Annotated in this window: 105 protein-coding genes, 1 tRNA gene, 1 pseudogene and 1 riboswitch (2 of these 108 running past the window's edge); of the genes and pseudogenes, 47 read left to right on the top strand and 60 right to left on the bottom strand. The window is 67.5% G+C overall.

Annotated elements, in window-relative coordinates; all coding sequences use genetic code 11:
• Positions 1-1,094, top strand: the 3' portion of a protein-coding gene (gene glmS / locus FG323_RS09700; protein WP_141454312.1) for a glutamine--fructose-6-phosphate transaminase (isomerizing). The gene continues 733 nt to the left of window position 1, outside the view; the window shows 1,094 of its 1,827 coding nt (coding positions 734-1,827); its start codon lies beyond the left edge, outside the window; it ends in the stop codon at positions 1,092-1,094.
• A 150-nt stretch (positions 1,095-1,244) separates the two neighbouring features.
• On the opposite strand, the gene FG323_RS09695 is transcribed toward glmS, so the two are convergent.
• Positions 1,245-1,595, bottom strand: coding sequence for a VOC family protein (locus FG323_RS09695; protein WP_141454311.1), 351 nt, complete (start codon positions 1,593-1,595; stop codon positions 1,245-1,247).
• 4 nt (positions 1,596-1,599) lie between these two features.
• Positions 1,600-2,175 carry a TetR/AcrR family transcriptional regulator gene (locus FG323_RS09690; RefSeq protein WP_181444156.1) on the bottom strand — a complete coding sequence of 192 codons (576 nt, stop codon included), beginning with the start codon at positions 2,173-2,175 and terminating at the stop codon, positions 1,600-1,602.
• Positions 2,176-2,667: 492 nt separating this feature from the next.
• On the opposite strand from FG323_RS09690, the gene FG323_RS09685 reads away from it, so the two are divergent.
• The 4 genes from FG323_RS09685 to FG323_RS09670 all read left to right on the top strand — a co-directional run bounded on the left by FG323_RS09685 (position 2,668) and on the right by FG323_RS09670 (position 6,055).
• Positions 2,668-2,931: a hypothetical protein gene (locus FG323_RS09685; protein WP_141454309.1), complete on the top strand. Its 264-nt coding sequence runs from the start codon at positions 2,668-2,670 to the stop codon at positions 2,929-2,931.
• 789 nt (positions 2,932-3,720) lie between these two features.
• Positions 3,721-4,125: a hypothetical protein gene (locus FG323_RS09680; RefSeq protein ID WP_141454308.1), complete on the top strand. Its 405-nt coding sequence runs from the start codon at positions 3,721-3,723 to the stop codon at positions 4,123-4,125.
• A gap of 465 nt (positions 4,126-4,590) precedes the next feature.
• Positions 4,591-5,853, top strand: coding sequence for a VCBS repeat-containing protein (locus FG323_RS09675; RefSeq protein WP_141454307.1), 1,263 nt, complete (start codon positions 4,591-4,593; stop codon positions 5,851-5,853).
• On the top strand, positions 5,846-6,055 hold the full coding sequence (locus FG323_RS09670; RefSeq protein WP_141454306.1) for an FG-GAP repeat protein: 210 nt from the start codon (positions 5,846-5,848) through the stop codon (positions 6,053-6,055). The genes FG323_RS09675 and FG323_RS09670 overlap by 8 nt, the downstream gene beginning before the upstream one ends.
• A gap of 31 nt (positions 6,056-6,086) precedes the next feature.
• On the opposite strand, the gene FG323_RS09665 is transcribed toward FG323_RS09670, so the two are convergent.
• Entirely contained in the window at positions 6,087-7,544 is a 1,458-nt protein-coding gene (locus FG323_RS09665) for a PLP-dependent aminotransferase family protein (RefSeq protein WP_141454305.1), read from the bottom strand.
• A 60-nt stretch (positions 7,545-7,604) separates the two neighbouring features.
• Between FG323_RS09665 and FG323_RS19675 the strand changes: the two genes are divergently transcribed.
• The 6 genes from FG323_RS19675 to FG323_RS09635 all read left to right on the top strand — a co-directional run bounded on the left by FG323_RS19675 (position 7,605) and on the right by FG323_RS09635 (position 12,698).
• Complete coding sequence (locus FG323_RS19675; protein WP_181444155.1) at positions 7,605-8,288, top strand: hypothetical protein; 684 nt, start codon at positions 7,605-7,607, stop codon at positions 8,286-8,288.
• Positions 8,288-9,142, top strand: a complete 855-nt coding sequence (locus tag FG323_RS09655) for a PhzF family phenazine biosynthesis isomerase (protein WP_141454304.1) — start codon at positions 8,288-8,290, stop codon at positions 9,140-9,142. Before FG323_RS19675 ends, FG323_RS09655 begins: the two co-directional genes overlap by 1 nt.
• 531 nt (positions 9,143-9,673) lie before the next feature.
• Positions 9,674-10,681, top strand: coding sequence for a methionine ABC transporter ATP-binding protein (locus tag FG323_RS09650; RefSeq protein ID WP_141454303.1), 1,008 nt, complete (start codon positions 9,674-9,676; stop codon positions 10,679-10,681).
• Complete coding sequence (locus FG323_RS09645; protein ID WP_141454302.1) at positions 10,678-11,358, top strand: methionine ABC transporter permease; 681 nt, start codon at positions 10,678-10,680, stop codon at positions 11,356-11,358. Before FG323_RS09650 ends, FG323_RS09645 begins: the two co-directional genes overlap by 4 nt.
• Positions 11,359-11,387: 29 nt before the next feature.
• Positions 11,388-12,179 (top strand): MetQ/NlpA family ABC transporter substrate-binding protein, encoded by a 792-nt coding sequence (locus FG323_RS09640; RefSeq protein ID WP_141454301.1) that lies wholly within the window; start codon positions 11,388-11,390, stop codon positions 12,177-12,179.
• A 96-nt stretch (positions 12,180-12,275) separates the two neighbouring features.
• Positions 12,276-12,698: a hypothetical protein gene (locus FG323_RS09635; protein WP_141454300.1), complete on the top strand. Its 423-nt coding sequence runs from the start codon at positions 12,276-12,278 to the stop codon at positions 12,696-12,698.
• Between the two features lie 53 nt (positions 12,699-12,751).
• Here the strand turns inward: FG323_RS09635 and fabB are convergent, their stop codons facing one another.
• The 10 genes from fabB to FG323_RS09585 all read right to left on the bottom strand — a co-directional run bounded on the left by fabB (position 12,752) and on the right by FG323_RS09585 (position 22,624).
• Positions 12,752-13,960 carry a beta-ketoacyl-ACP synthase I gene (gene fabB / locus FG323_RS09630; RefSeq protein WP_141454299.1) on the bottom strand — a complete coding sequence of 403 codons (1,209 nt, stop codon included), beginning with the start codon at positions 13,958-13,960 and terminating at the stop codon, positions 12,752-12,754.
• A 2-nt stretch (positions 13,961-13,962) separates the two neighbouring features.
• Positions 13,963-14,478 (bottom strand): 3-hydroxyacyl-[acyl-carrier-protein] dehydratase FabA, encoded by a 516-nt coding sequence (gene fabA, locus FG323_RS09625; RefSeq protein WP_141454298.1) that lies wholly within the window; start codon positions 14,476-14,478, stop codon positions 13,963-13,965.
• Between the two features lie 274 nt (positions 14,479-14,752).
• On the bottom strand, positions 14,753-15,136 hold the full coding sequence (locus tag FG323_RS09620; RefSeq protein ID WP_141454297.1) for a bleomycin resistance family protein: 384 nt from the start codon (positions 15,134-15,136) through the stop codon (positions 14,753-14,755).
• Positions 15,137-16,144: 1,008 nt separating this feature from the next.
• Complete coding sequence (locus FG323_RS09615) at positions 16,145-17,410, bottom strand: ABC transporter permease (RefSeq protein WP_141454296.1); 1,266 nt, start codon at positions 17,408-17,410, stop codon at positions 16,145-16,147.
• On the bottom strand, positions 17,407-18,705 hold the full coding sequence (locus tag FG323_RS09610; protein WP_181444154.1) for a hypothetical protein: 1,299 nt from the start codon (positions 18,703-18,705) through the stop codon (positions 17,407-17,409). Before FG323_RS09610 ends, FG323_RS09615 begins: the two co-directional genes overlap by 4 nt.
• The gene (locus tag FG323_RS09605) at positions 18,702-19,691 is read right to left on the bottom strand and encodes an HlyD family efflux transporter periplasmic adaptor subunit (RefSeq protein WP_141454295.1); all 990 of its coding nucleotides are present in this window, start codon (positions 19,689-19,691) and stop codon (positions 18,702-18,704) included. Before FG323_RS09605 ends, FG323_RS09610 begins: the two co-directional genes overlap by 4 nt.
• Positions 19,688-20,671, bottom strand: a complete 984-nt coding sequence (locus FG323_RS09600) for an HlyD family efflux transporter periplasmic adaptor subunit (RefSeq protein ID WP_181444153.1) — start codon at positions 20,669-20,671, stop codon at positions 19,688-19,690. Before FG323_RS09600 ends, FG323_RS09605 begins: the two co-directional genes overlap by 4 nt.
• Positions 20,655-21,329 carry an ABC transporter ATP-binding protein gene (locus FG323_RS09595; RefSeq protein ID WP_141454293.1) on the bottom strand — a complete coding sequence of 225 codons (675 nt, stop codon included), beginning with the start codon at positions 21,327-21,329 and terminating at the stop codon, positions 20,655-20,657. Before FG323_RS09595 ends, FG323_RS09600 begins: the two co-directional genes overlap by 17 nt.
• Positions 21,330-21,542: 213 nt before the next feature.
• Positions 21,543-22,013, bottom strand: a complete 471-nt coding sequence (locus tag FG323_RS09590; protein WP_141454292.1) for a hypothetical protein — start codon at positions 22,011-22,013, stop codon at positions 21,543-21,545.
• A complete protein-coding gene (locus FG323_RS09585; protein WP_249889499.1) occupies positions 22,010-22,624 on the bottom strand; it encodes a sigma-70 family RNA polymerase sigma factor in 615 nt (204 codons plus the stop codon). The genes FG323_RS09590 and FG323_RS09585 overlap by 4 nt, the downstream gene beginning before the upstream one ends.
• A 101-nt stretch (positions 22,625-22,725) precedes the next feature.
• Here FG323_RS09585 and FG323_RS09580 point away from each other — a divergent pair, with 101 nt between their 5' ends.
• Both FG323_RS09580 and FG323_RS09575 read left to right on the top strand, forming a co-directional pair.
• Complete coding sequence (locus tag FG323_RS09580) at positions 22,726-23,052, top strand: hypothetical protein (protein WP_141454291.1); 327 nt, start codon at positions 22,726-22,728, stop codon at positions 23,050-23,052.
• A 59-nt stretch (positions 23,053-23,111) separates the two neighbouring features.
• Entirely contained in the window at positions 23,112-24,653 is a 1,542-nt protein-coding gene (locus tag FG323_RS09575; RefSeq protein WP_141454290.1) for a serine hydrolase domain-containing protein, read from the top strand.
• A gap of 40 nt (positions 24,654-24,693) precedes the next feature.
• On the opposite strand, the gene FG323_RS09570 is transcribed toward FG323_RS09575, so the two are convergent.
• The 6 genes from FG323_RS09570 to FG323_RS09545 form a co-directional block, all read right to left on the bottom strand.
• Positions 24,694-25,287 (bottom strand): DUF2894 domain-containing protein, encoded by a 594-nt coding sequence (locus FG323_RS09570; protein WP_141454289.1) that lies wholly within the window; start codon positions 25,285-25,287, stop codon positions 24,694-24,696.
• Positions 25,277-25,939, bottom strand: coding sequence for an OmpA family protein (locus tag FG323_RS09565; RefSeq protein WP_141454288.1), 663 nt, complete (start codon positions 25,937-25,939; stop codon positions 25,277-25,279). The genes FG323_RS09570 and FG323_RS09565 overlap by 11 nt, the downstream gene beginning before the upstream one ends.
• Positions 25,936-28,032: a DUF802 domain-containing protein gene (locus FG323_RS09560; RefSeq protein ID WP_141454287.1), complete on the bottom strand. Its 2,097-nt coding sequence runs from the start codon at positions 28,030-28,032 to the stop codon at positions 25,936-25,938. Before FG323_RS09560 ends, FG323_RS09565 begins: the two co-directional genes overlap by 4 nt.
• Before the next feature lies 1 nt (position 28,033).
• Entirely contained in the window at positions 28,034-28,768 is a 735-nt protein-coding gene (locus tag FG323_RS09555; RefSeq protein ID WP_141454286.1) for a DUF3348 domain-containing protein, read from the bottom strand.
• 184 nt (positions 28,769-28,952) lie between these two features.
• Positions 28,953-29,330 carry a putative zinc-binding protein gene (locus FG323_RS09550; RefSeq protein WP_141454285.1) on the bottom strand — a complete coding sequence of 126 codons (378 nt, stop codon included), beginning with the start codon at positions 29,328-29,330 and terminating at the stop codon, positions 28,953-28,955.
• Positions 29,327-31,297, bottom strand: a complete 1,971-nt coding sequence (locus tag FG323_RS09545; protein ID WP_141454284.1) for a pyridoxal-dependent decarboxylase — start codon at positions 31,295-31,297, stop codon at positions 29,327-29,329. The genes FG323_RS09550 and FG323_RS09545 overlap by 4 nt, the downstream gene beginning before the upstream one ends.
• 265 nt (positions 31,298-31,562) lie before the next feature.
• Here FG323_RS09545 and FG323_RS09540 point away from each other — a divergent pair, with 265 nt between their 5' ends.
• Together FG323_RS09540 and FG323_RS09535 are read left to right on the top strand one after the other, a co-directional pair.
• Positions 31,563-31,934 (top strand): hypothetical protein, encoded by a 372-nt coding sequence (locus tag FG323_RS09540; RefSeq protein WP_141454283.1) that lies wholly within the window; start codon positions 31,563-31,565, stop codon positions 31,932-31,934.
• A 61-nt stretch (positions 31,935-31,995) separates the two neighbouring features.
• Positions 31,996-32,442, top strand: a complete 447-nt coding sequence (locus FG323_RS09535; RefSeq protein ID WP_141454282.1) for a hypothetical protein — start codon at positions 31,996-31,998, stop codon at positions 32,440-32,442.
• A 76-nt stretch (positions 32,443-32,518) separates the two neighbouring features.
• On the opposite strand, the gene FG323_RS09530 is transcribed toward FG323_RS09535, so the two are convergent.
• Positions 32,519-33,028: a class I SAM-dependent methyltransferase gene (locus FG323_RS09530; protein ID WP_181444152.1), complete on the bottom strand. Its 510-nt coding sequence runs from the start codon at positions 33,026-33,028 to the stop codon at positions 32,519-32,521.
• A gap of 132 nt (positions 33,029-33,160) precedes the next feature.
• Between FG323_RS09530 and FG323_RS09525 the strand changes: the two genes are divergently transcribed.
• The 4 genes from FG323_RS09525 (at position 33,161) to FG323_RS19670 (ending at position 35,213) form a co-directional block, all read left to right on the top strand.
• A complete protein-coding gene (locus tag FG323_RS09525) occupies positions 33,161-33,622 on the top strand; it encodes a hypothetical protein (RefSeq protein WP_141454280.1) in 462 nt (153 codons plus the stop codon).
• Between the two features lie 180 nt (positions 33,623-33,802).
• Positions 33,803-34,132, top strand: coding sequence for a DUF2834 domain-containing protein (locus FG323_RS09520; protein ID WP_141454279.1), 330 nt, complete (start codon positions 33,803-33,805; stop codon positions 34,130-34,132).
• A 5-nt stretch (positions 34,133-34,137) separates the two neighbouring features.
• Positions 34,138-34,974, top strand: a complete 837-nt coding sequence (locus tag FG323_RS09515) for an AraC family transcriptional regulator (RefSeq protein WP_141454278.1) — start codon at positions 34,138-34,140, stop codon at positions 34,972-34,974.
• Positions 34,975-35,075: 101 nt separating this feature from the next.
• Positions 35,076-35,213, top strand: a complete 138-nt coding sequence (locus FG323_RS19670) for a hypothetical protein (protein ID WP_181444151.1) — start codon at positions 35,076-35,078, stop codon at positions 35,211-35,213.
• 58 nt (positions 35,214-35,271) lie between these two features.
• On the opposite strand, the gene FG323_RS09510 is transcribed toward FG323_RS19670, so the two are convergent.
• Positions 35,272-35,484: a twin transmembrane helix small protein gene (locus FG323_RS09510; protein ID WP_141454277.1), complete on the bottom strand. Its 213-nt coding sequence runs from the start codon at positions 35,482-35,484 to the stop codon at positions 35,272-35,274.
• 22 nt (positions 35,485-35,506) lie between these two features.
• On the bottom strand, positions 35,507-35,830 hold the full coding sequence (locus tag FG323_RS09505; RefSeq protein WP_141454276.1) for a hypothetical protein: 324 nt from the start codon (positions 35,828-35,830) through the stop codon (positions 35,507-35,509).
• A gap of 141 nt (positions 35,831-35,971) precedes the next feature.
• On the opposite strand from FG323_RS09505, the gene FG323_RS09500 reads away from it, so the two are divergent.
• Positions 35,972-37,405 carry a PLP-dependent aminotransferase family protein gene (locus tag FG323_RS09500; RefSeq protein WP_141454275.1) on the top strand — a complete coding sequence of 478 codons (1,434 nt, stop codon included), beginning with the start codon at positions 35,972-35,974 and terminating at the stop codon, positions 37,403-37,405.
• A 680-nt stretch (positions 37,406-38,085) separates the two neighbouring features.
• Positions 38,086-39,156, top strand: a complete 1,071-nt coding sequence (gene dinB / locus FG323_RS09495; protein WP_141454274.1) for a DNA polymerase IV — start codon at positions 38,086-38,088, stop codon at positions 39,154-39,156.
• Between the two features lie 625 nt (positions 39,157-39,781).
• Here the strand turns inward: dinB and btuB are convergent.
• Positions 39,782-41,623, bottom strand: a complete 1,842-nt coding sequence (btuB, locus tag FG323_RS09490; RefSeq protein ID WP_141454605.1) for a TonB-dependent vitamin B12 receptor — start codon at positions 41,621-41,623, stop codon at positions 39,782-39,784.
• A gap of 119 nt (positions 41,624-41,742) precedes the next feature.
• Positions 41,743-41,976: riboswitch (cobalamin riboswitch) on the bottom strand.
• A 162-nt stretch (positions 41,977-42,138) separates the two neighbouring features.
• Between btuB and cobT the strand changes: the two genes are divergently transcribed.
• The 3 genes from cobT to cobS are packed head-to-tail and all read left to right on the top strand — an operon-like array spanning position 42,139 to position 44,539.
• Positions 42,139-43,203 carry a nicotinate-nucleotide--dimethylbenzimidazole phosphoribosyltransferase gene (gene cobT / locus FG323_RS09485; protein ID WP_141454273.1) on the top strand — a complete coding sequence of 355 codons (1,065 nt, stop codon included), beginning with the start codon at positions 42,139-42,141 and terminating at the stop codon, positions 43,201-43,203.
• Complete coding sequence (locus FG323_RS09480; RefSeq protein WP_141454272.1) at positions 43,200-43,796, top strand: histidine phosphatase family protein; 597 nt, start codon at positions 43,200-43,202, stop codon at positions 43,794-43,796. The genes cobT and FG323_RS09480 overlap by 4 nt, the downstream gene beginning before the upstream one ends.
• Positions 43,793-44,539: an adenosylcobinamide-GDP ribazoletransferase gene (gene cobS / locus FG323_RS09475; protein ID WP_141454271.1), complete on the top strand. Its 747-nt coding sequence runs from the start codon at positions 43,793-43,795 to the stop codon at positions 44,537-44,539. Before FG323_RS09480 ends, cobS begins: the two co-directional genes overlap by 4 nt.
• A 7-nt stretch (positions 44,540-44,546) precedes the next feature.
• Here the strand turns inward: cobS and FG323_RS09470 are convergent, their stop codons facing one another.
• Together FG323_RS09470 and FG323_RS09465 are read right to left on the bottom strand one after the other, a co-directional pair.
• Positions 44,547-44,930: a TfoX/Sxy family protein gene (locus FG323_RS09470; RefSeq protein WP_141454604.1), complete on the bottom strand. Its 384-nt coding sequence runs from the start codon at positions 44,928-44,930 to the stop codon at positions 44,547-44,549.
• Positions 44,931-44,932: 2 nt separating this feature from the next.
• Positions 44,933-45,418, bottom strand: a complete 486-nt coding sequence (locus FG323_RS09465) for a GAF domain-containing protein (RefSeq protein WP_141454270.1) — start codon at positions 45,416-45,418, stop codon at positions 44,933-44,935.
• 194 nt (positions 45,419-45,612) lie between these two features.
• On the opposite strand from FG323_RS09465, the gene bioD reads away from it, so the two are divergent.
• Entirely contained in the window at positions 45,613-46,281 is a 669-nt protein-coding gene (gene bioD / locus FG323_RS09460; protein ID WP_141454269.1) for a dethiobiotin synthase, read from the top strand.
• Between the two features lie 245 nt (positions 46,282-46,526).
• Here bioD and FG323_RS09455 read toward each other — a convergent pair whose 3' ends face one another.
• Together FG323_RS09455 and queD are read right to left on the bottom strand one after the other, a co-directional pair.
• Complete coding sequence (locus FG323_RS09455) at positions 46,527-46,922, bottom strand: phasin family protein (RefSeq protein ID WP_141454268.1); 396 nt, start codon at positions 46,920-46,922, stop codon at positions 46,527-46,529.
• A gap of 321 nt (positions 46,923-47,243) precedes the next feature.
• On the bottom strand, positions 47,244-47,597 hold the full coding sequence (gene queD, locus FG323_RS09450) for a 6-carboxytetrahydropterin synthase QueD (protein WP_141454267.1): 354 nt from the start codon (positions 47,595-47,597) through the stop codon (positions 47,244-47,246).
• A 172-nt stretch (positions 47,598-47,769) separates the two neighbouring features.
• On the opposite strand from queD, the gene FG323_RS09445 reads away from it, so the two are divergent.
• The 3 genes from FG323_RS09445 (at position 47,770) to FG323_RS09435 (ending at position 52,117) form a co-directional block, all read left to right on the top strand.
• Positions 47,770-48,567 carry a DUF4198 domain-containing protein gene (locus FG323_RS09445; protein WP_141454266.1) on the top strand — a complete coding sequence of 266 codons (798 nt, stop codon included), beginning with the start codon at positions 47,770-47,772 and terminating at the stop codon, positions 48,565-48,567.
• A gap of 31 nt (positions 48,568-48,598) precedes the next feature.
• The gene (locus FG323_RS09440) at positions 48,599-49,510 is read left to right on the top strand and encodes an EF-hand domain-containing protein (protein WP_141454265.1); all 912 of its coding nucleotides are present in this window, start codon (positions 48,599-48,601) and stop codon (positions 49,508-49,510) included.
• 261 nt (positions 49,511-49,771) lie between these two features.
• On the top strand, positions 49,772-52,117 hold the full coding sequence (locus tag FG323_RS09435; protein ID WP_141454264.1) for a TonB-dependent hemoglobin/transferrin/lactoferrin family receptor: 2,346 nt from the start codon (positions 49,772-49,774) through the stop codon (positions 52,115-52,117).
• Between the two features lie 105 nt (positions 52,118-52,222).
• Here the strand turns inward: FG323_RS09435 and FG323_RS09430 are convergent, their stop codons facing one another.
• Entirely contained in the window at positions 52,223-53,569 is a 1,347-nt protein-coding gene (locus FG323_RS09430) for a DEAD/DEAH box helicase (RefSeq protein ID WP_141454263.1), read from the bottom strand.
• Between the two features lie 389 nt (positions 53,570-53,958).
• Here FG323_RS09430 and FG323_RS09425 point away from each other — a divergent pair, with 389 nt between their 5' ends.
• Complete coding sequence (locus tag FG323_RS09425; protein WP_141454262.1) at positions 53,959-54,732, top strand: helix-turn-helix domain-containing protein; 774 nt, start codon at positions 53,959-53,961, stop codon at positions 54,730-54,732.
• Positions 54,733-54,854: 122 nt separating this feature from the next.
• Here the strand turns inward: FG323_RS09425 and cydC are convergent, their stop codons facing one another.
• The 12 genes from cydC to ccoN form a co-directional block, all read right to left on the bottom strand.
• A complete protein-coding gene (gene cydC, locus FG323_RS09420) occupies positions 54,855-56,573 on the bottom strand; it encodes a thiol reductant ABC exporter subunit CydC (protein WP_141454261.1) in 1,719 nt (572 codons plus the stop codon).
• The gene (gene cydD / locus FG323_RS09415) at positions 56,570-58,264 is read right to left on the bottom strand and encodes a thiol reductant ABC exporter subunit CydD (RefSeq protein ID WP_141454260.1); all 1,695 of its coding nucleotides are present in this window, start codon (positions 58,262-58,264) and stop codon (positions 56,570-56,572) included. Before cydD ends, cydC begins: the two co-directional genes overlap by 4 nt.
• A complete protein-coding gene (locus FG323_RS09410) occupies positions 58,261-58,986 on the bottom strand; it encodes a sulfite exporter TauE/SafE family protein (protein WP_141454259.1) in 726 nt (241 codons plus the stop codon). The genes cydD and FG323_RS09410 overlap by 4 nt, the downstream gene beginning before the upstream one ends.
• A complete protein-coding gene (ccoS, locus tag FG323_RS09405) occupies positions 58,976-59,218 on the bottom strand; it encodes a cbb3-type cytochrome oxidase assembly protein CcoS (RefSeq protein WP_141454258.1) in 243 nt (80 codons plus the stop codon). The genes FG323_RS09410 and ccoS overlap by 11 nt, the downstream gene beginning before the upstream one ends.
• Positions 59,215-61,620 (bottom strand): heavy metal translocating P-type ATPase, encoded by a 2,406-nt coding sequence (locus FG323_RS09400; RefSeq protein WP_141454257.1) that lies wholly within the window; start codon positions 61,618-61,620, stop codon positions 59,215-59,217. Before FG323_RS09400 ends, ccoS begins: the two co-directional genes overlap by 4 nt.
• Positions 61,617-62,129 carry a FixH family protein gene (locus tag FG323_RS09395; RefSeq protein ID WP_141454256.1) on the bottom strand — a complete coding sequence of 171 codons (513 nt, stop codon included), beginning with the start codon at positions 62,127-62,129 and terminating at the stop codon, positions 61,617-61,619. The genes FG323_RS09400 and FG323_RS09395 overlap by 4 nt, the downstream gene beginning before the upstream one ends.
• Complete coding sequence (locus FG323_RS09390; protein ID WP_141454255.1) at positions 62,126-63,676, bottom strand: 4Fe-4S dicluster domain-containing protein; 1,551 nt, start codon at positions 63,674-63,676, stop codon at positions 62,126-62,128. Before FG323_RS09390 ends, FG323_RS09395 begins: the two co-directional genes overlap by 4 nt.
• 180 nt (positions 63,677-63,856) lie before the next feature.
• Positions 63,857-64,153: a hypothetical protein gene (locus tag FG323_RS09385; RefSeq protein WP_141454254.1), complete on the bottom strand. Its 297-nt coding sequence runs from the start codon at positions 64,151-64,153 to the stop codon at positions 63,857-63,859.
• A gap of 17 nt (positions 64,154-64,170) precedes the next feature.
• The gene (gene ccoP, locus FG323_RS09380) at positions 64,171-65,106 is read right to left on the bottom strand and encodes a cytochrome-c oxidase, cbb3-type subunit III (RefSeq protein WP_141454253.1); all 936 of its coding nucleotides are present in this window, start codon (positions 65,104-65,106) and stop codon (positions 64,171-64,173) included.
• On the bottom strand, positions 65,103-65,246 hold the full coding sequence (locus FG323_RS09375) for a cbb3-type cytochrome c oxidase subunit 3 (protein ID WP_141454252.1): 144 nt from the start codon (positions 65,244-65,246) through the stop codon (positions 65,103-65,105). Before FG323_RS09375 ends, ccoP begins: the two co-directional genes overlap by 4 nt.
• Position 65,247: 1 nt before the next feature.
• The gene (ccoO, locus tag FG323_RS09370; RefSeq protein ID WP_141454251.1) at positions 65,248-65,868 is read right to left on the bottom strand and encodes a cytochrome-c oxidase, cbb3-type subunit II; all 621 of its coding nucleotides are present in this window, start codon (positions 65,866-65,868) and stop codon (positions 65,248-65,250) included.
• 13 nt (positions 65,869-65,881) lie between these two features.
• Positions 65,882-67,321 (bottom strand): cytochrome-c oxidase, cbb3-type subunit I, encoded by a 1,440-nt coding sequence (gene ccoN / locus FG323_RS09365; RefSeq protein ID WP_141454250.1) that lies wholly within the window; start codon positions 67,319-67,321, stop codon positions 65,882-65,884.
• A 227-nt stretch (positions 67,322-67,548) separates the two neighbouring features.
• On the opposite strand from ccoN, the gene FG323_RS09360 reads away from it, so the two are divergent.
• The 5 genes from FG323_RS09360 (at position 67,549) to FG323_RS09340 (ending at position 72,379) form a co-directional block, all read left to right on the top strand.
• On the top strand, positions 67,549-69,123 hold the full coding sequence (locus tag FG323_RS09360; protein ID WP_141454249.1) for a cytochrome ubiquinol oxidase subunit I: 1,575 nt from the start codon (positions 67,549-67,551) through the stop codon (positions 69,121-69,123).
• 13 nt (positions 69,124-69,136) lie between these two features.
• Positions 69,137-70,291, top strand: coding sequence for a cytochrome d ubiquinol oxidase subunit II (gene cydB, locus FG323_RS09355; protein ID WP_141454248.1), 1,155 nt, complete (start codon positions 69,137-69,139; stop codon positions 70,289-70,291).
• Between the two features lie 16 nt (positions 70,292-70,307).
• Positions 70,308-70,415: a cytochrome bd-I oxidase subunit CydX gene (gene cydX, locus FG323_RS09350; RefSeq protein ID WP_141454247.1), complete on the top strand. Its 108-nt coding sequence runs from the start codon at positions 70,308-70,310 to the stop codon at positions 70,413-70,415.
• Positions 70,416-70,739: 324 nt separating this feature from the next.
• A complete protein-coding gene (locus tag FG323_RS09345; protein WP_141454246.1) occupies positions 70,740-71,480 on the top strand; it encodes an SDR family NAD(P)-dependent oxidoreductase in 741 nt (246 codons plus the stop codon).
• A 134-nt stretch (positions 71,481-71,614) separates the two neighbouring features.
• On the top strand, positions 71,615-72,379 hold the full coding sequence (locus FG323_RS09340) for a FadR/GntR family transcriptional regulator (RefSeq protein ID WP_141454245.1): 765 nt from the start codon (positions 71,615-71,617) through the stop codon (positions 72,377-72,379).
• A gap of 19 nt (positions 72,380-72,398) precedes the next feature.
• Here FG323_RS09340 and FG323_RS09335 read toward each other — a convergent pair whose 3' ends face one another.
• The 9 genes from FG323_RS09335 to FG323_RS09295 are packed head-to-tail and all read right to left on the bottom strand — an operon-like array spanning position 72,399 to position 81,533.
• Positions 72,399-73,541, bottom strand: a complete 1,143-nt coding sequence (locus FG323_RS09335; RefSeq protein WP_141454244.1) for an alpha-hydroxy acid oxidase — start codon at positions 73,539-73,541, stop codon at positions 72,399-72,401.
• 28 nt (positions 73,542-73,569) lie between these two features.
• On the bottom strand, positions 73,570-74,808 hold the full coding sequence (locus tag FG323_RS09330; protein ID WP_141454243.1) for a sugar MFS transporter: 1,239 nt from the start codon (positions 74,806-74,808) through the stop codon (positions 73,570-73,572).
• Between the two features lie 25 nt (positions 74,809-74,833).
• Complete coding sequence (locus FG323_RS09325) at positions 74,834-75,172, bottom strand: L-rhamnose mutarotase (protein WP_141454242.1); 339 nt, start codon at positions 75,170-75,172, stop codon at positions 74,834-74,836.
• Positions 75,173-75,182: 10 nt separating this feature from the next.
• Complete coding sequence (locus FG323_RS09320; RefSeq protein ID WP_141454241.1) at positions 75,183-75,959, bottom strand: SDR family oxidoreductase; 777 nt, start codon at positions 75,957-75,959, stop codon at positions 75,183-75,185.
• A gap of 10 nt (positions 75,960-75,969) precedes the next feature.
• Entirely contained in the window at positions 75,970-76,815 is an 846-nt protein-coding gene (locus FG323_RS09315) for an amidohydrolase family protein (protein ID WP_220094144.1), read from the bottom strand.
• Positions 76,812-78,593 carry an alpha-L-fucosidase gene (locus FG323_RS19795; protein ID WP_141454239.1) on the bottom strand — a complete coding sequence of 594 codons (1,782 nt, stop codon included), beginning with the start codon at positions 78,591-78,593 and terminating at the stop codon, positions 76,812-76,814. Before FG323_RS19795 ends, FG323_RS09315 begins: the two co-directional genes overlap by 4 nt.
• On the bottom strand, positions 78,593-79,867 hold the full coding sequence (locus FG323_RS09305) for an L-fuconate dehydratase (protein WP_141454603.1): 1,275 nt from the start codon (positions 79,865-79,867) through the stop codon (positions 78,593-78,595). Before FG323_RS09305 ends, FG323_RS19795 begins: the two co-directional genes overlap by 1 nt.
• 44 nt (positions 79,868-79,911) lie before the next feature.
• Positions 79,912-80,754 (bottom strand): fumarylacetoacetate hydrolase family protein, encoded by an 843-nt coding sequence (locus tag FG323_RS09300; protein ID WP_141454238.1) that lies wholly within the window; start codon positions 80,752-80,754, stop codon positions 79,912-79,914.
• 11 nt (positions 80,755-80,765) lie between these two features.
• A complete protein-coding gene (locus FG323_RS09295) occupies positions 80,766-81,533 on the bottom strand; it encodes an SDR family oxidoreductase (protein WP_141454237.1) in 768 nt (255 codons plus the stop codon).
• A gap of 86 nt (positions 81,534-81,619) precedes the next feature.
• Between FG323_RS09295 and FG323_RS09290 the strand changes: the two genes are divergently transcribed.
• From FG323_RS09290 to FG323_RS09280, 3 genes are read left to right on the top strand one after another with little or no spacing between them, the layout of a single operon-like run.
• Entirely contained in the window at positions 81,620-83,986 is a 2,367-nt protein-coding gene (locus tag FG323_RS09290) for a family 20 glycosylhydrolase (protein WP_181444150.1), read from the top strand.
• Positions 83,986-86,400 (top strand): glycoside hydrolase family 3 N-terminal domain-containing protein, encoded by a 2,415-nt coding sequence (locus FG323_RS09285; protein WP_141454235.1) that lies wholly within the window; start codon positions 83,986-83,988, stop codon positions 86,398-86,400. The genes FG323_RS09290 and FG323_RS09285 overlap by 1 nt, the downstream gene beginning before the upstream one ends.
• A gap of 40 nt (positions 86,401-86,440) precedes the next feature.
• Positions 86,441-87,955, top strand: a complete 1,515-nt coding sequence (locus tag FG323_RS09280; RefSeq protein ID WP_255470115.1) for an alpha-L-fucosidase — start codon at positions 86,441-86,443, stop codon at positions 87,953-87,955.
• A gap of 90 nt (positions 87,956-88,045) precedes the next feature.
• Here the strand turns inward: FG323_RS09280 and FG323_RS09275 are convergent, their stop codons facing one another.
• On the bottom strand, positions 88,046-89,503 hold the full coding sequence (locus tag FG323_RS09275) for an alpha-L-fucosidase (RefSeq protein WP_141454234.1): 1,458 nt from the start codon (positions 89,501-89,503) through the stop codon (positions 88,046-88,048).
• A complete protein-coding gene (locus tag FG323_RS09270; protein ID WP_141454233.1) occupies positions 89,500-90,900 on the bottom strand; it encodes an alpha-L-fucosidase in 1,401 nt (466 codons plus the stop codon). The genes FG323_RS09275 and FG323_RS09270 overlap by 4 nt, the downstream gene beginning before the upstream one ends.
• Positions 90,901-91,274: 374 nt before the next feature.
• Here FG323_RS09270 and FG323_RS09265 point away from each other — a divergent pair, with 374 nt between their 5' ends.
• Positions 91,275-94,232: a TonB-dependent receptor gene (locus tag FG323_RS09265; protein WP_141454232.1), complete on the top strand. Its 2,958-nt coding sequence runs from the start codon at positions 91,275-91,277 to the stop codon at positions 94,230-94,232.
• A gap of 69 nt (positions 94,233-94,301) precedes the next feature.
• On the opposite strand, the gene FG323_RS09260 is transcribed toward FG323_RS09265, so the two are convergent.
• Complete coding sequence (locus FG323_RS09260; protein ID WP_141454231.1) at positions 94,302-95,975, bottom strand: serine hydrolase domain-containing protein; 1,674 nt, start codon at positions 95,973-95,975, stop codon at positions 94,302-94,304.
• Between the two features lie 278 nt (positions 95,976-96,253).
• A tRNA-Met gene (locus FG323_RS09255) sits at positions 96,254-96,330 on the bottom strand.
• 118 nt (positions 96,331-96,448) lie between these two features.
• Here FG323_RS09255 and FG323_RS09250 point away from each other — a divergent pair.
• From FG323_RS09250 to bfr, 3 genes are all read left to right on the top strand, one after another.
• The gene (locus FG323_RS09250) at positions 96,449-97,045 is read left to right on the top strand and encodes an RNA pyrophosphohydrolase (RefSeq protein ID WP_141454230.1); all 597 of its coding nucleotides are present in this window, start codon (positions 96,449-96,451) and stop codon (positions 97,043-97,045) included.
• A gap of 66 nt (positions 97,046-97,111) precedes the next feature.
• Entirely contained in the window at positions 97,112-97,327 is a 216-nt protein-coding gene (locus FG323_RS09245; protein ID WP_141454229.1) for a (2Fe-2S)-binding protein, read from the top strand.
• Positions 97,328-97,462: 135 nt separating this feature from the next.
• Positions 97,463-97,933 (top strand): bacterioferritin, encoded by a 471-nt coding sequence (gene bfr / locus FG323_RS09240; RefSeq protein ID WP_141454228.1) that lies wholly within the window; start codon positions 97,463-97,465, stop codon positions 97,931-97,933.
• Here the strand turns inward: bfr and FG323_RS09235 are convergent.
• From FG323_RS09235 to FG323_RS09225, 3 genes are all read right to left on the bottom strand, one after another.
• The gene (locus tag FG323_RS09235) at positions 97,906-100,350 is read right to left on the bottom strand and encodes a hybrid sensor histidine kinase/response regulator (protein WP_255470148.1); all 2,445 of its coding nucleotides are present in this window, start codon (positions 100,348-100,350) and stop codon (positions 97,906-97,908) included. The genes bfr and FG323_RS09235 overlap by 28 nt on opposite strands.
• 38 nt (positions 100,351-100,388) lie before the next feature.
• Complete coding sequence (locus FG323_RS09230) at positions 100,389-102,278, bottom strand: EAL domain-containing response regulator (RefSeq protein ID WP_141454226.1); 1,890 nt, start codon at positions 102,276-102,278, stop codon at positions 100,389-100,391.
• An 82-nt stretch (positions 102,279-102,360) separates the two neighbouring features.
• Positions 102,361-102,966 carry a DUF4126 domain-containing protein gene (locus FG323_RS09225; RefSeq protein WP_141454225.1) on the bottom strand — a complete coding sequence of 202 codons (606 nt, stop codon included), beginning with the start codon at positions 102,964-102,966 and terminating at the stop codon, positions 102,361-102,363.
• Positions 102,967-103,061: 95 nt separating this feature from the next.
• Between FG323_RS09225 and FG323_RS09220 the strand changes: the two genes are divergently transcribed.
• From FG323_RS09220 to FG323_RS09195, 6 genes and pseudogenes are all read left to right on the top strand, one after another.
• Positions 103,062-103,793 (top strand): DUF6776 family protein, encoded by a 732-nt coding sequence (locus tag FG323_RS09220; RefSeq protein ID WP_141454224.1) that lies wholly within the window; start codon positions 103,062-103,064, stop codon positions 103,791-103,793.
• A 2-nt stretch (positions 103,794-103,795) separates the two neighbouring features.
• Positions 103,796-104,167, top strand: a pseudogene (locus FG323_RS09215) (polymer-forming cytoskeletal protein); the annotation flags it as partial.
• Positions 104,168-104,260: 93 nt separating this feature from the next.
• Positions 104,261-104,983, top strand: a complete 723-nt coding sequence (locus tag FG323_RS09210; RefSeq protein ID WP_181444149.1) for a DUF6776 family protein — start codon at positions 104,261-104,263, stop codon at positions 104,981-104,983.
• Between the two features lie 27 nt (positions 104,984-105,010).
• The gene (erpA, locus tag FG323_RS09205; RefSeq protein ID WP_141454222.1) at positions 105,011-105,391 is read left to right on the top strand and encodes an iron-sulfur cluster insertion protein ErpA; all 381 of its coding nucleotides are present in this window, start codon (positions 105,011-105,013) and stop codon (positions 105,389-105,391) included.
• A 14-nt stretch (positions 105,392-105,405) separates the two neighbouring features.
• The gene (nudC, locus tag FG323_RS09200; protein ID WP_141454221.1) at positions 105,406-106,338 is read left to right on the top strand and encodes an NAD(+) diphosphatase; all 933 of its coding nucleotides are present in this window, start codon (positions 105,406-105,408) and stop codon (positions 106,336-106,338) included.
• A 264-nt stretch (positions 106,339-106,602) separates the two neighbouring features.
• The gene (locus FG323_RS09195; protein ID WP_141454220.1) at positions 106,603-107,496 is read left to right on the top strand and encodes a cobalamin biosynthesis protein; all 894 of its coding nucleotides are present in this window, start codon (positions 106,603-106,605) and stop codon (positions 107,494-107,496) included.
• A 208-nt stretch (positions 107,497-107,704) separates the two neighbouring features.
• Here the strand turns inward: FG323_RS09195 and FG323_RS09190 are convergent, their stop codons facing one another.
• The 4 genes from FG323_RS09190 to purD form a co-directional block, all read right to left on the bottom strand.
• Entirely contained in the window at positions 107,705-108,112 is a 408-nt protein-coding gene (locus tag FG323_RS09190) for a DUF2752 domain-containing protein (protein ID WP_255470147.1), read from the bottom strand.
• A 7-nt stretch (positions 108,113-108,119) separates the two neighbouring features.
• Positions 108,120-108,488 (bottom strand): CD225/dispanin family protein, encoded by a 369-nt coding sequence (locus FG323_RS09185; protein WP_141454218.1) that lies wholly within the window; start codon positions 108,486-108,488, stop codon positions 108,120-108,122.
• 100 nt (positions 108,489-108,588) lie between these two features.
• The gene (locus tag FG323_RS09180) at positions 108,589-110,508 is read right to left on the bottom strand and encodes an MFS transporter (RefSeq protein WP_141454217.1); all 1,920 of its coding nucleotides are present in this window, start codon (positions 110,506-110,508) and stop codon (positions 108,589-108,591) included.
• Positions 110,509-110,881: 373 nt separating this feature from the next.
• Positions 110,882-111,943, bottom strand: partial view of a phosphoribosylamine--glycine ligase gene (purD, locus tag FG323_RS09175; protein WP_141454216.1) — the 3' portion only. Its footprint extends 231 nt past the window's final position; only the last 1,062 of its 1,293 coding nucleotides appear in the window; its start codon lies beyond the right edge, outside the window — the gene reads right to left on this strand; it ends in the stop codon at positions 110,882-110,884.

Genomic DNA, 111,943 nt, shown 5'->3' with positions numbered 1-111,943 from the left:
TGGGCCCGTACCGCCACTTCATGCAGAAGGAAATCCACGAGCAGCCGCGTGCCATCGCCGACACCATCGAGGCGGTCATCGACGGCGGTTTCCTGCCCACGCTGTTCGGCGCCAACGCCGAGGCGGTGCTCAAGGACATCGAGGGCGTGCAGATCCTCGCCTGCGGCACCAGCTACTACGCCGGCATGACCGCGCGCTACTGGATCGAGTCCATCGCCGGCCTGCCGTGCAGCGTGGAAATCGCCAGCGAATACCGCTACCGCGCCGCCTACGCCAATCCCAAGCACCTCATCGTCACCATCTCCCAGTCCGGCGAAACGCTGGACACGATGGAAGCACTGAAGTACGCCAAGTCGCTCGGCCACCAGCACAGCCTGTCGATCTGCAACGTGCCCGAGAGCGCCATCCCGCGCGCCAGCGAACTGGTCTGCTATACCCGCGCCGGCGCGGAAATCGGCGTGGCTTCCACCAAGGCCTTCACCACCCAGCTGGCGGCGCTGTTCCAGCTGACCGTGGTGTTGGGCAAGCTGCATGGCAAGGTCACTCCGGAGCAGGAAGCCGACTACCTGGAGCAACTGCGCCACCTGCCCGGCAGCGTGCAGCACGCGCTCAACCTGGAACCGCAGATCGCCGCCTGGGCCGAACGCTTCGCGCCCAAGTCCGACGCGCTGTTCCTCGGCCGCGGCCTGCATTACCCCATCGCCCTGGAAGGCGCGCTCAAGCTCAAGGAAATCTCCTACATCCACGCCGAGGCCTATCCGGCCGGCGAACTCAAGCACGGCCCGCTGGCGCTGGTCGACGCCGACATGCCGGTCGTCGTCATCGCCCCCAACGACACCCTGCTGGAGAAGGTCAAGTCCAACATGCAGGAAGTGCGCGCGCGCGGCGGCGAGCTGTTCGTGTTCGCCGACCAGGACAGCAACTTCACCGAGTCCGAAGGCGTGCACGTCATCCGCACGCCGCGCCACACCGGCGTGCTCAGCCCGGTGGTGCACACCATCCCCGTCCAGTTGCTGGCATACCACACCGCGCTGGCGCGAGGGACGGACGTGGACAAGCCGAGAAACCTGGCGAAATCGGTGACGGTGGAATGATTGAAACGAGGGCCGCGAAAGCGGCCCTTGTTTGTCCCCTAAAACCATCAGAATTCTGGTGCTTCTACCTCCCCCTTTGAAAAAGGGGGACCGAGGGGGATTTGCTTTTGGCGCACACCAGGCCGGACAAGATGACCAGCCACCCCACGCTCACCCCTTCTGCCCAATCCACAACCGGTTGCCATCCGGATCCTCAATCCGGAACTCGCTCATGCCGTAGAACGGATGGCTGATCGAAGGCACCACCACGCCGCGCCGGCGCACCTCGCGGTGGTAGGCAAAGATATCGTCGGGATAGAGGTAGATCACCGACGTGTGCGGCGCATCCGGCGGCATGTTGATGGATTCGTCCACCATCAGCCGGCATTCGTCGAAGGCCAGCATGGCCCAGCGCCATTCGTCATTGCGGTTTTCCACCGCGAAGCCGAGCTTTCCGTAGAACTCCACGCTGGCCGGCATATCGCGGACCGGCAGCATGGGAATCAGGCGTTGCATCTTCATGGGTCTACTCCGTGTCGCCGGATGGGAGGGAATCCGTCCGCAATGCCCGCACCATTGCAGCCGTGGTCCGTTGCAATGCAATCGCCAGATCCTGGGTGCCGCATGTGGACTCGCCCAACAACCAGGCCGTGATGGGCGAGAACATGCCGTCGGCCATTGAATACGCCGCCAGCCGCGCCGGGATGCGCAGTCGAAACTCCCCGCGGTCGAGTGCCGCTTCCACTTGCGTGACCAATGCGCTGCGGACGACCCGCAGCGCCGGTCCCTGGAACAGGCTGGGGGCCAATGCGCGATTGGTCCAGAAGTGATCCAGCATCATGCGGACGCGCGCGGCGTCGGTGTCATCCGTGATCAAGCCGGCCAGGGTCCGGAAAGGTTCCTCCAGGCTTGCCGACAGCAGTTCGTCCTTGTTGCGGAAATGCTCGTAGAAGGTCGAGCGGCTGACCCCGGAACGCGCCAGCACGTCGGCAATCCGGATGTCGTGATAACGCCGGCCGATCACCAGCGAAAGGAACGCGGCCAGCAGATCCTGGTGAGTGCGCTGCCAGCGGGGATCGGCATGTGGGTCGGCCTGGGTCATGGCGGGAATCTTCCCACGAAGCGTGTCGGACAGTGGGCCTTGTTTGTCCGGAAAGTGCTTCCAATGTGGCCTTTTTTCAATGAAGGAGGTGAAACGGTGACGCCATGACCGAGTGCAGGTGTTCAGCGAAGTGGGTATCGCCGATGAGGCCTCACGAAGGAGGCTGCCTATCGAATTTTTCGCCAGGAATGACATGCGAGTTCAACGACTAACATTGAATCCGGATCTATTGAATCGACGCGCCACACTCAGCAGACTCCATTCCCGGAGCGTAGGAACTCCAGCATAGAGTCAAGCCACAAGAATATTTGAGTGGCCAATTCGTACCAGTTCATCGGTACTTCCGACGTAAGCAGTTCCACGTCGGGAGGGCGGCTAATACAAGACCTCGCAAGAGGGAATACGCCCGCCGACTCTATGCGGCTTTCCTAACCTCCCGACACCCGTCTGCATTTCCGCAGGCGGGTTTTCACACGGAAAAGGAGTACCCGCATGAGCAAGACCCAACCACCCCCCGATCGCCGTTCCGGTTACCTGCTGACCGACGAGGGCTACCTGCGCCTGCTTTCCCTGCAAGGTCAGCTACGCCTGATGAGCCACCTGAGCCTGGCGTGCATGGCGGTGGAAGAGGACAAGGATCCGCACATCCCGATCAAGGCCTGGTACGCCAGCTTCGACGCGTTCGCCGCGCAGGCCCAGCATGTCCTCGATCGGATGGCCTGGATGCCTTCGCCGAACCCCGATACCAAGCACTGAGCCGACGGGCATTCGCCAACACCGGCACCCCTGCGCAAGGTGCCCGATCCGACATCCCGGGGTGTCGGATCATTGGTGCACCGCGCTGCCCGGCGTCGTGGTGCTGCTTCCGCCGGGGTCGGTATCTTCATCTCCGGCTCGATTCGAGTCGTCTCCTGCTCGTGGCGATTGGCTGGATTTCCCGCTGCATCGCCCAGAGCAAATCCCCCGTCGCCTGCTGCGCAGGCGCCCGCCCCCTTTGCAAAAGGGGGCTATCTGGGCTGCTTCCTGAATCCTGTCGATAAGCGGGAGTCCGCTTTGCCTCCCCCTTCGAAGAAGGGGGACCGAGGGGGATTTGCTCTTGCCGCAACAAAGCGCAGCAGACTGCTCGCCGAAATCAATGGCAAAAGAACACGTGCAAACGGGTCTTCCTACCTGCCGGCGACCGGACCGGAGTTTCGTCTACAAGACCGCCTGAAATCAGATCGTTGGAAGAATCCGGATGAATGCGCGAGCCCAGCCGCTCCGGTCCTGTCCTACACGCGAGTCATGCCGCGATTTCCACAATTCGCCAGGGACGCTTGGAAACGAGTGAGCGAAGGAACAAGCGACATCCATGCCTGTCCGGGCAGACGCCGGGTGATGTGGGATCGGGAACGGCAGCTGGTTTACAGCTGGATGGATCACTGACAGGTTCCCGCTGCCTCTTCCATCGGGTCGGCAATACGCCCCAGCACTGGCCGGTAGCCATCGTCGACGACGTAGACGGAATCGATAACCCCCGTTTCAACGGCGGACAGGGAGACAGGCATGGGCAAGGTAATGGCGGTGATGCGCTGGCTGTTCGGTTTGTTCTACGTGTATGTGGGCGGTTCGTGGTTCATCCACTGGATGCTGGGAAAGCCGTGGGTCGTACCTGAGGAAACGCCCCCTGCGCGGACGCTGACCCTGGCGCTGAGCGCCAGCGGCATCGTCGACCCGCTGATTGCCGCCACCTGCCTGGTGGGTGGATTGCTCCTGCTGGTCCGGCGCACCGCGCCGCTGGGTATCGTGGTGCTGTTTCCGCTGGTGGCCGGCATCTTCCTGTTCCATCTCCTGCTCAACGACAATGCGCCTTGGGGGACCTTCCACTTCGCCTGGCTGCTGTTGCTGGCGTGGTGGCATCGCGCGGCGTATCGGCCGCTGTGGACTTATGGGGCGGGGCGGGCGACGTAGATTTTCAGCTGCATCGCCAAGAGCAAATCCCCCGTCGCCTGCGGTGCAGGCGCCCGCCCCCTTTTTCAAAGGGGGCTATCAGGGCTGCTTCATGGACGATCCTGCTGATCTGCAGGAGTTCGCTTTGCTTCCCCTTGACCAGCCATTCGGCTGTTGAAAGCGAAAAAGGGGGATTAAGAGGGATTTGCTCTTGCCGCATGAAAATTAAGCGGATCCCCCGTGGCAGCATCACGCGATCAACCGCCGTGACACCGCATTCCACGCTGAAGACCCGCCTGGGGGCGGGCGGCGGCTGGTGCGTTCTGTTGGCTTGCAGGTGTCGGTGTTTCCGTGAACCTGCGCTCGAAGAGCGGAATCACCCGAGCTGCTGGCCCCCAACGTGCCGGGCCCTGTGGCGGTCGGCTTGGTGGTCATGGAACCCGGGCCTTCGGGTGGCTAAGATATCCGCATTGGGGAGGGGGAACCATGGTCCAGAAAGCCAGGCAGCCTGTGGATGGTATTGGTCGCGCCATCGATTCTCGCGGATTGGGATGGCTGGTGCCGTTGGGTTTGGTCCTGGTGTTGGGTGCCTGCGGTGCGAATATCGAACCCGACGCCAATCCCGCATTCGAATCTGCGGAATCCGACAAGGATATTCTGGCAAAGACCATCGCTTCGAGGTCCGGCAGTCGCTTGGCGTTACCCGGACAAGTTTATCAAGCGCGGATGGATGGCACGGGATCGGATTTTGGATTCAGGTCGCCCCGCATGTACAGCCGTCCGCATGGCGACACCATGGCTGACTACGAAGCCGTCGCGGCGGGCGATTTCAATGGCGATGGGCGTGCGGATCTGGTTGCTTTGACCAACAACAACACCGTCGACCTTTTCTTGCAGCGCCAGGATGGCACGCTTTCACCGGCGCTGATCTACCCATACGGGACGGAAAACTACTCCTCGTCGAAGATCCTGGTCACCCAGGACTTCAATGAAGACGGGATCACCGACGTCGCTTTCCATACGGTGGACGGCTACGGTGTTTCCGGCGGCGTTGGCATCTTGGCATCAAGAAAGGGTAGCGCGCCGGAGTTTGTTCAGGGTTATCCCGAAACTTCCTACGAAAGTACGGCAAGCGTGGTCAGCTGGGCGGCATTGGACGCGGACGGTGACGGTCATCAAGACATGATCGTGGCGCGCAACTACAACGATTGCGGTCACTATGTCGTGTGTCCGAACTATCAGGTGTTGCACGGAGATGGAGCAGGGGGATTTGGTCGTTCCGCGATAGTCAACATCCCCTTCTCCAGCCCGATCTTCGAGTTGGTATCGGAAGACATCAACACTGATGGCTTTTCCGATCTCGTTTTCGTGATGTCGAAAGAAACAAATGGTGAAGCGACTACCAGCGACGTGTTGGTCGCCTATCGACTCGCAGCCGGTGGAATGACACCCCCTCAATTGCTGTTATCTACTGAGGGCCGCGATCACCTTTATTTCGGAGACATTGATGGGAATGGGCGCAGAGATGCCGTGATGGGAAGCGAAGTGCATCTGAGGAGTTGGTCAGGAGAGTTTGGCGAAGCGCTGTACCTGCACACGTACTTTGGATATCCGATTACCCCTTTCCTGTACGATTTCGATGGGGACGGTTTCACGGACCTGGTGAATCATCAGTTTCAGGACTTCGTCAGCAACCTGCCTTTCTTTGCGATTTATATGCAACGCGCAGGCACCTTTCCGCGTGTATGACCCGGCGGTTCGCTATGCCTTCAAGGTACCGCTGCTCCACCGCTTGCCCTATGCGGCAGCGGATCTCAACAGCGACGGATGCTCGGATCTGGCCGTTGCGGCAGGCTATGACGGCATTGCTGTTCTGGATGGCTTCAATTGCTCGTTGCTGCCGACCGGCGGGAACCTGCCTCCTTTGATGAGCCCCGGCAAGGCGGAATGACCGCTGCCGGGGGTCAGCGGTAACCGGGAGTTCATGCAATCAGGATCTTGGACCTGGATGCGCTTTGTTGATGAGCACCTTCGGACCAATCCGCCGTCCGCCTTCCTGCAATTGCCTTCACCGCCCGCACCAGTTCCTCCTCCGGTTTGGCGTACGGAATCCGCAGCCAGCCGTCGGCGCCGCCTTCCACGCTGAAGACCGGGCCGGGGACGAGGTGGATGCCGCTGCGTTCCATGTCGGCGCACAGGCGGGTGGCGCTGCCGTGGGGCAACTGCACCCACAGGGTCAGGCCGCCGGCGGGGACGCGGAAGCGCCAGTCCGGCAGGTGTTCACGCAGCGCGGCGATCAGCGCGTCGCGGCGCTGGCGCAGTTGCTCGCGGCGATTGGCGAGGATGTCCGGTTGGGCCAGCAGTTCGGCGACGACCAGTTGATCGAACAGCGAGCTGCCGAGATCGAACTGCACGCGGGCGTTGATCAGGCGGCGGATCAGCGGGCGTGGCGCGCGGATCCAGCCCACGCGCAGGCCGCCCCAGAACATCTTGGACGCGCTGCCCAGGGTGATGGCGTCGGTGGCAAGCGCGGCGAAGGGCGCGGGCATCGGCGCGTCGGACAGCGCGGTGGCTTGCAGGGTTTCGTCGACGATGGCGGTGGTGCGGGCGTCGCGCAACGCGGCGGCGTAGCGCGCGCGCATGGCGTCGTCCATCAGGAAGCCGGTGGGATTCTGGAAATCGGGAATCAAGTAGGCCAGGTGCGGCGAGGTCTGTCGCAGGGTGGCCTCGATGCCGTCCAGATCCCAGCCCTGCTCGCCCAGCGGATCGGCCAGGGGCGAACTGATCAGCTTGCCGCCGCCCAGCCGCAGTGCTTCGATGGCGTTGGAATACACCGGTGATTCGAGCATCACCCGATCCCCCGGACGCGACAGCGCACGCGCGGTGATGGCCAGCGCCGACAGCGCGCCGCTGGTGATGATGATCTGTTCCGGCGCCGTTGGCAGGCCGCGCCGCGCATACGAATCGGCGATCATCGCCTGCAGGCCGGGTAGCCCCGAGGGCAGGTAGCCGTCGCTGCACAGATACGAAGGCAGCGCGGCGAGGGCGCGTTCGTACGCGGCGGCGACGCCCGGCGTGGCGGCGCCGGCGGCGCAGTTCAGATCGATGGCGCCATCGATCGCCGGATTCGTGCCCAGCGCGTGCAGGGCGTGATCATGCGCGCGCCGGCGATCCACCGGCACCGTGGCGAACGTGCCCGCGCCCTGTCGCGCGGTGGCGAAGCCGGCGGCGATCAGGTCGGCGTAGGCGCGGGTGACGGTATTGCGCGAGACGCCCAGCGCGAGGGTGACCGCGCGCTCGCTGGGCAGACGGGTGCCCAAGGGGATGCGCCCGTCGCCAATCAGTTCCTGCAGGGCCTGGCACAGCCCCCGGTAGGCGGGGGAGCGGTTGAACTCGCCGACCAGGGTGGCGAGGCGTTCGGGAGCCAGCGTGCGATTCATGGGGCCACTATCGCACGATTGGCTCTATGGAAAAGGGCCAATTACCTTCAAGGTGGCCCCATGGCGACGATCTCCCCCTCCTCGGGCCTGTCCAATCTCGGCCCCCTCGCGCAGCTCAAGGCCGGGCGCCTGCCCGAACGGCTGTTCCGGCTGCTGGTCGGCCTGTGGCTGTACGGCCTGGCCATCGCCCTGATGGTGAAGGGGGCCATCGGCGCTTCACCGTGGGACGTGTTCCATCTGGGCCTGTCGCTGCATCTGCCGGTCTCCTTCGGCGTGGTGATGATCATCACCGCGGTGGTGGTGTTGCTGGGCTGGATTCCGCTGCGGCAGATGCCGGGCCTGGGCACCGTCGCCAACAGCCTGCTGCTGGGGCCGTTCGCCGATATCAGTCTGGCGATGCTCGGCACGCCGGAGAGCCTGTGGCTGCGCATCGCCTACATGCTGGGTGGCGTGGTGACCTGCGCCTTCGCGACCGCGCTGTATGTCGGCGCGCAACTGGGGCCGGGCCCGCGCGACGGCTTGATGACCGGACTGTCGCGTCGCACCGGCTGGTCGATCCGCAAGGTGCGCACGATCATCGAAGTCACCGTGCTCATCGTCGGCGTATTGCTGGGTGGCGTCGTCGGCGTGGGCACGGTGATCTTCGCTCTGGGCGTTGGGCCGTTGACCCAGTTCTTCCTGCGTTATCTGGTGGTGCGGCTGGATGATCCCGACACGCGCACCGCCTTGCCGGAGGAAGCGTGATGAACGCGAACGTGCTCCGCTACAGCGCCTTCACCACGGATCCGGCCGGCGGCAATCCCGCCGGAGTCGTGCTGGATGCGCGCGGCCTGCCGGAAGCGGACATGCAGCGCATCGCCGCCGAGGTGGGCTATTCGGAAACCGCCTTTCTGCTGCCGCGCGAGGATGGCACGTTCGAGGTGCGCTACTTCAGTCCGCTGGCCGAGGTGCCGTTCTGCGGACATGCCACCATCGCCGCGACCGTCGCGCATGCCGAGGCATACGGTGCGGGCGAGAAGGTGCTGCAAGCACGCGCTGGACGCGTGCGCGTGCAGGTGGATGAGCAGTTCACCGCGACGCTGACCAGCGTCGAGCCGCGCATGGCGCCGCTGGATCCGGACGATCTGGATCGCCTGCTCGCCGTCCTGCACTGGCATCGCGATGAACTGGCCCCCGCACTGGCGCCGGCCGTCGCCTACGCCGGCGCGTGGCATCCGATCATCGCCGTGTCCACCCGCGACCGCCTGGCGCGGCTGGATTACGATTTCGGCGCGCTTTCCGGACTCATGGCCCAACACGACTGGACCACCGTGAACCTGATCTGGCGCGCGGATGCCGATACGTTCCACGCGCGCAATCCATTTCCACCCGGCGGCGTGGTGGAGGACCCGGCCACGGGCGCCGCCGCCGCCGCGCTGGGTGCGTATCTGGCGCACAACGAGGCATTGCCCGTGGATCGCGTTTTCCGGGTTCACCAGGGCGATGATCTCGGGCGGCCAAGCCGGATCAGGGTGACGGTGCCGGAGGATCCGCGCGAGGGAATTCGTGTCAGCGGTACAGCGGTGAGGATCACGGGCACCGCAACCCGGGCAGGCTGATTCGACGCTCAGATCGCGCGGCCGGTCGGTGACCGGGACGATCGCGGACGTCTGAAACCGCCGCGATGGCAAGTGGAAATACGGCATAAGCACATTCGTCGCGGCCATCACGCGCGTGGTCGCGTGGCGATATCCTTGCGATTCCCAGTGAAGCCGTTGCACGCCCGGCGCCTGCGTCGGATGCCTTCCGCCACCGCGCGCAGGCGACGCAAGCCGGATGACGCGGTTGTCGTTGTCATCCGGATATCGCATGTCGAAACAGGTTCATGGGCCGTGCTCGCCGCTGCGCTGCCTCTCCCACCAGCGGCGAGCGCGGCTCACCCGCAAGCCGTTGCCATGGACGGATGAACGGCGGCGCTTCTTCTCCCTGCCCGCGCGCAGCCGGAATCCCGTTGGCCGGGCGCATTTGACAGCCGGCGGGGACAGGCTATCGTGGCGCTCCCTGCCGCGTACCGGCCAAGCCCGGCGGCACCTCCGCACTCCCACGTTCCTGCGGGCGGGTGATCGCTCTCCCGCCAGGCCCACGGCGCCATGATCCAGTTCAAGAACATCAGCAAGTCCTTCGCCACGCCCGGCGGCGAAACCGTGGCGCTACGACCACTGGATCTGGAGATCCGGCAGGGCGAGATCTTCGGCATCATCGGCCAGTCCGGCGCCGGCAAATCGACCCTGCTGCGCCTGATCAACGGCCTGGAGCGGCCCACGCAGGGCCAGGTGCTGGTGGAAGGGCAGGACATCGCGGCGCTGCCGGATCCGGAGCTGCGCGCCGCGCGCCGACGCATCGGCATGATCTTCCAGCACTTCAACCTGCTGTCGTCGCAGACCGTGGCGAACAACGTGGCGTTCCCGCTGCAACTGGCCGGCATGAAGCGTGCGGAGATCGAACAGCGGGTCGCGCAACTGCTGGAGCGCGTTGGCCTGCAGGCACTGGCGGATCGTTATCCGGCCCAGTTGTCCGGTGGGCAGAAGCAGCGCGTGGGCATCGCGCGCGCGCTCGCCACCCAGCCACACCTGCTGCTGTGCGATGAGGCCACCAGCGCGCTGGATCCGCAGACCACGCAATCGATCCTGCGGCTGCTGGCGGATCTGAATCGCGAACTCGGACTGACCATCGTGCTGATCACCCACGAGATGGAAGTGGTGCGCAGCATCTGCCATCGCGTGGCGGTGCTGGATGCGGGGCAACTGGTGGAGACCGGGCCGGTGACGCAGGTGTTCCTGCATCCGGCCCATCCGACCACGCGGCAGTTCGTGGTCGATGCCGAACACCTGGACGAGGACGAACAGCGCCGCGCGCTGGACGCGGTGCCCGGCCGCATCCTGCGCCTGACCTTTCTCGGCAGCGATACCTATCGGCCATTGCTCGGCCAGGTCGCGCGCCAGACCGGCGTGGACTACACCATCCTGGGGGGCCGCATCGGTCGCATCCGCGATACGCCGTATGGCCAGCTCACCATCGCCATGACCGAGGGCGATGCTGACGCCGCCACCACCGGCCTGCAACAGGCCGGCGTCGACGTCGAGGTGCTGCGCGCATGATCACGCTGGCAACCGTGCTGGGACTGGATCCGGCCAAGTGGGGCGAAGTGCTGGTGGCGAGCGGGGATACCCTGCTGATGCTCGCGGGGGCGCTGCCGTTGACACTGCTGCTGGGCCTGCCGCTGGGCGTGCTGCTGTTCCTCAGCGACAAGCGCCAGCGCCTGGAAAACCGCTGGCTGCATGCCGCGCTGGCGCTGCTGGTCAACCTGGTGCGCTCGGCGCCCTTCATCATCCTGATGATCGTGTTGATCCCGGTGACGCTGAGCCTGGTGGGCACTTCGCTGGGCGTGCGCGGGGCGATCCTGCCGCTGGTGGTGGGCGCGGTGCCGTTCTATGCGCGGCTGGTCGAAACGGCGCTGCGGGAAGTCCATCCAGGCGTCATCGAAGCCAGCGAGGCGATGGGCGCCACCACCTGGCAACTGGTGCGGCGCGTGCTGCTGCCGGAATCCATGCCGGGCCTGCTGGCGGGAGCGACGGTCACCGCGGTGGCCCTGATCGGCTTCACCGCGATGGGCGGTGCCATCGGTTCCGGCGGCCTGGGCGATCTGGCGTATCGTGATGGCTATCTGCGATCGCAGACGTCGGTGGCGGTGATCACCGTCGCGCTGCTGCTGATCATCGTCCAGTTGTTGCAATGGCTGGGCGACAGCCTGGTCCGGCGGTTCAACCGCCGCTGATTCCTTTTTCCTCTCCCTGGTATTTCCCCATGAAGAAGTTGCTGCTCCCGTTGTCGCTGCTGCTGCTGACCCTGGCAGCCTGCAAGCCGGCGGCGAAGTCCGACGATACCCTGACCATCGCCGCCACCGCCGTGCCGCACGCGGAAATCCTGGAGGTGGTCAAGCCGCTGCTGGCCAAGGACGGCGTGAAGCTGGAAGTACGCGTGTTCAACGACTACGTGCAGCCCAACGACCAGGTCGTGCAGGGCCAGATCGACGTGAACTACTTCCAGACCGAGCCCTATCTGAAAGCCTACAACCAGGATCGCGGCACGAAGCTGGAAACCTACATTGGCGTGCACATCGAACCGTTCGGCGCTTACTCCCGCCGCTACAAGTCGCTGGATGCGCTACCCGCGGGCGCGGACGTGGTGATTCCCAACGATCCGAGCAACAACAGCCGCGCGCTGATCCTGCTGCATCGCGCCGGCGTCATCCAGCTCAAGGATCCGTCCAACCAGATGGCGACCCTGCGCGACATCACCGCCAATCCGAAGCAGCTGAAGTTCCGCGAACTCGACGCCGCGATGCTGCCGCGCGTGCTGGAACAGGTCGATCTGGCACTGATCAACACCAACTACGCGCTGGATGCCGGCCTGCAGCCGACCCGCGACGCCCTCGCCATCGAGGACGCGAAGTCGCCTTACGTGAACTTCCTGGTTGGCCGCCCGGAGCTGCGCGACGACCCGCGGGTGAAGAAGCTGGAAGCCGCATTGACCAGCCCGGCCGTGCGCGAATTCATCCAGAAGAAATACCAGGGCGCGGTGCTGCCGGCGTTCTGATCATGCGATCCCGGCCCGCGCCGTTTCCGGCGACGGTAACAATGGACTTCGTTGTCTGGTGTGGGAGCAGGAGAGAGCGACTTGCCGGATGAGGACGTGTCGCACGTGCAGACGGGAGAGCCCTTGAATTGGGCGCGTATCACCCGGTACGCGATCCTGATGTTCCTGGTCGACTTCTCCATCGGCTTGGCTGAAGGCATGTTCGTGCCCGCTGCCTCCGACAAGGATACGGTGATACACCAGACGGCCATTGGCCTTGTGATCATGGCATCGGTGGACTTCCTGATATTCGCCCACCTGGCCTGTCGCCAACGCGAGCGCCGCCTGCAGCACGCGGCACTCGTATTCCTGTTGATGTCGGGCATCGCGCAGGCGTTCAGTGTGGTGATCGGGTTGTGGCTCCCGTCAACACAGCCTGCTCTGCTCACCGTCTTGTATGTCGCGGCATCCATGCTGGGAGCGTTGCTTGGAACGTTGGCGGGATACCTCGCCAGCGCCCGCCGGCAGGCGGGCAGCTAGCGACATGGTTGGCTCGGTTGCCGCGGTACGCCTACCGTAACCGAGACCCTTGCCTAGACCCGACCGAACACCAGCGTGGCGTTGGTGCCACCGAAGCCGAAGCTGTTGGACATCACCGTGTCCAGCTTCGCGTCGCGGCTCTCGCGCACGATGGGGAAGCCCTCGGCGCGCGGATCCGGCGTATCGACGTTCGCCGAGCCGGCGATGAAGCCGTCGCGCATCATCAGCAGGCAGTAGATTGCTTCGTGCACGCTGGCCGCGCCGAGCGAATGGCCGGACAGCGCCTTGGTCGAGGACAGCGGCGGCACCGCATCGCCGAACACGCTGCGCACGGCATCGAGTTCCACCACGTCGCCCAGCGGCGTCGAGGTGCCGTGGGTGTTGAGGTAGTCCACCGGCTTGTCCACGCCCTCCAGGGCCATCTGCATGCAGCGCACCGCGCCTTCGCCGGAGGGCGCGACCATGTCGGCACCGTCGGATGTGACGCCGTAGCCGAGCAGTTCGGCATGGATGCGCGCGCCACGCCTCACCGCGTGGTCGTAGTCTTCGAGCACCAGCATGCCGCCACCGCCGGCGATGACGAAGCCGTCGCGATCGGCGTCATACGGGCGCGAGGCGCGGGTCGGATCCTCGTTGCGCTGGCTGGACAACGCGCCCATGGCGTCGAACATCATCGTCAGCGCCCAGTGCAGCTCCTCGCCGCCGCCGGCGAACACGATGTCCTGGCGGCCGGCGTGGATCAGATCCGCCGCCGCGCCGATGCAGTGCGCGGAGGTTGCACACGCGGCCGACAGCGAGTAACTCACGCCCTTGATCTTGTACGCGGTGGCCAGCGTGGCCGAGACGGTGGAGCACATCGTGCGCGGCACCATGTACGGGCCGACCTTGCGGATGCCGCGCTGGCGCAGCAGATCCGCCGCCTCGATCTGCCATTCGGCCGATCCGCCGCCGGAACCGGCGATCAAGCCCGTGCGCGGCTGGCTGACCAATGCCTCGTCCAGGCCGGCATCGGCGATGGCGTCGCGCATCGCCAGATAGGCATACGCGGCGGCGTCGCCCATGAAGCGCTTCTGCTTGCGATCGATCAGCGCTTCCAGATCAAGCTCCGGCGCGCCGCCGACCTGGCTGCGGAAACCGAGTTCTGCGTACTGCGGCAGATGGCGGATGCCGGAGCGACCTTCGCGCAGCGCGGCGGAAACGGTGTTGGAATCATTGCCCAGGCAGGAAGTGATGCCCAGGCCGGTGATGACGACGCGGCGCATGCTCAGAACGCCTCCGTGGAGGTGAACAGGCCCACGCGCAGATCGCGCGCGGTGTAGATCTCGCGGCCATCGACCAGCATGCGACCGTCGGCCACGGCCAGCACCAGCTTGCGGTTGATCACGCGGCTGATGTCGATTTCATAGCTCACCCGCTTCGCGGTGGGCAGCACCTGGCCGGTGAATTTCACCTCGCCGGTGCCGAGCGCGCGACCGCGTCCGGGTGCGCCGATCCAGGTGAGATAGAAACCGGTGAGCTGCCACAGCGCGTCCAGGCCCAGGCAGCCGGGCATCACCGGGTCGCCGAGGAAATGGCACTTGAAGAACCACAGGTCCGGATGGATATCCAGTTCCGCCCGCACCATGCCCTTGCCGTGCGCGCCGCCGTCCTCGCGGATCTCGGTGATGCGATCGAACATCAGCATCGGGTCGTTGGGGAGGCGGCCGGCGTCCGGGCCGAACAGTTCGCCGCGGGCGCTGGCCAGCAGCTGATCCCGGGTAAAGGAAGCGGGGGATTTCATGCGTGATCCGACAGGTCAGGAACCAGAATAATGCACAATTGTGCATACAGCTGTATTGACGCAGATCAGCCCTGCCTTTCCGTACGCCGGCGTAGGCGGGCGAAGAACGAGGCGGCGCTTGGATTTGCGCGGATGCGCATTGTCCGGTCGGATACCTTCGGATACCGCATCCGCCGGCGTACGGTGCGCAAACTGCGCGATCCGCGAGTGCGTTGTGGTTCGGGTCGAGTTTGTCCCTGCTGCCGCGTCCAGGACTACACACGCTCGCGGGAGTCTAGCCTTCGCGCGACTGGCTGATCCGGAACACGTGTCCGTCCGGATGGCGCACATGCATCTCGCGCACGCCCCAGGGTTCGTCCGTCGGCGGCCAGGTCACTTCGATGCCGTTCGCCAGGCAGGTGCGATGGATGCTGTCCACGTCGTCGACCCAGATGGACATCCACACGCCGCCGGTTTCCACGTGGGGACCGGCGGGATCCTGGCGATGTCCCTGGCCGTCCAGGCACATGAAGATCTCGCACTCGCCGGAACCGACCGAACCGAAGGTGGGCGGACTGCCCCAGTCCCAGCATTTCTCCCAGCCCAATGCCTTGAACCAGGCGAAGCTCTTTTCCATGTCCGAGACGTTGAGGATCGGGGTGATGTGTTTGGCGTGCATGGGGCGGGGATTCGGGATTCGGGATTGGGGATGACCGGCCTTACGGCCGTCGAAAGCCGGGATTCGGCAGAAGCATGGCAGCTTTTGCCTCCCCTTTGACCAGCCACTCGGCTGTTGAAAGCGGAAAAGGGGGCGGGCACCTGCGAAGCGGGTGACAGGGGATTTTGCTTTTGGTGCGAAGAGCCAATCCCCCTTAGTCCCCCTTTTTCAAAGGGGGAGGAAAAGCCGGATGACTGCCGAGGTAGAGGCAAGAGCCAGATGGTCATTCCGGGGAAACGACCACCGCCTGATCAGCCCCCTTGAAAAAGGGGGCGGGCGCCTGCGAAGCAGGTGACGGGGGATTTTGCTTTTGGTGCGAAGAGCCAATCCCCCTTAGTCCCCCTTAGTCCCCCTTTTTCAAAGGGGGAGGAAAAGCCGGATGACTGCCGAGGGAGAGGCAAGAGCCAGATGGTTGTTCCGGGGAAACGGCCACCGCCTGATCAGCCCCCTTTGAAAAAGGGGGCGGGCGCCTGCGAAGCAGGTGACGGGGGATTTTGCTTTTGGTGCGAAGAGCCAATCCCCTTAGTCCCCCTTTTTCAAAGGGGGAGGAAAAGCCGGATGACTGCCGAGGGAGAGGCAAGAGCCAGATGGTTATTCCGGGGAAACGACCACCGCCTGATCAGCCCCCTTTGAAAAAGGGGGCGGGGCGCCTGCGAAGCAGGTGACAGGGGATTTTGCTTTTGGTGCGAAGAGCCAATCCCCCTTAGTCCCCCTTTTTCAAAGGGGGAGGAAAAGCCGGATGACTGCCGAGGGAGAGGCAAGAGCCAGATGGTTATTCCGGGGAAACGGCCACCGCCTGATCAGCCCCCTTTGAAAAAGGGGGCGGGCGCCTGCGAAGCAGGTGACGGGGGATTGACCAGCCATTCGGCTGTTGAGGAGCGCTTGCTCTTCGCGCCAAAACCAAATCCCCCTCAATCCCCATTTTTCGCTTTCAACAGCCCGATGGCTGGTCAAGGGGCTGAGTCGGCTTCAATCGTGCCGCAGCGCCGCGATGGGATCCAACTGTGCAGCTTGTCGTGCCGGATATACACCGAAGGCCAGGCCGACCAGTGCGCAGAAGCCGGCCGAAAGCAGGATCGGCAGCGGTGCCCAGGCGACCTGCCAGCCGGCGAACATCGCGATCAGGTAGGCCAGCACGCCGCCAAACACCAGGCCGAGCACCGCGCCGGTGATGCAGATGACCGTGGCCTCGCGCAGGAACTGGGCGATCACGTCGCGCCGGCGCGCGCCGAGCGCGCGCAGCAGGCCGATTTCGCGGCGCCGCTCCAGCACGTTGGCCAGCATGATGTTCATGATGCCGATGCCGCCGACCAGCAGGCTGACGCCGGCGATCGCGCCCATCACCACCTGGAAGATGCGCTGGGTCTGCTGGTGCTGCTGGAACAGCTGTTGCGGCACGATCAACTGGTAATCCGCCATGCCGGCGTGGCGCTGATCCAGCACGGCCGCGAGCACGCCGGCACCGGCCGCCAGCCGGTTCGGGTCGTCCAGGCGCAGCAGGAACCGATCCACTTCGTCCTCCTGCGGCTGGAAACGGAAACGGGCGCGGGCGCTCGCCAGCGGCACGTAGATATGGTTGCTCTCCGAGCCCAGTTGCACGCCCTCGAAACTGTCCTGGCCCAGATCGCGATCGGCGAGTACGCCGATCACTTCCAGCCAGACGTGGTTGACCTTGATCAGTCCGCCGACCGCGTTGCCTTTGGGAAACAGGTCCGCGGCGGCCTGGTGGCCGAGCACGGCCACTGCCGACAGCCTGGCTTCGTCCTCGGCACTGAAAGCGCGGCCATCGCGGATACGCAGCGAGGACAGGCCGAACCAGTCGGCGCTGACGCCGCTGGCCTGCGCATCGCTGCGGCCGGTATCGCTGAACACGGTATGGGTGCGGATGGTCTTCTCGGCGGCATGGCGTTCGGCGCCGGGCACGACACCGCGCGCGGCTTCGGCATCGGCCACGGTCAGGCCGAGGCTGCGCTCGCGTGTCTCCTTCAGCGTGTCCTCATCCTGCTGCTTGGCCTCGGCAATCAGGTTGTGCAGGCCCAGGCCTTCCACCAGTCGCAGCGCCTCGCGGCGGCTGCCTTCGCCGACCGCCTGCATCGCCACGATCGCGCCGACGCCGAAGATCATGCCGAGCAGGGTCAGCAGGGTGCGCAGGCGTCGTCGCCACAGTTCCTCCACGGCCTCGCGCCAGACGGTCGGCAGGCGGTTGAACAGTCCCTTCAGCGGAGCGCCACTCATGCTTTCTTTTCCTGCGTGTCGTCGGCGCCGTCACCAGCCGGAGCGGTGTCCTTGCCGGCGTCCTTCGCGTCGTCCTTGGCATCGTCACCCGGTGCGGGTACTTCGACCTGCGACAGGCGCACCTGATCGCCCGGTTCCAGTCCGGACAACACCTGCGAGCGCGCAGTGCCGCGCACGCCCAGCTTCACCTCGCGGGCGACGTAGTCGCCGCCCTGGCGCAGTCGCACCCAGTGCCGGCCGTCGCGCTGTTCGATGGCGACATTGGGCACGGCCATCGCGTCCTTCGCATCCAGCAGCACCACGGTGGCATCGAAGCGCTGGCCGGGCAGCAGGCGGTAGCGTTCCACCGCGGTGGTGGGAACCGGCGCGCGCATCGACAGATACTTCACCGGGCTCTCGCGGTTGCGGACCTTGGCGGCGCTGGCCACCCACGACAGCTTGCTCTCGATGCGCTGATCCGGGCGTCCGAGCGGGTTGAGCACCACCGTATCGCCGACCTGCACCCCCTGCGCCTCGATCTGCGGAAGGTCGATCTCCACTTCCATCGCGCCGGTGTCCGGCAGGTTGCCGAACTCGAATCCGGCGCGCAGGTTGGCGCCGACCATGGGTTTGTCGCCCGACCAGTTGGCCGACAGCATCAGTACGCCGTCATTGGGCGCGCGCAGCTCCAGGGCGTCCAGATCCGACTTGCGACTCTGGGCGTTGATGTCGAAGGTCGCGCGCTGCGCGTCCAGCACCGCCATTTCCGCTTCGCCGCGCACGCCGGATTGATCGCGCTGCCATTGCAGCGTGCCCTGGCGCACTTGCAGGTACTCCTTGTCCTCGATGGCGTCGAGCACCTGGTTGCGCGCCACGGTGCTCAGATCCGCCTCGGCGTAGCGCTGGGCGATGCCCAGCTGCACGGCGACCTGTGAGAGGTCCACTTCCACCCGGCCGAGCGCGGAGGCCAGATCGCCTTCCTTCGCGATCCGCGCCAGCGCGTTGCGCTGCAGATCGATCATCGCCTGGGCCAACTGCTGCTCGCCATCGGGCGAGATGAAGCGCGCCAGCAGATCGCCCTTCTTCACCAGCGAACCTTCCGGCAGCATCCATTCCACCTGCCGCGCGCTCCAGTTCTGCCCGGGCACCATCAGCGGCGTGGGCTTGGCCGAACGCAGTTCGCCTTCGCCGCGCACGGCGATGCGCAGCTGTCCCGGCGCGACGGTTTCGGTGGCGACCGGTGCCTCGGACTTGCCGCAGGCGGCCAGTGCGCAGGCGAGGGCCAGCACCAGGCCGGCTTGTCGAAACGGGGTCATTTGGCACCTCCGGCGACGTCGGGCACGGTCAACTCCACCCGCACCGCCTGGCCGGGCCGCAGTTTCGCCTTGGCGTCGTCCAGCCGGATTTCCAGATCGAGGATGGGCACCGGCTGCACCTGCGATTTGCTGCGCACCGCACGGCCGATGCTGGCGACCTTGCCGTGGTGGACGCTGCCGCCGCCACCCTCGATCACGATCCGCGCGGGCACACCCACCTTCACCCGCTGCAGATCGCGTTCCGGCAGCTGCGCGCGCACCGCCAGGGTGGTGGGATCGGGAATCTCGGCCACGGTCTGGCCGCGCCAGACCTGCGAGCCGACGTCGAATTTCTCTCCGTTCCAGCTGCTCTTGTGCATGATCACGCCGTCGCGCGGCGCCGGCAGGTTGAGCGCGGCGATCGAGGATTGCAGGCGGGTCACGTCGGCCTGCGCCTGCTGCAGTTCCGAATTCACCAGCCGCAATTCCTGCTTGCGCTGTTCGGCGGCGGCGCGTTCGGCGACCTGGGCCAGGGCGGCGAGCCGTTCGGTGCGGCGACGCTCCTCGACCAGCTTGTCGTATTCCAGCGCGGCGATCAGTTCCCGCGGCTGTTCGGTCTTGCGGCGCGCCTTGTCGTGCTTGGCTTCCGCCTCGGCGGTGGTCAGCCGCTGGCTGCGCTCGCGTTCGGCCAGATCCAGGCTGAGGTTTTCCAGCGTGCGCTTCTTTTCCTGCAGCAGGCTCTGCTTTTCGCTCAGCTGGCGGACCAGATCGCTGGTGTCGAAGGCCACCACGACGTCGCCCTTCTTCACCGAGCTGCCGTCCGGCGCCAGCTGGGTGACGTTGAACTGCCACATGCGATCCACCGATGGCGGCATCAGCTGCGAGCTGCGCTGCGCGTAGACCTCGCCGTCGACGCGCAGGGTGGCGGCATGGGCAACCGGCAGCATGCACGCCAGGGCCAGCGGGATCAGGGCATTGCGCAGGGCATTGAATCGAGCAGGTTTCATCGGCCCTTGCCTCCGTTCGCGGTGGCGGCCGGCGGCCGGACGATGATCCGAACGCTCATGCCGGGCATCAGCGCCAGCGAACCCGAGTCCAGGGTGACGTCGACGGTGAAGTAGCGGCCCTCGCCCCATTCGGGCCGGCGTTCGGGCGCGCCGGAAATGAATTCGATGCGGCCCGGGACGCGCTTGCCGGGCAGGGCGTCGAAACTCAGGTCCACCGGCTGGCCCACCTTCAGGTCGCGCCGATCCGGTTCCAGCGCCCAGGCGCGCACGTTCATGCGTCCGCTGCTGACCACCTCGCCCGCCTTGCTGCCGGGCATGGTCGAGGAACCTTCGTCGATGCGCCCGCCGATCCAGTTGTTGTTGAAGCCGTGCACGACCACGCCATCGCGATCGGCCTTGACCTCGGAGGTCCGCACCATCGCGGTGTGGTAGTCGCGCTCCAGTTCCAGCTTGCGCACCTGCAACTGGCCGTCGCTGACAGCGCGCTGCACGGCGGCGCGCGCGGCGTCCAGTTGCTTGCGCTTGAGCGCGGCCTCGCGGGTGGTGCGATCCAGATCGCCCTGGTAGCGGTCGTAGTCCAGCGCGGAAATCAGTTCGCGCGGGATGCGCGCGTCCAGCTTCGCGGTGGCCAGTTCGGCTTCGGCATCGACCAGTTCGGTTTCGGCCTGCACGGCCTTGACCTGCAATTCGGCCACGTCCTTGGCGTTCTTGGCCAGGGCCTGTTCGATCTCCGCTTCGAGATCGGGAATGCGGCTGGCGGACTGGCCCGGATCGATGCGCAGGACCACGTCGCCCTTCTTCACCCGTTCGCCCTCGGGCACGTAGTAGCGGATCACCACCGGCGAACTGTTCGACTGCGGGGTGAGGATCTGTTGCGCGTCGATCGCGCGCACCTCGCCGGTGAGCACGACCGCCTGCGCGGATGCGCCCAACGCGGCCAGGCACAGGCCGGCCAGCAGGGACCTACTGCAACGCGTCATGCTCGACCCTCCCGTCGCGCAGCTTGACCTGGCGCGGCGCGCGCGCGGCGATGTCGTTGTCGTGGGTGACCAGCACGACGGTCTGGCCACCGGCATGGACTTCGTCGATCAGCGCCAGCACGTCGGCGGCGCTGCGCGAATCCAGGTTGCCGGTGGGCTCGTCGGCGAGCAGCAGCGCCGGTTGCAGCAGCAGGGCGCGGGCGATGGCGGCACGCTGCATCTGGCCGCCGGACAATTCGCTGGGCCGGTGGTCGCGGCGTTCGGCCAGGCCGACCCTGTCCAGCAGCGCCATCGCGCGGTCGCGGGTGCCGGCCGGCGGCTGGCGATGGAAGCGCAGCGGCAGCAGCACGTTCTCCAGCACGGTCAGGCGCGGCAGCAGGTGGAAACTCTGGAACACGAAGCCGATGCGCCGGTTGCGCAGGTCGGAGCTGGCCTCGTCGTCGAACGTGGCCACGTCACGGCCCTCGAACAGGTAGCGTCCCGCGTTCGGATGGTCCAGGCAGCCGAGGATGTTCAGCAGGCTGGATTTGCCGGACCCCGATGGGCCGGTGATGGCGACGAACTCGCCGCCGTCGATGCGCAGGTCCACGCCTGCCAGCGCTTTCACGGTCTGCCCGCTCATGGCGTAGTGGCGCTGCACGCCATGCAGTTCAATCATTCCCGCTCCCTCGATGCCCCCGAATCGCAACCGACCGCCGCCGGGCGGGAAAGGTTCCCCTCTACCGCGCGGTGCTGCATCGGTGCCGCCCGACGTCCCGTTCCAGTCCGCTATTTCAGCGGACCGGCGCCGGGCGGCAAGTATCTTTGGTCATGGGCCACGCGTGCAGGGCGAGGTCCATGCGCAAGCCGTCGGGAAGCGGGGCTTTCGTATTCAGGGCGACGGATGCGCGATCCGGTCCTGCGCCATGAATGCCTGGACCCGGGCGCAGGCCCAGGACAGGCCCGCGCAGGCCAGGCCGATCAGGATCCAGCCGCTGGCCGTCTGGCCCAGCGCCTGCTGAAACAATGCCCAGACCTCGGCGCCGTAGCGCACGCCCACGATGCCCAGCACGATCACCAGCGTGATCGCCAGCCAGCGCGACAGCAGGCGTTCGATGCCGGCCTCGCGAACGGCGACCTGGCGGGCGACCGACGCCGCGAAATCCATCGGCGGCCCGCTGCGTGGACGCGAGCGCACGGCGCGGGCGACGACGCGGTAGTCGTGCGCGAGTGCTTCCAGTCCGGCGTCATCGGCCTGATTGGCGGCACGCAGGCCACGTTCCTGCTGTTCCCATTCGCTGGCGTCGAAGGCGGGCTCGGGAGGCGTGCCGGGAGGAAAGGTATTCTTGTCGCGGCGGTTCATGCGGGAACTCCGATGCGGGCTTCCAGAATCTCCCGCAACCGTTTACGGCTGCGGAACAGGTGGCTCTTGATCGTGCCTTCGGCCAGTCCGGTGGAACGGGCGATGTCGCCGATGGGCATTTCTTCCAGATGGTAGAGCGTGAGCAGCATGCGCTGCAGCGGCGGCAGGGCGTCGATGGCGGCGTGCAGATGCGCCTGCATGTCCTCGTCGGCCGTCGCCGTCTCCAGGTCGAAGCCGTCGCTGACCCGTTCGGCCGGGGCCAGGCCGTCCTCGTTGTCATGGATATCGGCCAGCGGCAGGCGCTTGCGCTCGATGTGCCGCAGCGCCACCGAACAGGCCACCTGCGCCACCCACGACTTCAGGGCGCTCTCGCCGCGATATTGGTGCAGCGATCGGTGGATGCGCAGGAACACTTCCTGGCACAGCTCGCGGGTATCGTCCGGGTGCCGCACGATATCGTCCACGATGCGCCAGCACAGTCCCTGGTAGGTCCGCACCAGCTGTTCGAAGGCGCCGCGCCGGCCCGCCAGCACGGCCTCGACCAGATCGCGGTCGGCCCGCGGGGCGGTAGCAGCGTCGGCGGCGGTGGTGGACGGGGCGGGCATCGGCATAGGGATACGCCGGAGGGGCGAGCGGTTGCAACCGGCAGAAGTGCAACCGGCGGACCATCGGCCGTATCCCAATCGACAACCCATCCCTCCCGGTAACCGTCATGAACTTCGAACTGCTCATCCCCATCACCCTGATCATCGGCATCGTCTATTCCATCAAGACGGTGGTGGATGCCTACACGCGCCGCCGGGTCATCGAATCGCGCGGTTCCGAGGAACTGGTGCGCTCGCTGCTGGAGGGTGAAACCACCCGCCGCCGCCAGGCCTCGCTGCACTGGGGCTGTGTGATGCTGGCGCTGGCGCTGGGCTTCGCCGGGGTGGAACTGATCGGCGCCGAGGAGATCACGCCCGGCACCATCGCCCTGCTGCTGGGCGCCACCGGTCTGGGCAACATCGCCTACTACCTGCTGGAACGCCGCGTCCGCTGATCCGGCTTCCGCCGCCGCGACGACGCGGCGGCGTCTCTTCCCTTCATCGGAAAACGACCATGAAGCACCTCCTGGCGGCCGTCGCCGTCTGGGTCGCGACCCTCCCTGCCCCGGTGTCCGCCGCCGAACCGGATTTCGCGCCGCTGTCCCGCCTCATCCAGCAGACCAAGGACGCCACCGGGCATCCCTCCGGCACCGCGGTCGCGGTGGTGAAGGACGGCAAGGTGATCTACGAGGGTTATTTCGGCGAGGCGGACATCGCCGCGCGCACGCCGGTGACCCGCGACACCGTGTTCTACATCGCCTCGGCGACCAAGCCGTTCTTCGCCCTCAACGCATTGCTCAAGGAAGACGCCGGGCAACTGGACATGCGCCTGTCGATGCGGGAAATGTTTCCGGGCCTGCGCTTCACCGGCTTCGATGCGGGCGCGGTGACCCTGGGCGATCTGCTGGTCCATGGCTCCGGCGTGGACAATCCGCCGCTGGTCTGGGCAACCGCGTTCAGCGGCGTGCACGATGCGGCGTCGCGGCGCGCGCTGGTGGAAGTATCGACGGCCGATCCGGAAGCGGCGCACGGCACCTTCAAGTACACCAACGTGGGCTACAACATCGCCAGCGTCTGGATGGATGCGCGGTTCGGCACGCCGTGGCAGGCGCAGCTGGAGAGTGCGATCTTCCAGCCGCTGGGCATGCGCCACACCACCGCCTGGATCAGCCGCGCGCAGGCCGCCGGCTGGCGCCTGGCCAAGCCCTACTCGCTCGCCTCCGAGGATCCGCGCGCGCCGCTGTACCTGACCAAGTCCGACGACACCATGCAGGCGGCGGGCGGGCTGGTCTCCACCGCGCCGGATCTCGCGCGGTTCCTGCTGGCGCAGTTTCCGGATGCGCGCGCCGGCGGCCTCTCGGCGGCGACGATCCTGCGTTCGCACCAGACCCGGATCGGGCTGGAGGCGAAATACCAGGATTTCCAGCGCAGCGGTTATGCCTGGGGCTGGTACACCGGCCCTTACAAGGGCCGGACGATGCTGCACCACTTCGGCGGCTTCGCCGGCTTCCACGCCCACCTGTCGTTCATGCCGGCGGAAGGCATCGGCCTGGTCGTGCTCAACAACGAGGACGTACTGGGCGCGCAGCTGACCAACCTGATCGCCAATCACGTGTACGGCCTGCTGCTCGGCGAAGCGGAGATCAGCGCGGATTCCGAACGCCGGTTCACCGAGCTGCAGGCCAAGGCGCAGGCGTTCCGGCGCGGCACGCTCGCCAGGCGCGAGGAGATCCGCGCGCGCGCCTGGCATCTCTCGCTTCCGCGTGATGGCTATGTCGGCACTTATCGCCATGACCTGCTGGGCGACATGGTCGTTGCCCCGGAAGGCGCCGACGGCCTGCGCATCCGCTGGGGCCGGCTGGATGCGGTGGCGACCGGCGCCGGGCAGCCGGATCAGGTGCGCATCGAATTCGTGCCCAACAGCGGGCAACTGCTGGCTTTCACGATGAAGGACGCGCGGGTCGAGTCGATTGCGTTCGACGGCATGGTGTTCCGCAAGACGAACGGCGCGGCGGCAGTGGAGGGTTCCAGGCCGGCGGCGGCCTCGCCGCGCTGACCGGCGTCCGCATCAGCAGCGCGGGGAGGCTGGAACAGCGCTATTCGCGACGCTTGCGCGGCTTGCGGGGGCGCTTGGTCTCGGTGGCGGCGCGCGGTGCTTCTGCGGTCGCGAGCAGGCCGCCGTCGCTCATCTGCTCCAGCCAGGCCAACGCGTCGAGGTAGGACAGGAACGATTGCAGGTAGCCGGGCGATTGTTCGCGCATCAGGGTGATCGAACGATGCACCAGCCGGCCGGAATTGAGCGGGCCGGCGTCGGCCGGCGCGGCTTCCAGCGATTCGCGCAGCTGGCTCTCGGCGCGGATCCGCGACCAGCGCCGGCGGGCGTCTTCCAGTTGCGCCACTTCCGGGTAGGAGGGGCGTGGCGAATCACCGGCCGCCAGCTGCTCGCTGTCGCGCACGGCGGCCTGTCCGGCGATGTGGTCGAGCAGTTCACGCAACGCGCTGCCCGCCGGCGGGGCGGCGACGGCGGCAACGCGGCGCGTCTGGTCGTCGCTGTCGCGCAGCGTCGCCAGTCGCGCTTCGAGCCGCTGTCGCACGGCATCGCCGTGCTCGCCGGCACGACGCGCCAGCGCCTCGGCCAGCAACTGCCGGACGGGCGTGGGTGTCGGGAAATGGTCGCCGTTATCGCTCATGCGCGCGATCGGGTGCGGCGGCGGCGGCGGCCTTCGGCCGCGGCATCGGTGCGATTTCCACGCGCCGGTTGCGCGCGCGGCCTTCCTCGCTGGCGTTGGAGCTGACCGGCTGTTCGGATCCGAACGCCGCGGCGAACACCGACGACGCGGGCACGCCCTCGGCGATCAGGGTGCGGGTCACGGTGAGCGCGCGATTGGCCGACAGGTCCCAGTTGTCGAGGAACTGGCGGTTGCCGTCGCGCACCTGGCGGTCGTCGGTGAAGCCGCTGACCATCAGGATCTCGTCGCGCGCGCGCAGGTAGTCGGCCAGTGGTCCGGCCAGGCTCTTCAGCAGCGCCTGGCCTTCGGGTTGCAATTGATCCGAGTTCAACGCGAACAGCACGCTGCCGCGGATGCCGATGCGGCCATCGACCAGGGTCACCCGGCCTTCGGCCAGCGGCACCGCCAGCGCCTGTTCCAGCGCCTTGCGCCGCTGCGACTCGAGCTGGCGCTGGCGGACTTCCTCGTCCAGCCGGTGCGACAGCTGCATCTGCGCGCCGATCACGCCGACCAGGATCAGCACGAACACGCCCAGCAGCACCGACATCAGGTCGCCGAAGGCGGCCCAGATCGGTGTACTCGATTCGACCTCGGCCTCGATGTCCGCGCTCATGCGGCTTCCGTTTCAGCGTCTGCCCGGCGACCTGCCAACTGCTGCAGATCCTCGATGATCTGGCGCTGCGCCAGCATGCTCAGGTCGATGACTTCGCGCGCCTGCGCGACGTAGTAGGCGAGCTGTTCGTCGCTGCGGGCGAGCGACTTGTCCAACGCGTTCTCGACGCCCTGCAGGCGTTCGACCAGGCGATCGTTCCAGTCGCCGAACTGCTGCACGGCCGCGCCGAAGGCGTCGCCCAGGCTGGCGACTTCGACCGCGCCGGCGCTGATCTGGCTGGCGGCGTCGCCGAGCCGGCCGGTTTCCGCCTCGATGTGGTCGGTGAAGCGGGTGCCGACCCGATCCAGCAGATCCGCCGAGGTGGTGACCAGCGCATCGATCGCGGTGCGCTGTTCGGTGGAGGCGTGGTTGACCGCGTCCAGCAGGGTCTGCAGGGTTTCCAGCAGGCGGCTGCGTTCCTCCAGCATGGTGGTGTCGCGGACCATGCTGTCGGAGAGCTTCTGGCGCAGTTCGGCGATGACTTCGGCGGCGGCCTTCGGTGCTTCCGACGCGGCCTGCACCAGCCGCGAGATCTCGGCGATGGTGTCACGCGCATGCGCCTGTGTCTGCGCGGAGATGTCCTGCGCGGTGGCGGCGAGGGTGTCGCAGATGGCCTGCTGCCGGCCGGCGGCCTGTTCGCCGGCCTGTTCCCAGCGCTGGCCCAGCGCATCGCTCAGGGTGCCGAATGCGTCGCTCCAGGCGGACAGACGCTGCTGGTCGCGCGCTTCCAGCGCGGTCTGCAGATCCGCGTGCGACTGCTGCATCCGGTCGACCAGCGAAGCGGCGTGCTGTTCGAAGGCAGCGGCGGCGGCGGTGAGCGCCTGCTGGTTGCGCGTGGCCAGTTCCTCGTTGGCGGCGGCCTGTCGCGACGCGGTGTCGTTCCAGGCCTGCGCGGCGGCGCCGTTGGCGGAGTCGAAGCGCGCGGAGACGTTTTCCAGCAGTTCGGCCGAACGCTGTTCGAACGTGCCGGCGAAGCGGTCCAGCGAACCGCGCAGATCCTGCACCAGCGTACCGTTGGACGCGCGCTGCTCGGCCAGTGCCTGCCGCCACAGATCGGCGACCGTGGTGGTGGTGGTGGCGAAGCCGGACGACAGCCCGTCCAGTTGCTGTTGCACGGCCTGGTTGAGAGCGCCATGCAGGGTGGTGGTCTCGCGCGCGATCGCCGACAGGGTGGTTTCCATGATCGGTTGCAGCGCCGCGCTGGCGGCGCGCGCGCTTTCGCCGACGCTTTCCTTCAGCGAGGTCTCCACCGAGGCGGCGAGGCGCGCGTGCACGGCCTCGGTGCGCTCGTGGAACGCATCCTGGCGGGCCTGCAACTGATCGTTGGCGGCGCGGCTCTGCTGCTCCAGCGCGGCCATCATCGCTTCCAGGCGATCGACGAGCGCGGGCATCGCGTCGGTCTGCCGCTGCAGCAGGCGGAAGGCTTCCTCACGCTGGTGCGCCTGCGAGTGCACGCGCAGGGCGGAGGCGATGCCCGCGTCCAGCGACTGCACCGCCAACTGGCGTTCCCGCCGGCACAGCGCCGCCAGCAGGCCGAGCATGGCCGAGGCGGCGACGCCGGCAATCGAGGTGCCGAAGGCGAAGCCCAGACCTTTGACCGGCGCGGCCAGCGATTCGCGGATGGCCTGCAGATCCGCCGCGCTTTCCAGCGCCATGCCGGTACCGCGCAGGGTGGTCATCATGCCGAGCAGGGTGCCGAGCATGCCGAGCAGCACCAGCAGTCCGACCAGGTAAGACGTGAGCGACGGCGCCGGCAGCGCGGCACGCTCGCCTTCGATGCGCAGGCGCACCGGATTGCGCAGCGAGGGATGCAGGCGTGCCAGCCAGTCGGCCAGCGCGGCCGGCGGCGCGGACAGATCGGCGACGGCGCCGGCGAGGGTGGCGGTGGCCTGCCGGTAGCGGTACAGCTCCCATCCGCCGACGACATAGCAGGCGCCGATCAGCAGGGTGACGGACAGGGCCAGCGGGTTGGCGCCGACATAACCCACCGCAATCCAGCAGACAGCGGCCAGACCGGCGAGAAAGAGGACGGGAGCGAGCAGGTTTCTGAGCATGTTATCCAGGCAGGTGGGTGCGAAGGGCCGAGAGCAGGCCCTCGGCCGGTTGCAGGCGGACATCCAGTTCGGCGAGCAGCAGGTTCCGCATGTCCCTGCGGAAGCTGTCCAGCCACGCGTCCGAAACGGTCGCGGGCTCGCCTGGTTCGTTGGATGAAGGGGAAGTTGCCGACGCGTTGGCGCGCAGGCGTTCGAAATGGGGACCGAGCAGCGCGGGCGCGGCGGCCAGCAGCCGGCGTTCGCGGCGGGCCAGCGCGCGTTCCATCGTCGCGTCGACGGCGGCCAGGCGCGCCAGTTCCGTCGAACGCGGCGCCAGTGCGTCGCGCAGGCGGGACCGCAGAAGCCCGATGGCGGTGTCCATGGACTGTTGCAGGAACAGGTAGCGCTGGCGGAAGAACAGGTAATCCGGGGAATCCTCCAAGCCGCCGCGCCGGGCGGCGGGATCGAAGGCGGGGTCTTCGTGGATGGCACGGGTCAACGCGGCGCGCACGCGGGCGCAGTCCGCTTCCACGGCTTCGGCCGAAGCGGGTTCGGCGAAAGGGTCGGCGAGCGGATCGGACTGGGGCCGGCTGTCTAGCGCGGTGGACAGGGCGACGGCGTGGGTCCAGTCGATCCAGTGGCTCAGCCGGTCCGACAGCGGTTGCGTGGGCGAGGGGACGTCCGTGGCCGTCAGGCGGGCCAGCAGACGGATGAACGTCGGGCCACGAATCGCCGCCCGTGGGGAGGCTTCCAACATTCGATGAGGCTGAAAAAACGCACATTTTACACGGTCGGGGCGACCCGCCGCCCGTCGCCTGGGCGGCCCGCCCCCGGAACCGGCCTCGACCGGACCCGCGCTGACCGGCGGCCGTCCCGGATACCGGGCCGGGCCGGTGCCCGCCTGCGACCCGGGCAGGTCGGCTGGTGGGGGGGCGGTCAGCTCATCGGGAGCCGGGCCCGAGCGCGCGCAGCGGCGGCAGTACCGCCTGGAGGTAGACGGCGCGCGCCTGGCCGGGATCGAAGTCCGCGTGTCGCCGCTTCCTGACGCCGTGCTCCGACAGGGTGACGTGCAGATCCGCACGCACGCCGGCGTTGGCCAGGCAGGCCTTCACGCAGTGCAGGACGCAGCCGTCCAGGGCGAGAATCGGCCGCCCGGCCTGCGCCGTCCTCACCAGTCCGGTCACCCCGCCGCCGACGCCGGCGATGCAGGACATCTCGGCTTCGCCTTCGCGGTCCAGCCACAGCGCCAGCTGGTTGGCCATCTGGGCGGCGCTGGAGCAGCCCGAGCAGGAATAGACCAGCGGCAAGGCCCGGCTCATGCGGCGACGCCCCCGGCCAACGCATGCAGGTGCGTGGCCAGATAGTCGAAGTAGCGATCGATGTAGCTGATGCCGTTCTCGTGGTCGATGAGGTAGGGATTCATCAGCGTGTGCCGCAGGATCACCACGCGATCGGTGTCATCGGTATGGCCGATCGTCGCGGGGTCGATGCCGAGTCCGGCCAGGATGCGCTGCATCTGCGCTTCGCCGACGACCGAATGCCGCAACGTGGTCATGGAGGCGAAGAATTGCTTCACCTGCAGCGGCTGGCGGGTATCGCAGCGCAGCTGATCGTGCAGGCGGCGGACGAACGCGTTGGCCTGCGCCAGTCCTCGGTTGCCCTGCGGATTGAGTGCCAGGCAGACCAGGTTGCTGTCCGGCGGGAATGGCACCATGGCAGTGACCCGTCCGGCCATGTCGTCGGCGAATCGCCGCGCGCGTGCCAGGAATGCCTCGGTGGCCAGCACGGTCTGCCGCGGCATCAGGCCGAAGTTCGCGTGATCCAGCGGCAACACCCGGTGGGTGACGTAGACCGCCGCCGCGGCGGCGCCGGGCTTGGATCCTTCCGGGATGAACTGGCCCAGTTGCCGGTAGCGCGACAGGTAGTCGTCCTGCGCCTCGGGATGGAACACGTAGTCGGCCTGTTCCGACAACAACTCCATCGCGCGGTGATCGCGGCAGATGAAGGCACCCGCACCATAGGGCAGGTAGCCGAGCTTGTGCGGGTCCACCGTCACCGAATCGGTATCGGCGAGCGCCGCGAACGCGGCGTGGACTTCCGGTTGCGGGAACGTCTGGTATTCGCGGCGCATGTCTTCCCGTGAACGCAGGCCACCGTCCGGCGCGCGGAACAGTGCGGTCAGGTAGCCACCCCAGGCCGCATCGACATGCACGCTGAAACCCAGGCCGCGTGCGGTCGAGCGCTCGCGCGCGGCGACCACCGCGTCGACCGGATCGATGGTGCCGTACTCGGTGCTGCCGAGCACGGCCACCGCCATCAGCACCGGTTGTCCATCGCGCCGGCAGGTTTCCAGGGTTTCCTCCAGCGCGTCCGGATCCAGCCGCATGTCGCGGGTGGGCAGCAGTGCCAACTGCGCGCGGCCCAGGCCGAGCATCTTCAGGCCCTTGCTCCAGGAGTAATGCGCGGTGATCGGCGCGAGCACCTGCGGTACCCGCAGGGTCGGATGGCGGCGGAAAAATTCGACCAGGCCGAGCTGCTCGATGCGCGCCTGCGCGACCCGTTCGCGCCAGCGCGCCTGTTCGGCGGGCGGGTGCTGGCCCAGCCACCGGCGCCACTGTTCCAGCAGGACGATGCCGCCCGCGGGACCGAGGTTGAAGGCCTGCGCGTCGTCGGCCGGCAGTTCGAGATCGGGTACGCCGGCAGCGATCAGCGCGACCGGAAACGCCTTCAACGCGAGCGCCAGCCGCAATGCCTGGTAGTTGGCTAGCGTGCCGCCGGAAGTCAGGTGGCCGAACGCGCAATCCGGGCGGGCCGGATCGTCGGGATAGCCGAGCATGCGCGCCAGTTGCAGGCCGACCTGCACTTCCAGTTGCACCGTCACCGGCGCGGCGTCCTCGCTGACGTTGTTGGGGTTGTAGGGCAGGGTCAGGATCTGCGCGGCCAGCCCGGGCAGCAGCAGATCCGAGGCCATGTGGCCGATGTAGCGCGGGCTGTGGAACGGCACCGAATGCTTGAGCGCCGCCGACAGCCGGTGCAGTTCGCGCCGCATGCGCGCTTCGAACGCCTGGTACTGCGGATGCTGCGCCGCCCGGGTGGGAATCGCCGGCGGATCCTCGGGATGGAAATTGCGCCGCCAGTGCACGTGATCGCGCAGGAACTCCACCACCAGCTTCTCCAGCAGGGTGTCGTTCTCGGCATAGGGGCCGAGGAAGCAGGCGTCCAGCAGGCGGCGCTCGGCCTCGGCGTCGGCGCCCGCCGGAAAGGGGGCTTGGGCAGGGTGGGTCATGGCGCGAGCCTAGGCCAAGGCGGCGCGGCTGCCCCTGATCCAGATCAAACCGGGTGCTCGGACAGCGGGCAAGTGCGGCAGTGCGCCCCTGGCACAGCTCCGCGGCGACGGTCTCGTCGGGGGAACAGGCCAAACAGGTCGGGGAACGGTGGTGTTGATACACGCAGGCCGCTGTCCCGTGTGGACGAATCCGTTTAGGCTTGCGGATGGCCCGACCAGCAGGCATGGCGCGGCGACGATTCTGGAACAGTCATCGGGGAATGGAATGCCTTGGCAACGGCTGCTGCGATTGTTCGTCTTGCTTGCCGGCGCGCTTCTTGCGTGCTTTGGGCTTTTGCTCTTGGGTGTCGCGGCAACCGGAGGAGTCCGTGAAGGACTGGCAGGCATCGGGGTGGTTGGGACAGGCTTGCTGTTCGTTTCCGCGCCCGCAATCGCGCTGCCGTTCTCGAAACGCATCGCCGTCGGGCTATTGCTGGTCGTTCTGAGCCTGTTCGCGCTGGGGGCGCTGGGAATGGCTTTCCTGCCAATCCCGGGGGCTCAACCGACACGGGTATTCAGGATTGCGGTGGTCGCGTTCTTTCTGCTTCTCGCATTCAGGGTTTTCGGTTCATGGCAAAGGATGAAGCAAGAAAGATGAGCGCTGTCCCGGCATTGGGTTAGCTGTCCTATTCATTCATGGAGTGCGTGGGGGAATCACGATGCGTGCGACTTTTTTTCTGATGCTTGGGTTGGTATCGCTGGGCGCGAATGCCCAGACCTACGCGGCGGGACAGATCTGGACCTACAAGACGCGGCCGGGAGAAGAAGCTTCTCGTGTCCATATCGTCAAATTCGAGGACATGCCCCGGGGCGACCGGATCTTTCATATCTACGTCGACAATCTGAAGATGCGAAGCGTGCTCGAACCCAATGCGATGCAGACCGTGCTTCCGCACGCGCCAGTCTCAAAGAAAACGCTGGATGAGAGCGTCATCCAACTGCAGGGTGTCGAGGAGCAACTCCCCGATATCTCGGAAGGTTACAAGTTCTGGCGGGAAGCCTATGACGCGGGCGTGGGCGGAGTTTTCACCATCCCGGTAGCCGACATCGTAGACTTCGTCGAGCAAGTCGTATCGGGGCAGATGAAGCCGAGCAAGCACGAATGACGGCTGCCGAACACAAATGTCCGTTCGCCAATATGAATTCGTGCGGACGGATGAGTCGGCCGGAAGTGGTGTGGGACTAGCGATGTACGGCTTGCACGCACCAGTATCTGTCTTCGCGACGCTGGACGAAGCTCCGGAAGCCGTACAGCGAGAGACTATGCATGCAGGCGTGGGCGATATCGGTTATCTGCGCGGCACGGGGCGGTTCGAAGACCAGGTGAAGCTGTCCCTCCGGTGCCAACAGCGGATACAGGCGTTCCAGCGTGGCGTCGGCCTGCCGCCAGAACAGGTTGACGTTGATCGCCAGGATGCGGTCGAAGCATGTACCCGAAATTTCGAGTAATGCTGCGTCGATGCATTCGAAAACCGCCACGCCACTTGCCATCCAGGCCGCATTGCGGTGTCGGGCTGCGGCGATCATCTTTTCCGAACGATCGATTCCAAGATATTGGCCGATACCTGTCCGTTCGCAAATCGGCGTGCAGGACGCGCCATTGCCGCAACCGATTTCAAGCACGCGATGCCATGAAGACAGCCCCAGGCCGTCAACGGCCCAACGGATGCGCGGTGGAACGATGGAAGCCATGTGAACCTCCTGTGCGGGACTATACCGAGGCTCCGAAAGATGGACAGTGCCGTCCCGCATGGCTGCTTGGGCCCATCCGGGCCCTTGGGAGAGGCTGTGCGACATCCGCAACCAGAGAGGGATGATTGAAGGATGAGCATGTTCACCGGATGGTCACGTCGTCATGCCTGCCTGATCCTGCTGGGAATGACCGTACTGACGGCTTGCCACCGGGTAGAAGATGTCCCTGCGACGAAGTACAGCTGGTCGGGGTCGGCACTGGAAGAATGTCCCTCCACGCGAGGAGCGGCCAAGACGGTGGAACTGGCGGATCTCGCCGCCCGACCCGCCGCGTATGAAGGGACATTCGTTCGCGTGGAAGGCTACTACTACGCCTACTTCGAGCACGCCGCGCTGCATCCGGAGCCCGAGGCAGAGAGCTACAGCGGTGATTTCGACAAGCAAATCTGGGTACGCAGTATGGATGCCGAATACAGCCGACAACGTGTCCAACTGACGGGTATCTTTACTGCGAAGTCGCGGGGGCACGGAGCTCAATGGCCGGGGACGCTGTGCGTGGTATCCGTGTTGAAGTTACCAGGGCCTGGCGACTGAATGCCCCTGATGGAGTGGTCCTGACGGAGCGAATTCGGGGGCCTGATTCGCTTCACCGGGTAGGACCAGGAAACCGCTAAAGATTTCGACAGCGCGTCCGGCCCGCAGCCGCTTCAATCGGCCGTGGCGACGCCAAGGAGCCGGGCCTATCATCGGCCCATCGACCTGCCAGGATGAGACATGCGAACCGTCTACGCGCTGTTGTGCCTGCTGGGAACGTTCTGGCCGCTCTCGTGGCTATGGCCATGGATCGCCGAGCACGGCTTCGACCTGCCTCTGTTGGCGCGCCAGGCTTTCGCCACGCCGATTGCCGGCTTCGCCTGGGCGGACGTGCTGGTGTCGGGCATCGCGGTGATCGCGCTGATGGCCGTCGAAGGGCGGCGGCTGGGCATGCGCCGCTGGTGGTTGCCGCTGCTGGGGTTGTCGGTGGGCGTGTCGCTGGCGTTGCCGTGGTTCCTGTGGTTGCGCGAACGCCACCTGGCGATGCGACCACCACCGGCGAAGCACTGATCGCGATGTCCGAATTCACCGTCCATCCGCTGCTGGACACCGGCACCGTCGGGATCACGGACGTGCTGTGCCGCGGTCAATGCCGCCATCGCAGCGCGGAGGAATGCGCGCGGGTCACTCATCTGGTGTTTCCCTATCGCGGCCTGTACCTGCGCCATGTCGGCGCTGAGCAATCGGTGGCCGATGCCAACCACGTCCTGTTCTTCAATGCTGAAGAGGGCTATCAGGTCAGCCATCCGGTGGCGGGTGGCGACGCCAGCCTGGTGCTGTCGATTTCGCCGATGCTGCTGGGCGAGCTGGCGCCGGCCGATCTGCTGCAACGAGGCGGGGAAGCGCTTTTCCGTGCCCAATCGCGTCGCATCGATCCGCGTGCGCAGGCGCTGGTGGCGCTGCTCCGCCACAGCCTGCGCCACCGCGCGATCGAACCCCTGGAAGCCGAAAGCCTGGGGTTGACCCTGCTGTGCCGCAGTCTGGGCCCACGCACCAGCCACGGCGCCACCGCGACCCGCGCGCGCCGTCGGCTGGTGGATCGGGTGAAGGTGCTGCTGGCCGGCGATCTGGGCCGGCGCTGGAGCCTGGCTGACATCGCGACGGAGATCGGTGGATCGCCGGTGTACCTGACCCAGGTCTTCCAGCAGGTCGAAGGCATGCCGCTGCACCGCTACCACCTGCGCCTGCGGTTGGCGCGCGCGCTGGATCTCGTCGCCGGTTGCGAGGACATGTCGGCGCTGGCGCAGGATCTTGGCTTCTCCAGCCACAGCCATTTCGCCGCCGCGTTCAAGCAGGTGCATGGGCGCACGCCGAGCGCGTTCCGCCAGGCCGCGCTCGCCAAGAGCGGGTGAGCGCGTTGGTATCGAATCGCTAAAGAATCCGACAGCGCCGCCGTCGCCGCGATGGTCTCCTGTGCCTGCCCGGAACGGCCGGGCAATTACCGGAGAGTGTCATGAGCGAGAAGACCTGCGCCGTCTGCGATTACCCGCTGGACGGCAACGCCGTCGAAGTCACCATCGGCGGCAACACCGTGGAGGTGTGCTGCGAGGAATGCGCGCAGAAGCTGCGTGAAGCCGAAGCGCGTCGTTGAACGCCGGCAACCGGTTGGATGGCGCGCGGTGGAAGCGCGCCATCCGCCGGCGGCGGGATCAGTTCAGCACGCCATGCGGCTGGATCCAGCCGCTGGCGATGCCGATCATCACGATCACGATCAGCGCCACCGAGAAGCCGATGCGTCGGGTCAGCGCATTGACGGTGCGCTTGCTGCCGCCGGTGTCGACCAGCATGTAGTACAGGCCGGCGCCGAGGTTGTAGATGATGATGCCGAGAAAGCCGAGGACGAGCAGGAGTTTCATGGACATGATCCGGTGAAGTGGGCGCGCGTCAGCGGGCTCGCGCGGGGGAAGCGGGCATGCACCAGGCCCGCACGGCGATGGCGAGGGTCATCACCATCAGGAACAGGCCGTAGGCGACCGAGGTGGCAAGCACCTGTTTCCAGATCGCGCCGGCGTTGGGATCGGCGTTGAGGAACCCCCAGTGCATGCCCCAGGCGGAGAGCGCGGTGGCCAGCACCAGCGCGATGGTGTCGAACAGGCGCCGGCCGGTGCCACGCCGTTGCCGGGGATAGATCCAGTACAGCGCGGCCAGGATCGCGAACCAGGGCAGGAACAGGATCAGGGCCAGATTGAGTTCGACCTGTGCGTTCATCGATTTGCGGCGGCGGGGAGGGGAGAAGTCTGAAGGAGATCCTAGGGATTGCGGTGCAGTTCTCCAAGAATCAGAATCCTCTCCAAAAAACCGGATCAGTTGACGGTTTCTTCATTCAACTGATTGATTTAAAAGGATGAAATGAAGCGCTACGAATCCCTGGCCGAGGACGTCGCCCGCTCCATCCGCGAGGGCCTGCTGCGGCCGGGCCAGCGGCTGCCGTCGGTGCGCCAGACCAGCGCCCGCCGCAAGGTCAGCCCCGCCACGGTGTTCCAGGCCTACTACCTGCTGGAGGCGCGCGGCCTGATCCGTTCGCGCCCACGCTCGGGCTACTACGTGGCCGACGATGCCCGCCCGCTGCCGCCGGAGCCGGAGCGCGCCTCGCAACCGGTCGACGGCGCGCGGCCGGTGGACGTCAGCGAGCTGGTGTTCGAAGTGCTGGAATCGGCGATGGCGCACGAGGTGGTGCCATTGGGATCAGCGTTTCCCAGCCCGTTGCTGTACCCGCTGGACAAGCTGGGCCGGGCGATGGCCGGCGCCGCGCAATCGCTGGATCCGTGGGGCACGGTGGACGATCTGACCCCCGGCAAGATCCAGCTGCGCCGGCAGATCGCGCTGCGCTATCTGATTGCCGGCATGCAGGTGTCGGCCGAGGAGATCGTCATCACCAACGGCGCGCTGGAAGCATTGAACCTGTGCCTGCAGGCGGTCACCCGGCCCGGCGATACGGTGGTGGTGGAATCGCCCTGCTTCTATGCCGCGCTGCAGGCGCTGGAACGGCATGGCCTGCACGCGCTGGAAGTGCCCACCCATCCGCGCGAGGGCATCGATCTGGACGCGCTGGCGCAGGCCATCGAACGCCATCGTCCGGCGGCGTGCTGGCTGATGACCAGTTTCCAGAATCCACTGGGCTGCACCCTGCCGGAGGAGAAGAAGCGCGCGCTGGTCGATCTGCTGGAACGCCACGGCGTCCCGCTGATCGAGGACGATGTGTACGCCGAGCTGTACTTCGGCGAACGTCGTCCGTTGCCGGCCAAGGCTTTCGACCGCGCTGGCGGGGTGCTGCACTGCGGTTCGTTCTCCAAGAGCCTGGCGCCGGGCTATCGGGTGGGCTGGGTGGCGCCGGGCCGCTACCGGCGCGAAATCGCCCACCACAAGCTGACGTTCTCGCTGGCGACCTCGGCGCCGAGCCAGCTCGGCCTGGCCGCGTACCTGGAAAAAGGCGGCTACGAGCGCCATCTGCGGCGCCTTCGCAGGACGCTGGAGCAACAGCAGCAGGAATACATGGGCGCGATCGCCCGCCATTTTCCCGAGGGCACGCGGATGACCCGGCCACAGGGCGGCTACTTCCTGTGGGTGGAACTGCCGCCGCAGGTCGATGCGCTGGCCCTGCACCGGCAGGCGCTCGCGCAGGGCATCAGCCTGGCGCCCGGACCGATGTTCTCCGCCAGCCGCGCCTTTCGCCACTGCATCCGCCTCAACTACGGCCACCCGCTGGACGCACGCGCCGAACAGGCCATCACGACCCTGGGCGCACTGGCCACCACCTTCCTGACCCCCGTAGGAGCGACGTAAGTCGCGAGCTTTTCCTCAGCGGACGATTCCGGCCATCGCGACTGACGTCGCTCCCACAAGGAAAATCTCAAGTCCTTGGCCCTGCCACCCATACCCCCACTTGTGGGAGCGACGTAAGTCGCGAGCTTTTCCTCAGCAGGCGGTTCCCGTCATCGCGACTGACGTCGCTCCCCCAAGGAAAACCTCAAGTCCTTGGCCCTGCCACCCACACCCCCACCTGTGGGAGCGACATGAGTCGCGAGCTTTTCCTCAGCCGACGATTCCCGTCATCGCGACTGACGTCGCTCCCACAAGGAAAATCTCGAGTCCTTGGCCCTGCCACCCATACCCCCACTTGTGGGAGCGACATGAGTCGCGAGCTTTTCCTCAGCGGACGATTCCGGCCATCGCGACTGACGTCGCTCCCACAAGGAAAATCTCGAGTCCTTGGCCCTGCCACCCATACCCCCACCTGTGGGAGCGACATGAGTCGCGAGCTTTTCCTCAGCAGGCGGTTCCCGTCATCGCGACTGACGTCGCTCCCACAAGGAAAATCTCGAGTCCTTGGCCCTGCCGCCCACACCCCACTTGTGGGAGCGACATGAGTCGCGAGCTTTTCCTCAGGGTCAGGTTCCCGCCATCCCAACCGACATCACTTCCCCAGGAAAAGGAGGCGGCAGGACTCTTACAATACCGCCGGCATGCGCAAGATCATCCACATCGACATGGACGCGTTCTACGCATCGGTGGAGCAGCGCGATGATCCTTCGTTGCGCGGCAAGCCGGTGATCGTGGCCTGGCGCGGCAGTCGTTCCGTGGTGTGCGCGGCCTCCTACGAGGCACGTACCTTCGGCGTGCGTTCGGCGATGCCGGCGGTGCGCGCGGAGCGGTTGTGCCCGGAGGGCATCTTCGTGCCGCCGGATTTCACGCGCTACAAGGCGGTGTCGCGGCAGGTGCGCGAGATCTTCCTGCGCCAGACCGATCTGGTCGAGCCGCTGTCGCTGGACGAAGCCTATCTGGACGTGACCGTGCCGAAGACCGACCTGCCTTCGGCCACCGCCATCGCCGAGGCCGTGCGTGCGCAGATCCGCGAGGAAACCGCGCTGACCGCTTCGGCCGGGGTGGCGCCGAACAAGTTCCTCGCCAAGATCGCCTCGGACTGGCGCAAGCCCGATGGCCTGTTCGTGGTCAAGCCGGGACAGGTAGATGCCTTTCTCACACCGCTGCCTGTGGAGCGGATTCCCGGTGTCGGCAAGGTGATGCTGGGCAAGTTGCATGCGCTGGGCATCCGCACGGTGGGCGAGCTGCGCGAGTGGCCGCAGGTGGAACTGGAACAGCGCTTCGGCAGCTTCGGCGGCAGCCTGTTCCGGCGCGCGCGTGGTATCGACGAACGCCCGGTGGAACCTGACCAGCCGGTACAGTCGATTTCCTCCGAGGACACCTTCGAACGCGACGTGCCGCTGTCGGCCATCGACGAGCAGGTGCGCCGGCTGGCCGGCAAGACCTGGGAAGCGACCCGCAAGACTGACCGCGTCGGTCGTACCGTGGTGCTGAAGCTGAAGACCGCGCAGTTCCGCATCCTCACCCGCAGCTTCACTCCCGAGGTGCCGCCGGCGACCGCCGAGGAGTTCACCGCCATCGCGCTGGCCCTGCGCGATCGCGTGGACCTGCCGGCGGACACCCTGTACCGGCTGGTCGGCGTGGGCCTGTCCGGTTTCCGCGATCGCGAGGATGTCGTCGAGCAGCCCGGGTTGTTCGAAGACGCCTCGTAACCTGGATTTTTCCTTGTGGGAGCGACGTGAGTCGCGAGCTTTTCCCGGAGTTTCCGGCTTTCCGGTATCGCGACTTACGTCGCTCCCACACGGGTGGAAGGCAACAAGAGAGCCCGGCACTCGCGGTCGAGCGACCGGGGTTGTTCAAAGACGCCTCGTAACCTGGATGTTTCCCTGTGGGAGCGACGTGAGTCGCGAGCTTTTCCCGGAGTTTCCGGCTTTCCGGTATCGCGACTTACGTCGCTCCTACACGGGTGGAAGGCAACAAGAGAGCCCGGCACTCGCGGTCGAGCAGCCGGGGTTGTTCAAAGACGCCTCGTAACCTGGACGTTTCCCTGTGGGAGCGACGTGAGTCGCGAGCTTTTCCGGAGTTTCCAGCATTTCGGTATCGCGACTTACGTCGCTCCCACACGGGCGGAGGGCAACAAGAGAGCCCGGCACTCGCGGTCGAGCAGCCGGGGTTGTTCAAAGACGCCTCGTAACCTGGATGTTTCCCTGTGGGAGCGACGTGAGTCGCGAACTTTTCCGGAGTTTCCGGCTTTCCGGTATCGCGACTTACGTCGCTCCCACAAGGGAGGGATGGCAAAAAAAGCCCGGCGTCTGCCGGGCTTTTTCATGCACGCAATCAGCGCTTGGGCTGGTAGCGCAGGCTCAGGCCGTATTCGCGGCCGGGCTGGTGGTACCAGGCGATGGTTTCGTATTCGCGGTCGAACACGTTGTCGACCCTGGCCAGCAGCGTCCATTCCGGAGTGACCGCGTATTCCAGCCGCAGGTCGGCGGTGGCGAAGCCGCCCAGGCGGGTGGCATTGGTCAGCTCGTCGTAGCGGTAGCCCGCGCCATTGACGGTCGCGCCGACGCGGAAGTCGCCGAACGCGCGATCCACGTCGATGCGGCCGGTGTTGCGCGCGCGGCGCGGCAGCAGCTTGTCGTTGTTGCTGGCGCTGCGGTTGCGCGGATCGGTGTGGCTGATCTGGGCGGAGAGATCCCAGCCGGCCAGGGTGACGTCGACGGTGAATTCGGCGCCACGGATGCGGGCCTCGTCCACCTGCACCATCGCGAAACGGGTGCCGTCATAGGTGATCAGATCGTCGATGCGGGTCTCGTACAGATCCAGCGCCCAGCGCCAGGCGTCGCCATTCTGGGCGATGCCGACGTTGAGGCTCTTCGACTTCTCCGGTTCCAGGTCGCGGTTGCCGCTCCACGGGTCGTACAGATCGCTGAAGGTCGGCGCCTTGAAACCGGTGCCGTAGGTTGCGCTGAGCTTGAAGCCGCGCCCGAAGCCCATGCCCCAGCCGAGGTTGCCGGTGGTGTGGTTGCCGAATTGCTCGTTGTCGTCGTTGCGCACGCTGGCCTGCAACTGGTGGGCGCCGAACTTGCCCTGGTACTCGACGAAGCCGGCGGTGTTGCGGCGGCTGTCGGCGGCGTAGTCGGTGGTGCTGTCGAGATGGTCGATGTACCAGTCCGCGCCGACAGTCAGCAACTGATCCTGGCCCAGGCCGATGTCGGCCTGCGCGCTGGCGGTGTCGCGGTGGGTGTTGTGGGTGCTGTCGTGATCGACTTCGTTGCGGTAGTTGTCGGTCTCGTTGTCGCTGCGGCCGACGTTGACGGTCAGGGCGAAGCGGTCGGTCGGCACGTAGCGGACCTTGCCATTCAACACCTGCTGCACGTTCTCGGTGTAGTTGTAGTAGCCGTCGTACCGGTTCGCGCCTTCGGCGCGCAGCGCGCTGGCCTCGGCGCTCAGCGTGTCGGTCAGCTTGTAGCCACCGCGCAGGCTGGCCGAGACATTGCGGTAGCCATCGCGATCCGGTTCGTCCGCGTAGCAGCCCTTGAACAGCGTGGCCGAACCGCGGCAGGCATTGATGCCGTCGGTGCGCTGGTAGGAAGCATCCGCGCCGAACCAGCCGCGCTCGCCGCCGCCGCCGAAGCCGGCGCTGGCCTGGCGCAGGCCATTGCTGCCGCCGCCAATCTGGAAGTGCGGTGCGTAGGTGCCCTGGTTGCGGCGGGTGAAGATCTGGATCACGCCGCCGATCGCCTCGGAGCCGTACAGGCTGGAGTTCGGGCCGCGCACGATCTCGATGCGATCGATCTGCGCCAGCGGCAGATCCGGGATGGCGGCGGCGGCGAAATCGGCCGAGTTCACCCGCACGCCGTCGATCAGCACCAGGGTGTGGCTGGAATTGGTGCCGCGCAGGAACAGCGAGGTCTGCTTGCCCGGACCACCGGCGTTGGTCAGGTTGATGCCGGCGCGGCCGCGCAGCAGATCCTGCAGCGAGGTCGCCTGGCTGCGCTCGATGTCGGCGCGGTCGATGACCTGCGCCGGCGCCAGGCTGTCTTCCAGGGCGATCGCGGTGCGGGTGCTGGTGACGACGACGTCGTCCAGTTCGGTGGCGGCGTCCTGGGCGAGGGCCACGCCCGGCAGCGCCAGGGTGACGGCCAGGGACAGGGTACGGATGGATGGCATTGCAATCGGCTCCATGCGCCGCGCGCTCCCGCGCGGCATAACGAGGGGGGGCGGCAACGCGGGAACGGGAAGACAGCGGAAACGGCCGCACGCACGGCGCTCGCCGCCGCAACGCCCGCCGCGTCGCAACCAGTCGTCTTTCGGGCCGGTCTCCGGGCTTGCGAGCGCGATGGCGGACCATCGCTGGCCAGGGCGCCTTCCCGTGCGGATGCACAGTGGCGTTTGCCCTGTCCTGGGCTCGCTTACCGTTGCGGGGGCAGCGCCGGAATTGCTCCTTGGCAGCGCGGAATCCGCGTGCGGGGGCTCACCGGCTTCCCGTTTCAACCCGGAGCGGAACCGCCCGCGGGTCACCAGAAAGCGCGGCGATCCTACCAGATACCGGTCCGGCGGACGTGCGGAGCGCGCCGGCCGGCGTCCGCATCGACGGAAAGCGGTTGCAGCGCGAGATGCGCCGGGGCGGATGAGGGCGCAGAACGCCTCCCGTAGAATCCCGGTTCCCTCGCTGCAAGAAAAATCGTCTCGTGTCTTCCGACTGGATCCTCGCTGATTGCCGGCAACCTTCCCTGGAACACGCCGAACGCGCACGCGCGCGCCAGGATGAATTGACCAAGCCGCAAGGTTCACTCGGACGCGTCGAGACCCTGGCGGTGGAACTGGCGGCGCTGCAGCATCGGGACCGGCCGCTCGCCGCGCGGGTGCCGGTGATCGTGTTCGCCGGTGATCACGGCGTGGTCGCCCAGGGCGTGTCGGCGTTTCCCTCCGAAGTGACGGTGCAGATGCTGCACAACTTCGCCAACGGCGGCGCGGCGATTTCGGTGCTCGCGCGCGAACTCGGCCTGCCGCTGCGGGTGGTGGATGCCGGCACCCGCGCCAGCCACGGCATCGCGGGGGTGCATACCGACAAACCCTGCCACGGCACCCGCGATTTCAGCATGGAAGCGGCGATGAGCGACGACGAACTCGCGCACGCGCTGGCGGCTGGCCGGCGCGCCATCGGCGCGGCGGCGGAAGCGGATCTGTTCGTGTTCGGCGAGATGGGCATCGGCAACACCACCGCGGCCAGTGCGCTGGCCTGCGCGCTGGCGGCACTGCCACTGGACGAACTGGTCGGCGCGGGCACCGGGCTGCAGGGCGATCGCATCGCCCACAAGCAGCAGGTCATCGCGGACGCGCTGGCACTGCACCGTCCGCACATCGCCGCGCACGCGCAACCCGCGCGCGAGGCACTGCGTCGTGTCGGTGGGCTGGAAATCGCCGCGCTGGCCGGCGCGATGATCGCGGCCGCGCAGCGGGGCGTGCCGGTGCTGGTGGACGGCTTCATCGTCTCGGCGGCGGCATTGGCCGCGGTCGCGCTGCAACCGCAGGTACGCCCCTGGCTGCTGTTCTCGCACCAGTCCGCCGAACGCGGTCATGCGCGCGTGCTGGCGGCGCTGGAAGCGCGCCCGCTGCTGCAACTGGATCTGCGCCTGGGCGAAGGCAGCGGCGCAGCGCTGGCGGTGCCGCTGCTGCGGCTGGCCTGCGCGCTGCACGCCGGCATGGCGACGTTCGCCGAAGCGGCGGTTTCCGGGCGCGACGACGCGCCATGATCCTCGACCTGGTGCGCCACGCCTCGACCGGACGGGCCGGCCACTTCGACGGCCGCACCGATCCGCCGTTGCTGCCGGGCGCCGCCGACGCGGTCTGCGGCGGTTGCGCCGGCATCACCTGGTCGCGGGTGATCAGCTCGCCGCGCCAGCGCGCGCTGCATACCGCGCAGGCGCTGGCCGCCGCGCAGGCGTTGCCGGTGGACATCGCCAATGACTGGGCGGAGTGGGATTTCGGCGACTGGGACGGACAGCATCGGGATGCGATCGCGGTGGACGAGGCTTCGCGTCGCGCGCTGCAGGCGTTCTATCAGGATCCGGGCGCGCATCCGCCGCCGAACGCCGAACCGTGGACCGCGTTCGAGATGCGTATCGACCGCGCCCTGCGCGCGTTGGCGTCGCCGGACGACGGGTTGCCGGTGCTGGTGGTCAGCCACGCCGGGCCGCTGCGGCTGGCGCTGGCGCGGGCCTGCGGCTGGTCGCTGGCGTCGCTGTGGGCGGTGCGCATCGACTACGGCACCCGCCTGCGCCTGCGGGTGGAGGTCGACGCGGCGGATCGCCTGTGGGGCGAACTGATCGAAGTGAGGCAGGCATGAGCATGCGCAAACTGATCCTGGCGGTGCAGTTCCTGACCCGCCTGCCCACGCCGCAACTGCGCGATTTCCGTGAAGAGGAACTCAGCCGCACGGCGGTGTACTTTCCGCTGGTGGGCGTGCTGATCGGCGCGCTGGTGGCGTTGCCGTTGTGGGCGCTGGACGCGCGGCCGTGGCTGGCGGGCCTGCTGGCGTTGCTGGCATGGGTCTGGGTAACCGGTGCGTTGCACCTGGACGGGCTCGGCGACGTGGCCGACGCGTTCGGCGCGGCGCACCGCAATCCACAGAGGTTCCTGGAAGTGCTGAAGGATCCGCACATGGGCGTGTTCGGCGTGGTCACGGTCGTGCTGCAACTGCTGGCCAAGTTCGTGCTGCTGGCGGAACTGGCCGACGGCGCGTGGTTGTGGGGCGTGCTGTCGGTGCCGGCGTGGGCGCGCTGGGCCACCACCTTGCTGTGGAGCCGCTGGTTGCCGCCGCTGCATGCGGGCATGGCCGAACGCTTCGCCTGGTACCGCAACGAAGGCGCGTATTGGGATTGGGCGTGGGGCGTGGCGCTGGCGGCGATCAGCCTGTGGCTCGCGCCGCCGCTGCTGGTGTGCCTGCTGCTGGCGCCGTTGACCGCGTGGTACTGGAAGCGCCGCCTCGGCGGCATCTCCGGCGATTGCCTGGGTGCCAGCACCGAAGTGCTGGAAACGCTGTTGTTGTTGGCGCTGGCGCTCGCGCCGGCGGCATGGCGCCTGTCCTGAGGCGGAATCAGTCGTCCTGCTCGCCGCCGCCCGGCGAGTCGAACAGGTTCATCGAAGGCGCGCTGCCTTCGTCTTCCTGCCCATGGGTGGTGGTGGTCACCGGCGCGGCGGCCGGACGGCCACGGGGCGGCGGCAGCAGCGCGGCGGCGGCGTCGTAGGCCACCAGCAGTTCGCTGCGGCGTTCCTCCGGCAGGTGCTGCCAGTGGCAGTCCAGCAGCGCGCCTTCCAGCGCGTACAGCAGGTTGAGGCTGGGGCGGAAGCCGGCGCGCTTGACCCGCATGAAGGCTTCCACCGAACCGGCCGCGACCAGATCCTCCTGCGTGCGCAGCCCGACCTGGCGCAGCCAGGCCGCCGACTTGGGACCGATGTTGCGCATCTTCGCGGTGCTGATGCTCATGCCAGCGTCTCCACGTAGATGGCGGCGACTTCTTCCAGCCCGCGTTGATCTTCCTCGTCGAAACGCGCCAGCCGCGGGCTGTCCAGGTCCAGCACGCCGATCAGGCGATCGTTCTTGACCAGCGGCACGACCAGTTCCGAGCGCGAGGCGCTGTCGCAGGCGATATGGCCGGGGAAGGCCTCCACGTCTTCCACCCGCTGGGTCTGGCGGGTGCGCGCGGCCGCGCCGCACACGCCCTTGTCCAGGGCGATGCGCACGCAGGCGGGCAGGCCCTGGAAAGGACCGACCACCAGTTCGGTGCCGTCATGGAAATAGAAACCGGCCCAGTTGAGATCCGGCAGGGCGTGGTAGACCAGCGCCGACAGGTTGGCGGCGTTGGCGATGCGGTCGCTTTCGCCGCTGAGCAGGGCGCGCGCCTGGGCGGCCAACTGCGCGTATTGTTCCGGTTTGCTGCCGGTCAGGGTCTGGCTGGTGAAGGACATCACTGGATTCTAGCCCGAACCCACGAGGGGCCCGTGCGCCGGGAAATGGTTGGATTGATGAAGAGAACGTGATGACCGGCCAAAACAGGACGCGCCGATGCCGGATGTCCGCTGGCACGCGGGCTGCCTTCGCCGGACCGGCCCGTTACGATGGGCGGCCACGCGCCGACCGGGCGCAGCGCGACAGGAAACGGATGCACAGCTTCTTCGTCACCGGCACCGACACCGGGGCTGGCAAGACCTTCGCCAGCAGCAGCCTGCTGCATGCCCTGCGCGGGCGCGGCCTTCGTGCGGTGGGGATGAAACCGGTCGCCAGCGGCTGCGAGTCCACCGCCGAAGGTTGGCGCAACGAGGATGCGCTGGCGTTGCTGGCCGCCAGCGAGCCGCGGCCGGCCTATGCCGATCTCAATCCCTATGCGTTGCCCGCACCGCTGGCGCCGGAGATCGCCGCGCGCGAAGCAGGCGTGGTCCTGGCGCTGCCGCCGATCGTGGATGCCTACCGGCGACTGCAGGCATTGGCCGACGTGGTGGTGGTGGAAGGCGTGGGCGGCTGGGCGGCGCCGCTATCGGCGTCGCTGGATCAGGTCGACCTGGTGCGGGCGCTGCGCCTGCCGGTGGTGCTGGTCGTGGGCATGCGGCTGGGCTGCCTCAACCACGCGCGGCTGACCGCGCGCGCCATCCGCGCCGACGGTGCGGAGCTGATCGGCTGGATCGCCAGCGAAGTGGATCCGGAGATGGCGCGGCGGGATGAGAACTTCGAACTGCTGAAGGCGCGCATCGATGCGCCGTGCTGGGGAAGGCTGCCGCATGGCGTCCCGGTGGATCCGGTGGTGGGGGCGGGGCGGTTGGTGTTGCCGGGGTAAGTCGGGCGCGGAGGGCTTTTCCGCGGTTGCTTTCGAGTTTCTGGCTGTCGGGAGAACTGATTTTCGGTGGCCGTGGGATCTGGCTAAAAGCGCCCCCATCCGCCTTCGGGCACCTTCCCCCGCAGGCGGGGGAAGGATTCGCTCAAAGAAAAGGCCCGGCAGGGGGGAGGCGCTGGCCGGGCCGGATTGCGCGGCGGGAGGGGAGTCCGCGCAAATGAGAGAGCTTTGAAGCGGTATTGACCGTATTACTTGGCGGCCTTGGCAGCCTTGGTCGCCTTGGCCACGGTGGCCTGGACGTTGTCGGTGGCGGCTTCGTACTGGGCCTTGGCCAGCTGGCCGAAGGCTTCACCGGTCTTCAGCGCCAGACCGAACACTTCCTGGCCGGCGGCGACGAGGCGCTCGGTGTTGTCCTTGGCGATCTGCACGCCCTTCGGCCACAGGGTCTTGTAGCTGTCGAGATCACGCACTTCGGCCAGCTCGCCGAAGAAGGCGGTGGTGGCGTCGACGTTCTTCTCGAAGGTCTTCAGCTGGACGCCGAAGATGGTCTCGGCGCTTTCCAGGGCCAGACGGTTCGCGCGGGCAGCGGCCGCCGCGAACTGGTGCGTGTAGGTGCTGAACTGCTCGTTGAACTGTGCGGACATGGTGCACTCCAAAAGGGAATACGAGGATGTTGCGGCGCAGCATATCGAGGTCTTTGTTGCGGTGCAATAACAGGCGTATGGTTTTCCGACGAACGGTCAGTCCCCGTTAAAAATCAGCGGCTTGCGGGACGAAGCTGAACAGGGGAGGCGAGAACGGGAAGCCACGGGCTGCGTGGGAACGGGCGTGCACAGGCGCACCGCCAGGGTGCAAACGTTTTCTTCCGGGTTTTCCAAGGATTCGCGCGGTCTGCGGGGCCACCCGTTTTCGACCCTGCGATACGGTGCCCTACCCAGCGACCGGCATGTCGCCGGTCCGGGCACTCAGCCGCGATAACGACTGCCGGCGGTGCAGGTCTCGTGGACGACGACTTCGCTCAGGCCGGGCAGGGCGGGCTTGAGCTGTTCCCAGATCCACGCGGCCAGGCGTTCGCTGGTCGGATTCTCGAGGCCGGGAATATCGTTGAGATAGTGGTGATCCAGGCGGTCGTAGATCGGCTTGAACGCGGCCTTGATATCGGCGAAGTCCATGACCCAGCCGGTATGCGGGTCGATGTCGCCGGAGACGTGCAGTTCCACCCGGAACGAATGGCCGTGCAGGCGCGCGCACTTGTGCCCCTCCGGCACGTTGGGCAGGCGGTGCGCGGCTTCCAGGGTGAAGATCTTGAAAATATCCATGCGCGTATTGTCCGCTGCGGCGCATGAAGGCGGCAAATCCGGCTTGGCGGCTGTTTCCGGGAGATTTCGTCTTCACTGGATTGTAACGATTCGCATTTGCATCTAAGATGCGCCCGGCAGCCAGCAGCCGTCCCCGGTTCCGCCAGCGATTCCGTCCCTTCAGGAACCGACGATGAAACCGCTGACCCTGCTGACCGGCGCGCTCGCCTGGGCCGCCCTCGCGACCGCCTCCGCCCATACGCCCTATCTCTCGCCCAGCAACTTCGCCCCGCAGGCCGGCGAAACGCTGGCGCTCGACGCCGCCTTCGCCGAAACCTTCTTCGTGCCCGAAGCCGCGTTCGACAACAGCCGCTTCGTGATCATCGGGCCGGGCGGCGCCAGCGCCGCGCCGGACACGGTGCAGGTATTCAAGACCCGCGCGATCGCCGAGCACCGCATGCCGCAGGGCAAAGGCACCTATCGGTTCAGCACCGGGCCGCGCCTGGGTGCGCTGTTCCGCACCTGGGAAGTCGGCGGCAAGCGCGAGAGTTCGCGCGACCCGGTGGTGAAGATCCCGGCGGGCGCCAAGATCCTGTCCAACTTCCAATCGCTCACCCTGGCCGAAACCTACGTCAGCATCGGCGCGCCGGACACCGCGGCGCTGCGCGCACGCGGGCAGGGACTGGAGTTCGTGCCGGTCGATCATCCCAACGACCTCTATGTGGGCGAGTCGTTCGTGTTCGTCGTCCAGCATGACGGCAAGGCGCTCGCCAACCAGCCGGTCGAGATCACCGAGGCGGTCTGGACGTCGGATCGCAAGGCGCAGGTCGTGAACCTGACCACCGACGCCGCAGGCCGGGTGAGTTTTCCGTTGCAGCGCGCAGGCACCTGGCTGGCGTTGTCGCGTCATCGCACGCCGGCCCCGGCCGGTGCGCCGGTGGCTGAATACAGCCACAGCTACACCCTGACCTTCCGCGTGCTCGAACCCTGAGCCGTCTTTCCGGATCCGCTGGAGTCCCTCGATGAAAACCGCCTTCCTCACCGGCGCGGTCGCCACCGCGCTGCTGCTTCCCCTCGCCGCCAATGCCTGGCAGTCGCCACCCGCGCGCCCGTTGGTGGTGGGCCACAGCGACAACATCACCGCCTTCATCGCCCAGCATGACGGCAACGGCGATGGCCGCCTGGGCTGGGAAGAGTTCGACGCCTTCCGCCGCCAGCGCTTCGACGCCACCGATGCCAATCGTGACGGCAGCGTGGACGTGGAAGAGTACGTGCGCGAGTTCGAAACCCGATCGCGGCAGGCGCGCGAACAGGCACGCGAGGACCAGATCACCCAGACCGGCCGCCGCTTCGACGCGCTGGATGCGAATCGCGACGGGCGCGTGTCGCGGGCCGAGTTCGACGCCTCCGGCGAACGCGTATTCGCCGAAGGCCGGAAGGCACTGGAAAAGGAAAACGCCGAGCTGGCCAAGAGCGGCGACGCGGCCACCGAACGCGCCGCGCGTGCCGAGCGCAGGCGCAGCCGGCTGGAGTTGCCGAGCGCGCATACCGGCGATGGCTTCCTGGCGCTGTACGACGGCAACGGCGACGGCCAGGTCGAACGCGCGGAATTCGATCGCGCCCGCGCCGGACAGTTCGAACGCACCGATGCCAACCGGGACGGCGCGCTGGACCGCGAGGAGTACCTGGCGGAATTCCGCCAGCGCCTGGACCAGCACTACGCCGCGCTGGGCGGCGGTTCGGACAAGCAGACGCGCGTGCGTTTCGCCGCGCTGGACACGGACAAGGATGGCCGGATGACCTTCGCCGAGTACCAGGTGTCCGGGCGACGCAGCTTCGATGGCGCGGACCGCAATCGCGACGGCGTGGTCGACGCGGCCGATGCGGCGTTGCCGCCGCCGCCACGGCCGGCCCGCACTGCCGCGGGACGCTGACAGGCAGCGGCATGGGGATGCCGATGAACACCACATCGCTCCAGGGGATGTCCCCATGCGTGCGTCCTGCACGCCGCCTTCCGTCGCGACGGCGCGTCGATCCCTGCCAGCACCCGCGCTAGCGGGCATCACCCCACTTCCCGCATCGCCCCGGCGCGATGCACTTCCCAGCAACGCAGGACCGCCGATGGCGGCGGCAGCCAGGACCGGAGCGCTCCCATCGAAGCGCGCATTTCCCTTCCCGACTGTCGGAGTTCCACCATGAAGCTGCCCCCCAGCCTGCTCGCGCTGGCCATCGCGTCGAGCCTGTCCTTCCCCCTGCACGCGGAAACCCCGTCCGATGCCGACGGCACCAAGACCTTCGACCCCGTCGAGGTCAAGGCCGCGCGTGAGAAGCGCAAGTCCGCCAACCAGAACGTCACCGTCATCGATGCCCGCCAGATGGAAAACGAGATGGCGGAGAGCATGGAGGATGTCATCCGCTACATTCCCGGCGTCAGCATCGTCGACATGGGCCGCTTCGGTGACAACGGCTTCAACATCCGCGGCATCGAGGGCGATCGCGTCGCCTTGACCATCGACGGACTGGGCATGGCCGAGAGCCTGGAGACCGCGCGCAGCTACGAGTTCTTCCGCGCCGGGCGCGGCGGCCTGGACATTGATTCACTCAAGACCGTGGAGGTGATCAAGGGACCGGATTCGATCGCCGCCGGCAGCGGCGCGCTGGGCGGCGCGGTGGTGTTCACCACCAAGGATCCGGCCGATTACCTGAAGCAGGACGGCAACGACACCCACGTCGGCATGAAGCTGGGATACACCAGCCACAACGACGAGAAACTCGGCTCGCTGACCCTGGCCAATCGCACCGGCATCATCGAGTCGATGCTGGTCTACACCCGGCGCGAGGCGCACGAATCCGAGGGCTGGTTCTCGAACACCGCGGTGGCAACCGGCAGCGCGCGCCGGTTGCCGGATCCGATCGATCACGACAGCACCAACGTGCTGGCCAAGGTCGAATTCGTGATCAGCGATGCGCACCGGTTGGGCGTGGTCTACGAACGCAATCGGGTGGACAACCGGGTCGACAACCTGAGCCGGGTCAGCGGACCGGGCTACCTGGAGCGCTGGGGCGACGACAGCAGCGAACGCGACCGCTACGGCATCCGCTACCGGTGGAACGCCGGCAACGCCATGTTCGATACCCTGGAGCTGCAGGCCGATCGCCAAGAGACCAAGAGCCGCGGCATCACCCGCATCCTGACCGGCAGCGGCACGTCCAGCACGCCCGCCACGCCGGTTACCACCCCGTGCACGCTCGCGCTGACCTGTCGGCGCGCCGAGGATCGCACCACCGAACAGACCCTGGACCGGGTGGCGCTGGACTTCGACAAGGCCCTGGACACTGGTTCGACCCGGCACGCGCTGGTCTACGGCGCGGCCTGGCAGCAGCGCGACATAGACTTCCTCGCCATCGACTACCGCTGGAACAATGCCGGGGCGCTGGACACCGCCACCGTGGACCCGGCGCAGGTGCCGAAGACCGATGCGACCTCCTGGAACCTGTACCTGCGCGATCGCATCGGCTTCCTCGATGACCGCCTGCAGCTGACCCTGGGCGCGCGCTACGATCGCTACGACTACTCGCCGCGGCTGGGCGGCACTTTCCTGGATCCCACCGGCAGCGTGCGCGACGTCAGTTTCGCCTCGCCCACCTGGCAGGCCGGCATCAGCTACCGGTTCCTGCCCAACCAGTCGCTGTGGCTGCAGGCCGGGCGCGGTTTCCGCGCGCCGACCACCGGCGAGATGTACGCGCCCACCAGCACCACCCAGATCACCGAAGTGGGAACCGGCAACACCGTGCTGGTGCCAACCGCGGCGGCCAATCCGGATCTGGAGGCGGAAAAGAGCCTGAGCGTGGAACTGGGCTATCGCTGGGAAAGCGACAACGCGCGTTTCGGCATCTCGGTGTTCCGCGATCGCTACGACAACTTCATCGAAAACACGCGGGTGACCGCCAATCCCGGCACCGAATACCGCACCTGCTCGCGCGGCACCTGCACCAGCCGGTTCGGCTATGACTACAACACGCCGGCCAATGTCGGCGAGGTGACGGTCAAGGGCGTGGAACTGGAAGGCCTGTGGCGGCTGGGCGACGCCTGGCTGCTACGCACGGCCTGGTCGCACAACGAGGGCGAGCAGAAGAACGGACGCCCGCTGGACAGCATCAACCCGGACAAGGGCGTGCTGGGTCTGAGCTGGCAGGGCTGGGACGATCGCCTGCGCATCACCGGCAATCTGACCCATTCGCTGGCCAAGAAGGGCCGCGACGTGGATCTGCAACCGGACGTCTTCGGCCAGGTGCCGCAGCGGTTCCTGAGCGATGCCTACACGACGATCGATCTGTTCGGCAGCCTGCGCGTGAACGATCACCTGCGCATCAACGCCGGCGTGTACAACCTGATGGACGAGCGTTACTACCAATGGGCGCGTATCCGCAACGTCACCCGCGGCGACTTCTACCTGTACGGCTACGCCACCGACGAGGGTATCGGCCGCTACAGCGAACCGGGCCGCAACTACCGCGTGTCGGTGTCGTACAGCTTCTGAGCCGGTCCCGTTTCCGCCGCGTGTCCATCGCACCTGCCGGAAACGAAAAAGCCGCGTCGACGAACGTCGACGCGGCTGCTCGGGAGACGGCTGTCGCGAGGGCGATCAGCGTCCGGAACCACCCCCACGGCCACCGCGCGCGCCGCGGCCTTCCTGGCGACGACCCTGGCCCTGCGGCTTGGGACCGCCGGCATGGGCGTGCCGCGGCGGGGCGGCGTGCGGACGGCGGTTGTGCTTGCGCGGGGCCTTGTTGCCGGCGGGGCGATCGTCGCGGCCGGCCTGCGAGTTGCCCCAGCGGATCGGCACCTGCGGCTCGAAGCCGGGCACTTCCACGATGTCCAGATCGCGCTTGAGCATGCGGTTGATCTGGCGCAGCAGCTTGGCCTCGTCCTGGGCGACGATCGAGATCGCCTCGCCCTGCGCGCCGGCACGGCCGGTGCGGCCGATGCGGTGCACGTAGTCCTCGGCCACCATCGGCAGGTCGAAGTTGATCACCCGCGGCAGCTGATCGATGTCGATGCCGCGCGCGGCGATGTCGGTGGCGACCAGCACGTTGACGCGGCCGGCCTTGAAGTCACCCAGCGCGCGCAGGCGCGCGCCCTGCGACTTGTTGCCGTGGATGGCGGCGGCGCGCACGCCGCTCTTTTCCAGGAACGTCGCCAGCTTGTCGCAGCCGTGCTTGGTCCGGCCGAACACCAGCGTCTGCACGCGGCTGTCGGCGGCCAGCAGGTGCAGCAGCAGCTCGCGCTTGCGACCGCCGTCGACCGGATGCACGCGGTGGGCGATGGTGTCGGCGACGGTGTTGCTCGGGGTCACCTGCACCTGCTGCGGCTCGTGCATGAACTCCAGCGCCAGGTCGCGGATCGGATCGGCGAAGGTGGCCGAGAACAGCAGGGTCTGGCGGTTCTGGCGCGGCAGCTTGGCGAGGATGCGCTTGATCGAGGGCAGGAAGCCCATGTCGAGCATGCGGTCGGCCTCGTCCAGCACCAGCACCTCGATGCCGGACAGGTCGATGCTGCGGCGCTCGATGTGGTCGATCAGGCGGCCCGGGCAGGCGATCACCAGATCCACGCCACGGCGCAGCGCGTCCAGCTGGTTGCCCATGCCGACACCGCCGTAGATGGTGGTGCTGGGGATGCGCAGGTACTTGCCGTAGGTACGCAGGCTGTCGTGCACCTGCACGGCCAGTTCGCGGGTCGGGGTCAGGATCAGCGCGCGCGGCTTGCGGCCGCCGCGCGGGGCGACTTCCTGCGGGGTGGTCGCCAGGTACTGGATCAGCGGCAGGCCGAACGCGGCGGTCTTGCCGGTGCCGGTCTGGGCGCCGGCCAGCAGGTCGTGACCCGCCAGCGCCAGCGGAATGGCCTGGGCCTGGACGGGGGTGGGCTCGGTGTAGCCCTGCTCATCCAGCGCGCGCAGCAGTGCCGGCGCGAGGCCGAGGGATTCGAACGTCATTGCGGAATACTCCAAAGGCGGCGGACGCTACCCGCGCCGACAACGCGCGGTCAGGCGCGGCGGCGATGGCGGATCGGCCGTTTACCCGTAGCGTTCCCTGGAAACCGCGCTGCGAGAGGGGAAAAAGGCGGAAGGCGCCACATGGCGACTCCGGGTTTGCGCAGCGAAAGCAGTCGGAGTGGAGCGGATGCGGGACCGCGGGGGGCCGGCATCGGCGGACCGTTGGGGAAACGAACGGCCGCTGGCAAACGGCGCGCACTTTAACCGATTCCGGGCGTCAGCGGGGGATTCGGGGACCGGGAAGTGCGGTTTTCCATTCAGCCGAAAGGAATGCCGGGTCGGGCCGATATACAATAAGCCCCTGTTTTCCCGACCCGGCCGCCCCCCCAATGAGCCTGCGCGTACTGCGTCACAACGGACAGCCCGTTGTCCCCGGGAGCCGGGGGGATGCCGATCCCCTGGCCGGTCCGGCGCAGGGCGACTGCGTCGGTTGCCAGGTCCGCCACCTGGCGGTCTGCGCGGCGCTGCCGCTGGACCAGGCGCGGGCGCTGGAGACCCTGGCCGGCGATATTCCGCTCAAGGCCGGCGAAGTGCTGGCGCGGGAAGGCGACTCCCGCCGCGAGGTGTTCACCGTCACCGCCGGCGCGCTGCGCCGGATCCGCCTGCTGGCCGATGGCCGCCGGCTGGTCGCCGGCTTCCTGATGCCGGGCGATTTCATCGGCTTCAGCGGCGCCACCCACTATCGCCATTCGATCGAGGCGATCGTCGACAGCGCGCTGTGCGCCTTCACCATGCAGGACATGCGCACGCTGTGCGCGCGCTATCCGGAACTGGAGCGCGAACTGCTGGAACGCGCCTGCGTGGAACTGGACGCCACCCGCGACAACCTGATGTCGCTGGCGCGGATGACCCCGCTGGAACGGCTGGCCTCGTTCCTGCTGGACATGCATGCGCGCCGCCGCCGCCAGGGCTACAGCGGCGATGAAGTGGTGCTGCCGATGTCGCGCACCGACATCGCCGACTACCTGGGCCTGACCGTGGAAACCGTCAGCCGTAGCTTCACCCGCCTGCGCCAGGACGGCCTGATTGCCACCGACGATCCGCACCGGGTAAGCCTGAAGGATCGCAAGCGCCTGGCCGCGCTCGCCGAAATGCGCGAGTAAGCCGGCGTCGTCTGCTCGCAACCCACGCGTAGGGCGGAGCTTGCTCCGCTTTCTTTTTGACTGTTGTGCGGACGATGGCCTGACGTGCGCATGAGGCATGGCGGAGCGGAGCGAGCTCTGCTCTACGGGGACGCGATGTGGTTTGGCGTAGAGCGGAGCTCGCTCCGCTCCTCGGGATCCGGCCAGAGGCGGCCGTCGATCAGGCGGTGGCTTTCATGGACCGTGCCGGCGGGCAGGGGCGCGTGGGTGATGATCAGGACCGCGCGATCGGCGGCCGCCTCGGCGACATCGCGCATCAGTGCATCGGCGGTGTCCTGGTCCAGGCCTTCGGTGGGTTCGTCGAGCAGCAGCAACGGCGTCTCGCGCAACAGCGCGCGCGCCAGCGCCAGGCGCCGGGCCTGGCCGGCCGAGAGGGTCGCGCCGCTTTCGCCGACCCAGCCATCGAGGCCGTCGCTCCAGCCTCGCACCAGCGTGTCCAGCCGGACCTGCGCCAGCGCCCGCCACAGCTTTGCGTCGTCGGCGCCGGGATCGCCGATGCGCAGGTTGTCGCGCACGCTGCCGGCGAAGATCGGCGCGTCCTGCGGCAACCAGGCCAGGCGTGCATGCCAGTCGGCGCCGCGGAAACGGCGCAGATCGTGGCCCGCGTAAAGCAGCCGGCCCGCGTCGGGATCGCGCAGGCGCAGCAGCAATGCGAGAAGCGATGACTTGCCGGCGCCGCTGTCGCCGCGGATGGCAATGCGACGTCCCGGCGCGAGCACCAGATCCACGCCTTCCAGCAGCCGGCGCGTTTCGCCCGGCCAGGCGAAGGCCACGCCTTCCAGCACCAGCGCGCCCTGCGCGGGCACGGCGACGGAATCGGCGGGGTCGTCGATCTCCGGGCGCTGCATCGCCACCTCGTCCAGCCGCCGCGCGGAGGCACGCGCGGCCTGCCAGGCCTGCCATGCCACGCCGATGCCGGCGGCGGCTTCCAGCAGGGCCAGGGTCATGAAGAACAGGCCGCCCGCCGCGGGCGCGGACAAGCGCCGCGCATCGACCGCATCGAACAGCAACCCGCCCAGCGCCGGCAGCAGCAATGCCGCCAGCAGGCCGTGGAGCAGCACGCCGAGCGCGAGCCGCCGCTTGCGCTGGCGCTCCCGTCCGGCCAATGCCACTGCGTCCGCGTCCACCCGCGCCAGCCAACCGTCCACCGCGTCGAGCGCGACCAGATCGCTGGCGCCCTCCAGCCCTTCGAGCACCGCGTAGCGCAGGCGCGCGCGTGCTTCGGCGCGTTCGCGTTCCAGGCCGCGCGCGCCGGCCTGGATCGCCCACGGCACCGCCACCGCGATCAGGACGAACACCATCGCCAGCAACAGTCCAGCGGCGGGCAGCAGCCAGCACGTGACGACGACGCCGATCGACAGCACCGTCGCCAGCGACACCAGCGGACCGAGCGCGCGCACCAGCAGGCCGTCGACCGCCTCGATGTCGGCGACCAGTCGCGCCAGCAGATCGCCCACGCGATAGCGCCCCAGCCCCAGCGGCGCCAGTGGCAGCGCGCGGCGGAAGAACCACACCCGCAGATCCTTCGCCAGCGCCAGGGTGACGTCGTGGCCGACCAGTTTTTCCGCGTAGCGCGAGAGGATGCGGGCGAAGGTGAAGGCACGGATGCCGGCCGAAGGACCGAAGAAGTTGAAGCCAATCGCCGCGCTGCCGGCCAGCGCCGCGGCGGTGAGGAAATGCCCGGCCAGGCCGAGCAGGCCGGTGCCGGCGAGCAGGGTGATCAGCAGCAGCGCGAAGGTCAGCGCGATGCCGCCGGCGTGGCGGCGCAACACCCCGCGGAGATCGTCCGGCCGCGCGCTCATGCCGGCGCCTCCGCGGCGTGCGCGTGTGCATCGCGCAGATCCAGCACGCGCCCGGCCATCCGCATCGCCGCCGGGCTGTGGGTGGCCATGATCAGCGTGCGTCCGCATGCGAACTCCGCCAGCGCCTGCAGCACGGCCCGCTCGGTTTCCGGATCGAGGAAGGCGGTGGGTTCGTCCAGCAACAGCAGATCGGGCTTGCGCAGGAACAGCCGTGCCAGCGCCACGCGCCGTGCCTCGCCGCCGGACAGGCCGAAACCGCGCTCGCCGATGACCGTGTGCAGGCCCCGCGGCAGGCGCCGGGCGAAGCGCATCACCTGGGCGGCCTCGGCGGCGTGTTCCAGTTCCGCGTCGCTGGCGCCGGGCGCGGCGATGCGCAGGTTGTCGGCCAGCGTGCCCTGGAACAGGAACGGCCGCTGCGGCGCGTAGCCGATGCGTGGCGACGTGTCGTATTGGATTGATCCTTCGACAGGCGGCAGCCAGCCGGCCAGCGCTTCCAGCAGCGTGCTCTTGCCGCCGCCGCTGGCACCCGCGATCGCGAGGTGTCCGCCGGCTTGCAGTTCGAAGGAGAGGTCACGCAGCGCCAGCGGCACACGGTCGGCGGGACGCAGCGCCAGGCCATCCACCCGCACCGCCGGCGCGCGCGGATCGCTGGCCACGTCCGCGGTCGCCGGCGATGCCGGCGCGATCTCTGGCTCGATGTCTTCCAGCAGATGCGCCATCTCGCCCGCCGCGGCCAGCGCGGCGGCGCGATCGTGGTAGTGCGTCGCCAGCCGCCGCAGCGGCGCGTAGAACTCCGGCGCCAGCAGCAGGCAGAACACGCCGGTCGCCAGATCCAGCGGCGGTCCGCGCAGATCGAGCATGCCCAGGTAGGACAGGCCCAGGTACAGCGCGATCATCGCCACGCTCAGCGAGGCGAAGAATTCCAGCACCGCCGAGGACAGGAAGGCGATGCGCAGGACCTTCAGGCTGCTGTGGCGCAAACCCTCGGCGGCTTGCTCGATGCCGGCCAGTTCGCTGTCGCCGCGTCCGTACAACCGGATCAGGCCGAGGCCGCGCAGGCGATCGGCGAAGTGGCCGCCCATCCGCGCCAGCGCCTGCAGTTGGCGGCGGCTGGCCGCTTCCGCGCCCCAGCCCACCAGCATCATGAAGATCGGCGCCAGCGGCAGGGTGAAGAGCAGGATCAGGCCAACCACGCGATCGGCCCAGAACGCGCCGATCAGGATCAGCAACGGCACCGCCACCACTTCCAGCCGCACCGGCAGGAAACCGCCGAGGTAGCCTTCCAGCGCATCGACGTGGCCACCCAGCATCTCGGCGAGTTCGCCGCTGCGCCGGTGCCGCAGCCAGCGCGGCCCGCGCGCGACCAGTCGGCGCGCCAGTCGCGCACGCACCTGCACGCGCACCGTTTCCACCGCTTCATCGGCCAGCCGCCGCGACGCCCATCCGAGCAACGCGCGCAGCACGCCGACCGCGGCCAGTCCGGCCAGCAGCGCCGCCACCGCGCGCACCGGCGCGTGGTCGACGAAGACCTGCTGCATCGCCCGCGCGATCAGCAGCGCCTGCGGCACCAGCAGCGCGCCCGCCAGCACCGTGCAGACACCGGCCAGCCGCAGCGGACGTGCGGCAAGCGCGGCGAATGCTTTCAGGTGTCGCCGCGCGTCGGGCGCGCGCGCATCCGCCACATCGCTCATGTCGGCAGGGTACGGCAGCCCAGCGCGCTGAGCAGGCCGTGCAGCGCCGGCGCGTGCGCCAGCCAGGGCCCGGCGAGGGTGAGCAGGCCGGCGAACAGCACAATCATCGCCGCGCCGACGCGCGCGCCGGGTCGTTGCAGCCAGCGGCCCATGCGCGCGCCCGACCAGGTCAGCGGCACCATCATCGGCAGCGTACCCAGGCCGAAGGCGAGCATGGTCAGCGCGCTGTCGCGCGCATTGGCCTGCAACCACGCGGCGGTCAGCAGGCTCAGGCTGAGTCCGCAGGGCAGCCAGCCCCACAGCATGCCCAGCGCGATCCGGCGCCAGGCGCGATCGGCCGGCAGCAGGCGCGATTGCAGCGGCCGCAACCATTGCCACAGGCGCGCCGCCGGACGCGACAGGAATTGCAGGCGCGCGCGCCGATCCAGCAGGCGCAGCGCGACCAGCACCAGCACCACGCCCACCGCCATGCGCAGGCCCAGTGCCAGAGTGTCGAAGCGGAACACTTTCAGCAGGCCGCCGCCGAAGCCGCCGACGATCGCGCCGGCCAGCACGTAGCCGCCGACCCGGCCGAGATTGACCTGCAAGGCCGCGCCCCAGCCGCGCTGCGGACTCATCGCGGAGAATCCGGTGGCGATGCCGCCGCACATCGCCGCGCAGTGCACGCCGCCCAGCAGGCCGCTCAGCAGCGCCGCGAGCAGGGTAAGGCTGTCAACCGGCATCGCCCTTGCCCGTATTGCCTGCGGCATCCGTCGGGGACGCCGCGTCGTCGCCTTCCGACGTTGCGGTCTTCGACGGGTGCGCGGGTTTCCGCGCATCCTCGTCGTCGAGGATGTCCAGCGCGGGCGTGTCCAGATCGTCGAACTGGCCGCGCCGCACCGCCCAGATGAAGGCGGCGACCGCCAGGCCCAGCAGCACCAGGCTGATCGGAATGAGCATCAACAGGATGGTCATGGGGCGGACTTGTCCGTGGGCACGCGGGTCAGGCGCAGGGCGTTGGCGGTGACCAGCAGCGAGGATAGCGCCATTCCCAGCGCGGCCAGCCATGGGGTGACCTTGCCGGTGGCGGCCAGCGGCAGCGCCAGCACGTTGTAGGCCAGCGCCCACGCCAGGTTCTCGCGGATGATCCGGCGGGTGCGGCGGGCCAGATCCACGGTGGCCGGCAGGCGCGACAGCGAGGTGCCGGTCATCACCAGATCCGCCGCGCGCTGCGCCAGCGGCGCACCCTGGCCCATCGCCACCGACACGTCCGCGCCGGCCAGCACCGGTGCGTCGTTGATGCCGTCGCCGACCATCGCGACGATCCGGTCCCGTGCCTGGAGTTCGTGCACGAAGGCGAGCTTGTCCTCCGGCGCCTGCCGCGCGCGCGGATCGGCGATGCCCATCTCCGCGGCGAAACGCTGCACCGGCGCGACGCCGTCGCCACTGGCCAGGTGCACGGTGAATCCCTGCGCGCGCAACGCCGCCAGTGCGTCGCGCGCGTCCGGGCGTGCCGATTCGCGCAGCGTGAAGCGGGCGACGCCGCATTCGCCGTCGCCCAGCCAAATCGCGCCATCGTCATCGCCACCGAAGGCGAAATCCGCCCGGCCCAGCCGCCAGGATTCACCCTCGATGCGTCCCTGCACGCCGCGGCCGGTGACGGTTTCGACCTGTCCGGCCTGCAGTGACTCCGCGCCGGCTTCGTCCGCGGCGGCGAGGAAGGCCGGCGCCAGCGGGTGTCCGCTGTCGCGTTCCAGCGCGGCGGCCATCGCCAGCGCCCGCGCCCGGCCGAAGCCATCCAGGCTCTGCGCCTCGACCGTCAGCGTGCGCGGATCGCTCAGCGTGCCGGTCTTGTCGAACACGATGTCGCTGGCGCGCGAGAGCGTGTCCAGCGCGTCGGCGCGCGTGGCCAGCACGCCCAGCTTCGCCAGGGTGCCGTGCGCGGCGGCCAGCGCGGTCGGCACCGATAGCGACAACGCGCATGGACAACTGATCACCAGCAGCGCCAGGGTCACCTCGAAGGCGCGCGCGGGATCATGGAAATGCCAGAACACGTACACCGCCAGCGCCGCCAGCAGCAGGCCGGCGACAAAGCGGCCACCGATGCGATCGGCCGCGCGCGCGATCGGCGGACGGTGCGCCTGCGCCTGATCCACCAGCCGCGCGAGCTGCGACAGGCGGGTCGCGCTGCCGACATCGGTGACCCGCAGGCGCGCGGGATGCTCGCGGCACACGGTGCCGGCGTAGATCGCCGCGCCCGCGCGCTTGCGGATGGGATGCGACTCGCCGGTCAGCAGCGCTTCCTCGAACACCGCGTCGGCGTCCAGCAGCACGCCGTCGGCCGGCACGTTGTCGCCGGCGGCCACCCGCACCACGTCGCCGCTGGCGAGGCTGCCGACCGCCACCGACTCGCGGCTGCCGTCGGCGCGCTCGCGGGTGGCGAAGGCGGGACGTGCGCGCGCCAGCGCATCGACCTGGGCGGTGGCGATGTTGCGCGCGCGCTGTTCCAGCATGCGCGCGGCCAGCAGCAGGAACACGAACATCACCGCCGCGTCGTACCAGACGTGGACGCCGCCGCGGACGGTTTCGACCAGGCTGGCCAGATAGGCGAGCAGGGTGGAGCCGGCGATCAGCGTGTCCATGCCGAGGTGGCGCTCGCGCAGTTCGCGCCAGGCACCGGCCAGGAACGGCCAGCCGGAGTAGAACACCACCGGCGTGGACACCAGGAAGGTCAGCCAGCGGAAGAAATCGCGGGTGGGCACCGGCATGGTCCGGTCCACGTCCAGGTACAGCGCCTCGGCGAACATCATCGCTTGCAATGCGCCCAGCCCGGCGATGCCCAACCGCAGCAGCCAGCGCTTGCGCTCGTCCAGGCGCGCCCGTTCGCTGGCCTCGCCGCCGGCCAGGTAGGGCCGGTAGCCGAGCATGGACAGCCGCTGCAGGATCCGCGACAGTGCCGCGCGCTGCGGATCCCAGGCGATGCGGATGCGTCCGGTGACCGCGTTGGCGGTGCTGTCGAGCACGCCTTCCTCGCGGGCGAGCGCGCGGTCGATCAGCCAGGCGCAGGCGGCGCAGCGCATGCCGTCGGTGAGCAGGATGATTTCGCGCCCGCCGGTGATCGGATGGCTGTGTTCGGCCTGCAGTTCCTCGCGATCCCAGATGCCGAGATCGACCGGTTCGGCGTCCACGCGTCCGGCCGCGGCGCTGCGCAGGCGGTAGTAGCTGCCCAGATCCGAATGGCGGATCCATTCGGCCGCCGCCGCACAGCCTTCGCAGCAGAAGCCTACGGTCTGGCCGTCCAGCGGACGCAGCACCGGTGCGGCTGGCAGGGCCTCGCCGCAGTGGTAGCAATGCGGCGAAGGCGCCGTCGCACTCACGAAGCGGCGTCGTCCCGCAGCGAGGGCGCCAGGTGCACGGCCCGCTGTGCCTTGGGCAGGCGACCGCGCAGGCGCCACTGGCCATCGGCCGGGCCGAGCTGCACCTTCCACGCGTGCGATGCGTCCACCGCTTCATCCAGGCGCCAGCCGTTGCCGGCCGGGGGCAGGCGCAGGCGGCGATCCTCTTCGGCCTTGGTCGGATGTTGCAGATGCAGCTCCAGCGGCGCGCGGCGATCGAACTCGCCGCTGACCGGAATGACTTCCACCACGCCCGCGTCCACCCGCAGCACCGCCGCCAGCTTCATGGCCTGCGCGCGCTGATCGGGGCCGAGGTCGGTGGTCTGGATCTGCGCCATCCGGTCCACCTTGTCGGTGACCGCGTCGGCGCCGCCGGCACGCACGGCGATGTAGACCAGGCCGACGCCGGCGACGATCGAGGCGATCGGCAGGCCGATCACCAGCCACATCACCGGAATGCGCCAGAGGGGGACTTTGGGTTGCGGGGTCATGGAGTGGGTCCGAAGTAGCTGCTTTCGACGATCTTGGTCGACACGCCGTCCTCGCGTTCGACGCGGATGCGGATGGCGTGCCGGCCGGTCACGCTGGACGGCGCGGTCGCGACCAGCGGCAGCGACAGCACTTCCTCGGCATCGGCCTGGACCTGCTTGCCGCCACCGGCCAGGGTGATGCCGGGCGTGTCCGATTCCAGCACGACGCGGTACTGGTGCGACTGCTGGTCCTTGTTGACCAGCTTGAGCGTGTAGCTGTTCTCGATGCGTCCGCCGCCGACGTCGCGGTACAGCGCGTTGCGATCGCGCAGCACCTCGGCGATGACGTCGCTGCGGTGGGTCACGCCCCAGCCCCACGCGGCCAGCAGCGCCAGCAGGATGGTGCCGTAGACGAACACGCGCGGACGCAACACGCGGGTGCCCTTGCCGTCGATGGCGTTCTGGGTGGAATAGCGGATCAGGCCGTTCGGATACCCCATCTTGCCCATCACGTCGTCGCAGGCGTCGATGCAGGCGCCGCAGGCGATGCACTCGTACTGCAGGCCATTGCGGATGTCGATGCCGGTCGGACAGACCTGCACGCAGATGGTGCAGTCGATGCAGTCGCCGAGCTGGTCGGGGGTAAACTTCGGCAGCGGTTCGGCATGCGCGCCGGCGCCGGCGAAGGTGATGGTGCCGCGCGCGTGCAGGCGGTTGTCGGCCGCGGTGGGATGCTGGTAGGCGCGGAACACGTAGTCGTAGGCGGTGGCCTTGTCGAGCAGGCCGCGCGCGCGTTCCAGCACGCTGGCCAGGCCGCGCTTGCGCGGGCCACGCGGTTCGCCGCGCATCGGGTCGTAGGCGATGATCAGGGTGTTGCGGTCGAACATCGCGCTCTGGAAGCGCGCGTAGGGGCACATGTACTTGCACACCTGCTCGCGCAGGAAACCGGCGTTGCCCCAGGTGGCGAGCGCGTAGAACAGCACCCAGAAGGTTTCCCAGCCGCCCCATTCCAGCGGCGCGCGCATGGCGAGGTCGCGGATCGGGGTGAAGAAGCCGACGAAGGTGAAACCGGTCCACAGCGCGAACAGCAGCCAGATCGCGTGCTTGCCGCCCTTGCGCAGGATTTTCTGCCCGTTCCAGGGACCGGCGTCCAGCTTCATGCGCTGGCTGCGGTCGCCCTCGGTCCAGCGCTCCATCCACAGGAACACTTCGGTCCACACCGTCTGCGGGCAGGCGTAGCCGCAGAACAGGCGCCCGGCCAGGGTGGTGAAGAAGAACAGCGCCATCGCCGCGATGATCAGCAGCAGCGCCAGGAACAGGAAGTCCTGTGGCCAGAACGACAGCCCGAACACATAGAACTTGCGCGCCGGAAGATCGAACAGCACCGCCTGGCGGCCGTCCCAGCGCAGCCACGGGAACACATAGAACATGCCCAGCAGCCAGAACACCGCCGCCACGCGCAGCCGGTTGAGGCGGCCGGACACGTCGCGCGGATAGATCTTGCGCTCGCTGACGTAGAGCGAATTGCCCTGGTCGTCCACCACGTCGATGGGAATCTGCCGGCTCATGGCGACACTCCGTTGCGCGATGGGGGCTGGGATTTGCGGTAGAGCGGAATCGGAACGTTCATGGCATGGCTTCGCCGGGGGTTACCGGCGTGGCGTTTGAGGGAGAACCGGACGGATCCAGTCTCCGGCGCGCACGACAGGAGCGGGAGCGACGGTTTGTCGCAGGCCCGCTCCAGGCTTTCATTCCGGCGGCAGCGCGCGGTTGAAGCGGCTGGAGGGCCGCAGGAGTATCCAGGTGAACAGGCTGGACGAGGCGGTCGCCAGCCAGAACATGAAAAAGCCCAGCGTGTAGCCGAGCTCGCGGGTCAGCGGCCAGTCGGGGAAGGTCGCGTCGCGCAGTTGCAGCGGATCCACGAAGGCGAAGAACACCATCGTCGCCACGCCCGCCGCGAAGAAACTGGGCCAGAGGATGGCCCCGATCCGCTGTGCCAGCGGGCGGGGCGGATGGTCCAGTCGGGGTTCGCTGAAATCGGTCATGGCGACGACGTTTCCTTTTATGGCGTGGCGGCGGCGGTTTCCTTGTTGCCCTTGTGCGACAGCGACCAGACATACGCGGCGACCAGGCGCGCGCGGGTCTCGCCGAGGAGCTCACGGTGCGCCGGCATGATGCCATGGCGGCCCTTGCTGATGGTCTGGCGCAGGCTTTCGCTGCTGTCGCCGTACAACCAGTAGTTGTCGGTCAGGTCTGGCGCGCCGAGATCCGGATTGCCCTTGCCTTCGACGCCGTGGCAGGCCACGCACACGCCCTCGTACAGCTTCTTGCCCTGGGAGGCGGGGAAGTTGTTGATCAGCTGATCCGGATGGCCCAGCGTGCGCACGTAGGCGATGGTGTAGTCGACCGCGTTCGGGCCGCCCATGCCGGTCAGCGCGGTGCCCCATTCGGGCATCACGCCGTCGCGGCCGTCCAGCACCGTTTCCAGCACTTTCTCGGGCGAGCCGCCCCAGTGCCAGATGTCGTCGGTCAGGTTGGGGTAGCCGATCGCGCCCTGCGCGGACGAACCGTGGCAGGTGGCGCAGGTGTTGTTGAAGATGGAACGGCCCAGCGACAGCGCTTTCGGATCCTGCGCCAGCTTGTCGATGGCCTGGTCCGCGTAGGGCTTGAAGGTCTGTTCCAGCTTGGCGTCTTCCACCTTCTTCTTGGCGGCGTGTTCGCCGGCGGAGGACCAGTCGGCGGCGCCGGCGTAGCCGCCAAGGCCGCCGTACCACGCGATGTAGCCGATGCCGAACGCGATGGTCAGGTAGAACATGTTGATCCACCAGCGCGGCAACGGCTTGTTGTATTCGGTCAGATCACCGTCCCAGACATGGCTGGTTTCCTCCGGCGCCGGGTCACCCGGGCGACGGCGGGCCGTCCACCACAGCAACCACGCGCAGCCGGCGATGTTCAGCACCACCAGGGCGATGACGTACCACGACCAGCCGCTGTTCATGCCTTGTACTCCTCGTCTTCCTCGTTCAGCGGCAGCGCCGCGGCATCATCGAATTCGGCCTTGCGGCGCGGGCTCCATACCCAGATCCAGCCGCCGATGAACAGCACCAGCAGGATTGCGGTCACGATTCCGGACACCATGTCAGCCTCCCCGCGGCGCGTGCTTGCCGAGCGCCTGCAGGTACGCCACCACGGCGTCCAGCTCGGTCTTGCCCTTCAGTTCCTCGGGCGCGGCCTTGATCTCGGCATCGGTGTAGGGGTCGCCCAGCGCCTTCAGCGCGCCCATCCGCCGCGCGGTGGCCTCGCCGTCGACCTTGTTCTTTTCCAGCCAGGGGAAGCCGGGCATGTTCGACTCGGGCACCACGTCGCGCGGGTTGATCAGGTGCACGCGGTGCCAGTCGTCGGAGTAGCGGCCGCCGACCCGGGCCAGGTCCGGTCCGGTGCGCTTGCTGCCCCACTGGAACGGACGGTCGTAGACCGACTCGCCGGCCAGCGAGTAGTGGCCGTAGCGCTCGCTCTCGAAGCGCAGGGTGCGGACCATCTGCGAGTGGCAGTTGTAGCAGCCTTCGCGGACATACACGTCGCGGCCGGCCAGTTGCAGGGCCGGGTAGGGCTTGACCCCTTCCAGCGGCTTGATGGCCTCGGCCTGGAACATCAGCGGCACGATCTCGGCCAGGCCGCCGAACGACACGACCACCGCGATCAGGATGGCCATCAGGCCGATGTTCTTCTCGATTTTCTCGTGGGAGTTGCTGTTGCTCATGTCGGTCTCGTCCTCAGGCGCGCACTTCGGAAACGTCAACCGGCAGGATCGGTTGCGGTGCGGTCGAACGCGCGGATGCAAACGTCTTCCAGGTATTCCACGCCATCACGCCCATGCCGCTCAGCACCAGCAGGCCGCCGCCCAGGCGGATCAGGTAGTACGGATAGGTGGCGTTGAGCGCCTCGACGAAGCTGTAGGTCAGCGTGCCGTCGGCGTTGGTGGCGCGCCACATCAGGCCCTGCATGACGCCGGCGATCCACATCGAGGCGATGTAGAACACCACGCCCAGGGTGTGCAGCCAGAAGTGCAGGTCGATGGCCTTGGTCGAGAACATGCTGTCCCGGCCCAGCAGGCGCGGCAGCAGCGCGTAGATCGAACCCACCGAGATCATCGCCACCCAGCCCAGCGCGCCGGCGTGCACGTGGCCGACGGTCCAGTCGGTGTAGTGGCTCAGCGAGTTGACCGTCTTGATCGACATCATCGGCCCCTCGAAGGTCGCGATCATGTAGAACGACACGGCGACGATCAGGAACTTCAGGATCGGGTCGGTGCGCAGCTTGTGCCAGACGCCCGACAGGGTCAGGATGCCGTTCAGCGCGCCGCCCCAGGACGGCGCCAGCAGGATCAGCGAGAACACCATGCCCAGCGATTGCGCCCAGTCCGGCAGCGCGGTGTAGTGCAGGTGATGCGGGCCGGCCCACATGTAGACCGCGATCAGCGCCCAGAAGTGGACGATCGACAGGCGGTAGGAATAGACCGGGCGGCCGGCCTGCTTGGGCACGAAGTAATACATCATGCCGAGGAAGCCGGCGGTCAGGAAGAAACCGACCGCGTTGTGGCCGTACCACCACTGCACCATCGCGTCGACCGCGCCGCTGTAGACCGGGTAGGACTTGGTGAAACCGACCGGAATGGCGATGTTGTTGACGATGTGCAGCAGGGCCACGGCGATGATGTAGGCGCCGTAGAACCAGTTGGCCACGTAGATGTGCTTGACCGCGCGCTTGGCGATGGTGCCGAAGAACAGCACCGCGTAGGCCACCCAGACCACCGTGATCAGGATGTCGACCGGCCATTCCAGCTCGGCGTACTCCTTGCCCTGGGTCATTCCCAGCGGCAGGGTGATCGCGGCCGCCAGGATCACCGCCTGCCAGCCCCAGAACACGAAGGCCGCTAGCTTGTCCGAGATCAGCCGGACGTGGCAGGTGCGCTGGACCACGTGCAGGCTGGTCGCGAACAGGGCGCTGCCGCCGAACGCGAAGATCACCGCATTGGTATGCAGGGGGCGCAGCCGGCCATAGCTGAGCCATGGCAGGTCGAAATTCAGCGCCGGCCAGTACAGCTGGGCGGCGATGAATACGCCCACGGCCATCCCCACGATGCCCCAGACCACGGTCATCACCGCGAACTGGCGCACCACCTTGTCGTTATAAGTACCCTGCACGCTCTGCATGCCACCTGCTCCTAGGCTCAACACCATGATCTTCGGCCCCACCGGCCCCGGCCCACATTGATCTGAATCAACCGGGGAGGGGGGAAACGCGGACAGGGGGTGGTCGGCGAACCACGGGCGGCATGTTGGCAACCCGGGACGAGGTCCAGGGTGCGACAGATTGTCACCCCCGCCCGCGCCCTGTGCGGGTCTAGAATTCCCCCCGACACCGCTGCCGAGCCCCCTTCATGCCGGACATGACCGTTGTCGAGCTGTCCCGCCTGCAATTCGCCCTGACGGCGATGTACCACTTCCTGTTCGTGCCACTGACCCTGGGCCTGTCCTTCATGGTGGCCATCATGGAGAGCGTCTACGTCATGACCGGACGTGACGTGTGGCGGCGGATGACCCTGTTCTGGGGCACCCTGTTCGGGGTGAACTTTGCCATGGGTGTCGCCACTGGTATTGTGATGGAGTTCCAGTTCGGCACCAATTGGTCTTATTACAGCCACTACGTCGGCGACATCTTCGGCGCCCCGCTGGCGATCGAGGGCCTGATGGCCTTCTTCCTGGAGGCGACCTTCATCGGCCTGTTCTTCTTCGGCTGGAACCGGCTCAGCAAGGTCCAGCACCTGGCGGTCACCTGGCTGGTCGCGCTGGCGACCAATTTCTCGGCGCTGTGGATCCTGGTCGCCAACGGCTGGATGCAGAACCCGGTCGGCGCGGTGTTCAACCCCGAGACCATGCGCATGGAGATCACCGACTTCATGGCGGTGATCTTCAACCCGGTGGCGCAGGCCAAGTTCGTCCACACGGTCAGCGCCGGCTACGTGACCGGGGCGATGTTCGTGATGTCGATCAGCGCGTTCTACCTGCTGCGCGGCCGCAACGCCGACTTCGCCAAGCGTTCGATGGCGGTGGCGGCCAGCTTCGGCCTGGCCGCGGCGTTGTCGGTGGTGGTGCTGGGCGACGAGAGCGGCTACGCGGTCGGCGAGAACCAGAAGATGAAGCTGGCCGCGATCGAGGCGATGTGGGAGACCGAGCCGGCGCCGGCGGGCTTCAACGCCTTCGCCATTCCCGATCAGGAAACCCGCACCAACCATTACGCGGTGCATATCCCCTACGTGATGGGCATCATCGGCACCCGCTCGCTCGACAAGGAGATGCCCGGCATCCTGGAACTGGTCGAGCGCGCCGAGGGACGCATCCGCAACGGCATCGTCGCCTACGAGAACCTGCAGAAACTGCGCGCCAACCGCGGTGATTCCCACGCGCGTTACATGTTCGAAACCCGCTGGCGCGACATCGGCCACGCCCTGCTGCTGAAGAAGTACCGCGAGGACATCGCCAACGCGACCGACGATGAGATCGTCAAGGCCGCGTTCGACACCGTACCGCACGTGGCGCCGCTGTTCTGGAGTTTCCGCCTGATGGTCGGGCTGGGCTTCTACTTCATCGCCTTCTTCGCCTTCGCGTTCTGGCTGGCCAGCAAACACCAGCTGGACAAGCGGCGCTGGTTCCTGCGGCTGGCCTTCTACAGCCTGCCGTTGCCATGGATCGCGATCGAGGCCGGCTGGCTGATCGCCGAGTACGGCCGCCAGCCGTGGGTGATCGACGGCGTGCTGCCGACCTTCTTCGCCGCTTCGGGCCTGAAGCTGCACCAGATCCTGATTACCCTGAGCGGCTTCGTCACGATCTACACCGTGCTGGCGTTGGTCGAGATCTGGCTGATGCGCAAGCTGATCCTGAAGGGACCCGAGCAGCTCTCGCCGGAATCCCGTGGCGCGGCCGCACCCGCCACCCCACCGGCCACGGCCATCTGAGAGGAGCGCGTCCATGGACACCATTCCGCTCGACTATCCGACCCTGCGCCTGATCTGGTGGGCGCTGCTGGGCATCCTGCTGATCGGCTTTGCGGTGATGGACGGCTTCGACCTGGGCGTGGCGACGCTGCTGCCGGCGGTGGCCCGCACCGACGAGGAACGCCGGATCACGCTGAACGTGATCGGCCCGGTGTGGGAGGGCAACCAGGTCTGGCTGATCGTCGGCGGCGCGGCCATCTTCGCCGCCTGGCCGCCGCTGTACGCGGTCAGCTTTTCCGGCTTCTACATCGCCATGTTCCTGATCCTGATCGCGCTGATCCTGCGTCCGGTCGGTTTCAAGTTCCGCAGCAAGGTGCCGGATCCGCGCTGGCGCGCGGTCTGGGACTGGGCGTTGTTCGTCAGCGGACTGGTGCCGGCGCTGGTATTCGGCGTGGCGATGGGCAACGTGCTGCTCGGTGCGCCGTTCACCTTCGACGACATCCTGCGCCCGCATTACGAGGGTGGCCTGTTCGGGCTGCTCACGCCCTTCGCGCTGCTCTGCGGCCTGGTCAGCGTGGGCATGCTGGTCGCCCATGGCGCCGGCCGGCTGGCGATGAAGACCGAGGGCGCGATCGCCCAACGCGCGCGCCGCTACGGCAGCGTGGCCGCGCTCGCCACCGCGGTGCTGTTCGTGATCGGCGGCGTCTGGCTGGCGAAGGGCGTGAATGGCTATGTGTTGCAGGTCGCCATGGATCCGGCCGGTCCGTCCAATCCGCTGGCCAAGGTGGTGATCGCGCAGCAGGGCGCGTGGATGGGCAACTACGCGCGCTGGCCGGTGATCTGGCTGTTCCCGCTGCTGGGCGTGCTGGGCGCGCTGCTGAGCGCGCTCTGCCTGCGCGTGGGCAAGGGCGGACTGGCGTTCCTGTCCTCGGCGCTGGCGATCGCCGGCATCCTGCTGACCTTCGGCCTGACCACCTTTCCTTTCCTGCTCCCGTCCTCGCTCAATCCCGGCGCCAGCCTGATGGTGTGGGATGCGTCTTCCAGCCACCTGACGCTGTTCATCATGCTGCTGGTGACCGCGTTCTTCCTGCCGATCATCCTGGCTTACACGGCCTGGGTCTACCGGGTGATGCGCGGCAAGGTCGGCGAGGACAGCCTGGATCACGACCAGAATCCGAACGCTTACTGATACCGGAGAAACACGCATGTGGTATTTCAGCTGGATACTCGGCGCCGGACTCGCGGCGAGCTTCGCCATCCTCAATGGCATGTGGTACGAGATGCGGGATACGGACAAGCGCAAGAGCGATTGAGTGGAGAGCGGCGGCGTCCCCTTGCACGCCATCTCCGCGACCTATGCCGTCACCGTGTCGCGTGGCGAATCCGGCATATCGCTGCCTGCATCGCCATCCCATCGTCATCCCGGCGAACGCCGGGATCCATTTGCCATGAGGGTGAATGGTCCTGGACGTCGAGACATCCGGAGAGAATGGATTCCAGCGTTCGCTGGAATGACGGGAACGAGACGATGGGACAAGGTGATTCGTTTGCGATATGCAACGAATTGGCATGGGTAAAGGCAGCAGCGGCTAACCTGCCGGAAGTTCACATCGGCCCCCACGGCCAGGAGCGTCAACATGGATTTCAACAACAAGGTCGTCATCGTCACCGGTGGTGCCAGCGGCATCGGCGAGGCCAGCGCGAAGCTGTTTGCCGAGCGCGGCGCGCATGTGGTGATCGCGGATTTCTCGGAACACGGGCAGGCGGTCGCCGATGCGCTTTCGAAGCAGGGCGCGAAATCCCTGTTCGTGAAGACCGACGTGACCGACACCGCCGCCGTGCAGCGGATGGTGGATGAAACCGTCGCCGCCTTCGGTCGCATCGACGTGCTGTTCGCCAACGCCGGCATCGCCGCCGACGGTCCGATTGACCAGCTGTCCGAAGCGGCCTGGGACCGCACCATCGGCATCAACCTCACCGGTGTCTACCTGTGCGACAAGTACGTTATCGAGCAGATGCTCAAACAGGGTGGCGGCGTGATAGTCAATTGCGGTTCCATCCACAGCCACGTCGGCAAGCAGGGCGTCACCGCGTACGCGGCGGCCAAGGGCGGGGTGAAGCTGCTGACCCAGACCCTGGCCATCGACTACGGCGCGCGCGGCATCCGCGTCAACGCGGTCTGCCCCGGTTACATCGACACGCCGCTGCTGAAGGACGTTCCGGCCGAGGCCAGGCACGCGCTGGAGCAACTGCATCCGATGGGCCGGCTGGGCCGGGCCGAGGAAGTCGCGCGTGCGGTGCTGTTCCTTGCCAGCGACGATGCCTCCTTCGTCAACGGCGCCTCGTTGCTGGTCGACGGTGGCTACACGGCGCAGTGATGAATCGGGCGCGCGGGGCGCGGTGCGCCCCGCCGCTTCGGTACACGCCGGCCCCGACCGTCCGGGACGGTACGGGGATTGGCCTATAATCGCCGCATGTTCCCAGCAAGCCCGCCGGATGCGGAGCCCCGGACATGCCAGTCAAGAGCATCCAGAACCGCCGTCTTTACCAGCAGATCGCCGACCAGCTGCGCGGCATGATCAACCGTGGCGAATTCCCGCCGGGCAGCTATCTGCCGCCGGAACGCGAGCTCTCGCAGCAGTTCGGCGTCAGCCGCACCTCGCTGCGAGAGGCGCTGATCGCGCTGGAAGTGCTGGGCCTGGTGCGGGTCCGGGTGGGCGATGGGGTCAGCGTGGTGGGGCCGGACGCGGATGAAGCCCCGCCGGTCGAACATGCGCTGGATCGCGCCCGCCAGCTCAACCCGTGGACACTGGATCCGGAACTGGGCGTGGTGGCCGATTTCGACGCCGAGATTCCGCCGTTCTCATTGCTGAGCGCGCGCCGGCTGGTGGAGCCGGAAACCGCCGCGCTGGCGGCCGAGAACGCCACCGACGATCAAATCGCCGGCATCGAGGAAGCCCTGCAGCGCAACATCGCCGACAACCAGCACGCATCCACCACCCATCCCGGCGACCGGCTGCTGCATATCCGCATCGCCGACGCCAGCGGCAACCCCGCCTATTCGCTGCTGATCCGGCACCTGCTGGGCCACCAGTACGGCGCGATGTTCCAGCGCGTGCAGGCGCTGTACACGGTGGAAGACATGCCGCGTCGCTCGGAACTGGAGCACGAGGCCATCGTCGACGCGATCCGCGATCGGGATCCGGACGCCGCGCGCGCCGCGATGGAACGGCACCTGGATTCGGTGATCCGGATCTTCTCCGGCGGCGAGCGCTGACGCCGGGCAGCCGTCGACCCTAGGGCCGCCACAACACCTGCGGACCGACCTCGCGCACGTCGCGGGTGCCGGTCAGCGCCATGCTCACGTCCAGCTCCCGGCGGATCAGGTCCAGCGCGGTGGTGACGCCGCGTTCGCCCATCGCACCCAGGCCGTACAGGAAGGCCTTGCCGATCAGCGTGGCGCGCGCACCCAGCGCCAGCGCCTTGAGCACATCCTGGCCGCTGCGCACGCCGCTGTCGAACCAGATCTCGCAGCGGTCGCCGACCGCCGCCACCACCTGCGGCAGCGCGAGGATCGCCGGCGGCGCGGAATCGAGCTGGCGGCCACCATGGTTGGACACCACGATCACATCCGCACCGGCATCGACCGCCGCACGCGCGTCTTCCGCGTCCAGGATGCCCTTGACGACCAGCTTGCCCGGCCACAGCGAACGCACCCAGGCCACGTCCTGCCAACTGAGGGTGGGATCGAACTGACTGCCGATCCATTGCGACAGCGTGGTCATGCCCTTGCCGCCGCCGGGAATGAAACCGGCCAGGTTGCCGAAGTTGCGGTGCGGCGTGCGCAGCATGCCCCACGCCCAGCGCGGTCGGCGCAGCAGATCCAGCGCGTTGCCCACGGTCAGTCTGGGCGGCACGGTCAGGCCATTCTTGATGTCGCGATGGCGCTGGCCCTGGATCTGCAAATCGGCAGTGAGCACCAGCGCGGAGCATTGCGCGGCCTTCGCGCGCTGGATCAGCGAAGCGGCGAAATCGCGATCGCGCATCACGTACAGCTGGAACCAGAACGGCTTTTCCACCGCCGCGCGCACCGCCTCGATGGAGCAGATCGACACCGTGCTGAGGGTGAACGGCACGCCGGCGGCCTGGGCCGCGCGCGCGGCGAGGATTTCGCCGTCCGCGTGGAGGATGCCGGTCAACCCGGTCGGCGCCAATCCCACCGGCATGCTCACTGCCTCGCCGGCCATGGTGGTGGCCAGCGATCGCTGGTCCACATCGATCATCACCCGCTGGCGCAGCATCAGCGCGTCCAGCGCGCGACGATTGCCGTTGAGGGTGTGCTCGTCATACGAGCCGCGGTCGACGTAGTCGAAGATCGCGCGCGGCGCGCGGCGCATCGCCAGCTGGCGGAGATCCTCGTTGCAGGTGATCGGGGTCATGATGGAAACGGTTCGGGTCGAAGTACGGTCAGGACTGCGGGTGGCGGCGCGCGTACACACCGTAAAGCGCGACCACCAGGAAGCAGAAGGCGGGAATCCAGAACGCGGTCTCGATGCCGGCGACATCCGCCAGCCGGCCCATGAACCACGGCACGATGGCGCCGCCGACAATGGCCATGATGATGAAGCTGGCGCCGCGCTTGGTCTGCGCGCCCAGGCCCTTGATGCCCAGCGCGAAGATGGTCGGGAACATCATCGACATGAAGAAGAACACGGCGATGAGGGCGGCGACCGAGACCTTGCCCATGCCGGAGATGACCACGCCGCACAGCAGGATGTTGATCACGGCGTACACGCTGAGCAGGCGGGCCGCCGAAATCGTGCCCATCAGCGCGGTGGTCAGGAAGCGCCCGGCCAGGAAGCAGCCCAGCGCCACCGCCAACAGGTAAGCGGCGCGTTCGGAGGACAGGCCGGGGATATGATCGACCGCATAGTTGATGAAGAACGCGCCCGCGCCGACCTGTGCGGCGACGTAGAAGAACTGTGCGATCACCGCGAATACGAAATGGCGTTGCGAGAACAGCGGCACAGGGGGAACCGGCGCCACGGCGGCGGAGGCTTCACCGGAGACTTCCGGCATCCGTGTCCGCCAGATCAGCACCGCGATGGCGATGACCACGACCGCGGTGGCGACGTAGATCAGCTGCACGCCGTGGCTGCCGGAAATGCCCGAGGTCGAGGCGCCGAAGAACAGCTTGCCGCCGATGAACGGCGCAATGAACGTGCCCAGGCCGTTGAACGATTGCGCCAGGTTGAGGCGGCGTTCCGAGGTTTCCGCCGGACCCAGCACGGTGGCATAGGGATTGGCGGCCGTCTCCAGGCAGGCCAGCCCGCAGGCGATCACGAACAGGGCGAACAGGAAGTACTCGAACACGCCGGCGCGGGTGGCGGGAATGAACAGCAGCGCACCGCACGCGAACAGGCCCAGGCCGAGCAGGATGCCGGTCTTGTAGCCATGCCGCTCCATCAGCGCGGCGGCCGGCAGCGCCATCAGGAAGTAGGCACCGAAGTAGGCGGCCTGCAGCAGCGCCGAGCGCGCGCGGGTGATGTCCAGGGTTTCCTGGAAATGCTTGTTGAGCACGTCCAGCAGGCCATAGGAAAAACCCCACAGGAAGAACAGGCAGGTCACCAGGATGAATGCCAGCCGGTAGCGTTGCGCGCCGCTGTCCTGCAGGGTCGGGGAGGCGGTACCGGGCATTGCGGGCATGGTGGAAGCTCCTGCGGAAAGAGGGTCAGGCGTCGGTCAGGCGGAAAATCGGTTGCATCGGGGTCCACTTGGTGCCTTCCGGCGTCCACGGCGTGGCTTTCTGGAACGACCACATCAGGTCTTCCCAGGCGCGCAGGCGCGGATCGTCGCGCTCGGCGTCGGCCATGCGCGCGGCGTCGAACACCGCGTCGTCAGTGTCCATCACCATCACCATGCGCGTGCCCAGCCGGAAGATCTCCAGCTCGCGCACGCCATGCGCGCGCAGGTGGGCCAGCACTTCCGGCCAGACCTGCCGGTGGTAGTGCTCGTAGGCGGCGATCAGATCCGGATCGTCGTGCAGATCGAGGGCCAGACAATGGCGCATCGGGATTTCCTCAGGTCAGGGCGCGATCCAGATGGGTGTAGCCGCCATCCACGAACAGCCATTGGCCGGTGACGTGGGAGGCGCGCGCGGACAGCAGGAACACCGCGGTGTCGGCGATCTCGTCGGCGCGGGTCATGCGCCGTTCCAGCGGGATGCGGCGGGTGATATCGGCCAGCTTGGCATCCGGGTCGTCGAAGCCGGACAGCCAGCTCTGGTAGAGCGGGGTCATCACTTCCGCTGGCACCACCGCGTTCACCCGCACGCCGTCGGCGGCCAGCGAGGCGGCCCATTCGCGGGTCAGCGACAGCTGCGCGCCCTTGGAGGCGCAGTAGCCGCTGGTGCCGCCCTGGCCGGTAATCGCGGTCTTGGAGGAGACGTTGACGATGGCGCCGCGGCTGGCCTTCAGCGCGTCGACGCACAGGTGCGCCATCACGTAGTAGTGGATGAGATTGCGCTCCAGCGACTGCACGAACGCATCGCGTCCGGCTTCCAGCCCCACGCCGTCGTTGACGCCGGCGTTGTTGACCAGGCCGTGCAATGCGCCGTTTTCAGCCAGCGTCGCGGCCACCGCGCGCTCGCAGGCGGCCGTGTCGGCCAGATCGAGCTGGTGGAAACGGAAGCGCGGCTGCGCCTGCCGCAGTTCATCCTCGAACGCGGCGTCCAGCGGACTGCGCCCGAAGATCACCGGAATCGCGCCCTCGCGCGCCAACGCGCGTGAAATCGCGCCACCGATGCCGGCGCCGCCGCCGGTCACGATCACCACCTTGTCCCGCAGTTCCAGATCCATCACGTGCCCCTCAGCCGTGTACGTCATAGCAGTGCAGGGCGGTGCCGCCCCACAGCCGTGCTTGTTCGGTATTCGACAACCGGTTCGACCAGTCTCGCACCAGCGCCGCGACCGCGGCGTAGTCGGCGCGCAGCAGGCAGACCGGCCAGTCCGAGCCGAACATCAATCGATCCGCGCCGAACGCTTCCAGCGCGGCGTCCAGGTGGCGGAGGATCGCATCGCGATCCAACCCGGCGCCGACCACTTCGGTCACCAGTCCCGACGCCTTGCACAGCACGTGCGGCAGCGCGGCCAGCGCATGCAGGTGCCGCCGCCAGTCGGCCTTGCCGTCGCCGCCGATGGCGGGTTTGCCGAGATGATCCAGCACCAGCCAATGGCGATCGTGGCGCGCGCAGAACGCCGGCACCTCGGCCAGCTGCGCCGGTCCACGCACCAGGATTTCGTAGACCAGGCCCTGCCGCTGCACCGCCTCGACGCCACGCGCGAAGCGCGGATCGACCAGGGTCGCGGCCACGTCCGGGTCGTCCTGCAGCAGGTGGCGCACGCCGGCGAAGCGCGGATGCGCGCGCCAGTGCGCCAGCCGCTCCTCTGCATGGGCGGCGAACAGATCCACCCAGCCGACCACCGCCGCGATGATGGCGTGCTGCTGCGCGAGGTCGAGCAGGAACGTGTTCTCCGCCTCGTCGGCGCGCGCCTGCACCGCGATGCACGCGTCCAGGCCGGCGGCTTGCAGCAAGGGCGCCAGATCGTCCGGCAACCGGTCGCGCCGCAGCACGTCCATGCCCTCGCCCATCCAGGGATAGTCCCGGGGTGCGTAGCGCCAGAAATGCTGGTGGGCGTCGACGCGGGTGATCACGGCGTGGCGTCCGCCCGCGGCGAAATCGACATCGCGTCGAAACGCAGTTCCAGATCCTGCGCGGGGTAAGCGGGTGCGGCCAGTTCGACCGTCACCGGCGTCGCGCCCGCATCGGCGGCCGGAATCGCGAACGGTCCGATCGCCTGCTCGCGCAAGGTCGCCGCATCCACTTCGCGCGCCTGTTCGCCGACACGGATGCGGTAGCGCTGCGCCGATGCCGTACGCACGCCCGAGAAACGCAGCCATGCGGCGGTTTGCGCCTGCCCGGGCCGCAGCGTGGCGCGCAGCGATACCGTGGTCGGGCGCTGGCTGCGATAGCCGCTGCCGAACGCGAAGCTGGTGCCGGGATGCCAGGACGAACGGGGCAGCGTCGCGATGCCGGAAGCAGGAACCGCGACCGCATCGGCCGGCATGATCCGGAGCGCGCCCTGCAATTCAACGCGCAGCACCGGAAGCACAGCGTCCGGTGCCTGCGCGGGCAGATCGATCACCAGCGCATCGCCGTCGCGACGCCAGGCCAGCGGCGGCGCGGTGTCATTGCCATCGATGTGGATCCCGCGCGGATCATTGGCGAGGCCTTCGACGACGAGCTTGCCGCCGCGCCAGTCGCGCACGAACAGATAGAGCGTCTTGTCGTCCACCAGCGTGCTGCCCCAGGCCTGCGGCGGCAGCCCGCTCGGACGCGCGGTCATGGCGAGGTTGCCGTGGCGCTGCAACCACTGGCCGATGCCGCGCAGGACGTCGGCCTCGAACGGCACGATTGAGCCATCGCCCATCGGCCCGATGTTGAGCAGGTAGTTGCCGCCGGCGCTGCGCGCCTGCACCAGGCCATTGACCAGTTCGCGCACCTTGCCCGGCAGATCGTCGCGCTGCTGCCAGCTCCGGTAGCCCCAGGTGGCGTGGTAGATGGACGCCGGCACTTCGAACGGCGGCTGCATCGACGGCGGTGGCGCCTCGTTGTCGCCGAGGGTGACGAAGTCGCCGACGTTGTTCCAGATGCGGCCATTGATGACCGCCGCCGGTTGCAGGCGATGGACGATGCCGGCGAAACGACGGCTCTGCTCCGGCGTCGGCGTGGACATGTCGAACCACACCTCGGTGATTGGCCCGTAGTTCGTCATCAGCTCGGTGATCTGCTTTTCGATCAGCGGTTCCATCGACGCCGGAATCGGGTTGCCGTTGTCCGGGTCGAAGGGGTGGCCGGCGTGCCAGTCCACCAGCGAGAAATACAGGCCCAGGCCGATGCCGCGCGCGCGGCAGGCCTCGGTGATCAGCTTGATCGGGTCCTTGCCGAACGGCGTGCGATCGACGATGTCGAAGTCGGTGCTCGCGGTATCGAACATCGCGAAGCCGTCGTGGTGCTTGCTGGTGACCACCACGTAGCGCGCGCCGGCGTCCTGCGCCAGTTTGCAGATCGCGTCGGCGTCGAACTTCGGCGCGGCGAACCCGCGGGCGACCTTCGCGTAATCGTCATGGGAGATGTTGGCCCAGCTCTGGATCTGCTCCGAGTAGCCGCGCGTCACCGGCTGGCCGTTCCACACGCCGCCCAGTTCGGAATACAGGCCCCAGTGCACGAACATGCCGTAGCCCTGGCCCTGCCAGTGGCGGATGCGCGCGGCGGGATCGGCGGCCGGAAGCCTGGTAGCCGCGGCGGACGTGCCGTCGTGTGCAGGCGGCGTGCTGGTCGGCCGCTGTTCGTCGCAGCCCGCCGCCAGCGACAGCGCGACGGACAGCAGCGCGGCCGGCGGGGCGGATCGGCGGCGCGCCGTGGCCCGCATCAGGCGCCACCGCCGGGCGCGGGATGCAGGTACTGGCGACGGCTGGCGTCCTTCATGGTGATGGAGAAGCCGGGCGCGGTCGGGGGCAGGTAGGCGGCGTCGCGGATCACGCAGGGGTCCTGGAAGTGTTCGTGCAGGTGGTCGACGTATTCCACCACGCGGCCCTCGCGGGTGCCGGCGATGCAGACGTAGTCGATCATCGCCAGATGTTGAACGTATTCGCACAGGCCCACACCTCCGGCGTGCGGGCACACCGGCAGGCCGTACTTGGCCGCCATCAGCAGGATTGCCAGCACCTCGTTGACCCCGCCCACGCGGCAGGCGTCGATCTGGACCACGTCGATGGCGCCGCCGGCGATGAACTGCTTGAACAGGATCCGGTTCTGGCACATCTCGCCGGTGGCGACCTGCACCGGCGCGATGGCCTGGCGGATGTCGCGATGCCCGGCGATGTCGTCGGGGCTGGTGGGCTCCTCGATGAACCACGGTTGGGCGAAGGCCAACTGCTTCACCCAGTCGATGGCCTGGCCGACTTCCCAGATCTGGTTGGCGTCGATCATCAGCTGGCGGTCCGGGCCCAGCACCTCGCGGGCGATGGTTACCCGGCGGATGTCGTCCTGCAGATCCCGGCCGACCTTCAGCTTGACGTGGCGGAAGCCGGCGTCCACCGCTTCCTGGCACAGCCGGCGGAGCTTGTCGTCCGGATAGCCCAGCCAGCCGGCCGAGGTGGTGTAGCAGGGATAGCCCTCGCGTTCGAGGGTGGCGATGCGCCCGGCCTTGCCGGCTTCGCGATCGCGCAGCAGCGCCAGCGCTTCCTCCGGCGTGATGGCGTCGCTCAGGTAGCGGAAATCGACGCAGCGCACCAATTGTTCCGGGGTCATGTCGGCGACCAGCCGCCACACCGGCTTGCCTTCGGCCTTGGCCCACAGATCCCAGGCCGCGTTGACCACCGCGCCGGTGGCCAGGTGCATGGCGCCCTTGTCCGGACCGATCCAGCGCAGCTGGCTGTCGGAGGTGACGTGGCGCCAGAAGCGGCCCATGTCCTGCGCGATCCAGTCCAGCTCCAACCCGACCACCAGATGGCGCATCGCCTCGATCGCGGCGCAGCAGATCTCGTTGCCGCGGCCGATGGTGAAGGTCAGGCCGTGGCCTTCCAGTCCGTCGCGGGTGGTTTCCAGCACCACGTAGGCGGCGGAATAGTCCGGATCCGGATTCATCGCATCCGAACCGTCCAGGTGCTGCGAAGTGGGGAAGCGCAGATCCTCGACCCGCATCCCGGTGATGCGCACGCCGGCCAGCGCCGGAAGGGCAACCGCATTCATGCCTGCACCACCTTCTGCCGTTGTTCGCCGAGACCGTCGATGCCCAGCCGCATGACCTGGCCGGGTCGCAGGTACACCGGCGGCTTCTGGCCCAGGCCCACGCCCGGCGGCGTGCCGGTGGAAATCACGTCGCCCGGTTGCAGGCTCATGAAACGGCTCAGGTAGCTGATGAGGAACGGCACCTGGAACACCATCGTGCGGGTGTTGCCGTCCTGGTATCGGTGGCCATCCACTTCCAGCCACAGGCCGAGCGCGTGCGGATCGGGAACCTCGTCGGCGGTCACCAGCCAGGGACCGAGCGGACCGAAGGTGTCGCAGCCCTTGCCCTTGTCCCAGGTGCCGGTGCCTTCGAGCTGGAACTCGCGCTCGGACACATCGTTGATCACGCAGTAGCCGGCGACGTGCTCCATCGCGTCGGCTTCGGCGATGTAGCGGCCGCCACGGCCGATCACCACGCCCAGTTCCACTTCCCAATCGGTCTTGTGCGAACCGCGCGGAATCCGCACGTCGTCGTCGGGTCCGCAGATCGCGCTGGTCCACTTGTTGAAGATCACCGGTTCGGCGGGCACCTGGGCGCCGGTTTCGGCGGCGTGGTCGGAATAGTTCAGGCCGATGCAGACGAACTTGCCGACCTGCCCCACGCAGGGGCCCAGGCGCGGCGCGCCATCCACCAGCGGCAGCGTGGACACGTCCAGCGCACGCAGGCGCTGCAGGCCTTCGGGGGTAATCGCTTCGCCGGCGATGTCGGTGATGACCGACGAAAGATCGCGGATGCGGCTTTCGTCGTCGAGCAGTCCGGGCTTTTCCGCGCCCGGCGCGCCATGGCGCAACAGTTTCATGCAGGGTTCCTTCAGTTGATCCAGCCGCCGTCGATCACGTGCGTGGTGCCGGTGGTGAATGCGGATTCGTCGCTGGCCAGGTACACCGCCAGCGCGGCGATTTCCTCGGGGCGGCCCAGCCGGCCCATCGGTTGGCGGCCGACGAACGCGGCCTGCACGTCCTCGACGGAACTGCCCTGTTGCCGCGCCTGCTCGGCGATGCGCGCTTCCAGCGACGGCGAGCTGACCGTGCCCGGGCAGATCGCGTTGCAGCGGACGCCGCGGCCGACGAAATCGGCGGCCACCGCCTTGGTCAGGCCGATCACCGCGGCCTTGGTGGTGCCGTAGATGAAGCGGTTGGGTACGCCCTTGATGCTGGAGGCGACCGAGGCGACATTGATGATCGAGCCGCCGCCGCGTGCCAGCATGCCCGGCAGCAACTGGCGGATCAGGTGGTACATCGAGCCGACGTTGAGGCGCCAGGCGAGGTCCCAGTCCTCCTCGCCGGCCTCCAGGATGCTGCCGCTGTGGACGAAGCCGGCGCAGTTGAACAGCACGTCCACCGCGTCGCCGGCGCCCGCGTGGCGCTGGGCGAGGGCGGCGATCGCGGCGGTGTCGGTCACGTCCAGGCGCAGCGGCACGAGCGCCTCGCCGGCGTCGACCCGCAGCCGCTGCAGGGCCTCCTGGTCGATGTCGGCGGCGATCACCCGCGCGCCTTCGCGGATGAAGGCCAGCGCGGTGGCGCGGCCGATGCCCTGGCCGGCCGCGGTGACCAGGGCGAGTTTGCCTTGCAGGCGCATGGGGACTCCGGGCTAATGGCCTAGTGGTTGGACCAATGCTATCGTGAGATCTGAAACTTGCAACCCGGCTGAGGCGAGGTCCGATGATGGAACAGGTGAAGCGGAAAGGGGAGGCGGCCCGCGCCGTCGTGATGGGAAAGGCGACCGGGTTGGCGATCCTGTTGCTGGCCCTGGGCGCTTGCGGTGGCCCGGCAACTGACCCGGGCCAGGCAGGTACGCCCGCCGAGGCCTTTGCCGCTGGCGGCATGCCGCCGCTGATTCCCGCGCCCGCGCAGGCCACGCCCGGACAGGGCCGTTTCGTGGTGGCGGCCGACACGCCGGTCGTGGCCGCGTCGACTGATCCGGCCGCCCAGGCCGCCGCCGGCCAGTTCATCGCCATGCTGCGCGAAAGCACCGGCGTTTCCCTGCACCGGGTCGAATCGGCGTCGGCGCCGGCCATCGTTTTCAGCACCGATGCGAAAGTGGACACCCGGGCGGAAGGCTATGCGCTGGAGGTGGCCGCCGACGGCATCCGCATCCATGCCCGCGATGGCGCCGGCCTGTTCTACGGCGGCGTCAGCCTGTGGCAACTGCTGACCACCGCTGACACCCTGCCGATCAGCGTGCCGGCGGTGCGCATCGCCGACGCGCCGCGCTTCGGCTGGCGCGGCTTCATGCTCGACTCGGCCCGGCACATCCAGAGCGTGGACGAGATCAAGCGCCTGCTGGACCAGATGGCGCGGCACAAGTTGAACGTCTTCCACTGGCACCTGACCGACGACCAGGGCTGGCGCCTGGAGATCAAGCGCTACCCGAAACTCACCGAAGTCGGCGCGTGGCGCATTCCCGCCGGCAAGGCCGGGCAGGATGCCGACGGCAAGCCGGTGCGCTACGGCGGTTTCTACACCCAGGCCGAAGCGCGCGAGATCGTCGAGTACGCGCGCCAGCGCCACATCACCGTAGTGCCGGAAATCGAGATGCCCGGCCATGCACAGGCCGCCATCGCGGCGTATCCGGAATTCGGCGCCACCGGCAAGGCACCGCCGGTTTCGCCGGACTGGGGCGTGAACACCTGGCTGTATGGCGTGGAGGATCCGACCTTCAAGTTCCTGGAGGACGTGCTGACGGAAGTGATGGACATCTTCCCCGGCCAGTACATCCACATCGGCGGCGACGAGGCGGACAAGTACCAGTGGCGCAACTCGCCGTCGATCCAGGCGCGTCGCAAGGCGCTCGGCCTGACCGACGACATGCAACTGCAGAGCTGGTTCATCAAGCGCATCGAAACCTTCCTGGTAGCGCACGACCGCCGCCTGGTCGGCTGGGACGAAATCCTCGAAGGCGGCCTGCCGCCGGAGGCGACGGTGATGTCCTGGCGCGGCATGGAAGGCGCGGTGGAGGCGGCGCGGCAGGGACACGACGTGGTGCTGAGCCCGAGCAACGTCACCTACATCAACCGGATGCAGTCCGACGAATCCGACGAACCGCCGGGCCACGACTACACCACGACGCTGCGCAAGGTGTACGACTTCGAGCCGGTGCCGCCCGAACTGGATGCCGATCAGGCCAGGCATGTGCTCGGCACCCAGGCCAACCTGTGGACCGAACACGTGCGCACCGAGCCGCGGGTGGAGCATATGGCGTTCCCGCGCCTGTCGGCATTGGCCGAGATTGCCTGGTCGCCCAAGGCCATGCGCGACTGGGACGGATTCCTGCAGCGGCTGGCGCCGCAGATGCGGCGCTTCCAGCGTTCCGGCATCCGCGCCGCCGACAGCGCGTTCGCCGCGCGCATCCGCGCGCAGGCCGAGGGCGAACGCGCGCAGGTGACCCTGCTCAACCAGACCGGCTTCGGTGAACTGCGCTACACCACCGACGGCAGCGAACCGACCGCGCAGTCGCCTCGCTACCAGCAGGCATTGCAGGTGGCGTTGCCGACCACGGTGAAGGCCAATGCCTTCTTCCAGGGCAAGCCGCTGGCCGCGCCGCGCGAACTGCGCGTCGACGCGCTCGCCCTGCGCACCCGCGAGGCCGAGTACCTGGATGCCTGCCGCAAGGACAGCTACGTGCTGCGGCTGGAAGACGACGAACCGCGCGAAGGCGAGCGCGCGGTGGTGCCGGTCGACATCGGCACGCCGTGCTGGCAGTGGAAGCAGGCGCCGCTGGATGGCGTCACCACCCTGCGCGCCGAAGTGCTGGATCTGCCGTACAACTTCCAGTTCGGCGGCGACTCGGTCGGCGTCGAACCGCCGCCGGCCGGGCCGGTGGATCTGCAGGTACGTGTCGGCGGTTGCGAAGGCAAACCGGTGGCGACCGCGCGGGTCGAGCCGGGCGCCGACGCGGTCAAGCGGGTCGAGGTGGCCCTGCCGTCCCTGCAGGGCGCGCAGGACCTGTGCCTGAAGTTCACCGGCGATCACCGGCGCGTGCTGTGGGCCATCGATCGCATCCAGTTGCTGACGGCGGCGGAGCCGCGCTGATGCGCGCACCGGCCACGCTGGCCATGGTGCTGGTGGCGGGATTCACCGCCGCCACGCCCGCGACCACGCCGGTGGGCGAACCGGCACCGGCCTTTGCGCCGACCCCGGGGATCTACCACGACGGCTGGATCGACCTGGACAAGAACGGCCGCAAGGACGTCTACGAAGACGCTCGCGCGCCAATCGACGCGCGGGTGGAGGACCTGCTGGCGCGGATGAGCATGGAGGAAAAGACCGTACAGCTGGCGACGCTGTACGGCTACGGCCGGGTGCTGAAGGACCCGCTGCCCACCGCGCAATGGAAGGCCGCGCTGTGGAAGGACGGCATCGGCAACATCGACGAGATGCACAACGGCTGGGGCGATGGTCGCAGGAGCGTGTATGCCACCGACCTGCGCCGGCACGTGTGGGCGATGAACGAGGTGCAGCGGTTCTTCGTCGAACAGACCCGGCTCGGCATCCCGGTCGATTTCACCAACGAGGGCATCCGCGGCGTCGAGGCGCGTGGAGCGACCAGTTTCCCCAGCCAGTTGGGCATCGGCCACACCTGGAACCGCGCGCTGGTGCGCCGGATCGGCCGCATCACCGGGGTCGAGGCGCGCGCGCTGGGCTACAGCAATGTGTATGCGCCTATCCTGGATGTGGCCCGCGATCAGCGCTGGGGCCGGATGGAGGAGGTCTACGGCGAGGATCCGTACCTGGTCTCGCGCCTGGGCGTGGAAATGGTGAAGGGGCTGCAACAGGACTTCACCGTGGCCGCCACCGCCAAGCACTTCGCCGTCTACAGCGCCAACAAGGGCGCGCGCGAGGGCATGGCCCGCACCGATCCGCAGGTGGCGCCGCGCGAGGTCGAGGAGATCTTCCTGCCGCCGTTCGCCGCCGCGATCCGCGAGGCCGGCCTGCTGGGCGTGATGAGTTCCTACAACGACTACGATGGCGTGCCGGTCACCGGCAGCCACTATTGGCTGACCGAGCGCCTGCGCGGCGATTTTGGCTTCCGCGGGTACGTCGTCTCCGACAGCGAGGCGGTCGAATTCCTGCACACCAAGCACGGCGTGGCCGCCGACGCCAAGGACGCGGTGCGGCAGGCGGCCGAGGCCGGCCTGAACATCCGCACCAACTTCACCCCGCCGGAGGACTACGTGCTGCCGATGCGCGCGGCGCTGGCCGATAGCTCGCTGGAGATCGCGACGGTCGACGATCGCGTGCGCGACGTGTTGCGGGTGAAGTTCACCCTCGGCCTGTTCGACCGGCCCTACGTGGACGATGCGGAAGCCAGCGCGCGCCTCGTGAATTCGGATGTGCATCGCGACGTCGCCCTGCAGGCGGTTCGGGAGAGCCTGGTGCTGCTGAAGAACGCGGATGCCGCGCTGCCGCTGCACAAGGATCTGAAGACGATCGCGGTGATTGGCCCCAATGCCGATGACGGTCGCTATTCCTACCGCCACTACGGTCCCTCCGGCGGTCATATGGTGACCGTGCTGGAAGGCGTGCGCGCGAAACTGGGGCCACGTGCCGAGGTGCGCCATGCCAAGGGCGTGGAGATTGCCGGCGACAACTGGCCGGCCATCGAGATCCTGCCCGAACCGCTGAGTGCCATCGAGCAGGCCGGCATCGACGAGGCCGTGCGCGCGGCCACCGGCGCCGACGTGGCGGTCGTCGTGCTGGGCGATGGCGATCGCACCGTCGGTGAAAGCCTGAGTCGCACCAGTCTGGATCTACCGGGCAGGCAGCTGGAACTGCTGCGTGCCGTGCATGCCACCGGCACGCCGGTGGTGCTGGTGCTGATCAATGGCCGGCCGATGAGCATCAACTGGGCCGATGCGCATGTGCCCGCGATCCTGGAAGCCTGGTTTCCCGGCGATCAGGGCGGCACCGCCATCGCCGATGCGCTGTTCGGTGACTACAACCCGGGCGGCAAGCTGACCGTCACCTTCCCGAAGAGCGCGGGGCAGATTCCGTTCAATTTCCCGACCAAGCCAAATGCGCAGTGGGAAGGCGAGAAGTCGCGGGTCAACGGCGCCCTGTACACGTTCGGCCATGGCTTGAGCTACACCACGTTCGAGTACGCCAACCTGCGCATCACGCCGCAACGGATTCCGGTGGGCGGCAGCGTCGAGGTGAGCGTGGATGTGCGCAACACCGGCCGTGTCGCCGGCGATGAGGTAGTCCAGCTCTACACCCGCGATCTGGTCGGTTCGGTGACCACCTACGAGAAGAACCTGCGCGGCTTCGAGCGCATCCACCTGGCGCCGGGCCAGACCCGCACCGTGCGATTCCGCCTGACGCCGGAGGATCTGGCGTTGTGGGACCGGCGGATGCGACGGGTGGTCGAGCCGGGCATGTTCAAGGTGATGATCGGGGCGGGTTCGGAAGACATCCGCCAGCAGGGCGAGTTCGAGGTACAACCATGACCGCGACGCATCATGGCGATGCGCGCGAAGGAGCAATCGGATGACGATGCAATGGCCGCGCTGGACGCGGCGGGGTTTCCTGGGCGCCGGCGCGGCCGGCATGGCCGGCGCGCTGGTGCCGCTGGCGGCGGCCGGCGCAGCCAGATCGGCGCGGTCCGCAACGGGCATCGTGGATGCGGCGACGCGCCCGCGCCCCAGCGCCGCGCAACTGGCCTGGCAGCGCGAGGAACTGTCGATGTTCGTGCATTTCACGGTGAATACCTTCACCGGGCGCGAATGGGGCGACGGCAGCGAAAGTCCGGCCATCTTCAACCCGAAGGCGCTCGACGCGCGCCAGTGGGCGCGCACCGCCAAGGCCAGCGGCTTCCGCAGCATGATCCTCACCGCCAAGCACCACGACGGCTTCTGCCTGTGGCCGACGAAGACCACCGCGCACTCGGTCGCCAGCAGTCCCTGGCGCGGCGGCAAGGGCGATCTGGTGCGTGAATTCACCGATGCCTGCCGCGCGGAAGGACTCGGCGTCGGCTTCTACCTGTCGCCGTGGGATCGCAACGCGCGCGTGTACGGCGAGGGCAAGGCCTACGACGATTTCTACATCCGGCAGCTGACCGAACTGCTGACCGGCTACGGTCCGGTGGTCGAGGTCTGGTTCGACGGCGCCAACGGCGAAGGCCCCAGCGGCAAGCGCCAGCAATACGACTGGGCGCGCATCCACCGCACCGTGCGCGAACTGCAGCCGCAGGCGGTGATGTTCTCCGACGCCGGCCCCGATGTGCGCTGGATCGGCAACGAGACCGGCAGCGCCGGCAGCACCTGTTGGGCCAGCGTCGATCCGGCGCGGGTGCCGCGCCCCGGTGCCGACGATCCGTGGACCGGTGAAGCCTTGCAGCAGGGTGATCCTTATGGCGCGGTCTGGCGTCCCGGCGAAACCGACGTATCGATCCGGCCCGGCTGGTTCTGGCATGCGGACCAGGACGCGAAGGTGCGCACGCCGCAGAACCTGATGAACCTGTACTTCACCTCGGTGGGCCGCAACAGCAAGCTGCTGCTGAACGTGCCGCCGACACCCGAGGGCCTGTTCCACGACAACGACGTGCGCGCGCTGCAAGGCTTCGCACGCCTGCGCGAAGCGCTGCTTGCGAAGGATCTGGTGCGTGGCGCGAGCGCGAAGGCGAGCACGGGGGACGGCGCGGCGCGGGTCGTGGATGGCGATGCGGACAGCTTCTGGACACCGGGCGGCGACGCGCGCGAAGGCTGGCTGGAACTCTCACTCCCGCCTGACGCGGAGTTCGACGTGATCCGGCTGGAGGAAGCGATCGCGCATGGCCAGCACGTCTCCAACTACCGCATCGACATCTGGCGCGACGACGCCTGGCAGCCGTTGACCTGGGGCACGACCATCGGCCACTGCAAGCTGGACCGGGTGCCCTCCACGCGCACCGGGCGGTTGCGCCTGGTCATCGAGCACGCCTACGCGGCGCCGCGCATCGCCCGCATCGGGCTGCACCGAAGCGCCGACGCCGCCTGGGACCGCCCCGACTATCACGGGGACTGACAGGTGGCGCGTCGTCCGGAGTGCGCGGCGCTCGCCGATATCTGGAAGAAAAAGGGGCGCCCAGGCGCCCCTTTTTCTTTCTCACCAGGCTCAGCGCATCCGCGCCGTCGCCCCCGGCAGGCGGATCGCCCAGGCCGGTGAGCCGGCGGTGGCTTCGCGCGCCGCTTCGGGAATCACCGCGATGGTCCGTTCGCCCTCGCGACGCCACTCCAGTGGCGCATCGCTCCCCAGCACCGCCAGCCGGCTGCCCGCGCGCGGCGATGGGCCGGGGATCTCCAACTGCGCCGGCAGCCGCTGTTCGTCGGCGTCGGGCAGGTAAATGGCGTACACATCGCCATTCTTCATCCGGGTGTAGCGGAACTTGCCGTCGCGGTAGGGCGCCACCGCGCGGCTGGCGTAGATGGCGCCGCCATTGGTCTTCATCCATGCGCCGATTTCGCGCAACCGGCTCACCGCCTCGGCCGGCAACTGTCCGTCCGGCTGCGGCCCCACGTTGAGCAGGTAGTTGCCGCCCTTGGCGACCACGTCCACCAGCATCTGCACCACCGTGCGCGTGCTCTTGTATTTGTCGTTGGGCGAATAGCTCCAGGAATCGCCCAGGGTCATGCAGGTTTCCCATGGATACGGCAACGGCTCGTCGGGAATCTTCTGCTCCGGCGTGCGGTAGTTCTCGTAGCGGCCGCCGACCGCGCGATCGACGACGATCAGGCCCGGCTGGTTGCGCCGCGCCATCGCCGCCAGTCCCGGCATGTCGATGTCCTGCGGCCACGGCACGCCGGCCAGTCCCTGCGCGGCGTCGTCCAGGGTATCGCCCGGACGCACCCAGCCGCCGTCCAGCCACAGGATGTCGATGCGCCCGTAGTCGCGGGTCAGTTCGCCAATCTGCGCATGGGTGAAGTCGACGAACCGCTGCCAGCGCTCGGGATACTTGCGGGTGTCGTAGTTGACGTGGCGGTTGGGAGTGGCGAAGCGCGGCCACCAGTAGTCGTCGCTGTGCCAGTCCGGCTTGGAGAAGTAGGCGCCGATGCCGAACCCCTTCGCGCGGAACGCGTCGAACACCGCGCGGGTGATGTCGGCGCGCGGATTGTCGTGGAAGGGCACGTTCGGCGCGGTGATCCGGTAATCGGTCTGGCGGGTGTCGAACATCGAGAAGCCGTCGTGATGCTTGGTGGTGAACACCACGTACTTCGTGCCAGCCTCCCGCGCCACCTCCGCCCAGGTCGCCGGATCGAAACGCACCGGATTGAAGGTGTCCGGCAGCGCCTCGTACTGCTTCACGTAGTCGACATAGGCCACGCCCTCCGGGCGCTGGCACCAGCCCACATCCTCGGAACAAATCGACCACGACTCGACCACGCCCCACTGGCTGTACGGACCCCAGTGCATCATGAAACCGAACTTCCAGTCCTGCCATTGGTCCAGCTTGCGCACCACCAGCGGATCGGTTTCGGCGACGTATTCGCCGCGACTGTCGGCCCGCGCGGCGGAAGGGGCGTGCAGGGCGATCGCGCCCAGCAGCGCCAGCGACAACAGGCGATGCAGTTTCATCCGTTGCTCTCGATGGGTTTGGATTCTTCGCGGTAGAGCTTCACCGGCGCGTCCAGTTCCAGCGCGATCACGGTGAGGTCCGGGTCCAGCGCGGTTTTAGGCACGCTCAGGAACAGCAGGCCGGGGTGCTTGGACCAGTCGTACTTGCCCAGCACCCGCGCCTGTACCGGCTGATCGCCACCGACCACGCGCGCGCGCAGCACCTTGCTGTCGAAACCCTTCACCAGCAGATCGCCGTTGGGCGTCCCGTCCAGGAACAGGTAGACGGTGCGGCCGTCCTTCGACACCGTACTCGGGCCGGCGTAGTGATCCAGGCCGATACCCGCGGTGGTGCCATAGATGGCCTCACTGTGCTTGCCGGTCCAGCGGCCCAGCTTTTCCAGGATCTCCAACTGGCGCGGATCGATGCTGCCGTCGGCCTTCGGCCCGATGTCCAGCAGCAGGTTGCCGCCCATCGACAGGGTCTGGCTGAAGATCTGGATGATCTGGTGCGGACTCTTGTACTCGGTGTCGCGCGGCTGGTAGCCCCACGATCGGTTCATCGTCAGGCATAGCTCCCAATACGTCTGCGCGGGCTTGACCACCGGCACGCCCAGTTCCGGCGTGGCGTAGTCGCCGTATTCGTTCAGGCGCGAATTGATGATCAGCCCGGGATTGCGCGCGCGCATGTCGGTGCGCAGCTGGGCCGACTGCCATTCGCCCGCGTTGTGCTCCCAGTCGCCGTCGAACCAGATCAGGTCGGGCCGGTAGCGCTGTTGCAGGTCCGCGATCTGGCCCTGGTAGTAATCGAGAAAGCGCTGCCAGCGCTGCGGTTCGGCGGCGAGCGTGTAGCGCTTCTGCTGGCGGGTGAATACGTCGTAGTCAGGGTACGACCAGTCCGGCAGCGAGTAGTACAGGCCGACCTTCAGATCGTTGGCGCGCAGCGCATCGGTGAACGGGCCGACCAGATCGCGTCCGGCCGGCGTATCGCGCACCACGTTGAGCCCCTGCTTCGAATCCCACAGCGCCACGCCGTCGTGATGCCGCGTGGTCAGCACCGCGTATCGCGCGCCGCTCTGGCGGATCAGTCGCGCCCACGCCTGCGGGTCGTAGGCGCCGGCGGTGAAGCCGCGCAACTGCTTCAGATAATCGGCATGGGACATCTTGCCGTTGAAGAACGACCAGGATTCGTCCACGCCATCCACTGCGTAGATGCCCCAGTGGATGAAGATGCCCAGCTTGGCATCGGCGAACCACTGCATGCGCCGGGCATGCTGCGCATCGGTTTCGCCGTGGAGGGAGGTCGGCGCGGGGGACTCATCGGCGAGCGGTGCGGCGGCCAGGGTGACGCTGGTTCCGCCGAGCAGACCGAACAGGGACAGGAGCAGGGGAAGGCGTGTCGGGCGTCGAACGCGCATGCGGAAATCCGTTTGGTTCAAAGGCTGGACCAATCGTAATCACATTGCGTGCACACGCAAGCCCGCTATTCAGTGATCCACGGGAGCAAACAGTGACGGCCCGGGAGCGCGGATAACCGCTGCCGGGGGGGCTGTATGGCGTGGGAAATCCTTTTGACGGCAGGGAAAGGCGCCTGGCTGCACATCCAAGCGTAATCGTGATGACAGTCCGGCACCGAAATCGATTTCAGGGAATTGAATCGGTACAAAAGGAGAACTACATCACATTTTTACGCATTTCTTACCGCTATGTTTGCCGGGAGCGCAGGAGCTAGGGACTCGTGCGCGCCGATAGGCTGGACCTTTAAACCAATGTTTTTCCTGGGAGGGAAGTAATGAACCGCTTGTATTCGAACCGCCGCACCGTTCTGGCGGCCGCCATGGCGCTGGCGTTGAGTTGTCCCCTGGCCGTGATGGCGCAGGAAGAACAGACCGCGCAGCAGACCCAGTCCGATGAAAGCCAAGCGAACGACGGCAAGGCGAAGAATCTCGACACGGTCACCGTGACCGGCTCACGCATCAAGCGTTCGGAGATTGAAGGGCCGGCACCGGTCACCGTGATCTCCGCCGACCAGATGCGCAAGGAAGGCTTCGCTACGGTCTACGACGCGCTGCAGACCATCACCGCCGCGCTGGGACCGGTGCAGAACGACTACGACTGGGGCCAGTCCAGCGTCAACGCCTCGCCGATCAACCTGCGCAACCTCGGCCCCGGTCGCAGCCTGCTGCTGATCAACGGCCACCGCGTGGCCGACTACCCGATGCCCTACCAGGGCAAGAGCAACTTCGCCAACTTCAACAACATCCCGACCGGCATCGTCGAGCGCATCGAAATCCTGGCCGGCTCGGCCTCGGCGATCTACGGCTCCGATGCGATGGGCGGCGTGATCAACGTCGTGCTCAAGGAGAACATGGAAGATCACGTGGTGCGCGTGCGCTACGGCGAAGCCACCCGCGGCGGCCGCAACAACATGGACTTCTCGCTGTCCGGCGGCTTCACCGGCGAACGCGGTTCCTTCATCTACAACCTGCAGCACTTCAACCGTGGCGTGCTGCTGGCCAAGGACCGTCCGTTCATGGATGAGGAAGCCGACAAGGACTACCGCGTGTGGGGCCCGGGCGAGCGCCACTTCGGTGTCGCCCACCTGACCCCGTATCCCGGCCTGTACCTGCAGGATCGCGACAACCTGGTCCCGCTGGGCCTGGGCACCGCGTACCAGCGCATCGCGCCGCCGTCCGGCGCCTGCGAGCAATACGGCGATCTCTACTACCGCGCCAACCTGCTGGGCTATGACCGCAACTCCGGCACCGCCAACAACGCCGGCGAATACTGCGCCCAGCGCGTGTTCGCCAACTGGGCCCTGCGCACCGGCAGCAAGGACGATTCGGCCTACCTGCACGGCACCTGGGACTTCAACGAGGATCTGCAAGGCTGGGCCTCGCTGGGCATCTGGCGTTCGACCGGTGACTTCAACACCTTCCTGGACGCATTCGACAGCTCGGTGTACTGGGATCCGACCGTCAACAACGGCGCCGGCGGCAGCCGCCGTTTCCTGAAGTTCCATTCGCCGCAGGAAATGGGCGGCGAGGGCGCGACCCTGACCAAGTCGAACGAAGAGGCGCTGGACTTCAGCGTCGGCCTGCGTGGCCGCCTGGCCGACAGGTTCGACTGGGAAGCCATGCTCGGCCGCGCCACCTACGAGGTGCGCGAATCGTTCCCGGTGCTCAACCAGGGCGATATGTTCGATTACTACATGGGCGCGCAGCAGGGCACGTCCGCCAACGGCCTGCCGATCTACACGCCCAACTACAACAAGCTGTGGAATCCGATTTCGGTCGACGACTTCCGCTCGTTCTCCGACCGCGGCCACAAGAAGGCGCGCTCCTACCTCAACCAGGCGCAGTTCGTGCTCAGCGGCGACCTGTTCGAAGGCTGGGCCGGCCCGATCGGCTTCGCCGCCGTGCTGGAAGCCGGCAAGCAGGGCTACCGCCTGACCCCGGAACCCAAGACCCTGGTCCAGGACGAGGACGGCTGGTACACCCCGTTCGGCAACGTCGAGCAGGGCGGCGGTGACCGCAACCGCTACGCCGCCGGCGTGGAGTTCCGGGTGCCGGTGCTGAGCACCCTGAACGCCAACATCGCCACCCGCTACGACAAGTACGACGCCGTCGCCAGCGACGCCGCCGTGACCTACCAGTTGGGCCTGGAATGGCGCCCGATCGACACCCTGCTGGTGCGCGGCAGCTACGGCACCGCGTTCCGCGCGCCGGACATGCACTACATCTATGCCAAGCCGAGCTCGGGCATCTCCGACTTCACCGATTACGTCGGCTGCGCCGACGCCGGCTGGCCGAACCGCCAGTGCCCGCGCGACGACTTCAAGATCGAAGATGCGGCGGTGGAGCGCACCGGCACCCCGGACCTGAAGTACGAAGAAGGCGAATCCTGGAGCGCGGGATTCGTCTGGGACGCGTTCAAGGGCTTCTCGGTGTCGGCCGACTACTGGTCGATCAAAATCGACAACCTGATCGACGACATCAGCGCCGAACAGCTGCTGCTCGACGAGGCGTACTGCACGCGCGGTGGTTTCGATCCGGAAGGCAAGATTCGCGCGGTCGCCCCGAGCGCGGCCTGGTGCAGCGAAGTCACCAGCCGCATCCAGCGCACTGCGGGCGTTCCCAGCAGCACGGCCGGCTCGGTCACCATCCTGGTCAATCCGATCAACCGCGCCGAGACCGAGGTCACCGGCGTGGACGTGAGCTCGCGCTACGCGCTGCCGGACACCAATTGGGGCAGTTGGAGCTTCGATCTGAACTACACCAACATGCTGACCTACAAGTCGCGCGGCTTCCCCACCGACAAGCTGGAGGACACCCGCAAGACCCAGAACCCGCGCACCAAGATCACCCTGAGCGCCAACTGGGTCCACGACAACTGGAACGCGACCCTGATGATGTACCAGAAGTCCGGTGGTCGTGATAACCGCTGGGGCGGCTGCATGCCGTTCGAGGATGGTTACGTGCCCAGCGGCGCGGCGAACTGCCAGGATCAGGACCCCGCCAGCCCGACCGCCGGCGAATCCACCCAGCGCATCTTCAACCGCCGCGAGCCGCGCCGCTACTTCAACGGCAGCGTGGGCTACTGGTTCACCGAGAACTTCAAGGTCAACCTGTACGTCAGCAACATCTTCGACAAGATCTACGGCGACAAGTGGTGCGGCGACTTCGCCTACTGCATCGACGATCCGGTCGGTCGCGAAGTGGCGGCGGAAATCATCTACAAGTTCAAGTAACCGCTGTATCGCATCGTCTCTCCCGATGCGATGGGGCCCGGCGAAAGCCGGGCCTTTTTTTTGCGGGCGTTACCGGGACTGAGGAACCGGACGCCGTGAAGAGGGCGTGGAAGGTTTCCTGGCGAAACGGAGCTTACCCAGGTTCTCGCCCACGAAATCGAAGCCGTCGATTCGTCCGGAGCTGTTCCTGACAAACTGGACAGTCCCCATGTCGCCCATGAATCTGTCGATATGGGCTGGATGCGGCGCCAGCTCCGCGTCACCCCGGCGGAAGTGATGGATGTACAGCCTGCCGTCCTCGATATCGACGTTGTACAGCGTCGCCAGATCGTCGTTGGCATAGACGCCCGCATACGCGTCCAGATCTCCGGGTGCGAACGGCTCCACTCTTTGCCCTTCGGTCGAGCGGAACAGGAGCACGGGCTTGCCTTGCCTTGCCGAAAAGGAAATGGGCGCGCGATAGGCGGACACCCAGAACTCCATGTCCGATTTCGCTTCGGTGGATACCTTCTCTTCGCCCAGGTACTGCGCCATCAGGCGTCCCTCCTCCAGGGTGATGGTGATCGCGTCGTCTTTCCAGCGATAGACACCCGCAAGGTCACGCAGCCGCGCCGGATCCGGTCGCACGGTCGGTGCTTCGCGCAATGCGTCGGCCTTGCCACGGGCGGGGGCGTTTGCTTCGTCCAGGAACAATGCCGCGACCTGCGGCACCTTCCTCGGATTCATGTCGTTGTCGCCGGCGTTGTTCAGGGCGACGATCGAAAGGTGCCGTGCAGGGTAGTGGCGGATGTTGGCGCGATAGCCTCCCCAGGCGCCGGTATGGAAGACGATGTCCAGGCCCCGGTCTTCACCCAGCATCAGGCCGAAGCCATAGGGGACTTCTTCGCCGTCGGCCAGCGCCCCTGGCTCCACCATCCGCAGATAGGTCGGGTCCCGAGCGGCCAGCTTGCGGTCGAAATGGACCGCCCAGCGACCGAGATCGCGCAGGGTGGACAGCAGGTAGACACCACTGTCCTGCTGGAGGTCCCGGCGGAAGCCTTGTTCGCCTCGCGAATAGGGCATTGCTGCATTCTTGACGATGCTGGAATAGTCATCGACGAACCAGGTCGAATCCATGCCAATCGGATGAAAGATGTTTTCCGTCGACCATTCCGGGAAAGACTTGCCGCCCGCCTTGGCGACGATTTCCTGCAACAACAGGTACTCGGTATTGCTGTAGGCGTAGCGCGTGCCCGGCTTGAATGCCAGGTCTTTCTGCGCGATCGCCGTACGCATGCAGTCCTCTCCGGAGAAAGCGTCGTCCCACCGCCATCCGGCCGCGACCAGGACCGCGTAGCAGTCGCGAATGCCGCTGGTGTGATGCAGCAGCTGGCGAACGCTGACCGGACCTTCGTCGTATTCCGGCAATTCGGGCACATAGTTGCGCACGTCATCGTCCAGCGCGATCTTGCCTTGTTCGATCAGCATCGACACGGCCAGCCCGGTGAACTGCTTGGACAATGAAGCGGTGTTGAAAGGGGTTGTCGGCGTGAATGGCGAGCCATATTCCACGCTGGCCAGGCCGTGGCTCTTTTCAAGCACCACCTTTCCGTCCTTGATGATCGCAATCGCGTAGCCGGGCGCATCGCCGGGCATACCCGCGAAGATGCTGTCGACGCGTTCGGCGAGAGGAACGTCTTGCGCGGCATCGGCACGGGTCGCCGCGAGCAGCAGGGACAGGAAAATGGGATGCGTCGCTCTCATGGCCTGCAATCTCGCGGGTGGATTCAGCGATGGATGCCCGGTCGACCATCAGGGTTTAGACGAGCTCCGCCCGGTCCACTTCAGCTCGGTGTTTGAAGCTGTAGGTATGGCCGACGACGAACGGCTCCCGAACGGACGTGATGGTGGTCGCGGTTGCGGGAAGGCAGGTGGAATGAGCCGAAGTGGGAATGGCGGGACGATGCGGTTATCGCCGACGCAACCGGCGCCAAAAAAGCAAAAGCCCCGCAGCGGGGCGGGGCTTCTTGGTTTTCCCGGCATGGTGGCTATGGGTGGACTCGAACCACCGACCCCAGCATTATGAGTGCTGTGCTCTAACCGGCTGAGCTACATAGCCGTGCAGGAACCGCACATTCTTCCGGTTCGGGGGGCGGCTGTCAATCCGGTCGGGCCGGCTTGTCGGCGCGGGCCGGCCGTGGCAGAGTCGGGGACAGTAGATTTCAGGAGTCCGCATCGTGATCGATCCGGACGGCTACCGACCCAACGTCGGCATTGTGTTGATGCGCCCGGATGGCCGGGTGTTCTGGGCGCGAAGGGTGCGCCGGGACGGCTGGCAGTTCCCGCAGGGCGGGATGAACACGGACGAGACGCCGGTCGAGGCCATGTACCGCGAGTTGCACGAAGAAACCGGCCTGTTGCCCGAACATGTTGAAGTGTTGGGGGCCACACCCGGCTGGCTGCGCTATCGGCTGCCGCCCCGCGCCATCCGCCACCACGAACGCCAGGTCTGTATCGGCCAGAAGCAGGTCTGGTTCCTGCTGCGTCTGGTCGGCGACGAGGCGCACCTGCGCCTGGACGCCACCGACACTCCCGAGTTCGATCATTGGCGGTGGGTGGATTTCTGGTATCCCATCGAGCATGTGGTGATGTTCAAGCGTGGCGTCTACGCCCGGGCGCTGGGGCATCTGGCCTCCTATGCCCGCGGCGTGGTCGGGACCCTGGCGCTACCGCCTCAGCGGCCGGAACGGCTGGGGGAAGGCCACAGCCGCCCGCGTCCACGAAGCCGGCCCAAGCGTAAACGGGGCCAGGGCGCCGGCGACGCCAAGAATTGACAATCATTCTCATTCGCGGTCAAATGTGCCCCGGGCCACTCCGGCCCGCACATTGACCTCGCCGCCGTGTACGTCTGCATCTGCAACGGAGTCACCGACCACCAGATCCGCGAAGCTGCCGCCAATGGCGTGCGCACGGTGGCCGAACTGACCATGCGGACCGGTTGCGGCGCCACCTGCGGCAGCTGCCTGGACATGGCCGGCGGGCTGCTGGATGCGCATCACGCCCGCGCCGAGCGCGAGTTCAAGCTTCCCATTCTGGGACTGTCGCAGGCCGCCTGATCGCGGCGCTTTGCACGCCTTGCCGACCGGCAGCGCGTGCTTCCTCCCCACGAGATGAGCACGATTCGCGTTCCGTCATGGCGCGGAACGACGCGCTAGCATGCGCCCCGTCCAACACCCCACGGGAGCCACGCCATGAAGGGCGACGCCAAGGTCATCGAATTCCTCAACAAGGCGCTCTACAACGAGCTGACCGCGATCAACCAGTACTTCCTGCACGCCAAGATGCTGAAGAACTGGGGTCTGAAGGAATTGGCCGAACACGAGTACAAGGAATCCATCGACGAGATGAAGCACGCCGACAAGCTGGCCGAGCGCATCCTGTTCCTGGACGGGCTGCCGAATTTCCAGGCGCTGGGCAAGCTGCGCATCGGCGAGAATCCGCGCGAATTGCTGGAATGCGATCTGGCGCTGGAGATGGAAGGCCTGCCGCTGCTGCGCGACGCGATCAAGTACTGCGAGGAACAGGGCGACTACGTCAGCCGCCAGTTGTTCGCCGACATCCTGGATTCGGAAGAGGAACACGTCGACTGGCTGGAAACCCAGCTGTCGCTGATCGAGCGCATCGGCGAACCGAATTACCTGTTGACCATGCTCGAGGACTGAGCCGAGCCGGCAATCGGCGTCGGCGTCCTGCCCAGCTGCTGGGTGGCGTAACCCAGCAGCGCCATGCGCGCACGCGCGTATTCGGCGATGACCAGCGCCACCGCCACCGCGGGGCGATCCAGCCGGGCCGCGCGCGCGCCCAGTTCGACCCGCTTGGCCGCCGCCGACAGCGCCATTGCACCGACGTTGGCGCTGGATGATTTGAGGGTGTGCGCGGCATCGCGCATCGCATCCAGATCGGGTGCCGCGGCCGCCTTCTCCAGCGCGGCGATCAGGCGCGGCGCATCCTCCAGGAACAGGCTGATGATGCGCACGGTTTCATCGCCGGCGATCTCGCGCAGTTCCTCCAGCATGCTGTGGTCCAGCACCGGGAAGGTCGGCGTCGCCGCGCGTGCGGCGGCGTCGGCGGGCGGAGCCTGTGCCGCGGCGGACTCGCCGGCGCGCGGTGCGGCGATCGCGACATGCCCGGGCAGCCAGCGCTGCAGGCAGGCTTCCAGTTGCTCGCGGGTGACCGGCTTGGCGAGGTAGTCGTCCATGCCGGCATCCAGGCAGCGCTGGCGATCACCGGCCATCGCGTTGGCGGTCATCGCCACGATCGGCAGCCGGCGCTGCGCGCCCAGTTCGTTCTCGTGCATGCGCCAGCGGCGGGTGGCGCCGTAGCCGTCCAGCACCGGCATCTGGCAATCCATGAACACCAGATCGAACGGCTCGATCATCATCCGCTGCAGCGCCAGTTCGCCGTTGGCTTCCGACTCGCTGCGGAAACCCAGCGCGGCCAGCAGTTTCTGCGCCACCAGCAGGTTGACCGGGTTGTCCTCGACCAGCAGCAGGCGCGCTTCGGCGGGGGGCATGGCGGCATTTCCGGCCGCGTCGGTGACCGTGCCGGCATCGGTGCCCGGTTCCTGGTTCGCCGCGTCCGCGGAGGTGTCCACCGTATCGAACACCGGGGCGGGCGGCGCGTCCGGCGTGGTATCCACGGCCTCGAAGATATCGCCGATCACCACCGGTGGTAGCGCCGGATCCGCATCGGTGGCGGTCTGTCCGGTCAGTGCCGCGCGCAGCGCCGAATCCGGCGCCTGGCGCGACAGCAGGGTGCTGTCACCGCGCAGCTCTTCGGGAACCGACTCGTCGCCGTACAGCCAGACCAGCCGAACCGGCGCGGCGCCGGCCGGGCGCCGGCCGAGGGTGCGGTGCAGGGCGCGGGCGGTGCTGCGGATGCCGCCGGCATCGGCGATCACGGCGACGAAATCGTCGCCCCGGTTTTCGCTGACGGTGCGCAGGCGTTCCAGCGCTTCCTGGGTGGTCTCCACCGCGTTGACCTGCATGCCCCAGTTGGTGAGCAGCAGGCCCAGCCGCTGGCGCAGGCGGCTATCCGGGGACACCACCAGCACGCGGCCCTGATCGAAGGCGTGCGGATCGCGCATCTTCATGTCGCCGATGACCTTGGTCAGCGGCGCCTCGAACCAGAAGGTCGATCCCCGCCCCGGTTCGGAAACCACGTCGATGCGGCCGCCCATCAGTTCGACGATGCGCTTGCAGATGGCCAGGCCCAGGCCGGTTCCGCCATACAAGCGGGTGGTGGAGGCATCGGCCTGGGTGAAGGAACGGAATAGCCGCGCCTGCGCCTCGGCGGGAATGCCGATGCCGGTGTCGCGGACTTCGAAACGCAGCAGGTGCTGGGCCGAGGTCTCTCCCAGCCGGCGCACGGCCAGGGTGACGCCGCCACGCTCGGTGAACTTGATGGCGTTGCCGATCAGGTTGCTCAGCACCTGCCGCAACCGCACCGGATCCCCGCGCACCGGCAGGCGCACCGTCGGATCCAGTTGCAGGCCCAGGCGCAAGCCCTTGTTCTCGGCCGGGCGCTGCATCAGCTGCAGCACGCCGTCGAGCAGTTCGCGCAGGTTGAAGGCGGTGATTTCCAGTTCGAGCTTGTTCGCTTCCAGCTTGGAGTAGTCGAGGATGTCGTCGACGATGCGCAGCAGCTGGTGCGAGGAGGCGCTGGCGGTGTTGAGCATCTCGCGGTGATCCGGTGCCAGCGGCGCGCGCGCCAGCATGTCCAGCATCGGCACGATGCCGTTGAGCGGGGTGCGGATCTCGTGGCTCATCGTGGCGAGGAATTCGCCCTTGGCCAGCACCGCCGACTCGGCCGCCTGCTTGGCCTGCAGCAGTTCCTGTTCCAGCTGGTCGTGCCGTTGCAGATCCCGGCGCAGGGCATTGCGTTCGGATTCGGCGATGGCCGCGCGCGCTTCGGCGCCGGTCAGATCGCGATGGGCGGTGCGCGCGTTGAAGGCGGCAAAACTGCCGCAAAGCACCGCGACCGCGCCGGCGGCCAGCGCCGCCTGCCACCACGGGCCGGCGACGCCCGCGTAGGGCAGGACCAGGAACACCAGCGCGGCCACGCCCGCGAGCAGGGCCAGCCAGGGGGCGACCGGGGCGGGCCGCTGCGCGGGCATGCCTACAGCACCGCGTTGTGGAAATCGAAGCCGAGTTCGCTGCCGACGGCCTGCACCAGATTGCCCTGGATGAAGTCGACGCCGCCCATCCACATCGCGGCGGCCGCTTGCGGATCCTCGATCTGCTGGCCGATGACCTGCAGGCCGGCGCGATGCGCCTGGTCGATGATGCCGCGCAGCTCGTCGCGCAGCTTCGGATCGGTATGGGCGCCGGCATAGCGGCTGGCCACCCGCAGGTAGCCCAGCGGCAACTGGGTCAGCAACGCATCGGCCTCGCGTCCGGGCTCGAACTGGCTCAGGCAGAACTGCACGCCGCTGGGCATCAGCTGGTGGCAGAAATCGCGCAGGGTCACGGTGTGGATCAGCGCGTCGGCCATGCGCAGGTCGATGACCAGCGAGGTGCCTTCGATGCCGCGTTCGGCCAGGATGTCCAGCAGCCACTGCGCGTGCGATTCGCGCGCCAGCGTGCGCGGTGACTGCGAAACGAACAGGCGCAGCGACGGTCCCTGCGACTGGCGCTCGGCCAGCACGTACAACGCGTGTTCCAGCACCCAGTGATCGATCTGGGCGATGCCGCCGGCCGATTCGGCCGCCGGGATCACCTGCGAGGCGGGCAGCAGCGAACCGTCGGGCTGGCGCATGCGCAGCAGCACCTGGTACTGCGCCTGATCGCTGCCGGCGACCGCGACGATCGGCTGGTAGGCCAGTTCGAAGCGGCCGTCCTCCAGCGAGATCTTCGGCGCATCCTCGGTGACCTGGGTCGGGGTGTAGCCGGCCAGGTTGTTGCCCTTCAGGCGTGCCTGCAGCACCGCGCGCTCGGTGGCCTCCAGCGCGCTGCCGGCGTCGGCGAAGCCGATCGACAGCGGCGTGTAGCCGATGGAACTGCGCAGGTTGAGGGTCTCGCCCGCGCCGATCGGGAACGGATTGAGGGTCAGCCCGTCGCGCAGGCGCGCGGCCTGCGTTTCCAGGGTGGATTCGTCCTGGCCGGCGGCCAGCGACAGGAAGCTGTTGTCGTTCAGCCGCGCGACCGGGTGGGGCGCGGCCACTTCGGCCAGGCGACGCCCGGCCTGGTTCATCAACTGCTCGAACGCCGCGTAGCCATAGCGCTCGCGCAGGCTCAGCGCGCTGCCCACTTCGATGAAGAACAGGCCGCCGCCGGAGGCCGATTGCACTGCCGTGCCCACCTGTTGCAGCAGGTAGGTGCGGGTCGGCAGGCCGGTCTCGGTGTTGATGGTGGCGCGCGCGAGGGATGGCGCGACGCGCTGGCGCGCGCGCTGGATGCGGTTGGCCACCGCCGCGATCAGGTGACGCGGCCGGATCGGCTTGTTGAGGAAATCGTCGGCGCCGCTTTCCAGCACTTCGAACTGGCGCTCCGGATCCGGATCGCCGGTCAGGAACACGATCGGCAGGTGCAGATATTCGGGCTGCTGGCGGATCAGCATCGTCAGGTTCATGCCGTCGCGACCGGGCATGTGCAGATCCATCAGCACCAGATCCGGCTTGAACCGTTCCATCGCATCCAGCACGCCGTCGGACTGCATCTGCACTTCGGCCTGCATGCCGGCGCCGTGCAACACGCTCTGGGCGAACAGCGCCTGGCCGCGATCATCCTCGACGATGAGCACCCGGTAGGGGCTTTCCCGGGTGTCGCCGGTGCGGCCGGAAGCCACCGGCGCGGCACTGCCGGTGTCGTTGCCCGGCGCCGGCGGCACGTCGCCGGTCGCGGGCGGCGGAGAGGATGCGGTCATCGCGGACATACCTCCTTTCAGCGGCACCGGCGCGGGCGCGTCGGCCGTCCAGCGCCGCCAGTAGCCCGGCGGCGGGGTTTCGGCCCGCAGACGGGAGCGCGAAGGCTCATCCTGCCGGCGGGATGTGGCGTCAATGGCAGACATCAGGCTTCCCCAAGCATGTGCCGCATTATGCGATGAAGTTCACGACCCGGGACAGGCGTTCCGGAGCATCCGGTTTTCCGCGTCAAGGGGTCGGCATTCGAGGATCAGACGTACCGAGCAGCCGTTTCAGGCCACGGCTGACGCGACGCCAGACCCACCACACCGCCAGCGCCAGCACGATCGAGATGCCGACCACCAGGATCAGGGCGATCCAGGGATGGGCGAAGGCCAGCGCCAGGCCGCCCACCACCACCGCGTCCTCGGTGACCGAGGCGGTCCAGTTGCTGACCGGCTCGGGCGAGGTGTTCATCAGCGCGCGCGAACCGCTCTTCAGCACGTGGCTGGTCAGGGCGATGCCGGCGCCGGCGGCGAGCGCGCCACCGCCGAGCTGCCCGTCCGGCGAGAGCGTGGCGGCGGCCAGGAAGGCGCCCGCCGGCACCCGCGCCAGGGTCTGCAGCAGATCCCAGCCCGAGTCCACCCCGGGAATCTTGTCGGCGAAGAATTCGGCCAGCGCCAGCGCGCCGGAGGTGCCCAGCACCCACCAGGACTGGGTGACCTGCAGGGCCGGCGGCAGATCCAGCCAGCCCAGCGCGCCGGCCAGGCCGAGGCCGAACACCGTCAGGTAGACGCGGATCCCGGCCATCCATGCCAACAGGATCCCAATTACGAAAAGATGTGCTTCGGACATCCCGGCGGTTCCCAGTAGACTCGACGGCCCTGTCGATAGTCCCGAGTATAGGCCTCCTGTCTGGCTGCTGCCTGAGCGCGGCCAGGGATTCGCTCATGTCCAGATCCCCCTTTCCGCGCTACCAGATCGTCGAACAGCGGCCCTCGCGCCGTGGACTCTGGCTGGCCGTGGCGGGGCTGGCCTGGGCGGGGACGCTGGCCGGGGTCTGGTGGCTGGCCAGCTATACCGCCGCGCCCCGGCTGGGACAGGTGGAGCAGGCATTGGTGCAGGCCCGGGACCAGGTCCGCCGGCAGCGGGCCGAACTGCAGCAGTTGAGCCAGCGCGAAACCACCCTGGGCGTTTCCGATCGCATCAGCCGCACCGCCAACCAGGAACTGCAAGCCTCGCTGGCCGAGCGTGACGAGGAAATCACGGGCCTGCGCGCGGACGTGGCGTTCTACGAGCGCCTGGTCGGGGCCACCGCGCCGCGCCGCGGACTCAACGTGCACCTGGCCGAATTCAGCCGCGCGCCGGGCGGCGCCTGGCAGTACCAGATCACCCTGACCCAGACGCTCAACCGCGGCGCCATCAGCGAAGGCGCGATGCGCTTCGCGGTGGAGGGCGTGCGCGACGGCCAACTGGCGACGATTGGCTGGGACGAACTGCACCAGCAGTCCGGCGTGGCCGGGCAGGCCTATTCCTTCCGCTATTTCCAGCAGCTGGACGGCAGCGTGATGCTGCCCGGCGGCTTCACCCCGCAGCGGGTGAAGGTGCAACTCAGCGGCGGCGAACGCGCGGTGGAACAGGCGTTCGATTGGAAACTCGCGACCTCAGCCGGAGGAAAATGATCATGTTCAAGCACAAGCCCCAACGCGATGGCCAGGCCATCGATACCCTCATCGGCCCGCAGGTCACGATCCAGGGCGATCTGATTTTCAGCGGCGGCCTGTACGTGGAGGGACGGATCCAGGGCAAGGTGCTGGCCGTCGAGGGCGAACGGGCGGTGCTGACGCTGGCCGAGCAGGGCAGCATCGAGGGCGAGGTGCGCGCGCCGGTGGTGATCATCAATGGCCAACTGGTCGGCAACGTGTACGCCGACGACCGGGTGGAACTGGCGTCCAAGGCGCGGGTGCACGGCAACATCCACTACCAGGTGGTGGAGATGAGCGCCGGCGCGCAGCTCACCGGCCGGCTGGTGCATGCCACGGCGCTCGCCGGCGCCGGCGAGACCGTCGAAAACCTGGTCCCCGCCCACGCCTGAACCGGTTCCCCGGCATTCAGAGCCCCCTCTGGCGGGCCGCGCTATGCTCGGCCCATGAGTGAGACTTCTCTTCCTTCACCGCCCCCGCCGGCCAGTGGGCGGCTCTGGTTCTACGCGGCCGTCGCCCTGCTCGCATTGCTGGTCGCCTTCGGCGGCTGGGGCCTGTGGCAGGTCCTGGCCGGCGGCGGACAGGCGCCCAGCGCGCATCAGTTCCAGGCCCAGAAAAAGCAGGTCGAGCAACTGGAGCAGCGGGTCGCCACGCTGTCGCGCTCGGACCAGATCAGTCGCGACGCCAACCGTGACCTGCAGACCGCGCTGGCCGAGCGCGACGAGGAAATCGCCGGCCTGCGCGCCGATGTCGCCTTCTACGAGCGCTTCGTCGGCGCCACCGGCCAGCGTCGCGGCCTGACCGTGCACGAGCTCAAGCTGCAGCCGCAGACCGACCAGGCCTGGCACTTCACCGCGACCCTGACCCAGAACCTCAACCGCGGCGCGGTCAATGCCGGCCGCCTGCTGGTGTCGGTGGAAGGCACCCGCGCCGGCAAGCTGCAACGACTGGCCTGGTCGGACCTGCGCCAGCAGGCCGACGCGCCGGGCCTGCCGTATTCGTTCAAGTACTTCCAGCAGGTCGAGGGCGACCTGGTCCTGCCGGCCGATTTCGAGCCGGTCCGGGTGACCGCGCGGCTGGTGCCGCAGAACGGCGCGGCGGTGGAACAATCGTTCACCTGGGCCGCCGCCAGCGGCCGCGAAGGCACCGGCGCTTCCGGCTTGAAGTGAGTCTCCCCAACCCCCATCCTGATCGCCATGGACAACCTCGTTTCCCTGCCCTCGGCGGCGCCGGACTACCAGTCGCTCGAGCGCCCGCTGAACTTCAGCCACGCCGCGGCCGCCAAGGTCCGCGAGCTCATCGATGAGGAAGGCAATGCCGGACTGGCGTTGCGCGTCTACATCCAGGGGGGCGGCTGCTCCGGCTTCCAGTACGGTTTCGAGTTCGACGAGAACCGCGCCGAGGACGATCTGGCGGTGGACACCGACGGCGTGACCCTGCTGGTGGATCCGCTGAGCCTGCAATACCTGATGGGTGCCGAGGTCGACTACAGCGAGAGCCTGCAGGGCGCGCAGTTCGTCATCCGCAATCCCAACGCCAAGACCACCTGCGGCTGCGGCAGCAGTTTCAGCATGTGACACCCGCTCACCCCGTGGGCACCGATTCCAATTCCAGCACCGCCTCCGCGTTGACCGGTTTCGCCTTCGCGGGCGAGCCGCTGGATCGCGCCGACAAGCTGCGCGACGACCCCGACACCCTGTTCCGCCTGTGGCCGGGCGCGCGCGTGATCGTGCTGACCCGCGAGGGCGAGGCGTTCGCCGATACGGCCGGACAATTGGCGGCGCCTACCGGAGAAGCGCTCGGCGGCGGTCCCGGCACGGCGATCTTCCTTGGCCTGCGCGGCGAGACCGCGTGGTTCGCGGTCGAGGCGGACAGCGTGCCGTTCGAAGCGGCGCAACGCGTGGATCTGCGCCGCGCGGCGGCGGTCTGGCCGGCGTTCGAGGCCGGCGTGTTCGCGCTGGCGCGGGCGATGTTCTACTGGCGTTCGCGCAACCGCTTCTGCGGCCTGTGCGGCGGCGAAGTGGAGTTCCGCCGCGCCGGTTACCAGGGCCGTTGCCTGCAATGCGACGCGGATCATTACCCACGCGTGGACCCGGCGGTGATCGTGGCGGTCAGCGATGGCGAACGCCTGCTGCTGGGCAGGCAGTCGTCCTGGCCGGCGCGCCGCTATTCGGTGATCGCCGGCTTCGTCGAACCCGGTGAAACCCTGGAGCAGACCGTGGCGCGCGAAGTGCTGGAGGAAACCGGCGTGCGCGTGCGAGGATGCCGTTACCTGGGCGCGCAGCCGTGGCCGTTTCCCGGCGCGTTGATGCTCGGATTCGCCGCCGACGCGGAACCGGACGTGCCGCGGGTGGACGATGAACTGGAAGATGCGCGCTGGTTCACCTTCGATGAAATCGATGCGGCCCGCGAACGCCGCGAGGGTGACGGCGACGAAGGCCTGCTGCTGTCGCCGCGGATTTCCATCGCACGCTCGCTGATCGATCACTGGCATGCCGGGATGCTCGCGCGTCGGCGGGGCTGAGCGGTTGTTGCAGATCCCCAAGAGCAAATCCCCCGTCACCCGCTGACGCGGGTGCCCGCCCCCTTTCGCAAGCGCTCATCAACAGCCGGATGGTGGGTCAAAGGGGCTGTCACACGGGTCACCCATGCGACGGAAACCCCGCTTTTTCCTCCCCCTTTGCAAAAGGGGGACCGAGGGGGATTTGCTCCAGGCACAGCCGTGAAGCGCCCCAGACCCGACATTAACGAAGCGGCAGGCTAGAATCCCCGGGCAAGGAGGAATCGCATGTCCATCACCCTGGTCGCCGTGGTCGTCGCGCTGGTACTCGGGCACGTCGCGCCGTCGCTGGTCACGTCGGTCCGTCAGTTCCATTGGTACGGACACTGGCTGCGCTGGCTCGACGAACGCTTCCCCGGCGATGGTTTCTGGCGCGGCCGCTACGGCATCGTGCTGGCGCTGGTGCCGCCATTGCTTCTGGTCGGGTTGTTCCAGTGGGTGCTGCACGAGCCGTTGTTCGGCCTGGTCGGGCTGCTGTTCTCGGTGCTGGTGCTGGTCTATGCGTGGGGCCCGCGCGATCTCGACGTGGACGTGGAAGCGATCATCGACGCGCACGAGCCCGCCGCGCGGCGCGAAGCCATCGCCCGCCTGTGGCCGGATGGCGAGACCGTGGCCGCCGATGGCCCGGCATTGGTGGAAGCGGTGTTCCGCAACGCGCTGCGGCGCTGGTTCGGCGTGCTGTTCTGGTTCCTGCTGCTAGGACCAATCGGCGCGCTGCTGTACCGGCTGGTCGCGCTGACCGCCGAAGGCGAGTTCCAGCGCGCGCTGCCGCACGACACCCGCGAGGGCGCGCGTGCGCTGCTGTCCGTGCTGGAGTGGCCGGTCGCCCAGCTGATGACCCTGGCGATGGCCCTGGTCGGCAACTTCGATACCGTCTTCCAGGCCTGGCGCGAGGCGCACGGCAACAGCCTGCAATTGCGGACCGGATTCCTCGGCCATGCCGCGCGCGCGAGCGTGCGCAGCGAACTGGCGGAAGAAGCCGAGGATTACGCGGAGGAAGGCATGGTCCAGGCCATGCGCGAACTGCCCGAGCTGCGCGACGCCATGAGCCTGGTCTGGCGCATCCTGCTGGTCTGGATGGCGGTGCTGGCCGTATTCGTCATTGGTGGCTGGGTCAGCTAGACCCGTAGGAGCGACGTCAGTCGCGACCGTGATCCCGACCGAAAGATCGGTCGGAAAAACAATCATGTGGGAGCGACGTAAGTCGCGATATCCCGACGATATCGGGATGACAAGACAGCGCGTTGGTGGACTAATGCGGACGGGCTTGGCAGGAGCGCTTCGGGTTGGAAGCTTCGCGACTTACGTCGCTCCCACAAGGGAGATTGGATCAACCCGGGGCGAGCAGGGTGAAGGGATACCACGGCAAGTTGCGGGCTACCCAGAACGCCGGCAGCAGCACCAGCCACAGACCCGGCTTCAACACCACGCGCATCAACGGTTCGAGCAGGCGCGGCCGCCACCCCTGCGCGTGGGCCACCAGCAGGGGCGCCAACGGCAACAGGAGCATCGCCAGCGGGTTCATACCGAATGCGCGGACCACGTCACCGTGGACCAGTGCGTGCAGGGCGCGGGTCATGCCGCAGCCGACGCAGTAATAACCGGTCAGGGCATGGAACATGCAGGGCGGGAAAGGATTTCCCGCTGCATTGGGATCGAAGTTCAATAGCAACCAGACGCCGGCGGGGACTGCGATCGCAGCCCCCGCACCCAGCGTATAGAGCGCGGGACGCGACAGGGGCACGTCAGCCGCCCTGTTGCTGTTCCATCTGCTGGCGGATCTGTTCCATGTATTCCATGTACGCGTCCGGACCGACCGCGATGAACCAGATGACCGAGATCACGACCGTCAGAATCAGGATGCCGGTCGTCACCCAGTTCCAGATCTTCGCGTTCTTGGAAGCGCGCTTGGCACCTTCGATATCACCCTGGTTCAACTTGCTGTTGACTTGGGTCGAGAACACGATGGCCACGATGCCGGTGATGATGCCAGGGAAGCTGAGGCAGGCAACGCAGCATACGATGAAGGAACCGATGGTCGACAGGATCGACCACACCAAGTAGTTAGGGATATTGCCTGGCGCATCGTTTGGCAACGGGGGAACGGCACTCATCGGAGTCTCCTTGCAGTGATGAAGCGGGGTGGTCGGACCCTAGTCTAACGTCTGCAAAGCGATTCGTATGACTTTAGATGGTGCCGGGACAGTGGCCCTGTCAGGCCGCGTCGCCACGCAGCCCGCGCACGATTGCTTCCAGGCTCTCGGCGGTCGCGGTGGTCCCGTCCACCGGCGGCGCGGCCACCACCTCCACGTGGGCACGGAAACGGCGCGGCACCCGCATCCGGCCCAGCCGGCTGTCGCGGCGGCTCCACATGCTGCTCCACATGCCCTTCAGCGCCATCGGCACCACCGGCACCGGTCGCCGTTCCAGGATCTTCTCCACCCCCGACTTGAACGGCGCGATGCCGCCGTCGCGGGTCAGCGCGCCCTCGGGGAAGATGCCGACGATCTCGCCCTCGGCCAGGGCCTGGTCGATTTCCTCGAATGCACGCCGCATCAGTTCCGGATCCTCCTTGGCGCCGGCGATCGGAATGGCCTTGGCGGTGCGGAAGATCCAGCTCATCACCGGGATGTTGAAGATCTTGTAATACATCACGAAGCGCACCGGCCGCGGAATGCTGGCCGCCAGCAGCAGCGCGTCCATGTAGCTGACGTGGTTGCAGACCAGCAGCGCCGGGCCTTCGTCGGGCACGTGCTTCTCGATGCCGTGCAGGCGCAGCCGGTACAGGAAGCGCACCAGCACCCAGCTGAGGAAGCGCATCAGGAATTCGGGCACCAGGGTGAAGATCCAGATCGCCACCACCGCGTTGGCGATCGCCAGCACCAGGAACAGCTGCGGGATGGGCAGCCCCGGCAACGGGATGCGGAATCCGCCCAGCGCCAGTTCCTTCATCTGCAGGGCGATGCCCAGCACCGCCGCCAGCACGATGTAACCGGCGTTCTGGATGTTCATGCCGGCGATGACCCGGGCCAGTTCCTGCTTCGGCGTGCGGCTCTGGATCAGCGCGAACAGCGGCACCACGAAGAAGCCGGTGAACAGGCCGATGCCGACCAGGTCGATGACGATGCGCCAGCTGCCCGGTTGCTGCAGGAACGCCGACACCGACAGGCCGGCGACCGGGGCCACGCCGCTGCGGGCGAAATACAGATCCAGCAGGAACGCGCTCATGCCGAACGCGCCCAGCGGCACCAGGCCGATTTCCACGGTGCGTGCGGACAGGCGTTCGCACAGCAGCGAACCCACGCCGGTGCCGATCGAGAACAGCGCCAGCGGGAACACGTACCAGGTACCGATGCCCAGGTTCAGATCGGCGTAGGTGGGGATATTGCCGGTCAGCACGGTGCCGAAGAACCAGAACCAGGACACGCCCAGCACCGAGTTGCGCACCGCGACCTGCTTCTTGGCCAGGCGCAGCACCGCGCGCGATTCGGTCAGCGGGTTCCAGTTGATCTTCAGTTCCGGCGCACCCGCGTCGGCCTTGGGAATCAGCCGGCTGACCAGATTGCCGGTGATGGCCAGCAGGATGATCGCGATCGCGGCCACGGTCGGGCCGTGGCTGCCGGCCAGGTTGAAGATCAGCCCGCCGAAGATCATGCCGATCAGGATCGACAGCGAGGTGCCCATCTCGACCAGGCCGTTGCCGCCGGTCAGTTCCTCGGGTTTGAGCACCGAGGGCAGGATGGAGTACTTCACCGGGCCGAACAGGGTCGACTGCAGGCCGGTGCAGAACAGCGCGGTCAGCAGGACGATCAGGTCCTGGGTGAGGAAGCCGATCGCGGCCAGCGACATGATCACGATTTCCATCGTCGTCGTGATCCGGATCAGCTTCGATTTCTCCAGCTTCTCCGCGATCTGGCCGGCGGTGGCCGAGAACAGGAAGTAGGGCAGGATGAAGATCGCCGGCGCCAGGTTGGTGTACAGCGTCTTGTCCTGCGCGCTGACGCTCATGAAGCCCAGCAGGCCGATGATGGCCTGGCGGTAGACGTTGTCGTTGAACGCGCCCAGCGACTGGACCAGGAAGAACGGCAGGAAGCGCCGCTGGCTCAACAAGGCGAACTGGCTGTGGCTGGACATGCGCCCTCCGTGGGTTGCGCGCAGCCTAGCAGAACGATGGGGGCATCCGGTTTACCGGAGCGGCTTTCGGGAGGAGTCTTCAGAGATCCTGCGCAAATCCCCCGTCACCCGCTGCGCGGGTGCCCGCCCCCTTTTTCGCTTTCAACAGCCGAATGGCTGGTCAAGGGAGCATTCACGTCCGGCAGTGGAGACACCGGGAAGGCGTGCACATTTCCGATAGAAGACCATCCCCATGTGGTGATGACGAAGAGGAATACCTCCCCCTTTGAAAAAGGGGGATTGAGGGGGATTTGCGGAGCTCGCTCCGCTGCCTTTCCCGTGCGCGAAAAGAGCGTTCGCTGCCGGAGCTCCCGGCAGCCGAGCAAGCTCGGCTCTACGCGGTTGGTTTTTCGCGTGCGATCGCCCGCCAACCAATGTCGCCGCGATGGAACTCCCCATCCCAGCCGATGCGCTCGACCGCGGCATAGGCATTGCGCTGGGCATCGCCGACACTGTCGCCGAGCGCGGCCACGCACAGCACGCGGCCGCCGCTGGTCAGCACTTCGCCGTCGTTGCCGGGACGGGTGCCGGCGTGGAAGACCTTGGCCGGGCGCAGATCCGCATCCAGGCCGTGGATGGCGTCGCCGGTCTTCGGCGTCTCCGGATAGTTCGCCGCCGCCATCACCACGCCCAGCGACGGGCGCGGATCCCAGTCGGCTTCGATGGCGTCCAGGCGACCGTCGATGGCCGCTTCCACCAGGTCCACCAGATCCGAGCGCAGGCGCAGCATCACCGGCTGGGTTTCCGGATCGCCGAAGCGCACGTTGAACTCGATCACCTTCGGCGCGCCATTGCCGTCGATCATCAGGCCGGCATACAGGAAGCCGGTGAACGGCACGCCGTCGGCGATCATGCCCTGCACCGTCGGATTGACCACTTCACGCATCACCCGGTCATGCACTTCCGGCGTCACCACCGGCGCCGGTGAATACGCGCCCATGCCGCCGGTATTGGGACCGGTGTCGCCGTCGCCGACCCGCTTGTGATCCTGCGAGGTCGCCATCGGCAGCGCGGTGCGGCCGTCGACCATGCTGATGAAGCTGGCTTCCTCGCCATCGAGGAATTCCTCCACCACCACCCGCGCGCCCGCCGCGCCGAACGCGTTGCCGGCCAGCATGTCCTGGATGGCGGCCTCGGCCTCGGCCAGGGTCATCGCCACGATCACGCCCTTGCCCGCGGCCAGGCCGTCGGCCTTGATCACGATCGGCGCGCCCTTCTCGCGCACGTACGCCAATGCCGGCGCGGTTTCGGTGAACACCGCGTAGTGCGCGGTGGGAATGCCATGACGGGCGAGGAAATCCTTGGCGAACGCCTTGCTGCCTTCCAATTGCGCGGCGGCGGCGGTGGGTCCGAAGATGCGCAGGCCTTCGCTGCGGAAACGATCCACCACGCCGGC

It is taken from the genome of Pseudoxanthomonas sp. z9 (assembly GCF_006542425.1).
Classification (GTDB): Bacteria; Pseudomonadota; Gammaproteobacteria; order Xanthomonadales; family Xanthomonadaceae; genus Pseudoxanthomonas_A.
Note: the sequence above shows the minus strand (reverse complement) of the source record. Positions and strands in the feature narration are given on the sequence as shown.

What these genes read in the sequence shown, in the direction of transcription:
- FG323_RS09695 (WP_141454311.1), bottom strand. Translation starts at nt 1,595, where the DNA reads ATGAAGATGCAACGCCTGATTCCCATGCTGCCGGTCCGCGATATGCCG.
- FG323_RS09690 (WP_181444156.1), bottom strand. Translation starts at nt 2,175, where the DNA reads ATGACCCAGGCCGACCCACATGCCGATCCCCGCTGGCAGCGCACTCAC.
- FG323_RS09685 (WP_141454309.1), top strand. Translation starts at nt 2,668, where the DNA reads ATGAGCAAGACCCAACCACCCCCCGATCGCCGTTCCGGTTACCTGCTG.
- FG323_RS09680 (WP_141454308.1), top strand. Translation starts at nt 3,721, where the DNA reads ATGGGCAAGGTAATGGCGGTGATGCGCTGGCTGTTCGGTTTGTTCTAC.
- FG323_RS09675 (WP_141454307.1), top strand. Translation starts at nt 4,591, where the DNA reads ATGGTCCAGAAAGCCAGGCAGCCTGTGGATGGTATTGGTCGCGCCATC.
- FG323_RS09665 (WP_141454305.1), bottom strand. Translation starts at nt 7,544, where the DNA reads ATGAATCGCACGCTGGCTCCCGAACGCCTCGCCACCCTGGTCGGCGAG.
- FG323_RS19675 (WP_181444155.1), top strand. Translation starts at nt 7,605, where the DNA reads ATGGCGACGATCTCCCCCTCCTCGGGCCTGTCCAATCTCGGCCCCCTC.
- FG323_RS09655 (WP_141454304.1), top strand. Translation starts at nt 8,288, where the DNA reads ATGAACGCGAACGTGCTCCGCTACAGCGCCTTCACCACGGATCCGGCC.
- FG323_RS09650 (WP_141454303.1), top strand. Translation starts at nt 9,674, where the DNA reads ATGATCCAGTTCAAGAACATCAGCAAGTCCTTCGCCACGCCCGGCGGC.
- FG323_RS09645 (WP_141454302.1), top strand. Translation starts at nt 10,678, where the DNA reads ATGATCACGCTGGCAACCGTGCTGGGACTGGATCCGGCCAAGTGGGGC.
- FG323_RS09640 (WP_141454301.1), top strand. Translation starts at nt 11,388, where the DNA reads ATGAAGAAGTTGCTGCTCCCGTTGTCGCTGCTGCTGCTGACCCTGGCA.
- fabB (WP_141454299.1), bottom strand. Translation starts at nt 13,960, where the DNA reads ATGCGCCGCGTCGTCATCACCGGCCTGGGCATCACTTCCTGCCTGGGC.
- fabA (WP_141454298.1), bottom strand. Translation starts at nt 14,478, where the DNA reads ATGAAATCCCCCGCTTCCTTTACCCGGGATCAGCTGCTGGCCAGCGCC.
- FG323_RS09620 (WP_141454297.1), bottom strand. Translation starts at nt 15,136, where the DNA reads ATGCACGCCAAACACATCACCCCGATCCTCAACGTCTCGGACATGGAA.
- FG323_RS09615 (WP_141454296.1), bottom strand. Translation starts at nt 17,410, where the DNA reads ATGAGTGGCGCTCCGCTGAAGGGACTGTTCAACCGCCTGCCGACCGTC.
- FG323_RS09610 (WP_181444154.1), bottom strand. Translation starts at nt 18,705, where the DNA reads ATGACCCCGTTTCGACAAGCCGGCCTGGTGCTGGCCCTCGCCTGCGCA.
- FG323_RS09605 (WP_141454295.1), bottom strand. Translation starts at nt 19,691, where the DNA reads ATGAAACCTGCTCGATTCAATGCCCTGCGCAATGCCCTGATCCCGCTG.
- FG323_RS09600 (WP_181444153.1), bottom strand. Translation starts at nt 20,671, where the DNA reads ATGACGCGTTGCAGTAGGTCCCTGCTGGCCGGCCTGTGCCTGGCCGCG.
- FG323_RS09595 (WP_141454293.1), bottom strand. Translation starts at nt 21,329, where the DNA reads ATGATTGAACTGCATGGCGTGCAGCGCCACTACGCCATGAGCGGGCAG.
- FG323_RS09590 (WP_141454292.1), bottom strand. Translation starts at nt 22,013, where the DNA reads ATGAACCGCCGCGACAAGAATACCTTTCCTCCCGGCACGCCTCCCGAG.
- FG323_RS09585 (WP_249889499.1), bottom strand. Translation starts at nt 22,624, where the DNA reads ATGCCGATGCCCGCCCCGTCCACCACCGCCGCCGACGCTGCTACCGCC.
- FG323_RS09580 (WP_141454291.1), top strand. Translation starts at nt 22,726, where the DNA reads ATGAACTTCGAACTGCTCATCCCCATCACCCTGATCATCGGCATCGTC.
- FG323_RS09575 (WP_141454290.1), top strand. Translation starts at nt 23,112, where the DNA reads ATGAAGCACCTCCTGGCGGCCGTCGCCGTCTGGGTCGCGACCCTCCCT.
- FG323_RS09570 (WP_141454289.1), bottom strand. Translation starts at nt 25,287, where the DNA reads ATGAGCGATAACGGCGACCATTTCCCGACACCCACGCCCGTCCGGCAG.
- FG323_RS09565 (WP_141454288.1), bottom strand. Translation starts at nt 25,939, where the DNA reads ATGAGCGCGGACATCGAGGCCGAGGTCGAATCGAGTACACCGATCTGG.
- FG323_RS09560 (WP_141454287.1), bottom strand. Translation starts at nt 28,032, where the DNA reads ATGCTCAGAAACCTGCTCGCTCCCGTCCTCTTTCTCGCCGGTCTGGCC.
- FG323_RS09555 (WP_141454286.1), bottom strand. Translation starts at nt 28,768, where the DNA reads ATGTTGGAAGCCTCCCCACGGGCGGCGATTCGTGGCCCGACGTTCATC.
- FG323_RS09550 (WP_141454285.1), bottom strand. Translation starts at nt 29,330, where the DNA reads ATGAGCCGGGCCTTGCCGCTGGTCTATTCCTGCTCGGGCTGCTCCAGC.
- FG323_RS09545 (WP_141454284.1), bottom strand. Translation starts at nt 31,297, where the DNA reads ATGACCCACCCTGCCCAAGCCCCCTTTCCGGCGGGCGCCGACGCCGAG.
- FG323_RS09540 (WP_141454283.1), top strand. Translation starts at nt 31,563, where the DNA reads ATGCCTTGGCAACGGCTGCTGCGATTGTTCGTCTTGCTTGCCGGCGCG.
- FG323_RS09535 (WP_141454282.1), top strand. Translation starts at nt 31,996, where the DNA reads ATGCGTGCGACTTTTTTTCTGATGCTTGGGTTGGTATCGCTGGGCGCG.
- FG323_RS09530 (WP_181444152.1), bottom strand. Translation starts at nt 33,028, where the DNA reads ATGGCTTCCATCGTTCCACCGCGCATCCGTTGGGCCGTTGACGGCCTG.
- FG323_RS09525 (WP_141454280.1), top strand. Translation starts at nt 33,161, where the DNA reads ATGAGCATGTTCACCGGATGGTCACGTCGTCATGCCTGCCTGATCCTG.
- FG323_RS09520 (WP_141454279.1), top strand. Translation starts at nt 33,803, where the DNA reads ATGCGAACCGTCTACGCGCTGTTGTGCCTGCTGGGAACGTTCTGGCCG.
- FG323_RS09515 (WP_141454278.1), top strand. Translation starts at nt 34,138, where the DNA reads ATGTCCGAATTCACCGTCCATCCGCTGCTGGACACCGGCACCGTCGGG.
- FG323_RS19670 (WP_181444151.1), top strand. Translation starts at nt 35,076, where the DNA reads ATGAGCGAGAAGACCTGCGCCGTCTGCGATTACCCGCTGGACGGCAAC.
- FG323_RS09510 (WP_141454277.1), bottom strand. Translation starts at nt 35,484, where the DNA reads ATGTCCATGAAACTCCTGCTCGTCCTCGGCTTTCTCGGCATCATCATC.
- FG323_RS09505 (WP_141454276.1), bottom strand. Translation starts at nt 35,830, where the DNA reads ATGAACGCACAGGTCGAACTCAATCTGGCCCTGATCCTGTTCCTGCCC.
- FG323_RS09500 (WP_141454275.1), top strand. Translation starts at nt 35,972, where the DNA reads ATGAAGCGCTACGAATCCCTGGCCGAGGACGTCGCCCGCTCCATCCGC.
- dinB (WP_141454274.1), top strand. Translation starts at nt 38,086, where the DNA reads ATGCGCAAGATCATCCACATCGACATGGACGCGTTCTACGCATCGGTG.
- FG323_RS09480 (WP_141454272.1), top strand. Translation starts at nt 43,200, where the DNA reads ATGATCCTCGACCTGGTGCGCCACGCCTCGACCGGACGGGCCGGCCAC.
- cobS (WP_141454271.1), top strand. Translation starts at nt 43,793, where the DNA reads ATGAGCATGCGCAAACTGATCCTGGCGGTGCAGTTCCTGACCCGCCTG.
- FG323_RS09465 (WP_141454270.1), bottom strand. Translation starts at nt 45,418, where the DNA reads ATGTCCTTCACCAGCCAGACCCTGACCGGCAGCAAACCGGAACAATAC.
- bioD (WP_141454269.1), top strand. Translation starts at nt 45,613, where the DNA reads ATGCACAGCTTCTTCGTCACCGGCACCGACACCGGGGCTGGCAAGACC.
- FG323_RS09455 (WP_141454268.1), bottom strand. Translation starts at nt 46,922, where the DNA reads ATGTCCGCACAGTTCAACGAGCAGTTCAGCACCTACACGCACCAGTTC.
- queD (WP_141454267.1), bottom strand. Translation starts at nt 47,597, where the DNA reads ATGGATATTTTCAAGATCTTCACCCTGGAAGCCGCGCACCGCCTGCCC.
- FG323_RS09445 (WP_141454266.1), top strand. Translation starts at nt 47,770, where the DNA reads ATGAAACCGCTGACCCTGCTGACCGGCGCGCTCGCCTGGGCCGCCCTC.
- FG323_RS09440 (WP_141454265.1), top strand. Translation starts at nt 48,599, where the DNA reads ATGAAAACCGCCTTCCTCACCGGCGCGGTCGCCACCGCGCTGCTGCTT.
- FG323_RS09435 (WP_141454264.1), top strand. Translation starts at nt 49,772, where the DNA reads ATGAAGCTGCCCCCCAGCCTGCTCGCGCTGGCCATCGCGTCGAGCCTG.
- FG323_RS09430 (WP_141454263.1), bottom strand. Translation starts at nt 53,569, where the DNA reads ATGACGTTCGAATCCCTCGGCCTCGCGCCGGCACTGCTGCGCGCGCTG.
- FG323_RS09425 (WP_141454262.1), top strand. Translation starts at nt 53,959, where the DNA reads ATGAGCCTGCGCGTACTGCGTCACAACGGACAGCCCGTTGTCCCCGGG.
- cydC (WP_141454261.1), bottom strand. Translation starts at nt 56,573, where the DNA reads ATGAGCGCGCGGCCGGACGATCTCCGCGGGGTGTTGCGCCGCCACGCC.
- cydD (WP_141454260.1), bottom strand. Translation starts at nt 58,264, where the DNA reads ATGAGCGATGTGGCGGATGCGCGCGCGCCCGACGCGCGGCGACACCTG.
- FG323_RS09410 (WP_141454259.1), bottom strand. Translation starts at nt 58,986, where the DNA reads ATGCCGGTTGACAGCCTTACCCTGCTCGCGGCGCTGCTGAGCGGCCTG.
- ccoS (WP_141454258.1), bottom strand. Translation starts at nt 59,218, where the DNA reads ATGACCATCCTGTTGATGCTCATTCCGATCAGCCTGGTGCTGCTGGGC.
- FG323_RS09395 (WP_141454256.1), bottom strand. Translation starts at nt 62,129, where the DNA reads ATGACCCCGCAACCCAAAGTCCCCCTCTGGCGCATTCCGGTGATGTGG.
- FG323_RS09390 (WP_141454255.1), bottom strand. Translation starts at nt 63,676, where the DNA reads ATGAGCCGGCAGATTCCCATCGACGTGGTGGACGACCAGGGCAATTCG.
- FG323_RS09385 (WP_141454254.1), bottom strand. Translation starts at nt 64,153, where the DNA reads ATGACCGATTTCAGCGAACCCCGACTGGACCATCCGCCCCGCCCGCTG.
- ccoP (WP_141454253.1), bottom strand. Translation starts at nt 65,106, where the DNA reads ATGAACAGCGGCTGGTCGTGGTACGTCATCGCCCTGGTGGTGCTGAAC.
- FG323_RS09375 (WP_141454252.1), bottom strand. Translation starts at nt 65,246, where the DNA reads ATGGTGTCCGGAATCGTGACCGCAATCCTGCTGGTGCTGTTCATCGGC.
- ccoO (WP_141454251.1), bottom strand. Translation starts at nt 65,868, where the DNA reads ATGAGCAACAGCAACTCCCACGAGAAAATCGAGAAGAACATCGGCCTG.
- ccoN (WP_141454250.1), bottom strand. Translation starts at nt 67,321, where the DNA reads ATGCAGAGCGTGCAGGGTACTTATAACGACAAGGTGGTGCGCCAGTTC.
- FG323_RS09360 (WP_141454249.1), top strand. Translation starts at nt 67,549, where the DNA reads ATGCCGGACATGACCGTTGTCGAGCTGTCCCGCCTGCAATTCGCCCTG.
- cydB (WP_141454248.1), top strand. Translation starts at nt 69,137, where the DNA reads ATGGACACCATTCCGCTCGACTATCCGACCCTGCGCCTGATCTGGTGG.
- cydX (WP_141454247.1), top strand. Translation starts at nt 70,308, where the DNA reads ATGTGGTATTTCAGCTGGATACTCGGCGCCGGACTCGCGGCGAGCTTC.
- FG323_RS09345 (WP_141454246.1), top strand. Translation starts at nt 70,740, where the DNA reads ATGGATTTCAACAACAAGGTCGTCATCGTCACCGGTGGTGCCAGCGGC.
- FG323_RS09340 (WP_141454245.1), top strand. Translation starts at nt 71,615, where the DNA reads ATGCCAGTCAAGAGCATCCAGAACCGCCGTCTTTACCAGCAGATCGCC.
- FG323_RS09335 (WP_141454244.1), bottom strand. Translation starts at nt 73,541, where the DNA reads ATGACCCCGATCACCTGCAACGAGGATCTCCGCCAGCTGGCGATGCGC.
- FG323_RS09330 (WP_141454243.1), bottom strand. Translation starts at nt 74,808, where the DNA reads ATGCCCGCAATGCCCGGTACCGCCTCCCCGACCCTGCAGGACAGCGGC.
- FG323_RS09325 (WP_141454242.1), bottom strand. Translation starts at nt 75,172, where the DNA reads ATGCGCCATTGTCTGGCCCTCGATCTGCACGACGATCCGGATCTGATC.
- FG323_RS09320 (WP_141454241.1), bottom strand. Translation starts at nt 75,959, where the DNA reads ATGGATCTGGAACTGCGGGACAAGGTGGTGATCGTGACCGGCGGCGGC.
- FG323_RS19795 (WP_141454239.1), bottom strand. Translation starts at nt 78,593, where the DNA reads ATGCGGGCCACGGCGCGCCGCCGATCCGCCCCGCCGGCCGCGCTGCTG.
- FG323_RS09305 (WP_141454603.1), bottom strand. Translation starts at nt 79,867, where the DNA reads ATGCGGGTCGAGGATCTGCGCTTCCCCACTTCGCAGCACCTGGACGGT.
- FG323_RS09300 (WP_141454238.1), bottom strand. Translation starts at nt 80,754, where the DNA reads ATGAAACTGTTGCGCCATGGCGCGCCGGGCGCGGAAAAGCCCGGACTG.
- FG323_RS09295 (WP_141454237.1), bottom strand. Translation starts at nt 81,533, where the DNA reads ATGCGCCTGCAAGGCAAACTCGCCCTGGTCACCGCGGCCGGCCAGGGC.
- FG323_RS09290 (WP_181444150.1), top strand. Translation starts at nt 81,620, where the DNA reads ATGGAACAGGTGAAGCGGAAAGGGGAGGCGGCCCGCGCCGTCGTGATG.
- FG323_RS09285 (WP_141454235.1), top strand. Translation starts at nt 83,986, where the DNA reads ATGCGCGCACCGGCCACGCTGGCCATGGTGCTGGTGGCGGGATTCACC.
- FG323_RS09280 (WP_255470115.1), top strand. Translation starts at nt 86,441, where the DNA reads ATGACGATGCAATGGCCGCGCTGGACGCGGCGGGGTTTCCTGGGCGCC.
- FG323_RS09275 (WP_141454234.1), bottom strand. Translation starts at nt 89,503, where the DNA reads ATGAAACTGCATCGCCTGTTGTCGCTGGCGCTGCTGGGCGCGATCGCC.
- FG323_RS09270 (WP_141454233.1), bottom strand. Translation starts at nt 90,900, where the DNA reads ATGCGCGTTCGACGCCCGACACGCCTTCCCCTGCTCCTGTCCCTGTTC.
- FG323_RS09265 (WP_141454232.1), top strand. Translation starts at nt 91,275, where the DNA reads ATGAACCGCTTGTATTCGAACCGCCGCACCGTTCTGGCGGCCGCCATG.
- FG323_RS09260 (WP_141454231.1), bottom strand. Translation starts at nt 95,975, where the DNA reads ATGAGAGCGACGCATCCCATTTTCCTGTCCCTGCTGCTCGCGGCGACC.
- bfr (WP_141454228.1), top strand. Translation starts at nt 97,463, where the DNA reads ATGAAGGGCGACGCCAAGGTCATCGAATTCCTCAACAAGGCGCTCTAC.
- FG323_RS09230 (WP_141454226.1), bottom strand. Translation starts at nt 102,278, where the DNA reads ATGTCTGCCATTGACGCCACATCCCGCCGGCAGGATGAGCCTTCGCGC.
- FG323_RS09225 (WP_141454225.1), bottom strand. Translation starts at nt 102,966, where the DNA reads ATGTCCGAAGCACATCTTTTCGTAATTGGGATCCTGTTGGCATGGATG.
- FG323_RS09220 (WP_141454224.1), top strand. Translation starts at nt 103,062, where the DNA reads ATGTCCAGATCCCCCTTTCCGCGCTACCAGATCGTCGAACAGCGGCCC.
- FG323_RS09210 (WP_181444149.1), top strand. Translation starts at nt 104,261, where the DNA reads ATGAGTGAGACTTCTCTTCCTTCACCGCCCCCGCCGGCCAGTGGGCGG.
- erpA (WP_141454222.1), top strand. Translation starts at nt 105,011, where the DNA reads ATGGACAACCTCGTTTCCCTGCCCTCGGCGGCGCCGGACTACCAGTCG.
- FG323_RS09195 (WP_141454220.1), top strand. Translation starts at nt 106,603, where the DNA reads ATGTCCATCACCCTGGTCGCCGTGGTCGTCGCGCTGGTACTCGGGCAC.
- FG323_RS09185 (WP_141454218.1), bottom strand. Translation starts at nt 108,488, where the DNA reads ATGAGTGCCGTTCCCCCGTTGCCAAACGATGCGCCAGGCAATATCCCT.
- FG323_RS09180 (WP_141454217.1), bottom strand. Translation starts at nt 110,508, where the DNA reads ATGTCCAGCCACAGCCAGTTCGCCTTGTTGAGCCAGCGGCGCTTCCTG.